This is a genomic window from Bradyrhizobium sp. Ken64 (assembly GCF_055807555.1).
This window is the reverse complement of the sequence record NZ_JBVVPA010000001.1, coordinates 1-110,841: the sequence shown is the minus strand read 5'-3', so window position 1 is coordinate 110,841 and position 110,841 is coordinate 1. Positions and strand designations below refer to the sequence as shown.

Sequence of the window (110,841 nt, the reverse complement as noted above, 5' to 3'; positions counted from 1 at the left end):
TCGCGGATGATTTGCATCGCGCGGCCGCCGAGCACGTAGGACGGGCGCACCACCAGCGGCAGGCCGAGATCGGTTGCGACCAGGCGCGCTTGCTCGACCGAATAGGCGATGCCGTTCTTGGGCTGCTTCAGCCGCAGCTTGTCGAGCACCCGCTTGAAGCGATCGCGGTCTTCCGCAAGGTCGATGGCGTCGGGCGAGGTGCCGAGGATCGGCACTTCGGCGGCTTCCAGCGCCCGCGCGAGCTTGAGGGGGGTCTGGCCGCCGAACTGCACGATCACGCCGTGCAGCGTGCCGTTCGTGCGTTCCTTCGCGATGATCTCCAGCACGTCCTCGGCGGTGAGCGGCTCGAAATAGAGCCGGTCCGCAGTGTCGTAGTCGGTCGACACCGTCTCCGGGTTGCAGTTGACCATGATGGATTCGTAGCCGGCGTCGTGCAGCGCGAAGCAGGCGTGACAGCAGCAATAGTCGAATTCGATGCCCTGGCCGATGCGGTTCGGTCCGCCGCCGAGGATGATGACCTTCTTCTTGTCGGACGGCGAGCTCTCGTCCGCGGGCGTGCCCGCGAACGGCGCCTCATAGGTCGAGTACATGTAGGCGGTGGGCGAAGCGAACTCGGCCGCGCAGGTATCGATGCGTTTGTAGACCGGGCGAACGCCGAGCGCGTGGCGCTTCGCCGTAACCTCCGCCTCCGTCGTCTCCGCGATCACCGCGAGCCGGGCATCGGAGAAGCCCATGGCCTTGAGCGTGCGCATGCCGAAGGCGTTGCCCGGCAGGCCGTTCTTGCGGACCTTCGCTTCCATGTCCACGATGCCGCGCATCTCGCTGAGGAACCACGGATCGATCTTGCAGGAATTGAAGATCTCCTCGTCCGACCAGCCGAGCCGCATCGCCTGCGCGACCTGGAGCAGCCGGTTCGGCGTCGGCGTGCCGAGCGCAGCGCGGATCGCATTCTTGTCGTCGTCGCGGCCGAGACCTTCGATCTCGATCTCGTCGAGGCCGGTGAGGCCGGTCTCGAGCCCGCGCAATGCCTTCTGAAGGCTTTCCTGGAAGGTGCGGCCGATCGCCATGACTTCGCCGACCGACTTCATCGACGTGGTCAGCGTGGTGGAGGCGCCGGGGAATTTCTCGAAGGCGAAACGCGGCACCTTGGTGACGACGTAGTCGATCGTCGGCTCGAACGAAGCCGGCGTGGCGCCGCCGGTGATGTCGTTGGCGATTTCGTCGAGCGTGTAGCCGACCGCAAGTTTGGCAGCGACCTTTGCGATCGGAAAGCCGGTGGCTTTCGAAGCCAGGGCGGAAGAGCGCGACACGCGCGGATTCATCTCGATGACGACCATGCGGCCGTCTTCGGGGTTGACGCCGAACTGCACGTTGGAGCCGCCGGTCTCGACGCCGATCTCGCGCAGCACCGCCAGCGAGGCGTCGCGCATGATCTGGTATTCCTTGTCGGTCAGCGTCAGCGCCGGCGCCACGGTAATGGAGTCGCCGGTGTGTACGCCCATCGGATCGAGGTTCTCGATCGAGCAGACGATGATGCAATTGTCGTTCTTGTCGCGCACCACCTCCATCTCGTACTCTTTCCAGCCGAGCACGGATTCTTCGATCAGCACTTCGTTGGTGGGAGACGCATCCAGGCCGCGCTCGATGATGTCGAGGAACTCTTCCTTGTTGTAGGCAATGCCGCCGCCGGTGCCGCCCATGGTGAAGGAGGGGCGGATGATCGCGGGCAGGCCGATCTCGGACAGCGCCATCAGCGCCTGGCCGAGCGCATATTCTTGATAGCGCTTGCGGCGGTCGCTCTCGCCGAGCGTCCACTGCCGCTCGAGCTCTGCGAGCTCCGCGCCCGACGCCTTTGCGCGTTCGGCCTGGTACTTGTCGCGGAAGGCCTTCTTCAGGGCGGAGGCGTTGGCGAGCCGCGACTTCGGCGTCTCGAGCCCGATCTTGGTCATGGCCTCGCGGAACAACTGGCGGTCTTCGGCCTTGTCGATCGCGTCCGCGGTGGCGCCGATCATTTCGACGTCGAACTTTTCGAGCGTGCCTTGCTGGCGCAGCGACAGCGCGCAGTTCAGCGCGGTCTGTCCGCCCATGGTCGGCAGCAGCGCGAAGCCGCCCGGAATGACGTGACGTTCCTTCTCGATGATCTTTGCGACGATCTCGGGCGTGATCGGCTCGATATAGGTGGCATCGGCCAATTCCGGGTCGGTCATGATGGTGGCCGGATTGGAATTGACGAGGACGATGCGATAGCCCTCTTCCTTCAGCGTCTTCACCGCCTGGGTGCCCGAATAGTCGAACTCGCAGGCCTGGCCGATCACGATGGGACCGGCGCCGATGATCAGGATGGTGGTGATGTCTGTACGTTTGGGCATCAACTCTCGCCGAAGTGGAATTTGGGCACAAAAAAAGGGCGCGCCTGCTGCGCGTCCCTTTGGCCGAGAGCGCGGTGGTCCCCCCTCGCGCGCGGGGTGGGTCTTAGACCAGTTTTCGGGGCGGCGAAACCCCGAAAAACGCCCATCAACCGGCAATTTTGACCGGTTTTGGCCGGGCCTGCCAACCCCGAGCGAGATGCACCAGAACAGCCGCCGAAACGCTCAATCCGCCGACCCAGCCGAGATCGGCCGGGCTCCACGCCGCAAGCACGGCGCCGCCCAAGGCTCCGCCGATCGCAAAGCCGAGATACATGGCCGAGGCGTTGAGCGAGAGCGCGATCATCGAGGCCTGCGGCTCGATCCGGATGATGCTGGCGACCTGGGCCGGGTAGAACGCCCAGCCCGAGATGCCCCAGAGGAAGATCGCGCCCAGCACCGCATAATGCGCCTGTCCCGGCATCAGCTTCAGGACCAGCGAATGCAGGATCAGCGCGCTGGCCATGCCGGCAAGCCCGAGACCTGCCGTGGCGAGCGTGCCGAGCCGGTCGGCCAGGACGCCACCGTGCATGTTGCCGATCGCGGCGGCGCCGCCGAACACCAGCAGCGCGAGGCTGATCTGCGACGCATCGAATCCAAGGCTGCGCAGCGGGATCGCGAAATAGGTGAACACTGTGAAGCCGCCGAGCGCCCATAAGATCGTGATCAGAAGCGCGGTCAGGACATTGCGGTGACGCGCCACTGCCAGCCGATCGCTGAGCGAGGCCGTGTTGCGCGGCAGGCCGCGGGGCAGGCCGAGCAGGAGGCCGGCGAGCGCAACGGCGCCGATCAGGGCGACCATGGCAAAGGTCGCGCGCCAGCCGAGCAGGCTGCCGACGAGATTGCCGAGGGGAACGCCGATGACGGTCGCAACCGTGAGGCCCGAGGTGACCAGCGCCACCGCGCGGCCGCGTCGCTCCGGCGCGGCGACGGCCACCGATACGGCCAGCGCGGTCGGCATGCACAGCCCGGAGCCCAGCGCCATCAGCATGCGCGAGGCCAGCAGCAGGGCGTAGTTGGATGCCACCATCGCCGCGAGGTTTCCGGCGATGAAGGTCGATAGCGCCAGGGCCAGCACGGTGCGGCGGTCGATATTGTTCAGCGTCACCGCCAGGATCGGCGAGCCGACCGCATAGGTGAGCGCGTAGGCCGTGACCAACTGCCCGGCGGCGGGGACGGAAATCGCCAAGTCCGTTGCGATAGACGGCAAAAGCCCAGCAATGACAAAGCCTTCCGTGCCGATCGCAAAGGCTGCCAGGGCCAACCAGAACACGCTCATCCGAGAATTCCATATGTTCAATGTTTATTGAACTTTTGACGGGGCCGGGCCAGGAGTCAATTGGTTCAAGAACTATTGAACATCGAGGCCATTTCGCTATGATCGTCAGACCATGAGCCGAACCCCACCCCACCCCACCCGCGAGCAGATCGAACTGCCGATGGTTCTGGATTGCCTGAGCGATCCGATCAGATTGGCGATCGTGTACCAGCTCGCGCAGCAGGAACGTGTCAGCGGCGAGCTGTGCTGCGGCGATTTCAACGGGCTCAGCGGCAAGTCGAATCTGGCCTATCACTTCGCCAAGCTACGCGAATGCGGCCTGATGCAGACCCGCGTCGCCGGCACCAACCGCTTCATGCGGCTGCGCCGCGAGGATCTGGACGCACGTTTTCCGGGCCTGCTCGATGCCGTCATCACCTCCGCCGCAAAGGATGCCGACCGGCTGCGGCTTGTGTCGGAATGTGAAGTGGTTGAGGCTGATTGAGGATTGGGCGGCCAGTCCGTCTACGCTTGCGCTTCGCTCCAGCTATGCCGGACACGCTTCGCCCCTTCAGGCCTCCCGTGGCCGCGCCTCGCGTAGCCCCGAAGGGGCGAAGCGTGGAGACCCGGCCTGGATTTGAACCAGGATAAAGAGCGATGCATCGCCCTCGCGTAGACAGTTCCGCCACCGGGCCGCGGCGATCATTGCCGATCGGGGTGCGACAAGCCACCTCAGGCAGACGTTATGCTTAACGAACCCAGGGTCCTTAAGAACCCAGGAAGCTTACCGAACCAATGGCGGCCGCGCGACGAAGGTCATGCGCCAGCTATTGTGGCCGATATTGCGGTGAGCGCGCTGGACCGCGAAGCCGGCTGCCTTCAGCTTGGCGGTGATCTCCTCCTCACTGTAGCGTTGCAGCCCGATGCGCGTGCGCAGCTGGCGGTAATCTGACAGTGCGGTGCTGATCAGCCCGATCAGCGCATCTTTGAAAAAGCCGTGCCGCAGGCCGAAGCTGAGCAGCGCCGTGACGTCCCTGAGCATGCCGACATTGGGCTGGAGGACATCGCCCAGCACGAGCTTGCCCGCGGGCTTCAGGATACGGCGGAAGTTGAGGAGCGCGGCGTCGAGCTCGTCCGGCGTCATGTATTGCGCGACCGAGTTCATCACGACGAGATCGATCGACTGCTCCTGCATCTTGCGGACGTCATCGAGCGAGCGGACGCGGATCTTCGTGTTCGGGGCAAACCGGGCGATCAACCGGCCGCGCACGCCGGGCGCGGGCTCGGCAAGGATCAGCTGGCCGCAGGCGGCCGCGACCTGGCTCGCCGACAGCGCCTCGCCGCAGGCATAGTCGAGCACGGTCGCCTCGGGCGAGGAGATGTAGGCGATGATGTCCCGCGCGATGATCTGAAAGTGCAAGTCGCGATGCAGCTTGCTGACATAGATCGTATGCGTCGAGTCGTAATAATCGATCCAATCGTCCATGGTATCCGAGGGCCCCGGCCAAACGGTTCCGCTGAAGGAACCGGCGCTGCCCGCCTGCGTTAGGGGTGCGGCGGCGCGCCGTCAATGTCCGCGTCCTAACAGGAAGGTTTCCCGTGAGCAAAGCCCCACAAAAGGTCTCGCCCGACCTCGATACCCCCACCGATCTGTCGTCCCAGGCGGTCAGCAAGGTTTCGGAGGCACTCAACGTGCTCCTGGCCGACGCGTTCGCGCTGTATCTGAAGACCAAGAATTTCCACTGGCATATCAGCGGCCGGCATTTCCGCGACTATCATCTGCTGCTCGACGAGCAGTCGGACCAGATCTTCGCCACCACCGACCAGCTCGCCGAGCGCGTCCGCAAGATCGGCGGCACCACGCTGAAATCGATCGGCCAGGTCGCGAAACTCCAGACCATCAAGGACAACAACGAAGACTATGTCCCGCCGCGCGAGATGCTGCGCGAGCTGATGCAGGACAACAAGCATGTCGCCGCGGCAATGCGCAAGGCACACGAGGTCTGCGACGACGCCGGTGACGTCGCCAGCGCCAGCATCCTCGAGAACTTCATCGACGAGACCGAGCGCCGCACCTGGTTTTTGTTCGAAGCCACGAGACAGGAAGGCGCGAACGAGGCGTAGGCGCACGCTGGATTGCTTCCACGTCGTCGTCCTGGCGAAGGCCGGGACCCATACCCCCAGGGAGAAGTTGTGGCGCGAGATGCGCAATTGCGAATCTTCGCCAAGCTACCTTTCGCGGCTATGGGTCCCGGCCTTCGCCGGACGACTGCGGAGTTTGTTGGAGGAGCGCCGCTAGTACCGCCACAACCGCATCAGCGCCCCGTCCTTGCCGGCCACCGGATCGGCCGGCGGCAGCGCGACGTTTGGAATCGTCTTTAGCGCTTTCGCGTGGTTCTCCGGCGTTGCGCGGGTGATCTCCATCTTCGCGCCCGGCGGATAGGCGCCGATCACGCAGAAATCCTCGCTGGCCTTGATGCGTTGGTGACCTGTGCCGGCGGGCAGGATCGCGACGTCGCCGGCCTTGATCTCCAGCTCCTGGCCATGGTCGCCGCCGAAGCGAACGCGCGCGCTGCCACGCGCAACGCCGAGCACCTCATGCACCGTCGCGTGATAATGCAGATAATCGAAGACGCCATTGCGCCACGTGCCGCCCCAGCCGTTCGCTTCGAACAAGCGTTCGATCGTCTCTTCCGGCTGTCTGGAATCGAGCTTCACTGCGGCCTGGTAGACCAGGAAGGGGAGGATATTGTTCGGCACGAGCCCGTCATCCTCAAACACGATGGCGAGCGGCTCGGCATTGTCGCGGACGACGGACATAAGGGGCTCCTGCGTGACCGTAGCAGTGATCAACGATAGGAGTTGAGCGGCGTTCCTCGTTCCGCTGTCATTCCGGGTTCGCGCTGCGCTGCGCCCCGGAACGACAAAAGCCCGGGAGAAGGCCCGGGCTCGATGTCGTCAAAGCAGTCGCAGGAGAGCGCGCGCCTTACGCGCTCTTCTTCTGCCGCATCAGGTCCGCAAAACGCTGGAACAGATAGTGCGAGTCGCGCGGACCCGGTGAGGCCTCGGGGTGGTACTGCACCGAGAACACCGGCTTGCCGTCGAGCTGGATGCCGCAATTGGAGCCGTCGAACAGCGAGATGTGGGTCTGGGTCGCGCCCGTCGGCAGCGTGCTCTCGTCCACGGCAAAGCCGTGATTCATCGAGGTGATCTCGACCTTGCCGGTGGTCTCGTCCTTCACGGGATGATTGGCGCCGTGATGGCCCTGGTGCATCTTCTTGGTCTTGGCGCCGACCGCGAGGCCGAGCATCTGGTGGCCGAGACAAATTCCGAATGTCGGCGTGCCCGACTTGATCACGTCCTGAATCACGGGCACGGCATATTTGCCGGTCGCGGCCGGATCGCCGGGACCGTTCGACAGGAACACGCCGTCCGGCTTCATCGCCAGGATGTCCTCGGATGACGTCGTTGCCGGCACCACCGTCACCTTGCAGCCGACGCCGGCGAGCAGGCGCAGAATGTTGCGCTTGATGCCGTAGTCGATGGCGACGACGTTGAACTCAGGCTTGTCCTGACGGCCAAAGCCCTTCTCCCACAGCCACGGCGTCTCGTCCCAGGTGAAGCGCTGGCCGGAGGTGACCATCGGCACGAGGTCCATGCCTTCGAGGCCCGGCCATTCGCGCGCTTCTTCCTTCAGGCCGTGCAGGTCGAACTCGCCGTCCTTGGCGTGCGCGATCACGGCGTTGGGCATGCCCTTGCTGCGGATCAGCGCGGTCAGCGCGCGGGTGTCGATGCCGGAGAGGCCGATGATGCCGCGGGCCTTCAGCCACTGGTCGAGGTGCTTGGTGGCGCGGTAGTTCGAGGGATCGGTGATCGCGGTGCGCAGGATCACGCCGCGCGCGCCGGGCGTCGCGGCCATGTTCACCGTCTCGATGTCGTCGTCATTGGTGCCGACATTGCCGATATGCGGGAAGGTGAAGGTGATGAGCTGGCCGGCATAAGAGGGATCGGTGAGGATCTCCTCATAGCCGGTCATCGCGGTGTTGAAGCAGACCTCGCCGACGGCTTGGCCTTCGGCGCCGAGGCCAAAGCCTTCCAGCACCGTACCGTCGGCAAGCACCAACAGCGCGGTCGGTTTGTGGTCCGGCCAGGCGGGATCGTTGTCATGTTGTGTCATGAGCCCGGTTCATAGTCCCCGCGGGCGCCCGCGTCAAAGCGGAGATGTGGCGATTCACATGCGTTTTTGCATATTTGACAGGTCGCCTTGGGCCCCTAAGCTCCGCGGCATAATTTCCGGCAAATTCGGGGGCTTCGGAGGCAATAATGGACCAGACGACGCCGATTTTGCTGGTTCCGGGACTAGCCTCCTCGGCCCGGATCTATGCGCCGGTGATCCCGGCGCTGTGGCGGTTCGGCCCGGTGATGGTCGCCAACCATGTTCGCGACGACAACATGGCGGCGATCGCCCGGCGGGTGCTGAGCGAGGCGCCGCCGCGCTTCGCGCTCGCCGGCCATTCCATGGGCGGCTACATCGCGCTGGAGATCATGCGCCAGGCGCCCGAGCGGGTGACGAAGCTGGCGCTGATCAACACCCAGGCGCGGCCCGACACGGAGGAGGCGACCGCGCGCCGCCGCGGCCTGATGGAGCGGGCCCGGCGCGGCGAGCTGCGTGCCGCGCGCGAGGAGATGTTTCCCGAACTGGTACATCCGTCGCGCCGCGACGATTCCGGCATTCGCCAACTCGTCCACGAGCAGGGCGAGGACGTGGGCGTCGAAGGCTATCTGCGGCAGCAGACCGCGATCATCGCGCGGGTGGATTCACGGCCGACGCTTGCCACGATCAAATGCCCGACGCTGGTGCTGACGGGCGATGCGGACAACACGATTCCCAACGCCTTCTCGAAGGAGATGGCGGAGGGCATTGCCGGCGCAAGGCTCGTCGTTCTGGAGAATTGCGGACATCTGCCGCAGCCGGAGCAGCCTGCGGCGACGGTGCGGGCGCTGGTCGAATGGCTGGGAACCCCGGTTGTCTCGGGGCCGCGAACGGCCTAGATCAGGCGTCGGATATGCGAAGGGGTCACGATCATGCTGCGCGACGACATCAACAATGCGGTCAAGGAGGCCATGAAGGCCAAGGAAGAGCGCAAGCTGTCCACGCTGCGCATGGTCAACTCGACCATCAAGAACGCCGACATCGAGGCGCGCGGCAGCGGCAAGCCGCCGCTCTCGGACGCGGACCTGCTCGGCGTATTCCAGAAGATGATCAAGCAGCGCCAGGAGTCGGTCGAGCTCTACGAGAAGGGCGGCCGTGCCGAGCTCGCGGCGCAGGAGCGCGAGGAGATCGCGGTGATCTCGGCGTATCTGCCGAAGCAGATGTCGGACGACGACGTCAAGAAGGCGATCTCGGACGCGATCGCCGAGACCGGCGCCGCCGGCATGAAGGACATGGGCAAGGTGATCGCCGTGTTGAAGACGAAGTACGCCGGCCAGATGGATTTCGGCAAGGCCTCTGGTTTGGTGAAGGCTGCGCTGACGGGCTAGTTCTTGCCCTCTCCCCTTGTGGGAGAGGGTGGATCGCCGCGTAAGCGGCGAGACGGGTGAGGGGTCTCTCTCCGCGTGTACCATTCTCACGACATGAATTTGCCGATAGAAACCCCTCATCCGGCGCTTCGCGCCACCTTCTCCCGCAAGGGGAGAAGGTGCACCTTTGATGCGGCGCCCGTTCGGTCTACTCTCTCCCGATAGACAAATCGGGAGCAACCGATGACTGCCATAAAGCCATTCCGCATCGCCATCGGCGACGACGTCCTCACCGACCTCAAGTCGCGCCTCGCCCGGACGCGCTGGCCGGAGGCGGAGCTCGTCTCCGACTGGAGCCAGGGTGCGCCGCTGAAATGGATCCAGGAGATCTGCACCTATTGGGCTGATGGCTACGACTGGCGTGCGCGCGAAGCAAAACTCAATCGCTTCGAACAGTTCACCACCGAGATCGACGGGCTCGACATCCACTTCCTGCATGTGCGCTCGAAGGAGCCGTCGGCACTGCCGCTGATCATCACCCATGGCTGGCCCGGCTCGATTGTCGAATTCCAGAAGGTGATCGCGCCCTTGGTCGATCCTGTCGCGCATGGCGGCCATCCTGCCGATGCCTTCCACGTCGTCTGTCCGTCGCTGCCGGGCTTTGGGTTCTCCGGCAAGCCGAACACCACCGGCTGGGGCGTCGATCGCATTGCCGCGACCTGGGCCAGGCTGATGGACCGGCTCGGCTACACACGTTATGGCGCGCAAGGCGGCGACTGGGGTTCGGCGGTGACGACCTCGCTTGGCATGCAGGACGCCGAGCATTGCGCCGGCATCCACATCACGCTCGCCTTCAACGCGGCACCGAAGGTCGAGGGCGAACCGACGCCGGAAGAGAAACGCGCGCTCGCCGGCCTCAAGCATTACGTTGACCTCGACTCCGGGTATTCGAAGCAGCAATCGACGCGGCCGCAGACACTCGGCTACGGTCTGACGGATTCGCCGAGCGGGCAGGCGGCCTGGATTCTGGAAAAATTCTGGGCCTGGACCGATTGCAACGGCCATCCCGAGAACATCTTCACCAAGGACGAGCTGCTCGACAACATCATGCTCTATTGGGCGACGGAGACCGCGACCTCGTCGGCGCGGCTCTATTGGGAAAGCTTCGGCAAGCGCCGGACCACGCCGGTCGTGAAGGTGCCGACGGGCGTGGCTGTCTTCCCCAAGGAGATCATCACGCCGGTGCGGCGCTGGATGGAGCCGAACTTCCACAACATCACGCATTGGAGCGAGATGGAGAAGGGCGGCCATTTCGCCGCATTCGAGCAGCCGGAGCTCTATGTCGGAGAGGTCCGCAAGTTCTTCGCGACGGTGCGGTAGGGTCGATCCCATGCTCACCGAAGCTAGCACCTACGATGAACTCTACGGCAATTTCCGCTGGGAGATCCCGGCGCGCTTCAACCTGGCGGAGGCTTGCTGCGATCGCCACGCCGACGGCACCGGCCGGCTGGCGCTGGTCTATGTCGACGAGAACGGCGCCATCACGCGCACATCCTTCGACGAGGTCGCGGAGATGTCGCGCCGCTTCGCCAATGTGCTGAAGGCAGATGGTCTTGCCCGCGGCGACCGCGTCGCGGTGTTCCTGTCGCAGTCGCTGGAGCTGCCGATCGCGCACATGGCGGCGTTCCGTTCGGCGATGATCTCCATTCCGCTGTTCGCATTGTTCGGCGAAGACGCACTGGAATTCCGCCTGTCGAACTCGCAAGCCAAGGCGATCGTCACCGACGCGGGGGGCTGGGAGAAGCTTTCGAAGATTCGCGACCGTCTGCCGGAGCTGAAGAATATCTATATCGTTGGCGAACGAACGCCGGCGGGCACGACATCGTTCTGGAATTCGCTCAAGGCTGCATCGCCCGACTTTACGCTGGTGGACACGTCTGCGGACGATCCCGCGCTGATCATCTACACCTCGGGCACGACGGGCAATCCGAAGGGCGCGCTGCATGCGCATCGCGTCGTGCTCGGACATCTCCCCAATGTCGAGATGTGCCACAACTTCCTGCCGCACCCCGGCGATCTGATGTGGACGCCGGCGGACTGGGCCTGGATCGGCGGCCTCATCAACGGCCTGTTCGCGTTCTGGTATCACGGCATTCCCCTGGTCGGCCACCGCGCGCGAAAGTTCGAGCCGCAAGCGGCGATGCAGATGATGGCCGATCTCGGCGTGCGCAATGTGTTCCTGCCGCCGACCGCGCTGAAGCTGATGCGGCAGGCTGGCGTGACGCATCCGGGCGTCAAGCTGCGCAGCATCTTTACCGGCGGCGAGTCCCTCGGCGGCGAGCTGCTCGGCTGGGTGCGCGAGACTTTCCGCATCGACGCGCATGAGGTGTTTGGCCAGACCGAATGTAATCTCGTGATCGGCAGCAACGCGAATCTGTTTCCGATCCGTCCCGGTTCGATGGGCAAGGCGACGCCGGGTTTCGACGTCCGCATCGTCAACGACAGAGGCGAGGAGCAGCCGCGTGGCCAGCGCGGCATCATCGGCGTGCGCCAACCCTGTCCTTGCACGATGCTCGAATACTGGCGCAATCCGGAGGCGACGGCGAAGAAATATGCCGGGGAGTTCCTGCTCACCGGCGATCTCGGTATCCAGGACGAGGACGGTTACTTCTGGTACGTCAGCCGCGAGGACGACGTCATCACCACGGCCGGTTATCGCGTCGGCCCATCCGAGATCGAGCACACGCTGATGAAGCACCCGGCGGTGGCGATGGCGGCGGTGGTCGGCATTCCCGATCCGATCCGCACCGAATCGATCAAGGCCTGGATCGTGCTGCGCCCGGGCTTCGCCGCCGGCGACGCACTCGCGCGCGAGATCCAGGAGTTCGTCAAGGTGCAGCTCGCCGCCCACGAATACCCGCGCTTCGTGGATTTCGCGGAGACACTGCCGATGACCGCCACCGGAAAGGTGCTGCGGCGCGAGCTGCGGGCGAGGGGTTAGCTTCCTGCAATGGCAAAGACGTCTCAAGCCGCGGGGCTTCACCGCGCTTCACTGGCGAAGCTGCACGATCTCGATGCGGCGCTGGAGCTCATGTATTACGGCTGGCGCGGGATGACACTCGAAGCCGACGCGTATCTCGCCAAGCAGGGACTGTCGCGGCCGCACCATCGCATCCTCTACGTGGTGGCGCGCCGGCCCGATATTGCGATCGGCTCGCTGATCGAGATCCTCGGCATTTCCAAGCAGGCCCTGAACCGGCCGCTCAATTTGTTGCTGGAGCGCAAGCTCGTGAACTCGAAACGCTCGCCCGAGCAGCATCGCTCGAAACTGCTGCGCCTGACTGCCGCGGGGCAGCGCATCGAGCAGCGTGCATCGGACCACGAGCGCAAGGTGCTGCGCGAGGCGTTCGATCGCATCGGAGCGACCGGTGCGGCTGCGTGGATGGGCGTCATGGAGGCGATCGCCGACACCAACTGACGATTCCTGACGTCAACATGGTTGACATGAGGACTGGGCTTTGCCACTTTCCTGGCCAACGAGCCGTGGGAGGGCTCCGCCATGCGTCTTTCGGATATCGTGCTGCTCCTCAACGCGCTCTGGTTCGGCGGCGCCTTCATCCAGTTCAGCATTGCGCAAGCCAACACGCTGAAAATTCTCGTACCGCGCGAGGAGCGCGCCAATCCGATCGCGCCGACATTGTCGGCCAGCGTGGCATTCCTCGGCGGCATCAATCTGCCGATCGGCCTTCTGTCGCTCTATCTTCTGGCAGCCCGACCGGTCTTCTTCCAGCCGGTCGAAGCGCAGCTGGTGCTGTTCCTGTTCTTTGCCGCCTGCCATTTCAGCCAGTTCGCCTACAACCTTCCGGTCCTGCTGCGAGGAGGACGCGTCGGAGTGGCTTACTGGCCCGTGTTGAAGGGCCCGATGCTCAGGATCTTCGTCATCGACGCGGCCTTGTTCGTGGCCAATCTGGGTGCGGCGCTTCTCCTCGCGTCGCGCTCCTGACTACCGCGACGGCGTCGACAGCGCGGACCGCAGCATCGCGGCGAGGTCTCGCCGCCGGAACGGCTTGGTCAGGATGCGGGCATCGCCGATTCCATCGGGCGCCTTGACCGGATTTTGGCTGTAGCCGGAGGTGAAGAGCACCTTGAGCCCGGGCCGCAACCGGATTGCTTGCCTGGCAAGCTCCGGCCCGAACATGCCGCCGGGCATCACGACGTCGGTGAACAGCAGGTCGATGTCGCCGGACTGGCGCAACACGTCGAGCGCCGCCGGGCCGCTTGCGGCCGTGATGACGCGGTAGCCGAGCGTCTTCAGCTCGTTTTCGACATAAGTCCGAACCATGTCGTCGTCCTCGACGACGAGAATGGTCTCGCTTCCTTCGCGCGTGACGATCCCTTCGGCGGGTGAGAGATGCTCGTTCGGCGGCTCTGCCAGGCGGGGGAAGAACAGCCTGACAGTGCTGCCTTGTCCCGGCGCGGACTGCATCTGCACCAGTCCGCCGGACTGTCGCACAAACCCGTAGACCATGCTCAGGCCGAGCCCGGTCCCCTTGCCGACCTCCTTCGTGGTGAAGAACGGCTCGAACGCCCGGCTCGCCACCTCGGCGGTCATGCCGCTGCCGGTGTCGGTCACGGCCACCATGACATAGTCGCCCGGTCGCGGCTCGCCGTTGACGTCAAGGTCGGATTCACCGAGCGAGGCGTTGCGCGCCTCGATGGTCAGCCTGCCGCCCAACGGCATGACATCGCGCGCGTTGAGCACGAGATTGAGCAGCGCAGTCGTCAGCTGGCCGGGATCGACGCTGGTCAACCCCACATCCGGTTCGAGCGCGAAGGTGCATTCGATGTGCTCGCCCAGGGGGCGGCGCAACAACTGCTCCATCTCCTGAATCTTCTCGCTGATGTCGATGTCTCGCGGCCTCAGGGGCTGCTTGCGCGCGAAGGCGAGCAGGCTCCGCGTCAGGTCGGAGCCGCGCTCGGCGGCTGTCGCGATGTCGCCGGCGATCCGGTGCAACTCCTTGTTCCCCGCCAGCCTGTCGGCAAGATGCTCCGAATTGCCGAGAATGACGGTGAGGAGGTTGTTGAAATCATGCGCCACGCCGCCGGTGAGCTGGCCCATGGCCTCCATCTTCTGGGATTGGCTGAGCTTCTGGTTGAGGTCCGCGATGGCCGCGCGTTGCTGCTCGAGCGACTCGGCGGTGCCGTTGAGCAGGGTCATCAATCCGCCCAGCTCGCCGCGCGGATGGGGAGGGGGAATTCGCGCGCTGAGATCTCCGAGCCCGAGTCTCTTCGCCATGTTGGCGAGCCGCCCGACCTGGCGGCCGACGCTCACTGTCGCGAGGATCCATACGCCGGCCAGCAGCAGCAGCAAGGCCACCGCGAGGATCGCCATGTCCTCGTAGAGCCGGCGATTCGCCGCCGCGACCAATCCGTCCTTGGAGCGTCCGACCAGGATGTAGAGGCCGGCATCACGGATCGAAGGCGAGTGGGCGACGGCCCAGACCTGCGTGCGGCCGTCGCGATCGGTCACTTCCTGAAATGCTTTTTGATCGGGAGCCGTCGCGAAGCGGAGCAGGTCGGATCCTGCAATCGACGCGCCCACGGGCGCGGACCAGCCGGCTGTCGAGGGGGCGACGAGAACGGTCCCCTTGGCGTCGATGAGCAGGATATCCTTCTCGGCGAGCAGCCGCTTGTGGTGATACTCGGCGAATTTGCGCAGGTTGAACGAGGCGAGCAGCACCAGCTTCAGCGCGCCCGCCTCCGATCGCACCGGATATGCGATCTGGAGCACCGATGTTCCGGTCAGCCGGCCGAATACCGGCTCAACCACGACGCTGCGCGAGACCAGGGCCTGCCTGAAATAGGCGCGATCCCTCAGATCGAGGGTGCGGTTGGTCCGCAGCGAGTCGCAGAACAGGCTGCCGTCCGGATCGATGGTCAGGATTCCCGTAAACTGAGGGTATTCCTCGCGCACATCCGACAGAAACGCCGAGCACGCCGCCTTGTCGCGCGTGTCGAGGTCGCGCGCACGGGCCAGACCGTAATGAAGCTGCGCGGTGCCTTGAATCTTCTCGCCCAGATCACTCGCAATGTCGTCGGCCGAGGCTGCCAGATTGGCTAGGGCGGCGTTGATTTCGCTGCTCCGGTTCTGCACGAAACGCAACCCGACGAGGCTCGCCGGCACCAGCATGGCCGCGATGACGAGTATCAGTAGCCGGGTACGCAAGCTCATCGGTGGGACGGTCCATCCTGGTCATCGCGCGTTCGTTCAAAGACCCAATTTGCGGCACCACCCTCCGCTCAGTCCATAGGCAAGGGGCCGAAAAAGTCCTCGACGGGGAAAGATTTCGGGCCGCGTGCACCACGGATGAGCCTCCTAAAGGGAGCGCCGCCGACGGCGCGGCGGTTTTCCCGGGTCTGCGCGGGCGGCTTCGGGATACCGTCGTCCGGCCATCAACTCGCGCGTGCGCGCCGGCCGCGAGGGCGTTAAGATCGAACTCATCCGTGTGCGACGGAGATCGCGCCGGCCAAGGAGGAGGAAGCTGATGTCCATTTCGGGCAAGGTCGATCCGGTGGTGCGTCCCGTCGCGGCGACCGATATCGCCGAGGCGCTGGTCGAGGGCCTGCGTGATTTCCAGGCGCTGCCGCTTTACGGCCTCTGCTTCGGTGGGCTCTACGCCGCCGGCGGCATCGCCATCATGCTGTGCTTCACCGCGTTCGGCATGGTCTATCTGGTCTATCCGCTCGCCGCCGGCTTCGCGCTGCTCGGGCCATTCGTGGCGATCGGTCTGTATGAAGTCAGCCGTCGCCGCGAGCGCGGCGAGCCGATCTCGCCCGGCGCGATCTGGTCGGCCGTGCGCGCGCGCAGCGAGATCGGTTGGATGGCCTTCGTTACGCTGTTCGTGTTCGTGGTCTGGATGTATCAGGTGCGGCTTCTGATTGCGCTGCTGCTCGGCCTGCATGCCTCGTTCTCGAGCCTGCAGGAATTCATGACGGTGGTGCTGACCACGAACGAGGGCTTGCTGTTCCTCGGCATCGGCAACGCGGTCGGGGCGGTGCTGTCGCTGATCCTGTTTTCGCTGACCGTGGTGTCGTTTCCGCTGCTGCTCGATCGTGAGGTCGATTTCGTCACGGCGATGGTGACGAGCGTGCGCGCGGTCGTGGCCAGCCCGCTGCCGATGATTGGCTGGGCCGCGGTGATCGTGATGGTCCTGATCGTCTCGGCGCTGCCGTATTTTCTGGGGCTGGTGGTGACGCTGCCCGTGCTCGGGCACGCGACCTGGCATCTTTATCGGCGGATCGTGGTGCCGGTGGCTTAACAGGCAGCCGAACGCAACGGCAGCGAACTATTCGCCCGTTGCCAACCGGCGCGCGCCGGATGAGGTCAGTTCGAGGTCGCCGAGGCGCCTGATCGCATAACCGAGGTTGGTCAGGCGCTCGCCGTGCGCTTGCGGGATTTCGCCTTGCGCCTTGCCCTTGCCGATCTCGGCCAACGACGCAAATTCATCGGCGCTGAGCACAACGCTGCTGTCTGTCATCAGGCAACCTCGTCGGTCCATACTTTGAAATTGACCAGCTTATTCGGACCGAAGGTCTGGGTGATCGGGACGTCCGCGGCATCGCGTCCTTGTGCGATCAGAACGCGGCCGATCCGCGGCGTGTTGTTGCGGGGATCGAACATGTGCCAGCTTCCGCCGAGATAAGCCTCGAACCAGCCGGCGAAATCTCCCACGGCCCAGGGCTTCGGCGTGCCGATGTCGCTCAGATAGCCGGTGCAGTAGCGTGCCGGGATGTTCATGCAGCGGCAGAACGCGATGGCAAGATGAGCATAGTCGCGGCACACCCCCTTGCCTTCGTCGTAGGCCTCCCGCGCCGTCTTGGTTGCGCGCGCGTGCTCATAGCCGAAAGCGATGTGATGATGAACGAAATCGCAGATGGCCTGGACCCGCGCCCAGCCCGGCGGCGTGTGCTCGAACAGTTTCCATGCGATATCCGACAGGCGATCGGTCTCGCAATAGCGACTGCCGAGCAGATAGACGAGCGTGTCGGTCGGCAGCGCTTCGACGGCGTGCTGAGCCGCGTTCGGAAACACCGGGTCGGGCAGGCCGCTGTCGCTCACGACGCCGTCGCCGGCAAGGCGAAAGGCGCCGGCTGGCGCCACGATCCGGCTGCACCAATTGCCGAAGAGGTCGCGATAGGGAGTGATCGGCACCGAGGGTCTGGTGGTCAGCAGGTCGGGCACGATGACATCGGAGGCGCGGGTGAAGTGCGTGCCCAACACCATGATCATAGGCGTGGGCTGCGGGAATTCGTAAAGCATCTCAAACCCGACGCGGAGCTTCATACGATTTTCCCTTGGCTAAGCTCGTAACATGGCTACGAAGCGGCCGATCACAAGGCTTTGACGGCTTATTCGGTCGCACGGGGCATTTGGCGCCTCAAAAGCGCGACACGGGCGAGAAAACGATAGCTAATTGCTGCGATTGCGCGCACGGTGCGGGAATGTCGAAAGATCTGTCGTTTCTGCGCCTATGCAGCGCCACGACTATTCGCGCGACGTGAAGCGCCTCATTCCCTCGCACCGGCGGAGCCGACTCGTAGCGACGTCGCAGCAGCGGTCGTCGCGCATATTGCCCGCTCCAGCGGGTGAGTTGGACGCGGCAGCCTCGTGCCGCAGACGCCTGAAGGTTTCACCGCGATCGATCATGAGATCGAACGCCAACCGAAAGCACCCGATGCAAACTCAACCGATGCAAGCTCTCTCGCCACGGCACGTCAAGACAGAAGAAGCGCTCCGGCTCGGCGTCGAGTCGGGCTGGTACGCGATCAAGGTCAGCGGGACCTTTGTCTCTGGCCCGCACGATTCGGAAGCGGATTGCAGTCGCAAGATCGACGAAATCAATCCGCCTCCGGTGAAGAAGAAGCGATGACGGCGCGGAGTTCGCCCGCTACGGCGTCTTGATACCCATCGCCTTCAACGCTTCCAGCATCTGCGCCGGCGGCGCCATCTTGATCTGCGGCGCCTTGCCCGTTTCCAGCAGGCTCTTCAGCCCCGACAGGATTGCGGGCCAGCCGGTGCGGCCGCCGGACAGGATGTCGTCGCTGAGCGAACGATCGTGACGTTCGCTCATGGTGAGGCGGACGGCCTCGCCGGCTTGTTCGATCTCGTAAGTGACAAGCGTGGTGCCGAGCTTCGCGACGAGGTCGGGCCAGTTGACGTTCCACGTCACCGTCAGCTTGTTCGGCGGATCGTATTCGAACACATCGCCCGAGATGTGTTCCGATCCGTCAGGCGCGCGCACGACGAATTTGCCGCCGAGTCTTGGCTCCATCTCAACCGCAAAGCCGGAAAAATATTTGAGGCTGAACTCGGCGGAGGTCAGGGCCTCCCACACCTTGTCCGGCGTCGCGGCGATGTAAATCGTGTAGACGGTGAGCGGCTTGAACTGATCGAGTTTCATCTTGCATCGAATCCCTTGTTGAGGGCTGCGCGCGGAATGGCCAGCACTTTGCCGCTTTCCAGCAGGCTCTTGAGACCGGACAGGATCGCCGGCCAGCCGTTGGAAACGGCGCCGAGATATTTGCCGCCTTCGACGAAGCCGTCATGCAACACGGTCAAACGCACGAGCGAGCCGAACGGTTCGATGGTGAAGACCACCCGGGAGATCGGTTCGCCGCGCAGCTCTTCGTATTTCTGGTGCTTGAAGCTGTAGGACAATCGCCGCGGCGGATCGGCTTCGAGGATTTCGCCGGAATCGGTGGTCTCGCCGTCCAGCAGCAGCGCGAAAGGGGAGCCGATTTTCCAGTCGGATCTGACCTCGGCGCCAAACCAGTATTGCTTGGTGAACTCGCTCGATGTCAGCGCCTCCCACAGCCTCGTTGGTGTGGTCTCGATGTAGGTGACATAGACGAATTGCGGATTACTCATCACGCTTCTCCAACTGGCGTTTCAACTCGCCGAGTGCGGCGAGCTTGCCGCGCTCGAATTTCCTGATCCAGCGTTCGCCGATCTGATGGATCGGAACCGGATTGAGATAGTGCAGCTTCTCCCGGCCGTGCCTGATGGTCGTGACCAGATTGGCCTCTTCCAGAATCGCAAGGTGCTTGGTCACCGCCTGGCGCGTCATCGCGAGACCTTCGCAGAGCTCGTTCAGCGTCTGGCCGTTCCTGGCGTGAAGCCTGTCGAGCAGCGACCGTCGTGACGCATCGGCGAGCGCTTTGAAGACCTCATCCATGGCCGCGATAATATGCAACCGAATGGTTGCCTGTCAAGATGGTGATGCAGTGCGCGGTGCTCGTGTTCCTGGAGACGCGAGACGAAGACGTGGGTGACGGCGGCGCTGGACGGAAAATGAGTGCCATGCATTAATGCCCCAAACCGCTGTCAGCGAGTCCTCCCCATGATGTCTCTGCAAGCCTATCTCGCCTTCCTTGCCGCCTGCGTCGCGCTCGCGCTGCTGCCGGGTCCGATCGTCACCCTCGTCATCGCCAACGGGCTGCGCCACGGCACGCGTGCGGCGCTGACCAATGTGGCCGGTGCGCAGGCCGGCCTCGCCATCGTCATCGGCATCGTCGCGGTCGGCCTGACCTCGCTGATGGCGACCATGGGCTACTGGTTCGACTGGGTGCGCTTTGCCGGCGCCGCCTATCTGGTCTGGCTCGGCGTCAAGCTGATCTGGGCGCCGGTCGAGGGCGTCAATGTGGACCAGCCGCCGGCGCCGCCGCGCGGCGGATTCTTCCTGCAAGGTTTCCTGGTGCTGCTGTCGAACCCGAAAGTGCTGGTGTTCTTCGGCGCCTTCATCCCGCAGTTCATGGACATGAACCGCGACCACTTCCCGCAGGTCGCGCTGCTGGGCGCAACCTTCATGGTCACGGCAGTGATGACGGACGCGCTCTACGCCATCGCCGCGGGGCGGGCTCGAAAGTTCTTTTCGGCTCGCCGCACGCGCATGATGTCGCGCATCTCCGGCGGCTTCATGATCGGCGGCGGCATCTGGCTGGCGCTGACCAGGGCGAAATAGCCGCCATCGGGCTAGTCGACCAGCCTCTGCGCCCGCAGCTCCAGCTCGATCTCCGCAAAAATCCGCGCCAGACGCTCGGCCCATTGTTGCTGGCCGGACTGGTCGGCGATCAGATCCTGGCGGATCTCGATGCCGGTGTTGACGAGACCACGGGCTTCGCCGTGCACGGGGATGGTGTAGTCGGTGAGGTCGTCCACCGCGTAGGGCTCGTTGTCGCCGACGACGAGATCGCCCTGGCCGCGCAGATGCTTGAGCAGCAACTGCGGCAGCACGGTGTCCCGATTGTAGAGCGCGCCGATGTGCCAGGGACGCGCGACGCCGGCGTAAACGGGGGTGAAGCTGTGCAGCGACACCAGCACCGTCGGCCGCTTGTCGTGCACGCGGCGGTCGATCGCGGCATCGATATGGCGGTGATAGGGCTCGAAAATCTCGCGCCTGCGCGCTTTGCGCTCCTGCTCCGAAATTCCCTCGTTGCGCGGGATCGCGGTTGCTTCGGAAATCACGGGGATCGAGCTCATTGCGGCGGGCGGGCGGTTGCAGTCGATCACCAGCCGCGAATAGCGCTGGGCGATCAGATGTGCGCCCAGCATCTCGGCCAGCCGGTCGGCGACACCCGCGATGCCGATGTCCCAGGCGATATGCCGCGTCAGCTCGCCTCCCGCGACGCCGAGATCGCCCAGCGCAGCCGGCAGGACCCGTCCGTAGTGGTCCGAGGTGAGCAAAAAAGGCGACGTCCCTTGCGCATTCACCTCGTGCACCGGGGGGACGTCACCCTCGCCGAGGAGTTGATTGGTCGCCTCGATTGTGTCTAAAGCCATCCTGATTGCCTAATGAAACAGCAGTCACCCCGAAGAATCGGGCGGGATTGCTATAGATTGGTCCGCCCGACATCACCATGATTGCCTGACGATGCCGCTGCTGACGATTCATCACAAGACCGAATATCGCTACACCCGCCCCGTGGCGTTCGGCGAACACAGGATCATGCTGCGTCCGCGCGACGGGCATGATCTGCGCGTGCTCGACTCCAGGCTCGAGATCTCACCCGAGCCGATGTCGCTGCACTGGATCCACGACGTGTTCGGCAATTCCGTCGCGATCGCGAATTTCGACGAGCGCGCGGACGCGCTGGTCTTCGACTGGCACGTCACCGTCGAGCACAATCCGGTGGAGGAGTTCGCGCTGACGCCGGACGACTCGGCCTATTTCTATCCGTTCGCGTATGACGACGAGGAGTTTCCCGACCTCGTCCACTACATCACGCCGCAATATACCGATCCCGACGGCGAGATCGCGGAATGGGCGCGCGGCTTTCTCGACGAGGACGCGCCGACGCCGACCTTCAAGATCCTGAGCGGCATGACCCACGGCATCCGCGAGCGGTTCAAGTATCGCAAGCGCCACGAGCTGGGCACGCAGCATCCGCTCGACACCTTGCAGTCCGGTAGCGGAACCTGCCGCGACTACGCGCTGTTCATGATCGAGGCGCTGCGCCATCTCGGCTTCGCCGCACGCTTCGTCTCCGGCTACATCTTCCTGCCGGAGGATATCGAGCAGCGCCATGTCGGCGGTGGTTCGACCCATGCCTGGGTGCAGGTCTACCTGCCGAGCGCGGGCTGGATCGAGTTCGATCCGACCAATGGCATCGTCGGCACCCGCGATCTCATCCGCGTCGCGGTCGCACGCGATCCGCGCCAGGCGATCCCGCTGCACGGCGTCTATATCGGCCCTGCGGGCGCGTTCGACGCCATGGACGTGACCATCAGGGTGGTGTCGGACGAGCAACGCAGCGGCGAGGAGCTGGAAGCGGAGGTTTCGTAGCCGCTCACCGTCGTCGTCCTGGCGAAAGCCAGGACGACACTGGAATGTGTGGTGCTGTCGCTCCGCATCATTCGCAGCTATAGAGCCCCATGACCTCCAATCGTCTTTTCGTCTACGGCACGCTGATGCGCGGCTTCGACCATCCGATGGCGCGGCTGCTTGCGGGCCACGCGGATTTTTTGGGTGAAGCGACCTGCCGCGGCCGGCTCGTTCTGGTGAAGCATTATCCGGGGCTGCTGCTCTCCGATGTGCCGTCCGACCGCGTCCACGGCGAACTCTTTCACCTGCGCGTGCCCGACGAACTCTTGCGCGAGCTCGACATGTACGAGGCTTGCGGCGAGGGCTTTCCGGAGCCGACCGAATATCTGCGCAGACTGGTCGACGTGACAGACGCAGATGGCGTGACGGCACCGGCCTGGACTTACATCTACAACTGGCCCGTCACCGATCTGCCGCGCATCGAATCCGGCCGCTTCCTCGATCACTAGGCCGACAGCACTTCCTTCACCGCGCGCACGTCGACCTCGCGCTCGACATAGGTCCACTCCTCGGTCTGCCTGAGCATCGCGACCAGCTCCTCGAACAGTGAGGCGTGCGCGGGCGCGAATTCGAACCAGGTCAGGAAATCGAAGGGCCCGCCGAGGTCGCGGCAATGATAGAGCTGGCGTGCAATTGCGGGCAGGTAGCGCAGGCTGCTCGCGATGTGATGCGACTTGTCCTCGAAGATCCTGCGGCGCTCTTCCTGGGTCAGATCCCACCAGGCCTGCGACTTGCGGATCGGGATCAGGGCCGCGCTGGTTGCTTCCAGCCGGCCGAGGTCGGCCTGCACGGCAATCAGCTGCTGCTTCTCGGCGCGCTCGGTGTAGCGCAAGCTGCTCGCGGCGCCGACCAGCCGCCAGGCATTGCGCGAGGGCACGAGCGGCAGCGCGATGGCCTCGCTGTCGGTGACCGACAGCGCCGGCATGAAGGCGAGGGGCTCGCCCGTCACCGGGGAAATCAAGGTGATGCGCCAACCCCCGCTCTGGCCGCCTCGGAAGGTCCTGAACATCGCCCATGGAAGCGTGGAACCGGGGCGGGTTCAAGGCCTCTGTCACGAGCCTCCGAAGATATTGTCCGGGTCAAGCCCGCTTCTTCGGCTTCGATCTCTGCTGCATATAGGAGCGCAGCACCGCATTGATGCGTCGCTGATACCCGTCGCCCTCGCGCTTGAAGAAGTCGAGGACATCCTCGTCGACTCGGATCGAGATGGCCTTTTTCCTCGGCGGCATCACCAGCACGGCGTCCGACCAGTCGACGTCCTTGAACTCCGCCCAGTCGGGGTCATTTGCGATCGAGGCTTCCAGTTCCTCGTCCGTCATTGCATCGACACGGGCCCAATCACTATTGCCCTTGCGGCGATCTCCCCATCGACGCTTCACGATATGCTCTTTTTTCATCTGGCCTCGGACGTCGTGCTGAAATGATACGGATCGCTTTGTCTCTTCGCGTGAAGATCACTGTCAGAAGTCGGTCGTCGAGTTTTCCGATTGCGATCCACCGCTCTTCGTCGTTGCGATTCGACCGTTTGATGACGACACGTTCGTAGAAGACCTGACTGGCGTCATCGAAACTGATGCCATGCTTGATAAGATTGGCCCGGTTCTTCTCCTCGTCCCATTCAAACCCGGCAGACGCGAGAGAGCTGAAATCCGGCATTCAGCTTCTCTGTATATACAATCGTATTTTTGGATTATCAAGCCTGTGGATATGGACTGAACATATCATGAACATTAAATAAGACGTTGAAGCAAGGCCGGCGTTCGCCTTTCTGAGATGGGCGCTTATTGCGGCCGAGCTGACAGAGTTCCATTCCGCCATGCGCTTCACGCCCCAATTCCTCGACGAGCTGCGTGCCCGGCTTTCGGTCTCCGAGGTCGTGGGCAAGCGCGTCAAGCTGAAGAAGGCGGGGCGGGAGTGGAAGGGACTGTCGCCGTTCCAGCAGGAAAAGACGCCGTCCTTCTACGTCAACGACCAGAAGGGCTTTTATCACGACTTCTCCTCGGGCAAGCACGGCGACATCATCAGCTTCATGATGGAGACCGACGGCCTGCCGTTCGCGGAGGCCGTGGAGCGGCTCGCCAACATGGCGGGCCTGCCGCTGCCGGCGGTGACGCCGGATGCGGCGCGTCAGGAGCAGCGGCGCCGCTCGCTGCATGACGTCATGGATCTCGCCGCGAAATTCTTCGCCGAGACGCTGGCCTCGCGCGTCGGCGCCAAGGCGCGCGGCTATCTCGCCGACCGCGCGATCTCGCCGGCGACGCAATTGCAGTTTCGGCTGGGCTATGCGCCGCCCGATCGCTTCGCGCTGAAGGAGCATCTCGGCAAGCTCGGCGTCTCCGTCGACGACATGGTCGAGACCGGCATGCTGGTGGCCGGCAACGACATCCCGGTGCCCTACGATCGCTTCCGCGATCGCGTGATGTTTCCGATCACGGATCTGCGTGGCCGCGTCATTGCCTTCGGCGGGCGGGCGCTGGAGAAGGACGTTCCGGCCAAGTACCTGAATTCGCCGGAGACGCCGCTCTTCCACAAGGGCGACAATCTCTACAACCACCAGACGGCGCGCAAAGCCACCCATGACGGCAGCGCCCTGGTCGTGGTCGAAGGCTATGTCGACGTCATCGCCATGGTCACCGCGGGCTTTACCGGCAGCGTAGCGCCGCTCGGCACCGCGCTCACCGAAAACCAGCTCACGCTGCTCTGGAAGATGGCGGACGAGCCGATCCTCTGCTTCGACGGCGACCGCGCCGGCCAGAAGGCGGCTTATCGTGCCGCGGACCTCGCCTTGCCTTTCCTGGCGCCGGGCAAGAGTCTTCGTTTTGCGCTGCTGCCGGAGGGACAGGACCCCGACGATCTCGTGCGCTCCGGCGGTCGCGGCGCGATCGAGGAGGTGATCGCGGCGGCGCGTCCGCTCGCCGAGATGATCTGGTCGCGCGAGCTCGAAGGCGGCAATTTCGCCACGCCCGAGCGCCGTGCCGCGCTGGAGGCGCGCATCAAGGAGCTCTCCAACGGCATCCGCGACGAGGTGGTGCGGCGCTATTATCGGCAGGATCTTGCCGAGCGACTTCAGCGCGCCTTTGCCCCCGAAGGCGGGCGCGGCGGCTTTGGCGGCGGCCGTGGCAATTTCCGCCCCGGGCCCGGCGGTCGCCAGTTCCAGCCCCGCGGTGGGGGCGGCGCGAATAGATTCGGCGGCCAGGGATTTGGGGGCCGCCGCGGCCCGCCCGGTCCGATCCAGCTGCCCTCCGGACCCTACCAGGCGGCGAGCGCGCAGCTCGCGGCAAGCCCGATCATGCGCGGCCAGCGCAGCGCGATTTCCCGCCGCGAGGCCCTGATCCTGCAAATCCTGATCAACCATCCCTGGCTGCTGCACGACCATCTCGAGGAAGTCGCGGCCCTGGAGCTCGCCCATCCTGAGGTCCACAAGCTCCGGGCCGGCATCATCGCCGCCTTCGCCAACGACCATCACCATTCGCCGGACCCCGGCGAGCTGGCCGAGAAGATGCGCAGCGACCTTGAGAAGGGTGGATTTTCGCAAGCGCTTCAACGGGTTGAGGGCGGCATCACGACCGCGGCGGTGTGGGGCGCCCGCGAGGGCGCCGCACGGGACGACGTTCTCTCCACCTGGCATCAGCTGGTCGCCTTGCATCGGCAGTACCATTCACTACTTAGAGAGCTGAAAGACGCCGAGCTGGCCTTGGGGGAGGATCCCAGCGAGGCCAACATGGCGTGGCTGCGCGACGTCAAGGCTCGGATAGGCGAAGTCGACGGCACCGAGGCCCTGATCGAGGGTTTTGGCGAGCTGTCGGGCCGGTTCCAGAAGAGCGTGTGATGAAAGAATCATGCGGACGGCCGGGACCGGAACCGCTAAAAGACTCGCCAAATCCGAGGTTTGGCGGCAAAAACAGGGTTAATCGAGGCTTAACGGTCTTGTAGCACTTTGGCCACCAGGCGGCCGCAGGCAGAACAGACGCGTCAGGAATGAATCCGCGCAATTGCTGTTGGCACTACACCTGCTTCCGCTGCGACAAAGAGGCTCTACGAAGCGTTAGGCAAATCCGGCGAGTGAAAGGTCGGGGGTGGCGACAAGAGGTCCGCGCCGCCCTTTCCGTGTCGAGATCTGACGAAGCGAGAGCATCGAGCAACAGGTTCAAGTGATTTCACGCGGGCGCGGCGAACGTCTGTGTGAAACGCGTTTAGGAGCAATGGATGGCCACCAAGGCAAAGACGCTGCAGGCGAAGGACAAGGAAAAAGACGACAAGGCAGCGGACGCGCCGGAGAAGGACTCCCAGGACGCGCCCTCGCCGTTGCTCGATCTGTCCGACGCGGCCGTGAAGAAGATGATCAAGCAGGCCAAGAAGCGCGGCTTCGTGACCTTCGATCAGCTCAACGAAGTTTTGCCGTCCGACCAGACCTCGCCCGAGCAGATCGAGGACATCATGTCCATGCTCTCGGACATGGGGATCAACGTCACCGAAGCCGACGATAGCGAAGGCGAGGAAGACAAGGACGAGAGCGGCGAGGACGAGACCGACAACGAGCTCGTCGAAGTCACCCAGAAGGCCGTCACCGAGGTCAAGAAGAGCGAGCCGGGCGAGCGCACCGACGATCCCGTGCGCATGTATCTGCGCGAGATGGGCACCGTCGAGCTGCTGTCGCGCGAAGGCGAAATCGCGATTGCGAAGCGCATCGAGGCCGGCCGCGAGGCGATGATCGCAGGGCTGTGCGAAAGCCCGCTGACCTTCCAGGCCATCATCATCTGGCGCGACGAGCTCAACGAAGGCAAAATCTTCCTTCGCGACATCATCGATCTCGAAGCCACCTATGCCGGGCCCGACGCCAAGGCCGGCATGAACAATGCGATGATCGCGGGTCCCAACGGCGAGACCGGTGAAGCGACGGCCGAAGGCGGCCAGGTCACCGGCGCCGCGCCCGCGCATGTCGCGCCGCCGGCCGCACCGCCGGCGCCGACCCCGTTCCGCGCCGCGCCTGCGCCCGGCAATGCCGGCGAAGCCGCGAAGGATCCCGCGGAGTCCGCCGCCGAAGCCGACATGGACGAGGACGACGAGTTCGAGAACCAGATGTCGCTCGCGGCGATCGAGGCCGAGCTCAAGCCGAAGGTCGTCGAGATCTTCGACAAGATCGCCGATAGCTACAAGAAGCTGCGCAAGCTGCAAGAGCAGGACATCCAGAACCAGCTCGAGAGCACCTCGCACGGCCCCTCGCTCTCGCCGCACCAGGAGCGCAAATATCGCAAGCTCAAGGACGAGATCATCGTCGAGGTGAAGTCGCTGCGCCTCAACCAGGCGCGTATCGACTCACTGGTCGAGCAGCTCTACGACATCAACAAGCGCCTCGTCTCGCATGAGGGCCGCCTGATGCGCCTTGCCGACAGCCACGGCGTCGCGCGCGAAGACTTCCTGCGCAACTACACCGGCTCGGAGCTCGATCCGCGCTGGCTCAACCGTGTCTCGAAGCTCTCGGCCAAGGGCTGGAAGAACTTCGTCCATCACGAGAAGGACCGCATCAAGGACCTTCGCCACGAGGTGCATCAGCTCGCGGCGCTGACCGGCCTGGAGATCATCGAGTTCCGCAAGATCGTGCACTCGGTGCAGAAGGGCGAGCGCGAAGCCCGCCAGGCCAAGAAGGAGATGGTGGAAGCCAACCTCCGTCTCGTGATCTCGATCGCCAAGAAATACACCAACCGCGGCCTGCAGTTCCTCGACTTGATCCAGGAAGGCAACATCGGCCTGATGAAGGCGGTCGACAAGTTCGAGTACCGCCGCGGCTACAAGTTCTCGACCTACGCGACGTGGTGGATCCGGCAGGCGATCACCCGATCGATCGCCGACCAGGCGCGCACCATCCGCATCCCCGTGCACATGATCGAGACGATCAACAAGATCGTGCGCACCTCGCGCCAGATGCTCAACGAGATCGGCCGCGAGCCGACCCCGGAAGAGCTGGCCGAAAAGCTCGGCATGCCGCTGGAGAAAGTGCGAAAAGTCCTCAAAATCGCCAAGGAGCCGTTGTCGCTGGAGACACCCGTCGGTGACGAAGAGGATTCACACCTCGGCGATTTCATCGAGGACAAGAACGCGATCCTGCCGATCGACGCCGCGATCCAGTCCAACCTGCGCGAGACCACCACGCGCGTGCTGGCCTCGCTCACCCCGCGTGAAGAGCGCGTGCTGCGCATGCGCTTCGGCATCGGCATGAACACCGACCACACGCTGGAAGAAGTGGGGCAGCAGTTCTCGGTCACGAGAGAGCGTATTCGTCAGATCGAGGCGAAGGCGCTGCGGAAGTTGAAGCATCCGTCAAGGTCGCGGAAGCTGCGGAGCTTTTTGGACAATTGATCGCGAACATCGATTCAAAGCAAAACGGCGGGCCAAGGCCCGCCGTTTTTGTTTTAGCTTCCACTCTCGCCCCGTCATTGCGAGCGAAGCGAAGCAATCCATCGCGCAGCATGTGGAGACGTGGATTGCTTCGCTCCGCTCGCAAAGACGTGCACGGGACTGAGGCCTATTTCTTCTTCGCGCCGACCCGCTCGAGGTTCTTGATCTCCAGCGCCGGGCGGCCGGATTTTTCGGCGATCTCGCGGTCCTGCTCCATGATGAAGGCGCGGGCCGGCTCGTCGCCGTCGAGGCCGCCGAGCAATTCGGCGGGGACGCGCCGGTTGGAGCGTTGGGAGCCGTCTTCATAGAAGACGTTGAAAAAGGCGAATTCGCCCTTGGGATTGGTTCCGGGTTTTTTGGCCATGGCCGGCTTTTCGTCGATCAGGGGGCCATAGTCAAATGACTTTGGCAGGTTTCCGGTGGCTGGCCGCGGGCCCTGCGGCGGCAGAACCGGCTGCGCGATCGATCGACGAACCGGTTTGCGAGGCGCCTGGATGTCGAGCGGAAGCGACCAACGCTTCGTAAAACCCGATGCGCTCCTTGGAGGGCACCCTTGCCTCACCCTTGCCTCAACAAACGGCGGGCCGCGAAGCCCGCCGTTTATTTTGGTCTTCAGTGTCGCCCGGGGCTGGCGGGGCGACAACCTAGAATAGAAGTTTATAACCGGCGCCATGCCATGGCAAGGCAAATCGTTGGCGCTGCGATGTCGCAGCGAGCGCATCGGATATGCAGTGGTCGCGACATCGCGTTTCGATCAGCATCAAAGCAATTGCTTGGATGACCAAATCACTTTGTTCATATTTCCTGCTCTCGCAATGCAGCGACAGGCGCCCGTCTTGTCAGAACGCGCGTTTGCCTGCACGTATTCCCGCGTGCGTGCAGAAGTTGCGGTGCCTAACATATGCTAGTGAGTTCCGCGCTTCGCGTTGTCCCATCACATTGCTCACGCAGCACCAATCTTACGGCGCCACCAGCTCCACGCGCCGGTTGAGCGCGCGCCCGGCGTCCGAAGCGTTGGAACCGATCGGCGCCAGCAGTCCAACGCCGGCAGTGCGCAATCGCGCCTGCGCGATGCGAAAGCTCTTCACCAGTTCGGCTGCGACGGCTTCGGCGCGGCGCTTCGACAGGTCGAGATTGTATTCATAGGCGCCCTGGCTGTCGGTGTGGCCGACGATGAAGACGTTGAGCTGCGGCTGGCTCGTCAGCAGCTTTGCGATCTGCTCCAGCGTCGGGCGGCTTTCCGGTTTGAGCACGGCCTTGTCGGTGTCGAAATAGATGCCGTATAGCGCGATGTGGCCGGTCTCGCCGAGTCCCTTCGCCATCGCGGCGGCATCCACCATCTTGTTCGCGATGGCCCCGAGCTCGGCGACGGTGACCTGCGCGGTGATGTCCTGGTTGTTCTGGCTGACCAGGACGCTGGCGAAGGTCTCGCGCCCGCCCTCGGTCTTGCGGCCGGCGTAGTAACGGTAGTTGAAACCATCGACCCACATCTGCGGGACTGGCAGCGTGTCGATAGCTTCAGTAAAGGGAATGGCGCCGCACGCATCGGTGTCGCAGGCGAGCAGGGTCTCGAAGCCGGCTTTCGCAAGCTGCGTCTCGAAATTGCGCGACACTTCCAGGATCGAGGGGCCGGGATTGGTGCGATAGGCGATGCGAAAGACGCGGCCCTCGAGCCGCCGCGCATCGACGGGCTGACCGTCCCTGAAGGGAGCCGCCTGCATCCGCGCCGCGTCAAAATCCTTCATCACATAGCCGGTGATGATGCTGCCGGCGAACCGGCCGATGCCGGGATAGTCGCGGCCACCTGCCACATCGCGCGTCTGCGCGGAAGCGGCCGTCACGGTGAGGGAGAGCGATGCGAGGACGCCGAGCATGCGGCGCGACATGGACATAGACATGGTCATCTCGATCGGTTGAGGAGGGGGCGAGCGCATTTGATTTGTCGCAGGCAGGCAGCAATCGGTTCTGGCGAGGATTTGCCGCTTTGACGCGAATCCGGTTCCCGGGCATGATCACGCGCTGCCTTCCCCGCTCATTCCCTGTAGGATTCATCCGAATGTCGAAATACGCCTTGGCCATCGCCGTCATCGCCTGTCTGGCCGGCGGATCGGCGCAAGCCGCGCGCTGCGGCGGCGACTTCAATAGCTTTGTCGCCAGCATGACCTCGGAAGCGCAAGCTGCCGGCGTCTCGGCGGGCGTGACCAGCGCGGCGCTCAGCGGTGTGCAGCAGGACGGCGCGGTGCTCGCCTTCGACCGGCGCCAGCGCTACACCTTCAACAAGAGCTTTGAGCAGTATGTCTCGACCCGCGTCGGCCCCGGCCGCATCAATGGCGGCCGTGCGATGTTGCAGCGCCACGCCGCGTTGCTCTCACGCATCGAGCAGCAGTTCGGCGTGCCCCGCTACATCCTGGTCGCGATCTGGGGGCTGGAGAGCGATTTCGGCAAGGGCGACATCGGCAAGCTGCCGGTGATCCGCACGCTGGCGACGCTTGCGCATGACTGCCGCCGCACGGAGCTGTTCCAGGGCGAGCTGCTCGCCGCTCTGAAGATCGTGCAGCGCGGCGACCTGCCGCTGCGCGACCTGATCGGCGCCTATGCCGGCGAGATCGGCCAGACCCAGTTCCTGCCGTCCTCCTACATCAAGTACGGCGTCGATTTCGACGGCGACGGCCACGTCGATCTCCGCCACAGCGTCCCCGACGTGCTCGCCTCGACCGCGAACCTGCTCCACACCAGCGGCTTCAAGATGGGCCAGCCCTACGGCGAAGGCACCGCCAATTTCGAGGCCATGCGCGAATGGAACAGGGCGGTGATCTATCGCAAGACGATCGGGTATTTTGCCGATCGGCTGGCGGGGCAGTGACGCGGTGATGTCTCTCCGCCGTCGTCCTGGCGAAAGCCAGGACCCATTACCCCAGGCGGGACTTGTTACAACGACTCACAGTCACATGCTGAGTAACTGCCAGTCTTCGCCAAACTGAATTCGGTGGCTATGGGTCCTGGCTTTCGCCAGGACGACGGTGAAATTCGATGGCGCCGCTCATTTCCCCTTCGCCATCCTCTCCAGCTTGCGCTGCAACGGCGCCCAGTACGTTGCCGGGCGGAAGCGCTGCAGGAGGTCCATGAAGCGGGCGTCGTTGCCGATCAGGATGCGCGGCTCGTTTCTCTCGATGCCCTTGATGATGCGCAGCGCGGCGTCTCTCGGCGTGGTCTTTGCCGCGTTCTCGAACCGCTCGATCGATTGCGACCGGCGCGCATTGTCGGTGACGCCGACCCCTGTGCGCGAATTGCGGGCGATGGCGGTGGCGACGCCGCCGGGATGCACCACCGACAGCCTGACAGGGCTGCCCGCCACCACTAGCTCGTGCCGCACGCTCTCGGAAAAGCCGCGCACCGCGAACTTCGCCGCGGCATAGGCTGACTGTCCCGGCGGGGCGATGATGCCGAAGATCGAGGACAGGTTGACGATGTGCGCCTCGCCCAGCGTCTTCAGATGCGGCAGGAAGGCGCGCGTGCCGTGCACCACGCCCCAGAAATTGATGTCGAACAGCCAGTCCATCTGCGCCTGGTCGATCTCCTCGAACGAGCCCATCAGCGCCACGCCGGCATTGTTGACGACGATGCCGAGCGCGGGATGTGTGGTGGTCGCCTCACGCGCGAACTGCGCGATGTCGTCGGGCTCGCCGACGTCGACGCGATGCAGGCTGATCTTGCATGCGGCGCCGATCTCGGCCGCGAGCGTCTTCAGCCCGGCCTCGTCGCGATCGGCGAGCGCGAGATCGCAGCCGCGCCGCGCAAGCTCGATCGCCAGCGCGCGGCCGATGCCGCTTGCCGCTCCGGTGATGGCGGCGGCGCCGCGGATTGCTGTCATGATGATCCCCCGTCGAGCCTCTCGAAGGGAACTATGATTTACATTTTTTCATATTGGAACCGAACCGCATCGCTGTTCCCACCTTAACCTACGTTACTTGATGAAGACAGGCAGCATTGGGAGCCGCCGATGGGACAAGCACAGCCATTTCGGGCCACCGCACTGATCGTGGAAGACGACCTCATGCAGAGGGAGATGCTCAGTCTTCTTCTCGAAGAAAGCGGCTACGACGTCATTCAGTGCGAGAGCGCCGAGGCGGCCGAGCTTGTATTGGAGAAGAGGGCCGGCGCGCTCTGCCTGATGATGACCGACGTCCAGCTTGCGGGCCGCATGAACGGCGTCGAGCTCGCCCACGTCGCCAAGGACCGCAACCCCAGGCTCGACATCATCGTCACCTCCGGCCGCCCCTTGATGCAGGCCCTGCCTGACGGCGCGAAATTCTGGGCCAAACCCTGGGCCCCGCTCGACGTGCTCCGCGAGGCCGAGATCGCGCAACTGTCCTGAAGGCGATCCCGCGGGGCCGCTTTCGTGGTCCGGGGTACGGTGATAAGGTCTGTCCATGACCTTGTCCTTCCTGCTCACCTCGCTGATCGTCGTCGCCTCGCCCGGCACGGGCGTGCTCTACACGCTGGCCGCCGCGCTGACCCGCGGCTCGCGCGCGAGCATCGCGGCCGCCTTCGGCTGCACCCTTGGAATCGTGCCACACATGATGGCCGCGATGCTGGGGCTTGCCGCCGTGCTCCACACCAGCGCGCTCGCCTTCGCCGCACTGAAATGGTGCGGCGTCGCCTATCTGCTCTACATGTCCTGGCAGGCGCTACGCGAGACCGGGGCACTGGCGGTCGACGGCGAGATCCGCGAGCGTTCGGCTGGCCGGGTGATCGTGACCGGCTTCCTGATCAACATCCTCAATCCAAAACTGTCGATCTTCTTCCTGGCCTTCCTGCCGCAGTTCATCGCCGCGGACGAGGGCCATGTGCTGGCGCGAATGCTGGAATTGAGCGGCGCCTTCATGGCGATGACGTTTGCGGTGTTCGTGGTCTACGGGCTCTGCGCTGCCTCGGTGCGCGAGCGCGTCATCTCCAGACCGCGCGTCATGGCCTGGCTGCGCCGGAGTTTTGCCGCCGGCTTCGCCGCGCTCGGCGCCAAGCTGGCGTTCGCGGAGCGGTAGGCTTCTCCAGCCAATAAACGCGCGAGCCAATAAAAAAGCGGGCCTTGCGCCCGCCGTCTTCAAACTCAGAACTCTTGCCCGACGCCCGGGCGGAGCGAGCTCCACCCGGGCAAAGAATAAGAAGCCTCGTTACTTCTTCTTCGCTGCCTTCTTGGCCTTCTTCTTCGTCGCCTTCTTCGCCTTCTTCGCTTTCTTAGCCATAGGATCCTCTTCAGGGTTAATGGTGAAACGCGACACGAGGGATGCTCGGCGGAGGGCCAGCCTCGCAACATCCTCGACGACGAACTCAGCAGATTCGCGCGCTTCTGCCCCGCGCTGTCACATCCGTGTCATCGCGTTATCCACAGCTCAGATGCATTTTCGGGTGATTTTGGTTCGCGAATCCGCTTCGCCGGCATGCCTAACGATCCGACAATGCGCTGGCCGTTCATGAATCCAAAACCAAAGGCATGTTTTCGCGGATCGCAGTGAGACTCCGTTAAGCGCGTCGGTCGCATTGTCCCCGCAAGAAAACGGGGACGGGTCATGGACGGACAGCTGGCAGGGACGGAGGGCGCGACGCTGCGCTTGTGGCGCGCGCCATGCTGAACGTGCCGACACTCTGGACCGTGTTCGTCGTCAACTTCCTGGCGCTCGGCCTGATCTGGGCCTACGTGACGCGCTCCTATCCGAAATTCGCGGCCGCGCGGTTCTGGATGGCATCGTGCTTCGTCGGCGCGACCGGCACGATGGCGGCCTTGATCCGCCTTTTCGTCGTTTCGCCTGTCCCGCTGCTGCTCGGAGCCGTCGGCATCATCGCCGCGAGCTGCCTTGCCGCCATGGGCATTCAGCGTTTCTACGGCCAGCCGGTGTCCTGGCGCTTCATGGCCGCGACGGGAATTCTCAGCCTCGGCGGCGTATTGTTCTTCATGGTCGCATACGATCACATGCAGCTGCGCATGCTCAGCTACTCGCTCGGCCAGGCGCTGCCGCTGGCGCTGTCGCTGCGTTTGCTGCTCTCGCCGCCGGAAGGCCGCGCCAGCCCGGGAGCCCGGCTCTCCGGCATCGTGATCATCACCATCATCGCGATCTTCGCGGCCCGTGCGATCGGCAATCTGCTTGGCGGCGATTTCTCGTCGGTCGCCGGGGGGCAGTCTCATGCCGTCATGGTGCTGGGCCTCCTGTTCCTGTCGATGACGCTCAATTTCGGCTTCCTGCTGATGGCGATGGACCGCCTGCGCAACGAGGTTGCCGACCTCGCACTGCTCGACGATCTCACCGGTGTCGCCAACCGGCGGCACTTGTTGCAGCGGCTGGGTGAAGAATGCGCCCGCTCGGAGCGCAGCAACGAACCGTTCTCGCTGCTGGTGATTGATCTCGACGGCTTCAAGACGATCAACGACACCCATGGCCATGCCGCGGGCGATGCCTGCCTCCAGCACTTCACTTTGATGGCGCAGACGCGCTTGAGGCCCGGCGACATGCTCGCCCGCACCGGCGGCGACGAATTCTGCGTCGTGCTGCCGTCATCGACCTTGCGCGAGGCGGCTGCGATCGCCCGCCGCGTGCTCGAGGTCTGCCGCCAGGATGCCGTCACCTGCACCGGCATCGACATTCCGATCGCGATCTCGATCGGGGTGGCGCAGTGGGACCGCGGCGTCGGCCAGTTTCCGGACCGGCTGATCGCGCATGCCGACCACGCCCTCTATGCGGCCAAGAAGAACGGCAAGAACGACTTTGCCGTCCACGATCCGGCGCCGCCGCTCGTGCCTGACCCGATCGGTCCAGGCGAGGCCTTGCGCAAATTCGCGTAAGGGCGTGCTAACGTCAGGTCCGCACTGGACCCGCATCATGATCTCCCGCCTGCTTGCGGCCGTTCTCGCCGCTCTCATTCTGATCGCACCCGCCGCCGCGACCGACGCCGAGCTCGCCAAGCTCGCGCGCGCCTCCGGCACGCCCGACATTCCCGGCCTGAAGATGGTGTGGCTGGCGCCATGGGGCGATGTCGGCAGCGCAAAACCCTGGCGCAACATCATCGTGCACCAGACCGAGGGACCGGCAGGCTCGGCGCGCGGCGGCGCGCAAGAGCAAGCGAAGAATCCCACGCGTCGCGGCGTCACATTGTGGGTGGAGACCGACGGCACCGTCTATTGGGCGGTCGCGGAAAACCTGGTGCCGACCCATGGCGACGGCGCCAACCGCAACGACAACAAGTACATCGACAACAAGCCGACCTATCGCCAGGTGGTGCGCGACAATTCGATCGGCGTCGAGTTCGCCGGCAACTATCCCGACGTCACCACGGGCCCGACCGCGGCGCAGGTCGCGGCGTGGAAGCTCCTCGTCCAGATCCTGCGCGCGCGCTACGGCATCCCGCTCGACCACGTCTATGCGCACAACTGGATCGACTACAAGGACGCCCGCTATTGCGAAGGCTGCTGGCTCGCGACGCTGGCGCGGGTTTGGGCGGAGTAGAGGGCGCGCCGGCGGTAGTCTTTTCCCTTCTCCCCCTGCGGGAGAAGGTGGCGCGAAGCGCCGGATGAGGGGTTGTCTCCGCGAATGACGATGAGAGAGGCGTGCTCGCGGAGGCAACCCCTCACCCGTCTCGCTTCGCGAGCCACCCTCTCCCGCAAGGGGAGAGGGGAAAGCAGCTACACCGGCTCCGACATCCACCCGAACAGCCGCCGGATCAATCCCGGCCGCCGCGGCATCTCCGGCGGGCCGTCCGCCGCCAGCACGCGTTTGAAGAAGTAGTCCAGGAACACCATGTCGTTCGGCTCGGTGACGGTGAATGTCTCGTCGCCGAAATAGACGCTGTAATTGAAGAAGAACGGGCCCATGAGCGGGATGCTCGCGGTCGAGGCGTAGTCCTTCGAGATCACGAACTCCGACGGCTCGAGTCCGTGCTCGCGCATCGCCTGCTCCACCAGCGGCAGCTTGCGCATGAACTGGGCGGAGAAGCCGCCGACGGTGGATTGCAGGATGATCGACACGCTGCGTGTCCGTTCTCTTGATGCTGCCGGCCCGATGCTTTTGGTCGCTCGACCGGCAGCGCCGGTTCAAGATGCCTGGTCCGCGTCCCCGCGAACATGCTGCACCTCACACGCAAAAAAAAGCCGGCGTTGCCGCCGGCTTTCTGTCTCTCGTCGATCCGCCAATCTCTGGCGCTAGAAACCCGCGCTTAGAGCGCGGCTTCCAGCGCGGCCTGTTCGGCCTTTGCGATCGTGCCCTTGACCGCGGACTGCACCTTCTCGAAAGCGCGGACCTCGATCTGGCGGACGCGCTCGCGCGACACGCCGAACTCGGCAGCAAGGTCTTCCAGCGTCATCGGCTCATCGGCGAGGCGGCGCGCCTCGAAGATGCGGCGTTCGCGCGGGTTGAGCACGCCCATGGCGCCGTTCAGGGCGTCACGGCGGTGATCATACTCCTCGTGCTCGGCCAGCATGGCTTCCTGGTTGGGCGAATTGTCGACCAGCCAGTCCTGCCATTCGCCGGCTTCGCCGTCGTCGCGGATCGGCGCGTTGAGCGACGCGTCGCCACCGAGGCGGCGGTTCATGTCGACCACGTCCTGGGCCGTGACGCCGAGACGCTTGGCAATGATGGCCACCTGGTCGGGGCGGAGATCGCCTTCGTCCAGCGCGGAAATCTTGCTCTTCGCCTTGCGCAGGTTGAAGAACAGCTTCTTCTGGTTCGCGGTGGTGCCCATCTTTACAAGCGACCACGAACGCAGGATGTACTCTTGAATCGACGCCTTGATCCACCACATCGCGTAGGTAGCGAGACGGAAGCCCTTCTCGGGCTCGAACCGCTTCACTGCCTGCATCAGGCCGACATTGCCTTCCGAGACGACCTCGGAGATCGGCAGGCCGTAGCCGCGATAGCCCATGGCGATCTTGGCCACGAGCCGGAGATGGCTGGTGACGAGTTGGTGCGCGGCGTCACGATCATCGTGCTCGCGCCAACGCTTGGCGAGCATGTATTCCTGCTGGGGTTCCAGCATCGGAAACTTGCGGATCTCGCCGAGGTAACGGGAAAGGCCGGATTCGCCATTAAGGACCGGCAGGGTAGCTGTACGGGCCATAGTGCGCCCTCCAAACAGGTTCAGGCCCCCGATAGCGGCGGGCCAGGCAGACGACCGCTTGGTTAAAGCCGATCGGTGCTGCGATGTTCCGCGTTGGTCTTCAACGCAAGCGCAATATACCCCATCGGGAGGCAAAAAGGGAAGGATTGCTGACGTCACGTCCCCGTGTGGCAGCTATAACTTTTTGTAATGTAAAGCATTTCTGAAGCGGCCTGCGTCATTGCGCCGCTTTCAGGGCCCCCTGAAGGAGAAGCAAATCCTCCGGCAGAGGCGTCTCCCAGTGAACTAATTCTCCACTTCTCGGGTGCTCCAATACCAGCAGGTAAGCGTGCAGGGCCTGCCGCCCCAGCGCGGCGAGGGCGGCCTGCGACTCAGGCGCCAGCTGGTTCGCCTTGGTCTTGAAATGCGGGCCGTAGACGGCGTCGCCCATCAGGGGGTGGCCGATATGGGCGAGGTGGACGCGGATCTGGTGGGTGCGCCCGGTCTCGAGCTCGCAGGCGAGCAGCGTCGCGATCGGCTTGCCGTCACGCCCGTTAAAACTCTCCAGCAGCTCCCAATGCGTCACCGCCTCGCGGCCGCCCTGGCGCACCGCCATCTTCTCGCGCGCATGCGGGTGGCGGTCGATCGGCGCGTCCACGGTGCCGCGGTGGCGGCCCGGCAGCCCCCAGGCGAAGGCCATGTAGCCGCGCCGCATCGGCCCGGTGCGGCCGTGGTCGGCGAACTGCGCGGTGAGCGAGGCATGCGCGAGGTCGTTCTTGGCGACCACCATCAGCCCGGTGGTGTCCTTGTCCAGCCGGTGCACGATGCCGGGCCGGCGGACGCCACCGATGCCCGACAGTGATGAGCCGCAATGGGCGATCAGCGCGTTCACCAGCGTGCCGGTCTCGTGTCCCGCCGCGGGATGCACCACCAGCCCCTTCGGCTTGTTGAGGACGACGATGTCGTCGTCCTCGAACACGATGTCGAGGGCGATATCCTCGCCTTTCGGCTCCGGCGCGGCCGCTTCCGGCACGTCGATTGTGATCGTATCGCCGGAGGCGACGTGATAAGCGGGGTCCCGGATCGCGGCGTCCCTGAGGCTCACCGCGCCCGCCAGAATCAGGGCTTTCAGCCTCGATCGCGACAGCTCGGCAAGGTGCACCGCCAGCACGCGGTCGAGCCGGGTCGAGCCCTCGGAGCCCTCGACGACCACCTCCAACCTTTGCGCAGAGCCAGAATTTTCCATGACGACGTCTGATACCGTTGTTCCCGAACCGAGCCCCGAGCAGGCCGCGCTGTTCGCGCGGGTGCGGCGGATGATGCTGATCGCGGGGTTGACCACGGCGCTGGCAATCTGCGCCGTGCTGATCGCGGTGGGCTACCGCCTTTTCAAGTCCGAGGGAAGGGCGCCCGAGCCTGTCGGCGATGTCACCGCAACTCTACCGAAGGGCGCCAAAATCGTCTCGAGCGGCGTCGCCGGCGACCGGCTCGTGATCACGCTCGACATTGGCGGCGTCACCGAGATCCGCACCTTCGATGCCCATACTCTGAGGCCGGCCGGAAAGCTGAAATTCGCCAATGAGCCGTAAGGCGGGGGCTGGGGCGCGGAACTCGCCGCCATCGTCGTCCTGGCGAAAGCCAGGACCCATAACCACCGAATCCGGTTGCACGAACGAGATCGTCGTTCCGATTTGCCTTAACCACGCTCATTCGGGGTAATGGGTCCTGGCATTCGCCAGGACGACGCCGATTGCGCGTCTAAAACCCCTCGATCCCCGCTTGCCGCCGGCAAAATTCGAGGCTATGTCCTCTCCCTCACGCTCCCTTCGTCTAGCGGTTAGGACGCGGCCCTCTCAAGGCTGAAACAGGGGTTCGATTCCCCTAGGGAGCGCCATTTTCTTAATTCGATCTGCCCCCGTTTGGCGATTGACTGTTCCGCCCACAGGGTGAGGCTGTGGCACTTGCCATCAATATCCGGGCCGACCACGTCTCCGCTGGCGAGATCGAACAGCTGTGGGATCAGGTTGGAGCGTTCGAGGTCGAGCCATCGATGCGTGCGCTAGGCTACCGGCCACATTTCACGTTTGCGATCTACGATTCCCCTGGCATCAGCGAGAAGATCGCATGGGACGCCATGGTGGCGGCCGTTGCCGGCGAAACGCAATTGCGCATCGAGTTCAAACGTATTCGCTGGTTCGAAGGCTCGCCACTCGTGCTCTGGGCGGAGCCGATTTCCAATAAGGCGCTAACCTGCATCCACCGCTCTATCAGCGCCGCAATCGACCCGGCACATTGTCGTCCTCATTACCGGCCGGGAACGTGGACGCCGCATTGCACGCTCGGCACGCGTATCGCCGATGAATGTCGCGGTGACGCTTTCGCATTCGCACGTTCATTCGATCGACGAATTGAAGTGTTGTTCGATGTGGTGGATTGCGTCGCCTTTCCGCCGGTGCGGATCATCTCCGAGGAGAGACTGCCGTCGTAGTTGGCCGTCACGCGACTCATGCCGCCTTGTAAGCCGCGATCTTCTTGATTTGTGGTGCGAGCACGTCTTCGGCCGTTTCGAGGTCGAAGCGCGCCTGCATGTTCATCCAGAACGCCGCGCCGGTCTTGAAGAACTTGCCGAGCCGCAGCGCTGTATCGGCGGTGACGGGCTTTTCCTCGCGCGCAATACGCTCGATCCTCGTGCGGGGCACGTTCAGAGCGGCCGCGACCGAGTAGGTGTCAGCTTGAGCGGAACGAGAAATTCTTCCCGCAGGATTTCGCCGGAATGAATCGGCGGAAGCTTCCGTGCCATCTGCGAACTCCTCTGCGTTGGTCGCGACCCGGTGAGCGCCTGTTTCCCCTGAGCTCGAATTTTATACCTCATTTTATAACTTATGACGCATGTTAGAAAACGAGAAATCTACACGTCAACGAGGGCGCGACATGGACCCGGAAGCAAAACACGTTGGGCAAATTCTAGCGGAATATGCATCGAGGGGCTCGAAAACGACATATCCGATTCTTGCAGATCGCATTGGTTGGTACAACAAAACTGGCCAAGGTCTCGGAACGCCGCTTACGAAGGTTCTCGAGTTCTGCAGAGCGCGTAAACTTCCGATACTGACCTCTATAGTGTGCGCAACCGGCACCGATTCTCCATCCGAGAGAGGTCTGAACGCGATCAGAGAAGTGGTCGGTGAATTTGATCTTCGCGCCGAGCAAAAGAAAGCGCAACGTTTTGATTGGTCAACAGTCGAAGAATTCGATCTCCCGCGGAGACGGCGAGCCGAAATTGACTTCAAGCGAATGTTTGCCACGAGAGGCTATGGCTTTGATCCTGATCGATGGGGGATGCTGGGCTTCGGGAGAGAAGGAAGCCGGGATCGCGTTCTGAAGCTAATGGACGGTGAACCAATATTCGTCGTCCAATTTTGCAGTCCTAATCAGCAGGAAAACGATGCTGGCGCTCTGGCCATGCTTCCAGAGAATTTAGGACGCGTCCTTGGTTTGATGCGCGTGCTCCCAAATCCGGTTCTATCCGAAACTCACGTTGAGCCAGAATTCCGCAAGCTATCGATATCAAAATGGGGCAAGGACAAATGGCCTTTCGGTCTTGAGGTTGATCGCGCCTGGACTTTTCCCTCCAAGCCGTTCACGAGAGATATGCTTCCTACAACTTCCAAGGTTGGATGGGACGCCACCAACTCCGTCGTCAAGCTGCAGCTGACTGAGGTCGCAGCTTTAACGCAATATCCGTTGGAAGAGGCCTCGGTCTATGGTCGTTCCCAAAAAATCGTCAAACAATTTGAGCAAGACCCCGCTACATTCACGTATCTCGCTATTTGCGATAATAGGGGTCCTCTTGTCCATACGTCAGCGCCGCCCGACACGTGTTTGGTGAAAATTGGGATAACCAACGATCGCGAGCGACGCGTGTTGGAGCTTTCCGGGAACCATATTGCGGCAATTTTTGCGATGCAGTTTAAGCTGGTTGCCTCTCAGGGATGGCCCGATCAAACGGAAGCGCTGCGTATTGAATCTGTGGCCCACAGTTGGGCGCATCAAAATACCACGCACGCGTCCGGCGAATATTTTTTTATGACGCGTCAGCAGATCGCTAAGGCCGCAAACCTGGTCCTACTGGGCAGGCCTTGATCGCCTGAAGGCGCCTCTAAATCGGCCGGCGATGAAGACCTCTTGTCATCGAAGCCGCGAAGCAGTCGAAATCTGCTGTCAATCCCCTCCCACAAAAATATTCCACTTTACCGAAATTCGGAAATATCGTATGTGTTGCCCATCCCAGCCCACAAAAGGGGCGGTCGTACGTCGTCACGAACGCGGGTTGGGAGTTGCGGTGGACGCGGGCGGCGTTAAAGGCGGGTGAGTAACGTGCAGGGCGAGATGAACCTCGTGAGCATGGCACGAACCGCATCGACGGACGGCGCTCAAACCTCGCGAAGCCTCTGGCGAAGCAGGCATGTCCTGCGAAGCCTTGGGCGAAGCAGGAAGCTCGCGTACGGCGAAACCGTGTGGTCCTGGCCGTCGTTGCTACGGTCAAGCCTTTGCGAAGGCGTCAGCGCGTCAACCGGCGCGGTGCCGTGCATTTCGCGGAGGTGACGGAGGCAAGCAGGAACTCGTCTCCGGGGAGAGCGCGGCATAGGCCGTCAAACCATCGCGCAGGGAAGGCCTGGTCTCGGCTGCCCTGTGGCTCCCCTGTGCATTGCGTGTGCAATCAGTTCGCATGGGGGTTTTTATGGGTGCCAGCCGGCGCCCGGTCTTCCCTGCGCCCTTTCCTTTCGGAGGGGTGAAGCGAGAAGCATAACTCGGGCAAACCTGCCGCGAGACTGCGAGCGCGTGTCCGCGACCCGCATGTGAATTGACCTCTCTTTCGAGCCTTCCTTGCGAGCCTTGCTTGCGAGCATGATGCGTCGGCATCGGTGGAGGTGGTCGTCCCTCGCGGAATCTGCCTTGATGCGAATTCAGCGTGAGGGAGCGACGACATGAGCGGCTTGGTGATCTCTGGCGGCCGGGTGGTGGATCCCGCCAGCGGAATGGACGCCATCGGGGATGTGGCGGTAGTGGACGGCAAGGTCGCCGCGGTCGGAACGGGGCTCGGCAGCTCCGAGCGGGTGATCGACGCGACCGGGCTCGTGGTCGCGCCCGGCTTCATCGACCTGCACGCGCATGGCCAGTCGCTCCCCGCCGATCGCATGCAGGCGTTCGACGGCGTCACGACGACGCTCGATCTCGAAGCCGGCGTGCTGCCGGTCGGGTCCTGGTATGAGCGCCAGGCGCGGAAGGGACGCGTGCTGAACTACGGCGCCGCGACCAACTGGGCTTTCGCGCGCATCGGCGCGATGACGGGCTCCAATGCGGAGAGCTCGCTGGAGGCGTTCGGCAATGCCATGCGCGATCGCCGCTGGATGGACAACGTGGCGAGCGATGCCGAGGTCGCCGGCATTCTGGAGCGCCTTTCGCGCGGCCTGAACGAGGGCGGCATCGGCATCGGCATCTTGAATGCCTATGCCCCGGGCGCCGGGGTGCAGGAGCTGACCGCGGTGTGCCAGCTCGCTGCCGCGCAGGACGTGCCGACCTTCACGCATGTCGCCTACATGTCGCGGGTCGACCCCGAGAGCGCGGCGGAGGCCTATATCCGCCTGATCGGCTATGCCGGCGCCACCGGCGCGCACATGCACATCTGCCATTTCAACTCGTCGAGCAAGACCGACGTCGAGCGCTGCCGCGTGCTGATCGCGAAAGCGCAGGCCCAGGGCCTGCCGATTACGGTCGAGGCCTATCCCTACGGCACCGGCTCGACCGTGCTGGCGGCGGCGTTCTTCAGCGACCCCGAATTCGTCGAGCGCAACGGCACCGGTTACGATTCCGTGCAGCGGGTCACCGACGGCCATCGCTTCAGCGATCGCGAGGAGCTCCTGAAGGCGCAGGCGGAAGAGCCGTCCTCGCTGGTGCTGTGGCACATTCTCGACACCGAGAACAATGCGCATCACCGCGACCTCCTCGACATGTCGGTGCTCTATCCCGGCGGCGCCATCGCCTCCGACGCGATGCCGTGGACGACGTCGGACGGCAAGACCTACACCGGCGATGCCTGGCCGCTGCCGGACGACGCCACCTCGCATCCGCGCTCGGCGGGCTGCTTCACCAAATTCATCCGCGAATGGGTGCGCGAGCGCAAGACCGTGTCGCTGCTCGAAGGCGTGCGCAAATGCGCGCTGATCCCGGCGGAGATCCTGTCGCAGAGCACGCCCGCGATGCGCGTCAAGGGCAGGCTCGCGAAGGATGCCGATGCCGACATCGTCGTGTTCGACTACGAGAAGCTCTCGGACCGCGCGACCTTCACGGCGATGAACCGCCCCTCCGAAGGCGTGCGGCATCTCGTGGTCAGCGGCCAACCGCTGATCACAGATGGTGTGCTGGACGTGGCGGCGCGGCCTGGCCGTCCCGTGCGCCGCCCCGTCGTTGGGGGCTGAGACATGCCGGTCCCCATTCTCCTGGTGACGGGCTTTCTGGGGGCCGGCAAGACCACTGTCGTCAACCATCTGCTGGCGCATGCGGAGGGGCGGCGGATCGCCGCTGTGGTCAATGATTTCGGCGCGATCAACATCGATGCCGAGCTGATCGCGGGCGTGAGCGACGGCGTGGTCAGCCTCGCCAACGGCTGCATCTGCTGCTCGCTCGAAGGCGACCTCTTGCGCACGCTTGCGACGCTGCTGCGGCGAAATCCCAAGCCGGAGTACATCGTCATCGAGACCAGCGGCGTCGCCGATCCCGCCGAGATCGTCCGTAACCTGATGGATCCCGTGATCCTGCGCGAGGCGCCGCTGGAAACCGTGCTCTGCGTGATGGACGCGGCGACACCGCCGGCTGCCCTGGACAATGCGCTGCACCGTTCGCAATTGCGCGTCGCCGACATCGTGGCTCTGAGCAAGCTGGATCTGGCGGACGAGGGCGCGGGCTCCCGGATGCGCGAGGCCATCCGCGCGCAGCGCGTTCCTGCCGTGGTGGTCGATGCGCAGCACGGCGAGATTCCGTCCGCGCTGCTGTTTCCCGCAACCGTCGATCGCGCCCCCGCGCTACGCGAGCCCGGACCGAAACGTCCGACAGAGCAACGCTTCGAGACGCTCAGCTGGACGTCGGACCAGCCGATCTCGCTGCCGCGCCTGCAGCAGGCGATCGGTCGGCTCGCGCCAAAACTCGCGCGGGCAAAAGGCCTGTTCGAGACCGTCGAGCAGCCCGGGCGCCGGATGGTGTTTCAGTTCGCCGCCGGCCGCGCCACGCTGGTCCCCGCAGATGGCGATGCGCCGACGTCGGGCGCGCCGCGTGCGCGGATCGTCTTCATCGCCGAGCTCGGGGTGCTCTCGAAGGCCGAGCTCGATGGGATCATGGAGACGTGCGTTGTGGATCGGTGAAGCTGCCGCCTCAAGCGAATTGCGCGACGCCGTGGCCGACGGACCAGTTCTCCGCGGGCGCGTCGAGCACGTTCACGAACACGTCCTCGGGGCGGATGCCCGGGTTTTCGCCGAGCAGGTCCGCGATCCGCCGGTACAGGGCCTTCTTCTGCTCAGGGGTGCGCGAGGCGAACACGGTGATTTGGATCAGCACGGCGTCGTCGCTGCGCTCGACGCCATAGGCGTTGCCGCAGCGGAAGTTCGCAGGCGAGAGCTCGCTGATGGTCATGAACTCGTCGCCGTCAGGGACGTTCAGCGCTTCGCGCATGGCACGGTAGAGGCCGTCGAGGATGGCCTTCCGATAGGCTTCCGGCTTTCCGGCGCGCATCGAGATGTGGAGGAGAGGCATCGCGAATTCCTCATTGACGAGAGGGCGCATCGGCACCAGTTTGTTCTTGACGCAACGTCAAGAAACAACATTTTTGACGGCGTGTCAAATATTCCCGGCAGGAGCAAACCTTGAGGCCGCGCGAGTTCGACCACGACGACGTCCTGCGGATCGCGTTCGACCAGTTCTGGCGCAAGGGCGTGCGCGGCACCTCGCTGTCCGACATCGCGCGGGATGCCGGTGTCCAGCGCGGCAGCCTCTACAATGCTTTCGGCAGCAAGGAGGCGCTGTTCCTCCAGGCCTATGAGCGCTACGCGGGCGACTATCTTCTTGCGCTGCAAAAAGCGCTCGCTGCGGGCAGCTTGCGAAAACGCCTCACCGCGTTCTTCGATCTGACCATCACAAACTTCCGCTCCGGCACACCGCCGCGCGGATGTCCGACGACGCGCGGCTTGATGGAGCTCGGCGCGGCCGAAGGCGAGGGGCTGGACGAGGAGGCGCGGCAAGCCTTCGCGAACCTCATCTCGCGCATTACCGTTCTGGTTCAGGAGGCGTTGTCGGCGGGTGCGGCGCGCGGTGAATTCAACGGCAGCCCCGCGTCCGCAGCGCTGCACATCATCACGGTGACGCGCGGGCTCGCGGTGCTCGAACGTGCCTTCGGCGACGAGCCTCAGCTGCGCAAGATCGCCGCCCACACCATCGATCTCGTGCTCGGCAAGAAGGGCGACTAGGTGTCAGCAGACCGCGAGCGCGTTGACCGCCCGCGTCGTCACGGTCTCGTTCTCGTTGCCGACGAACTGGCAGACGGCGGATTCGAGCTCACCCGCCTGGCTGCCGCGCGCCACCGCCAGCAGCCGCATCAATTCCGCCTCGTCCTTCGAAAGGCGCCGGCACGACGGCGGCATGAAGCACAATTGGCAGGGCCGGCCGCTGCGCAGGATTCTGACCAGCGCGGCAACGCGTGCGACCAGCAGCGGGCTGTCGGCGATGCCAGGCGCCTCGTCGGCAAAGCGATAGGCCGCCTCCCAGCAATCGGACGCGCCGGTCGCATAGGCGGCAGCGATGAACCGGAACAGCGAGAGCGTGACGCGGCCAAAATCATCGTAGCTCTCGACGTCAGGCAGCGTCACAAGCGCGGCCTGAAGCGGACAGAGCCGCGCCTGGCCGGCTTCCGTGACAGACACAGAGCCGCAATTATCCTGCATCATGCGCGATCCCGGTCAGTGCAACGTCGGGCTTCCGACCAGCCAGCTCTTCATCGCCATCGTTCGGTCATGGTCGAAAGACGGAACGTGTCGGTCGGGCAGGATGAGACCGGCCATGCGGAAGATCGTTGCAAGCCCCCGCACAGGTGCGAGGGCCCAATCGGCGCCGACCGGTGGCAGCCAGCATTCGAACTGTTCGCGCGCGATATCGTCGCGCTCTTTCTGCGCCGCGGCGATCGCCCGCAACATGCCGTGCTCGCTGTCGGACATGCGTGGACAGGTCGGGCAGTGCACCGCGATGGCCGTGTGCGCCGTGCACGCAAAGATCTCGACGATGGATTCCAGCGAGGGTACGGCGTCGCCCACGCGAAAATGGTCGTACACTTGCTGAATGTCGGCCGCGGTCGGAACGGCGCTTCCGCTGCGTGCCTTGGCCCGAAATCCCCAAATGAAGAGCCGCTCCGCCGCGCTCAGCGACGGAAGGTCGAGGGATCCTGTCGATGTCGATTGATGCATTGAGCCTCCGGCCTCTGGCTGCGTCCACGCTCCGGCTGGCGCCGATGATCTGTCCCGATCGTTCCGTCAGCGCCCCCTGCAAGTCAACGCTCGGAGGGGCGATGTCGAGGGCTTCTAGTTTTGAAGAGTTCGCATTTCGGATGCAGCCGGCGTCGTGAACCTGCGAGGCCGTGCGCGGCACGCCGGTAGGATCCTACGGAGATCTGCGGAGTTTTTGGGGGAACCCGAATGCTTAAAGCTTTGCTAAGGGGCGCGGGATAAACTGGCATATCAGCCCTTCCAATTCTTGCGAGCTCCAATGTTTTTCTCCCGCATCAGTTTCAAGCTGGTCCTGATTGTCGGCATCAGCCTCCTCGGCATGATCGCGCTGGCGCCGATCGCGCTGTCGACCCTGCGCACGCAGATGATCGCGGACCGTGAGGCCAAGACGCAGCACATGGTCGACGTCGGCTACGGCATCCTGGCGCACTACCAGAAGCTCGAGAGCGAGGGAAAACTCCCGCGCGAGCAGGCCCAGGCCGGCGCGATCGCGGAGATCAAGAGCCTGCGTTACGACAAGGTCGAGTATTTCTGGCTGAACGACATGACCCCCAAGATGGTCATGCACCCGATCAAGCCCGAGCTCGATGGCAAGGATCTCGCCGGGATGAAGGATCCGTCCGGCAACGCGCTGTTCGTCGGCTTCGTCGACGTCGTCAAGAAGCAGGGCGCGGGCTTCTACAGCTACCTCTGGCCGAAGCCCGGCTTCGACCAGCCGGTCGGGAAAATCTCCTATGTGAAGGGCTTTGCGCCCTGGGGCTGGATCATCGGCACCGGTATCTATCTCGACGACGTCGATGCCGTCTTCCGACAGAATGCGATGACCTTCGCCCTGGTGTGCCTGGTCGTGTTCGTGCTCGTGCTCGGCGCTTCCTTCGTGATCGGCCGCAGCGTGACCCGGCCGCTGGCGAAGATCACCGCGCTCACCGAGCGCCTCGCCGCCGGCGACAGCGCGTTCGACGTGCCCCATACCGACCGTCGCGACGAGATCGGCGGGCTCGCCAAGGCGCTCGCCGTGTTCAAGGACAATGCGTCGGCGGTCGGCCGGATGCACGCCGAACAGCAGGAGACGAAGCAGAAGGCCGACGAGGAGAAGCGCAAGACGATGACCGACCTCGCCGGCAAGTTCGAGGCCAACGTTCAAGCCGTCGTCCGCGACGTCTTCAACGAGGCGCGCGCGATGCAGCAGGCCGCGCAGGGTATGTCCGCGACCGCCGACAAGGCGACCGACCGTGCGAGCTTCGTCGCCACCGCCTGCCAGCAGGCCTCGAGCAACGTGCAGACGGTGGCCTCCGCCGCCGCGCAGCTGTCGTCCTCGATCACCGAGATCAGCCAGCGCGTGGCGCAGGCTGCAAGCGTGGCCGACAAGGCCGCCGCCGACGGTCAACGCACCAACGACACCGTGCAGGGGCTGGCGGCGGCCGCGCACAAGATCGGCGAGGTCATCGACCTCATCAACCAGATCGCCTCGCAGACCAATCTGCTCGCGCTCAACGCCACCATCGAGGCGGCGCGCGCCGGCGAGGCCGGCAAGGGCTTTGCCGTGGTGGCAAGCGAAGTGAAGTCGCTGGCAAGCCAGACCGCGAAGGCGACCGACGAGATCGGCGCGCAGATCACCGCGATCCAGGCCGAGACCAACCAGGTCGTCGGCAACATCGACAGCATTCGCAAGACCATCATGGAGGTCAACGAGATCTCCTCGTCGATCGCCGCAGCGGTGGAGGAACAGGGCGCCGCGACCGCGGCGATCGCCCACAGCGTGCGGGAGGCCGCCTCCGGCACCGACCAGGTCTCGCAGAACATCTCGGGCGTCACCGATGCCACGGCGGAGACCGGCCAGGCCGCCGGCCTCGTGCTGCAATCGAGCGGCCGGCTGTCGCAGAAGCTGCAATCGCTGGAAAACGAGGTCAGCGCTTTCGTTGCGGGGGTGCGGGCGGCCTAGTATAGCAGGGGGATGGGCCAAACTTCCGATCGGCGCGCGCGCATTCTCCTGATCAATCCGAACAGTTCCGTGGCGACCACTGCGATGATGGTCGCCATCGCGAGGTCGGCTGCCGGGAACGGCTTCGACATCGACGGCGCGACCGCAACCCGCGCGCCGCAAATGATCGTGAAGCCGGATGCGCTGGATGCGGCCTCCACCGAAGTTCTGGAGATCGCGCAGTCGAACCGGCATGCCTGCGACGGTATCATCGTCGCGGCGTTCGGCGATCCCGGATTGACCGGGATAAAGGCCGCGCTAAAACTGCCCGCGGTCGGCATCGGCGAGTCCGCGATGCTGGCAGCCGCCGAGAACGGCCGCCGCTTCGGCGTGGCGACCACCACGCCGCTGTTGGAGGCGAAGATCGACGCCTTGCCGGACGCGCTGGGGTTGCGATCGCGTTACACCGGCGCGCGCTTCGCGCAGGGCGATCCGCAAGACCTGATGGGCGATCCGGCGCGATTGCGCGCAGCGCTCGCCGGCGCGGTCGAGGCCTGCATCGCGCAGGATGGCGCGGAGGCGGTCATCGTCGGTGGCGGGCCGCTGGGCGACGTCGCGCGCGAGCTTCAGCCGATGTTCACCGTGCCGGTGATCGCGCCGATCCCGTCTGCCGTGGCGCGGATTATTCGCCTCATCACGGCGTGCGCGCCCGACTGAAATTCCGGCCCGCGGGAACGGTCGTCGCCACTAGCGTTCTTGCCCTTGACGACCTCGGTTAAAGTGACGAAGCAGAACCATCGGACCTGCCGACCCGCGTTTGGGCACGCGGGCATGGAGACGCTGCATGTCGTTCAAGAAGCTCCTGATCGCCAATCGCGGCGAGATCGCCATCCGCATCGCGCGTGCGGCGGCGGACGCGGGGATCGCGACGGTCGCGATCCATCCCGCGGACGATGCGCTGTCGCTGCATGTGCGGGTTGCCGACGAGGCGGTCGAAATTCCCGGGCGCGGCGCGCGGGCCTATCTCGACATCGAGGCCGTGGTGAAGGCGGCGAAGAGCGCAGGCTGCGACGCCATGCATCCCGGCTACGGCTTCCTCAGCGAGAACGCTGCGTTTGCGAAGGCCTGCGCCGATGCAGGCATCGCCTTTGTCGGGCCGAAGCCGGCGGCGCTCGAACTGTTCGGCGACAAGGTGGCGGCACGTCAGCTGGCAAAGCGCTGCGGCGTGCCGATCATCGCCGGCACCAGCGGGCCGTCCTCGCTGGAGGACATCACGGCGTTCTTCACCTCGCTCGGCAGCAACGCGGCGATCGTGATCAAGGCGATGGCCGGCGGCGGCGGCCGCGGCATGCGCGTGGTCGAGTGCGCTGCCGATCTCGCGGAGGCCTACGCGCGCTGCCAGTCCGAGGCAAAGGCCGCGTTCGGCTTCGACGGCGTCTATGCCGAGCGGTTGATCCGGCAGGCGCGCCATATCGAGGTGCAGATCATCGGCGACGGCCATGGCGCGATTTCTCATCTTTGGGAACGCGAATGCTCGATTCAGCGCCGGCACCAGAAGCTGATCGAGGTAGCGCCGAGCCCGTCGCTCAGCGACGGCTTGCGTGGCCGGATCATCGAAGCGGCCAAGCAACTCGCCGCGGCCGCGTCCTACGACAATCTCGGCACGTTCGAGTTCCTGGTTGACGGCACTGCCGAAGACAGTTTTGCCTTCATCGAGGCCAACCCGCGGCTTCAGGTCGAGCACACCGTGACGGAAGAGGTGCTCGGCCTCGATCTCGTCCGCGCCCAACTCGCGGTCGCTGGCGGTGCCTCGCTTGCCTCGCTCGGCCTGGCGCAAGCTTCGATCCCGAAACCGCGCGGCTACGCCATGCAGTTGCGCGTCAACATGGAGACGCTGGACGAGCTGGGGGCGACGCACCCGACCGGCGGCGTACTTGCCGTGTTCGAGCCGCCGTCAGGTCCCGGCGTCCGCGTCGACAGTTTTGGGTATGCCGGCTACAAGACCAGCGCCGCCTTCGACTCGCTGCTGGCAAAGGTCATCGTGCATACGCCCGGTGAAGCCTGGCACGAGGTCGTTGCCAAGGCTTCGCGTGCCTTGCGCGAGTTTCGGATCGACGGCGTCATCACCAACATCGCCTTCCTCCAGGCCGTGCTGGCGCATCCCGACTTCAGGGCCAACCGCATCGCGACAGACTTCATCGATCGCAATATCGCGAAGCTCGTGGAGGCCGCTGATGGCGCTGCAAAGCCGCTGTATTTTGCCGCGAGCGAGCGAAGCGTCGGCCAAGACACCGACGCACACGTCGCGCAGGTAGTTCCTGAAGGCGCCGTGATGGTCGCAGCGCCCTTGCAGGGAACCATCGTCACCATCCAGGTAAAGGAAGGCGAGGTCGTGCGCCCGGGCCAGCAGCTCGCCGTGATCGAGTCCATGAAAATGGAGCATCTCGTCATGGCCGAGCAGGGCGGACGCGTCATGAAGCTCGTCGCCGGCGACAGTGTCACGCTGATGCATGGCGAGCCGATCATGTATCTGGAGCCGCTCGACGTTGCGGCGGACGCGTCGGCAACGGAAACCGATGTCGATCTCGACCACATCCGTCCCGATCTCGCCGAACTGATCGCGCGCCAGGCCAACACGCTCGACGAAAATCGCCCGGCCTCGGTCGAGCGCCGCCGCAACACCAATCAGCGCACCGCACGGGAGAATGTCGCGCAGCTCATCGACGATGGCTCGTTCATGGAGTACGGCAGCCTTGCGATCGCGGCGCAGCGGCGCCGGCGCAAGCTCGACGATCTCGTCAAGAACACGCCGGCCGACGGCCTCGTCATGGGCGTCGCGACCGTTAACGCCGGGAAGTTCGGCCCCGAAGGCGGGCGCTGCATCGTCGTGGCCTATGACTACACCGTGCTCGCGGGCACGCAGGGCCACATGAATCACAAGAAGATCGACCGCATGCTGACGCTCGCGGAAGACTGGCGCGTGCCGCTGCTGTTCTATGCCGAAGGCGGCGGCGGGCGGCCCGGCGATACCGACCGGCTCGGCATGACCGGGCTCGATGGTCCGTCCTTCGTGCAGTTCGCGAGACTCTCGGGTCTCGTGCCGGTCATCGGCGTGGTCTCCGGCTATTGCTTCGCCGGCAATGCCGCGATGCTCGGCTGCTGCGATGTCATCATCGCGACCAAAAACGCCTCGATCGGGATGGGTGGCCCCGCGATGATCGAGGGCGGCGGGCTCGGCGTCTATCATCCGGCCGAGGTCGGTCCTGTTACGTTCCAGTCGCCGAACGGTGTCATCGACATCCTCGTCGAGGACGAGGAGGAGGCGACGCGTGTTGCGCAAAAATATCTGTCCTATTTCCAGGGCGCGGTGACGGAGTGGCAGGCCGCCGACCAGCGACTGTTGCGCCGCGCGATCCCTGAGAACCGCCTGCGCGTCTACGACATCCGCAGCGTGATCGACCTCGTCGCGGACAAGGAGTCCGTGCTGGAGCTGCGCCGCGACTACGGTGTCGGCATGATCACCGCGCTGATCCGCATCGAGGGCAAACCGTTCGGCCTGATCGCCAACAATCCGCGCCACCTCGGCGGTGCGATCGACGCCGATGCCGGCGACAAGGCAGCGCGCTTCCTCCAGCTCTGCGACGCCTTCGATCTGCCGATCGTCTCGCTGTGCGACACGCCCGGCTTCATGGTCGGCCCGGAAGCCGAGAAGACCGCGATCGTGCGTCACGTCTCGCGCATGTTCGTGACAGGCGCGAGCCTGACTGTGCCGCTGTTCGGCATCGTCCTGCGCAAGGGCTATGGGCTCGGGGCGCAGTCGATGATCGGCGGCGGCTTCCACGCCTCGTTCTTCACCGCGGCCTGGCCGACCGGCGAGTTCGGCGGCATGGGTCTGGAGGGTTACGTCCGGCTCGGCTTCCGCAAGGAAATGGAGGCGATCGCCGACCCCGTCGAGCGCGAGACTTATTATCGCAACAAGGTCGCCGAGCTCTATGCCAACGGCAAGGCGGTCTCGATCGCCTCCGTGTTCGAGATCGACAACGTCATCGATCCCGCCGAGACGCGGCGGTGGATCATGGCAGGCCTGCGCTCGGTGCCGAAGCCGCCGGCGCGGACTGGGAAGAAGCGGCCGTGCATCGATACGTGGTGAGGGCGCTGCAGCAATTCTGATTGCGCTTCGCCGCGTTTCCGGTTCCCGATTGACATCCCCGCCTGCGGTGCCAGACTTTGCACAATAATACAGGGTGGAGACGTCCGCGATGGCCAGCCTTTCGGCCTCGAACCATGTCGCCCGTGTCTTGTCCGTCGCCAATCACGTGGCCGACGTCGATGCCTCTTCGCGCATTGCCAATTCCTGGCGGCGCTGCCTGGTCAGCCACAAGCTCGATCCCGCCCGTCAGGGGCCGCCGCAGACGCTCACCGAAGCCGAGATCCGTCACGTCGCCGAACCCATGGAGGAGACGATCCGGCTCGCAACACCGGAACTCGACGACCTCGCCCGTGTGCTGCGCGATGCCGGCTATTGCGTCAATCTGGCAGACGTGAACGCAACCATGCTGTTCAGCCGCCTGCCCGGCGAGGCCGACGCACGACTATTCATGGACTGGAAGATCTACACCGGCTCGAATTTTTCCGAGGCTTGTGAGGGCACCAACGGGCTCGGCACCGCACTCGCCGAGCAGAAGCCGATCCTGGTGCATCGCGACGAGCATTTTCGCGCGCAGTGGCACATGTTCTCCTGCGCCGTGACGCCGCTGTTCGACCAGGCCGGACGGCTCGCAGGCGCCGTCAACATCACCTCCTGCCGCGAGGACCTCGAACGCACCGCGCATCAGCTTGCGCTGGCGGTGACGATGGAGGCGACGCGGCGCATGGAGGGGGCGATCTTCCGCGGTCATTTCCGCAACGCCTGGATCGCGACCGTCCCGGGCGACGGCGGCAGCGGCCTGCTCGCCTATGACGACGATCGCCGCATTGTCGGCGCCTGCCGTTCGGCGCGCGCACTGCTGGGTCTCACCGACGGCTTGATCGCAGCCGGCATCGATCTGTCGCGCTACGTCAAGTTCGACCATCCCGCCGCGCGCGACGCAGACGGCACCGTCGAGCTGCGCAGGGGCGATGGCAGTCCCTTGGGGCATGGCCATGTCGCGCCGCCGCTGCGACCACGGCCGTCCACGCAGCGTCGTGACGTTCCTGTGGACCGGTTCGACGCGCTGCACCGGCTCGCCGGTCGCGATCCCGGACTGATCAAGAGTGTAAAGCGGCTCAGAAGCATCGGCGATCACAATCTACCGGTGCTGCTGCATGGTGAGACCGGCGTCGGCAAGGATGTGTTCGCTCGTGCCATTCACGCAGCCGGCAATCGCGCACGCCACAACTATGTCGCGCTGAACTGCGCGGCGATGCCGGAAAGCCTGATCGATGCCGAGCTGTTCGGCTACGAGGCCGGCGCCTTCACCGGCGCACGCCGCGACGGCTCGAAGGGCCTGATCGTCCAGGCCGACGGCGGCACGCTGTTCCTCGATGAGATCGGCGACATGCCGATCGCGCTGCAGACGCGACTGCTGCGTGTGCTGGAGAACCGCGAAGTGTGGCCGCTCGGCGCGCTGAAGCCCGTACCGGTCGACATTCGCCTGATCAGCGCCACCCATCGCGATCTCGGCCGCATGGCCGAGGAGGGCGCCTTCCGCACCGACCTCTATTTCCGTCTGCGCGGCATGGAGGTGCGGCTGCCGGCCTTGCGCGAGCGCGCCGACCGCGACGACGTCATCCGCCAGATCGCGCGCGAGGAAGCGCCGAACTGCTCCCTCTCGGACGAGGCCTGGGCGCAGCTCGCGGCCTATCCCTATCCCGGCAACATGCGCCAGCTCCGCCACGTGCTGCGGCTCGCCGGCTGCACGGCGGAGGACGGCGTCATCACCGACGCCGACCTCGATCTGCCGCCGTTTGGTGGAAGGGCGGCGGAGCCGGGTCTCGGAGCGGCCGAACGCGCGACGATCGTCGAGGCTCTGCGCAAGCATGGCGGCCATGTGACCGAAGCGGCGCGCGCGCTGAAGCTGAGCCGTGCCACGCTGTATCGGAAGATCAAGCAGTTGAAGATCGAGACGGCGCAGTAGCCCTCAGCTGCGTGCGGCGCCACCTTCTCCCGCAAGGGGAGAAGGGAACGGTAGCGAACTCGCCGCCGCTGCCTTACGAAAAATCACTCCAGCTCAGATGCCGGGAATCGAGATCTCCGACTGTGACTGTCCCACGGATTTCGCGCGGTGCGTGGAAGCTGCTGCGCAGATATACCAGCGGCGCAGTCCCGTCGGAATACGACACGCCGCGCACCTCGCCGACGAAGATCGAATGCGTCGACGTCTCGAATTCCTGGGCCAGCACGCAGTCGAACGCGGCGACCGCATCGCTCAGCACCGGCGCGCCGGTCACCCCGCGCGTCCACTCCCCGAACGCAAAACGGTCGTCGCCATTGATGCCCTTCTGGCCACTGAAGGTCAGCGCCAGCGCCGCATGGTCCTCGTGCAGGAAGTTGATCGCGAACGCGCCTTCCTCGCGGATACGCGCGTGCGCACTGGCGTTGCGGTTGACGCAGACGATCAGGGATGGCGGATTGTCCGACAGCGAGCAGGCCGAGGTCACCGTCAGCCCCGTGCGCTTGCCGTGCTCGGCCCCCACCGTCACCAGCGCGACCGCGCCGGCGCACTGGCGCATCGCCTGCTTGAAATTCTTAGCGTCCACGCTCACGCGATGGTCTCCAGTAAGAACGGATGCGGCACGATCGCGCCGCATCCGCATCGGGTCAAGCCGCCTTCTTCGCGGAGCCGAGATGCTTCAGGCGCGGCATCACCTCGTTCCTCAGCAGCGACAGCGAGTGATGCCAGGCTTCAGCCTTGTGCTTGTAGTCGAAGCCGAACACCAGCAGCACGCCGAAGCCGCCGACTTCCTCGTAGATCTTCTCGATTTTCTCGGCGACGGTCGCGGGCGAGCCGACGATCCAGTTCCGCTTGGCGCAATATTCGACGGTGACGTCGCTATCGGGCACGTCGGGCGCGTGCTTCAGATAGTCCTTGAAGCCGAAATGCCCGAGCAGCGGCAGGAAGTACTCGCCCATCATCCGCCCCATCATGTCGCCGGTCGAGAGCTTCCACGCCTCCTCGTCGGTATCGGCGACGAACACCTCGCGCACCAGCCGCCAATCCGCGCGATCCGGCTTGCGCCCGGTCTTGGCGGCACCTGCTACGACCGAATCCCAATGACTGCCGACATAGGCCGGGTTCAGGTTGAGGCTCATCGGGATGAAGCCGCGCTCACCGGCGAGCTTCAGCGTGTCCGAGTTCTTCGACAGACCGGCGACGCCGATCGGCGGATGCGGCGTCTGCAACGGCTTGATGTGCGGCTTGAGGAAGTCGAACATCGTGTCCGGCTTGGTCACCGTCCAGAATTTACCCTTGTAGGTCCAGGGCGCGGGATCGCTCCACATCTTCAGAATGATCTCGAGCGCCTCGCGCGTCATGTCGCGGTTCTGTCCGCTCATGCCGTCGACGTTGAACATCGCCCAGTCGCTCGGCAGGCCGCTGGCTGCGACGCCGAAATTGAGTCGCCCCCCGGAGAGATGATCGAGCATGGCGACGCGGTTGGCGAGCTCGGCCGGGTGGTGATAGGGCAGCAGGAAGCCGCCCGGTCCGATGCGAATATTCTTGGTCTGCATCAGGGCCTGTGCAATCAGCAGATCCGGCGTGGGATTGGGTTCCCACGGAGCGGTATGGTGCTCGCCGACCCAGGCCTCCTGATAGCCGAGCTCGTCGAGCCAGCGCATGACCTGCAGGTCCCAGTCGTTCCCTTCCTTCAGGCCGCACTCCGGCGGGTGCGAAGGCATCGTGAAATAGCCGATCTCCATGGGTTTCCTCTCCACAATTGACGCGTCTTGTTGCGCGGTTCACGGATGTGAGCAGGGTTGCTTGAGCAAGCGGTGTGCCACCGCTCCGCAAGCGGTGTGCCAGCACTACAGCGTCTCAGACCCGCGAGAAAACGCTGGTTTGCGGCGGCAATAGCCGATATCCCGGGGCGAATTTGCCTGATGTCGTCTCATTGTCGCGAGACGGCGTCTTGCCGGTGAGACGAGGACGAGAACCGAGATGACCGAACCCGCTTACGTCGCGGTGGACTGGGGCACCAGCAGCTTCCGGCTCTGGTTGATCGATCGTACCGGCGTGGTGCTGGCCGAACGCCGCAGCGATGAGGGCATGCTGGCGGCGGCAAAGACCGGTTTCGCGGTCGTGCTGCAATCGCATCTTGCCGCCGTCGAAGCACCAGCTCAACTGCCGGTTCTGGTCTGCGGCATGGCCGGCGCCAAGACGGGCTGGGTCGAGGCCGGCTATGTCGACACGCCGGCACCACTCTCCGCCGTTCTGAAGCAGGCCGCGCGCGTGCCGGGCGAAGCACGCGACATCCGCATCCTGCCGGGTATCGCGCAGCGCGATCCAAGAGCGCCGGACGTGATGCGCGGCGAGGAGACGCAATTGCTCGGCGCGCTCGGGCTCGATGCCGCCGGCGAAGCGCTGGTCTGCATGCCCGGCACGCATTCGAAATGGGTGCGCCTGAAGGACGGCACCGTCGCGCGTTTCTCCACCTTCATGACCGGCGAGCTCTTCAGCGTCGTCTCGCGCGAGACGATTTTGTCGCTTGCGGTTGCCGGGGCCGATGACGCCGAGGATGTCGCGAGCTTCCAGGCAGCGGTGAAGTCTGCGTATGAAGCGCCGGCCTTTGCAGCCAACCTTCTGTTCACCGCGCGGTCGCGGCAGTTGCTGTTCGGCGGCACGCCAGCTGCCGCGCGCGAAACGCTGTCGGGCACCTTGATCGGCATCGAGCTGGCCGCGGGGCTGTCTGGCGCCGTGCCGAAAGCAGGCATTGCCTTGATTGCCTCGGGGCGGCTCGCGACGCTGTACCGGCTGGCTTTCGGCGCGCTGTCGGTCACTGTGAACCCGGTCGATGCCGATGAAGCGGTCCGCCGCGGTCTGTCGATGGCGGCTGCCGCGATCTGGATGAAATGAGAGGACTGTCGAGATGAGCGTTCCCTTTCCGGCGATGAAGCGGCCACTGGTCGCGATCCTGCGCGGCGTGAAGCCCGAGGAGACGCAGGCCATCGTCGGCGTGCTGATCGAAGCCGGCATGACTGCGATCGAGATCCCGCTGAACTCGCCGGACCCGTTCCGCTCCATCGCAACGGCCGTGAAACAGGCGCCGGCGGGCGTGCTGATCGGCGCCGGCACGGTGCTGACCACCGCAGATGTCGATCGTCTCAACGATGTCGGCGGCAAGTTGATGGTCTCGCCGAATGTGGATACACAGGTGCTTACGCGTGCACATCAGTACGCCATGGTGACGTTGCCGGGCGTGTTCTCGCCGACCGAGGCGCTGCATGCCGCGCGCTCCGGCGCCTCGGGCCTGAAATTCTTTCCGGCCAGCGTGCTCGGTGCATCCGGCATCGCCGCGATTCGCGCCGTGCTGCCGGCCGGCGTGATGATCGCCGCCGTCGGCGGCGTCTCCGACCAGAATTTTGCGGAATATATCAACGGTGGCGTGACGGCGTTCGGGCTCGGCTCCAGCCTCTACAAGCCCGGCATGTCGGCGGCTGATGTCGCCGCGCGCGCAAAGTTGACGATTGCGGCCTACGATCGGGCGATTGCGAAAGACTGAGCCCGCAATAAACCAGCCGTGATGCGGTCACGGTCGCGCGTTATCCTATCTTGCCGAAGAAGCGAGATCAGGAGACCGACATGGCGATCAACAACGTGGCCGATCTGTTCGTGGCAACGCTCGAACAGGCCGGCGTCAAGCGCATCTACGGCATCGTCGGCGACAGCCTGAATGCGCTGACCGAAGCGCTGCGGCGGCGCGGCACGATCGAGTGGATCCATGTCCGGCACGAGGAGGTTGCGGCCTTCGCCGCAGCCGGGGAAGCGGAGATGACGGGGAGCCTTGCGGTGTGCGCGGGTTCGTGTGGCCCCGGCAATCTGCATCTCATCAACGGCCTGTTCGACGCACATCGCAGCCGCGTTCCCGTGCTGGCGATCGCCGCGCAGATTCCGACAGCCGAGATCGGCAGCGGCTATTTCCAGGAGACCCATCCGCAAAACCTGTTCCGCGAGTGCAGCCATTATTGCGAGCTGGTCTCCGATCCGAGCCAGCTGCCCTACATGCTGGAAAACGCCATCCGCGCGGCGGTGGGCATGCGCGGCGTTTCCGTCGTCGCCATGCCCGGCGACGTCGCCTTCCGTAGCCCACCCAAGCGCGCGCTGTCGACGGCGCGTGGCCTTGCGCTGTCGGCGCCGAAGGTCGTACCGCAGGCCGATGAGCTGAAGGCGCTCGCGGACCTCTTGAATGGCGCCGAACGCATCACCTTGTTCTGCGGTCGCGGCTGCGCCGGCGCGCATGTCCCGTTGATGCAGCTTGCGGAAGCTTTGAAGAGCCCGATCGTGCATGCGCTGGGCGGCAAGGAGCATGTCGAATACGACAATCCCTACGATGTCGGCATGACCGGCTTCATCGGCTTCTCCTCGGGCTATGCGGCCATGCACGCCTGCGACGCGCTCGTGATGCTCGGGACCGATTTTCCCTACAAGCAGTTCTTCCCGACCGACGCGAAGATCGCGCAGATCGACATCCGTCCGGAAAATCTCGGGCGCCGCTGCAGGCTCGATCTCGGCCTGGTCGGCGACGTCAAGCTCACCCTCGAGGCGCTGCTGCCGCTGCTGAAATCCAAGACGCAGCGCAAGCACCTCGACGATGCGATCGCGCATTACAAGAAGGCGCGCGAGGGCCTCGACTCGCTCGCGAAGGGCACGCCGGGCAGCAAACCAATCCATCCGCAATACCTGGCAAAGGTCATCAGCGACCATGCGAGCGATGATGCGGTGTTCACCGCCGATGTCGGCACGCCGACGGTGTGGGCCGCGCGCTATCTCGAGATGAACGGCCGCCGCCGGCTGATCGGCTCGTTCGTGCACGGCTCGATGGCCAACGCCATGCCGCAGGCGATCGGCGCGCAGGCCGCGCAGCCCGGCCGCCAGGTGATCTCGCTCTCGGGCGACGGCGGCTTCACGATGCTGATGGGCGATCTGATCACGCTGACGCAGATGAAGCTACCGGTGAAGGTGGTCATCTTCAACAACGGTGTGCTCGGCTTCGTCGCACTGGAGATGAAGGCGGCCGGCTTCGTCGACACCAATGTCGATCTGGAGAATCCGGACTTCGCGGCGATGGCGCGCGCCATGGGCATCTTTGCGCGGCGCGTCGAGGATCCCGGCGAACTCTCGGGGGCGGTGAAGGAGATGCTGGCCCACAACGGGCCGGCGCTGCTCGACGTCGTCACCGCGAAGCAGGAGCTGTCGATGCCGCCGACCATCACGCCCGAGCAGATCAAAGGCTTCAGCCTCTGGGTCTTGCGCGCGGTGATGAATGGCCGCGGCGACGAGGTCGTCGATCTCGCCAAGACCAATTTGCTGCCGCGCTAGCCGCGCTTGACCGACGGCACGGGCAGCCGCTCATGCCGGCGCTGGAAGCGTTGCCAGTGCAGCACGATGCCGATTAGCAGTGCCGGCACGAAGCCGAGCGCGATCAGGAAATGCGGCAGCTGCGCCGGTGAGATGAACGCAATGCCGATGTCGGAGATCAGCCAGAGCGCTGCGAACATCACCGCGAAATCCAGGCGCGGGCAGCGCAGATAGTAGAACACGGCGGTGATGACGATGGCGGGTCCGATGGCAATGCCAATCATCACCGCGGTCAGCTCCTTCGGCGTCAGCGCGTCGAGCACCATCGCCGCCAGCAGCCAGAGCGCGGCGAACATGGCGATGATGTCGAGCGGATGCCGCAACCCAATACCTCTCGCGGGAACGCGCTATCGTTGTGGCCCAGACCTTGGCCGTCAAGGGAAAATGCGCCTATTCCTCGTCGTTTCCGGGCGTCGGCCGCAGCATGAAATGGCCGAAGGCGGTGGCGATCGGCTTGTTCGCATCGTCCTGCCAGGCCCGCGCCTCGAAGGCGACAATGCGCCGGCCCTGCTTCACGATCGAAACGTTGGCGAAGGTGTCGAGCGCGCGGCCCGAGCGCAGATAGTTGACGGTGAGTCCGATCGGCTTGGGCAGTGCGGCGACGCCGAGCTCGCGCGCCACTCCGAAGATCGCGGCGGTCTCGAGGAAGGCGCCGGTCATGCCGCCATGAATCGCGGGCAGGATCGGGTTGCCGATGATCTTGGGCGAGAACGGCATCGTCAGTGTGTCGTTGTCGTTGACGCGAATGCCGAGGCAACGCGCGAACGGACTGTTGGCGAACGGGCCTTCCGGATCGTCCGGCGCCTCCAGCGTCGGGATGTCGAGCGAGTCCATCCTGCGATCCGCGAGCATGTTGGTGCGGTTGGCGCCGATCATGAAGCAGGCGGTCGCGGTCGCGACCGGATCGTCCTCGGACTCCTGATAGGCAGTGGAGCGCACGAAGGCGATCGAACGCGTGGTGCGATAGCAGACCGAATGCGCCTTGATGTCGAGGCCGGGCGTTGCCGGCTTCTGATAGTCGATGCGCAGATCGAGCGTCGCGATGGCGCTCGTGCCGTCGAGCGCGAGCTGCACTGCCATGCCGCAGCTCTCGTCCAGCATCGCGGTGACGACCCCGCCATGCAGGACGCCGGTCTCGGTGTCGCCGACGAAGACAGGCCGGTAGGGCAGGCTGGACCAAGCCTCGCGAGGTGCGAAGCGATCGAGCTGGAGCCCGCTGATACGGCCGTAATCGGAGCGGCGGCCCTGGATCGCCTCGGCGAGGTCCTCGAACGAAAGTGTGGTCGGTGAGCTGGACATGAGGACGTTCTAGACCAGTGGCGGGCGCGGCGCAAAACCCCGGATGCGCGTCCGGCGGCAGGCGCCGGGGGCGGTTTGGCCTCGACAGGGCGGGCCGAAGCAACGATGGTGGGCGCTTCGTTCGTCCGACTAGCCGCAAGGAGTGCCCATGGCCGATTCCGAAACGCCCGCCACCAGCCAGGGGCCCGTCATCATTTCGACATCGAGCTCGGAGCGGGCGCCGATCATCTATTTCGACGGCGCATCCTGCTTCGGCCACCACAACGGCGCGATTCAGATCGAACTTGCGGCGAACCTGTTGATGCCGGTCGGCGCCGCCGTCAGGGTCGACGTGGTCCAGACCGCGCATCTGCGCTGCAGCGTGGCCGCGGCGCTGGCGCTGCGCGAAGCGCTCGAAAAGGCGCTGGCGATGTACCAGCAGGGCCAGCAGCAGCCCCGGCCGGAGGAAATTCCGACGGTGAAGAACTGAGATCCGCTTTGGAGGTTGGCTCGCGCGCTTGGCCTTATGGTTCGAGACGACCGCTTCGCGGTCTCCTCACCATGAGGGTCTGACATTTCGCCTCGCCGCTAAACCAGACCTCATCCTGAGGAGCCCGCAACGCGGGCGTCTCGAAGGATGGCCGCGGGGACGTGAACTCTCGTCAAGGCGAATAGCTCCGCTTCAGCTCACATGCACCTTCGGCTTCCTGCCGTCGTTCCACTTGCCGTCGAGCGCGCGCTCGATCTGGGCGGCGAGTTGCAGCAGGAGGCCGTCATTGGCCTGTTTCGCAATCGCCTGGATGCCGAGCGGCAGGCCGTGGTTCTGCGTGGCCATCGGCATCGAGATCGCGGGCATGCCGCAGAGATTGGCGAGCGGCGTGAAGGCGAAGAAGCGCCAGAGATTGCCGAACCAGTCGAGCACGTCGGGGTTGTCGGAGATGGTGAGATATTCCCTGGTGCCGACCTTCGGCGTCGGCAGCGCGGTGATCGGGGTCAGGATCACGTCCCACTGCTCGAAGAAGGCGCCGAAGGCGCGCGAGGTCGTGTTGAACACGCCTTGCATCTTCGCCCGCTCGGCGAAGCTCGTGTGCCGGCCGGCTTCCCAGATCCGGATATTCATCGGCTCGATGAGATCTTCCGGCGGCCGTTCCAGCCCGCGCGCGGCGAGCATGTTGGAGATCACCACGGCAAAATTCGAAATGTAGCAGGTGGTCTGCGCCTCGAACGCGGCGCGGAAGTCGACTTCGGGCAAGGCGTGGTCGACGTGATGGCCGAGGCCTTCGAGGAAGCGGCCGGCCTTCGCCAGTTCGGCCGCGATCTCGGGCGTCGCGGTGTAGTCGCCCCAGCTGTGCGACAGCGCGATGCGAAGTTTTGACGGATCGCGCTTGATCATCTCGGAATATGGCTGCGCGGTGGTCCAGAACGGCATGAACTCGCCCGGCGCCGCTCCCCTTGCGTGATCGACGAAGGCGGCGGTGTCGCGCACCGAGCGCGACTGGCAGCCCTGGATTGAGACGAGGCCGGTGAGATCCGACATGTGCGGTGCCAGCGAGAACACGCCGCGCGAGACCTTCAGGCCGATATTGCCGTTGACGCCGGCGGGAATGCGGATCGAGCCGCCGCCGTCGGTCGCATGCGCGATCGGCACCACGCCGGCGGCGACCATTGCGGCGCTGCCGGCCGACGAGCCGCAGGTGGTGTAGTCGGTATCCCAGGGATTGCGCGTGACATAGACGGCCGGATTGTCGGCCGAGCTGCAGACGCCGAATTCCGGCGTCGTGGTGCGTCCGATCAGGTTCAGGCCGGCCTGGCGGAATTTGCCGGTCAGGAACGTGTCGGCGCTGGCGCGATTGCCGCGCATCAGCAGCGAGCCCATCTCCTGGAGCCGGCCCTTCATGGTCGGACCGAGGTCCTTCATCAGGAAGGGCAGCCCTGCGAACGGGCCGGCGAGATTGGCGCCGTCCTTGGCCGGATCGGCGATCACGTCATCGAACAGCTCGACCACGCCCGACAGTGCCGGATTGACCTTGGCAACCCCTGCAGCGGCCTGGCGCGCCAACTCCTTTGCTGTGAGTTCGCCCTTGCGGACGCGCGCGGCCAGCCCCACGCCATCGTGCTGCGCCCATTCGTTCCAGCTCATCGGAAAAGTCATGCGATCCAAACCTCTTCGTGCGGCGCCATCTTAGTTTCGCACGGGAACACTTTAATCAACTGAGCGGCGCGAAGGGCAGGGTTGCGCCGGATGGAGAGGTAATCCCGCATTGCATGCGCGCGCATCAATTCGAGAGCTTTGCGATCACCGCGACCGGCCCGCCGCCGGCGGGGCCCTGATGCTCGGCGCCGCCGGAGACGTAGACCGCCCCGGTGCCGGCGAGGCCGGCAATCAGGCCGCCGACGGCAGCCCGTGCGTGGCGCGTCGAGCTGATATCGGTATCTTCCAGCATGGTGTGGCGGAAGCCGCGCACGTTGCCATCAGGCGAGGCCTCGGCCTTGGCGAAGATGTTGACGAGCTCGCGGCCGGTCGTCGTCTGCGGCGCGGCACGGAGCCCAACGCTCTCCAGTGCCGCAAGCACTGCGGTGGCGTCGATCGCATCGCCCATCACGGCATGCCCGATCTCGAATTCGCTCGTTGAGGACATCGAATTGCCGAGCACGATGACGACGTTGTGCATCAGCTCGATCCCGGACGAGGTCGAGGCGACGTTCGAGAACAGATCGTAGCGGCGCAGCACGTCCGCGTCGCGTATGTCGGTTGCGATCTCGCCGAGCGCGACCGCAACGCCAAGCGCGGAAGCGCCGCGGGAATAGGCCATCGAACTGTAGGCGCTGATCGTCGCCGTCTTGTGGCCGCGCGCATTCGCCGCTTCGACGCGCTCGCTGGTGAGCAGCGGGCACTTGATCTGCACGAAATGGACGTCGGCGGGATCGGCGATGCCGCCATCTGCCATCGCGGCCTTCACGGCCTTGGCTGTCTCCGTGATCTGAGCGGAGCGGCCGAGCTCTTCCGGGAGAAAATCCCGCGTGTGCGCCATGCCAATGCTCAGGCGCTTGCCGGAGATGCCTGGCGGGCGCTGCTGGACGTCCCGGCGCGTGAACATGGTGATGTGCGGGCTCAGCACACCCTCGGTGCCACCGGACATCACGAAGGCGATGCGCTGCTCGACCTCCTGCGGCGACAGGCCGAGCTGCGGCGCCAGCGCCGTGCACAGCGCGGCAACGGCATATTCCCGGGTGAAGTCGTTGACGCCGCCATTGCCTTCGGTCTTGCCGAGGATCGCCAGGATGGATGTCGGATCGATCGCGCCGGAGGCGATCATGCTGATCAATCCGGAGACGTCGCCGGGGCCCTTGGTGGCGATCCTGAAGACGCCGACCGATGTCGTTCGCATGATAGTCCTCACATGGGTTCAGGAGCCCGGCCGACAAAACAGCCGCTGAACCGCGGCGCCTGTCAAGGTGTCGAGGCAATCCCCATCTTCGTCCTGGCGAAAGCCAGGACCCATTACCCCATGGGGAAGTTTGGCGAAGGCTCGTCGTTAGGTATTGATACCGACCATGATCGATGGATTCCGCGGTATGGGTCCTGGCTTTCGCCAGGACGACGGCGGAAGATGTGCGTCGTCTTCCCCGCTCCCATGATTGTGGCGAGATCGCATCGGTTCGACAAAAAATCCCTTGTCGACGGTCGTCCGCCGCACCTTGATGAATCAACCCCGATTGGTCCATAAGCGGCGTCCCGCAGCCGGTGGTTCGCCTCCGCGATGCGTGCTTGGATAGAGGGGTTCTCGCGTGGCAAATATCAACCAGAAAATTGCGCAGGAGCTTGGGGTTCGGGCGGAGCAGGTCGAGGCGACAGTGGCGCTGCTCGACGGCGGCGCCACGGTTCCCTTCATCGCCCGCTACCGCAAGGAAGCGACCGGTGCGCTCGACGACGCGCAATTGCGCACGCTGGAGGAGCGCCTGGGTTACCTGCGCGAGCTCGAGGACCGCCGCAAGGCCATCCTCGAATCGGTCCGCGAGCAGGGCAAACTCGATGCCGCGCTGGAAGCCTCCATTCTCGCCGCCGACAGCAAGGCGCGCCTCGAAGACATCTATCTGCCGTTCAAGCCGAAGCGCCGCACCAAGGCGGAGATCGCCAAGGAAGCCGGCCTCGAGCCGCTCGCCAACCAGCTCATGGCCGAGCCCACCAACGATCCGAAGGTCGTCGCCGAAGCCTTCGTCAATGCCGAGAAGGGCGTTGCCGATGCCGCTGCGGCACTCGACGGCGCCCGCGCCATCCTGGTCGAGCGTTTCGACGAAGACGCCGACCTGATCGGTGCGCTTCGCGAGGAGGTGTGGACCAATGCGCGCATGGCCTCCAAGGTGCGCGACGGCAAGAAAACCGAGGGCGAAAAGTTTGCCGACTATTTCGAGTTCTCCGAGCCGCTGACGAAGCTGCCCTCGCACCGCATCCTCGCGATGTTCCGCGGCGAGAAGGAAGAAATCCTCGATCTCCAGATCCAGGCCGAGGCCGAAGCATCGCCCCCGGGCGTGCCGAGTGTGTATGAATTGAAGATCATGAAGCGGTTCGGCATCGCCGACCTCAAGCGCGCCGGCGACCGCTGGATGATCGACACCGTGCGCTGGGCCTGGCGCACCAAGATCCAGGTGCATCTCAACATCGACCTGCGCATGCGGTTGTGGAATGCCGCCGAGACCGAGGCCGTGCGCGTGTTCGCCTCGAACCTGCGCGACCTCCTGCTGGCCGCGCCGGCCGGCACCCGCGTCACCATGGGCCTCGATCCCGGCTTCCGTACCGGCGTCAAGGTCGCCGTCACCGACGCAACCGGCAAGGTGGTGGATACCGCCGTGATCTACCCGCACGAGCCGCAGCGGCAGTGGAACGAGGCGCTTGCGATCCTCGGCAAGCTCGCGCTGAAACATCGCGTCGAGCTGATCGCGATCGGCAACGGCACCGCCTCCCGCGAGACCGACAAGCTCGCGGCCGACCTCGTCAAGGGTCTGCCTGACTTGAAGATGACCAAGATCGTGGTCTCGGAAGCTGGCGCGTCGGTCTATTCGGCCTCGGCTTTCGCCTCGGAGGAGTTGCCTGATCTCGACGTCACCCTGCGCGGGGCGGTGTCCATCGCGCGGCGGCTTCAGGATCCGCTCGCCGAGCTCGTCAAGATCGAGCCCAAGGCGATCGGCGTCGGCCAGTACCAGCACGACCTCGGCCAGGCCAAGCTCGCCAAATCGCTCGACGCGGTGGTCGAAGACTGCGTGAACGCCGTCGGCGTCGACGTCAACACCGCGTCCGCTCCGCTGCTCGCGCGCGTGTCGGGCGTCGGCTCCGGCCTTGCCTCCAGCATCGTGGCACACCGCGACGCCAACGGTCCGTTCAAGTCGCGCAAGGCGCTGAAAGACGTGCCGCGGCTCGGTCCCAAGGCGTTCGAGCAGTGCGCGGGCTTCCTGCGCATCCTCGGCGGCGAGGACCCGCTCGACGCCTCCGGCGTGCATCCGGAAGCCTATCCGGTGGTGCGCCGGATTCTCAGTGCCACCAAGAGCGACATCAAGGCGCTGATCGGCAGCAGCGACATCGTTCGCACGCTGAAGCCGAAAGACTTCGTGGACGAGACGTTCGGTCTGCCGACCGTCACCGACATCCTGCGCGAGCTCGAGAAGCCCGGCCGCGACCCGCGTCCGGCGTTCAAGGCAGCAGTGTTCATGGACGGCGTCGAGGAGATCAAGCACCTCAAGAAGGGCATGATCCTCGAGGGCACCGTGACCAACGTCGCCGCGTTCGGCGCCTTCGTCGATATCGGCGTGCACCAGGACGGGCTCGTGCACATCTCGGCGATGTCCAGGACCTACATCAAGGATCCGCGCGAGGTGGTGAAGCCCGGTGACATCGTCAAGGTCAAGGTGCTAGACTTCGAGGTCGCGCGCAAGCGCATCTCGCTGACGCTGCGGCTCGACGACGAGGTCGGCGCCAAGAAGGACGCCCCCGGCATGCAGCGGGACAACAGCTCACGCAACCCCTCCCGCATGACGTCGTCGACCCCGGGCCAGCAGGAATCTTCCGGCGGCGGCGGTGCGCTCGCCGAAGCGCTGCGCCGCGCGGCCGAGAAGAACGGCGGCAAGCGGGCGTAGCTTCTAACCTGTCCCCGCTCTTCTGCGGGGAGAGGTCGGAATTCGCGCGAAGCGCGGATTCCGGGTGAGGGCCGAGCCTCCGCTGATCGCACTGGTCGATGTATGGAGAGCTCTATCCAATCGTCATTGCGAGCGCAGCGAAGCAATCCAGAATCGTTTCGCGGCGGGACTCTGGATTGCTTCGTCGCTTCGCTCCTCGCAATGACGAGGAGAGATTCGGGACGCCTCCTAACTTCCGCGTCAGAATCTGGCGCCTTTGTAAGTTGAAGGTGCCGGTCCCTTGCTTTCATCTGAGCCCCCTCGCGCGGCAGGTATCGCTGCGCAGCACGGAGGACGCTTCGATGGACAACAGGATTCTCAAAGGCCTTACGGCGGTGTCGGTCGCCGCGGTGATGGCGCTCGCTTCGCCTGTGCTCGCCCGTGGCGGCGGTGGCGGAGGCGGAGGTCACGGCGGAGGCGGCTTTGGCGGCGGAGGTCATGGCGGCTTTGGTGGCGGCGGGCATTTCGGTGGTGGTGGCATGCACGCGGGAGGCTTCGGCGGTGGCATGCACGCCGGCGGCTTCGGCGGCATGCACGTTGGTGGCATGGGTGGCGCCCGTTTCGCCCATGTTGGCGGACCCGGCTTCGGCGGCGCCGGCTTCGCACATGCGGCGATCGGGCCGCGCTTCGCTGGCTCCGGCTGGCACGGCAGGCCCTTCATTGGTCGCCATGCCTTCTTCCGGCACCACCATCGCTTCTTCTTCGGAGCACCTTTCATCTATGCCGGCTACAATGACGGCTGCTGGCGCAGGAGCTTGACGCCCTATGGGTGGCAATGGGTCAATGTGTGCGGAGACTCTTGGTACTAGCATCGCCGTACCGCACCATTGTCGCGATCGTCATCGGACGGTTCCGCTCAGCCCCGGAACGGGATAGTCTGGTGGCGATCGTCGCGCGGAGTTTGTCATGACCGGAGCTCACCGCCGCATTCTGGTCGTCGAGGACGATGCGGAAACCGCAGGCCAGCTCGTCGAGGAGCTGACGACCTCCGGCTACGATGTCGATCTCGCCGCCACGGGGCGCGAAGCCCTCAGCCGCGGCGCCGCGCGCGACTATGCCGTCATCACCATCGACCGCATGCTGCCCGACATCGACGGCATCAGCGTGATGCGCCAGTTGCGTGACGACGGCATCGCCGCACCGTTCCTGATCATCTCCGCACTTGGCGAAGTCGACGACCGCGTGCGCGGCTTGCGCGCCGGCGGCGACGATTACCTCGTCAAGCCGTTCTCTTTCACCGAGTTGCTGGCGCGGCTGGAGGCACTCGGCCGGCGCAGTGACACCGTCGCCAAGGAGACGATCCTGCGGATCGGAGATCTCGCCATCGACCTGATCGCACGCAGCGCGAGCCGCCGCGGCCGGAAGATTCCGCTGTTGCCGCGGGAATTCCAGCTGCTCGAATATCTGGTCCGCAACGAGGGCCGCGTCGTCTCGCGTGCGATGCTGCTCCAGCATGTCTGGGATTTGCACTTCGATCCCTCCACCAACATCATCGACGTCTATGTCGGGCGCGTCCGTCGCAAGGTCGATGGTGCCCAGGCCTATCCGCTGATCCACACCATCCGCGGCATCGGATATTGTCTCCGTGCTCCTGGCTAAAACGCTCCGCTCCTCGACCTTCCGCCTTGCGCTGATCGCGATCGCAGCGTTTGGGCTGATCGTCGCGGCAATCATGGCGTATGTCTATTTCGGTACGATCGCCTATGTGCGGAGCCGGGTCGGCGATGCCGGCGATCACGGCGGCTTCACCGCGATGATCGAGCTCGCAATGGCTGCGGTAGCCGTGCTGATGCTGGTGCTCGCCGGGCTCGCCGCGGTGCTGGTGACGCGCCGCACGGTCGGACGAATCGAGGAGATCAACGCCACCAGCCGCGCCATCATGATGTCGGGCCTCGACCAGCGCATTCCCTTGCGCGGCAGCCACGACGAGTGGGATCGCGTCGCCGAAAACCTCAACCAGATGCTCGACCGCATCGAGACGCTGATGGGCGAGGTCAAGCAGGTCAGCGACAACGTCGCCCATGATCTGCGCACGCCGCTGACGCGCATGCGGGGCCGGCTGGAAAAGGCCTATCACGCCCATCGCAACGGGGAGGCCGATGCGGCGCTGATCGGCGACACCATCGCCGATCTCGACGCCGTGCTCGGCATGTTTGCCTCCATTACCCGCATCTCGGAGATCGAGACCCGCGCCCGCCGCAGCGCGTTTCGCAAGCTCAATCTCGCCGAAATCGCCGGCGAGGTCGTCGAGCTCTACGATGCCGCCGCCGAACAGGTCGCGACGCGGCTCAGCCTGGGCGGCGACCGCGAGGTGGCGATCACGGGCGATCGCGACCTGCTGTTCGACGCCATCGCCAATCTCGTCGACAACGCGATCAAGCACGGCTGCAAAGGCGGGCAGGTGACCGTCACCTGCCGCAGCTCCGACCGTGGCGCGACGATCGCGGTCGCCGACGATGGACCGGGCATTCCGGCGGATCAGCGCGATCACGTGTTCAAGCGTTTCTACCGGCTCGAACAGAGCCGCTACACGCCGGGTAACGGCCTTGGCTTAAGCCTGGTCGCCGCGGTCGCCGGCCTCCATGGCGCCGAGATTGCCCTGCACGACAACGCGCCGGGCCTGACGGTTCAGCTCAGCTTCCCGCTGCTCCCGCTCTAGAGTTCGATCACGCCGCGGCGGGCCGCATGTGCCACCGCGTCGGTGCGGCCGGTGGCGTCGAGCTTGTCGAGCAGCGAGCCGACATGGAATTTCACGGTGTGGACGGAAATGCCGAGCTGACGCGCGATCATCTTGTTGGAGCCACCCTCCGCCATCAACGCCAGTACATCGAGCTCGCGCTGTGTCAGCGCGATGTCCTCAGGCATGATGCGCGGATCGCGAGTGACGATCGTCGCGGCGGCCTTCTCGCCGGGTTCGGCGAGGCGAAGCCCGGCGATATTGCCGAGCAGAGCCGCCAGGCGATCGGCGAGGGCGGGATCGTCGATCTCCAGGGCCAGAACGATCTCGGGCGCGATATCCTCGCTCACGCCGCCGGCCTCTCGCCGATCGTGACCTTGAAGCTGACGGGCTCTCCGCCGCGGCGCGCCGCGACATCGACCACCGTGCCGACACTCGCCGGACCCAGCGTCCGCGACAGCGCGCGCACGCCGGACAGTTTCTGGTCGTTGACCGCGACGATGACGTCGCCCTGGCGGATGCCGGCCGCGGCCGAAGGGCCGGCCTTGTCGACATTCATCACCATCGCGCCGACGCCGTCGTCGAGCCGGACCGGCTGCAGCCCGAGGCCAAGATATCCGCGTGCGATGTGTCCGCGGGCCTCTAACTGGGCCGCGACCCGCTCGATCGTCGCCGTCGGGATCACCAGCACACGCCTCGGGCCGAGCACGGCCATGCCGAAGGCTTCGCCCGATGCATCGAGCGCGAGGCCGCCCTGCTGGCTGGAGCGCAAGCGGACGTCGAGCTCGATTCGCGCGTCGATGTCGCCGCCGCGCAAGGAGCGCCAGCTCTTGCCGGACAGCGACACCATGCCGAGCGCGGCGCTCGACGCATCGCGGTTGGTGGCGACGACGACCGACAACGCGCCGAGGGGCGGCACCGTTGTGGCCAGCTTGACCGGAGCAATCGCCGTATCGGCGCGCAGCAGCGCGATATCGGTGGTGTGGTCACGGCCCGCGATCGTGGCAGCCACCTGGCTGCCGTCGGGGAGGCCGATCGCGACGTCCCCCTCGTCAGCCAGCGCCTCGTCGGCGGTGACGATCAGGCCGGGTTTCCAGACGAAGCCGGTGGCGCGGGAGCGATGCGAATGCACGGCGAGGACGGACGGCGCAGTGCGCGCCACGACGTCTGCGAGCGCGCGACAGTGAGGACAGGGGAGTGGGTTCGGTCATGGGAGGCTCCTGTAAGCTGTCCTCAATCTGGGATGTCGCGGGCGATCGCGTAACTGGCCGCATGGCCAGGAAATAGGCAGGGAAACTGGTCCGTAAGACCACGGCCGACGAACATGTGATTGGAGCCGCTCACGGGAACGTGTAGCAATCGGCTCGACTTTGTGCCGTACGGCCTCGAGCCTTTTTGCGAGCCCTGATTGATGACCATCGGCCTTACCCGCCGCACCCTGCTTCAACTCGCCGGCGCCAGCTCGCTCGCAATGGCGGCTGCGGGCGCTGCGCGCGCCGAGGGCGCACCACAGGGCGGTGGGCCGACCTATGCCAACCGTACGCCGATGCGGGTCGGCATGGTGACGCTCCGGGTGAAAAATCTCGACAAGGTTGCGAACTACTACCGCGACGTCATCGGGCTCACCGTGATGGAACGCTCGGCGAGCGCCGCCAAGCTTGGCACGGCCGGCATCGCGCTGCTGGTGCTGGAGGCCCGTCCTGATGCCGAGATCGAACCACGCAACGCCGCGGGCCTTTACCACACCGCCTTCCTGATGCCGACCCGCAAGGACCTTGCGCGCTGGCTGGTAGCAGCGGCCTCGCATCGTGTGCCGCTGTCGGGCTTTGCCGATCACCTCGTCAGCGAATCCGTCTATCTCGGCGATCCCGAAGGCAACGGCATCGAGGTCTATGCCGACCGCGATCCCTCGCAATGGCAGTGGAGCGAGGGCAGCGTGAAGATGGCGTCCGACGAGCTCAACATCCCCGATCTGCTGTCGCTGACCAATGCGCGTGTGCCTGATTATGCCAAGGCGCCGGACGGAATGCGCATCGGCCACATGCATCTGCGCGTCGGCGACCTCGCGCAGGCCGAGCGCTTCTATCACGGTGCCATCGGCCTGGACCCGACCCGCAGCCGCAACGGTGCCGCGTTCCTGTCGTCGGGGCGCTATCATCATCACCTCGGCATGAACGTCTGGCAGAGCCAGGGCGCCGGCCAGCGCGACGATCAGGCAACAGGGCTCGCCTGGTTCTCGCTGGTGACGGAGAAGCCGGACCTGCTTGCCGCGCAGGACGAGCGCCTGCGCAAGGGCGGCGCGAAAGTCACGGCGCTGGCCAATGGCGTCGAGGCGATCGATCCCTGGGGCACGCGGGTGCGGCTGATCAGGGTTTGATCGCCGGCGCCAGCGTTGGTATGACCGGTCAGGCGCTGGCCAGTTTCCGGGATTCACACCTGACATGTCCGATTTTCGCGGCGTCTTCCCTTATCTCGTCTCGCCCGTCGCTGCCGATGGCGCGGTGCGCACGAACGTGCTCGCAAAGCTCTGCGACGATCTGGTCGGTGCCGGCGTCCACGGTCTGACCCCGCTCGGCTCGACCGGCGAGTTCGCCTATCTCAATGCCGCCCAACGCACCGCGGTCGTGCAGACCACGATCGAGGCGGCAATGGGCCGCGTGCCCGTTGTCGCGGGCGTCGCCTCCACCTCGACGGCGGACGCGGTGGCGCAGGCGAAAGCGTATCAGAAGCTCGGCGCCAACGGCATTCTGGCGATCCTGGAAGCGTATTTCCCGCTCGCCGACGCCCAAGTCGAATCCTATTTCCGCGCCATCGCGGATGCCGTGGACATCCCCGTCGTCATCTACACCAATCCGCAATTCCAGCGCTCCGATCTCACCCTCGACATCATCGCGCGTCTCGCCGAACATCCGCGCATCGGCTACATCAAGGACGCCTCGACCAACACCGGCCGGCTGCTCTCGATCATGAACCGCTGCGGCGATGCCTTGCGGGTGTTCTCGGCCTCCGCCCATATCCCGGCCGCGGTGATGCTGATCGGCGGCCTCGGCTGGATGGCGGGCCCGGCCTGCATCATTCCGCGCCAGAGCGTCGCGCTCTACGACCTCTGCAAGGCCGGCCGCTGGGATGAGGCGATGGCGCTCCAGCGCAGGCTGTGGCGCATCAACGAGGCTTTTGCCCGCTTCAACCTGGCGGCCTGCATCAAGGCCGGGCTGGCTATCCAGGGCTACGACGTCGGCGATCCCGTCCTGCCGCAGGCCGCTCTCACGGCCGATGCGCGCAAGATCGTGGAAGCGGCCCTGCGGGAGCTTGGCTAGGCGTCCATAGGACGGCTTCGCTTCCACTCGCCTATGCCCGGCATGACGAAATCGTGGATAGACCGCCCAAAACCGCGGCTGGCCTCGCATGCCTCGATCCGCTAAAAGGCAGCCGCTTTTGAGACATTAAGGGACCCCACGGAATGAACATTCTTCCCGGCAATTTGCGTTTCGGAGCGGGGCAGCCCGTCAAGCGTTTGGAAGACCAGCGACTGCTCACCGGGAAGGGGCAGTTCATTGACGACAAGCCGGAAGATGGCGCGCTGTGGTTGTACCTGCTGCGCTCGCCCCATGCCCACGCGAAGATCGTCTCGATCGACACTGGCGCCGCCACTGCAATGCCCGGCGTGACCGCGGTCTACACCGGCGCCGACCTCGTCAAGGACGACATCGGAATCATCCCGACCTTGAGCATCTTCAAGCGCCCCGACGGCAAGCCGATGACGGTGCCGCCACGTCGCCTGCTGGCGCACGAGATCGTGCGCTATGCCGGCGAGGCTGTGGCCGCAGTGGTGGCCTCCTCGCGTGCCGACGCGCAGAGCGCAGCCGAAGCGATCGTGGTCGAATATGACGTGCAGCCGGCGGTGGTCGATCCGGTCGAGGCGGTCAAGCCCGGCGCGCCATTGGTGTGGCCGGAGGCGCCCGACAACATCGTCGGCGCGATGGCTTACGGCGATGCCGCCAAGGTGGACGAGGCTTTTGCCAAGGCGGCGCATACCGTCGAGCTCGATCTCGTCAGCCAACGCCTGGTGCCCTCGGCCATGGAGCCGCGCTCGACCATTGCCGAGATCGACAAGACCGGCCGTCTTCTCCTCCATGTGCAGTCGCAGACGCCCGCCTCGACCCGCGACGTGCTGGCCGAGGCCGTGCTGAAGCGTCCGAAGGACAGCATTCGCGTGCTGGTCGGCGATATCGGCGGCGGCTTTGGCCAGAAGACCAACCTCTATCCCGAGGACGGCATCGTCGCCTATGCCGCAACCAAGCTGAACAGGAAAATCCGCTGGCGCGGGGACCGCACCGACGAATTCGTCGGCGGCACGCACGGCCGCGATCTCACCTCGACCGCCTCTTTCGCGCTCGACGACAAGGGCAAGGTGCTGGCCTATCGCGTCAGCTCGATCGGCTGTACCGGCGCGTATTCCTCGGGCGCGGCCAACATCATTCCGCTGGTGCTGGGGCCGTTCGTGCAGACCGGCGTCTACGATTTGCCGCTGGTGCATTTCGAGGTGAAGTCGGTGATGACCCACACCGCACCCGTCGGTGCCTATCGCGGCGCGGGCCGCCCGGAGGCGGTGTTCATCGTCGAGCGTCTGTTCGACGCGGCCGCGCGAAAAATCGGCATGGACCCCCGCGCGATCCGGAAAGCCAACTACATCAAGCCGGCACAGCTCCCCTACACCAATGCTGCCGGGCAGGTTTACGATTCCGGCGCCTTCGCGCACATGCTCGACCGCGCCGTGAAGCTCGCCGACTGGGACGGCTTTGCCGCGCGCAAGAAGGCGGCGAAGAAGAAGGGCCTGCTCTACGGCCGCGGTCTTACCTCCTATATCGAATGGACCGGTGGCCGCGCCCACACCGAAAAGGTCAGCCTGCACGCGACGTCGGAAGGCCGCGTCATCCTGCATTCCGGCACCATGGCGATGGGGCAGGGGTTGCAGACCACCTACACCCAGATGATCTCCGACACGCTCGGCATTGCCATGGACAAGATCGACGTGGTCCAGGGCGACACCGATCTCGCCACGGGCTTCGGCAGCGTCGGCTCGCGTTCGCTGTTCGTCGGCGGCACGGCGGTCGCGGTCTCCTCCAACGATCTGATCCAGAAGGCGCGTGAGAAGGCGGCGAACGTGCTGGAGACCTCGATCGAGGACATCGAATACCAGGGCGGCATGCTCACCGTGGTCGGCACCGACCGCCGCATCAGCCTGTTCGATATTGCAGAGAAGGAGAGCGGCGCAAAACTCAGCGTCGATTCCGAAGGCGAGGTGGATGGCCCGAGCTGGCCGAACGGCACGCATATCTGCGAGGTCGAGATCGACCCCGAGACCGGCGTCTCCAAGGTCGTGCGCTACACCACCGTCGACGACGTCGGTGTCGCCGTGAATCCGATGCTGGTGACGGGGCAGATCCATGGCGGCGTGGCGCAGGGTATCGGCCAGGCGCTGTATGAGGGCGTGTCCTATGATGCCGACGGTCAGTTGCTCACCGCGAGCTACCAGGACTATTGCATCCCGCGCGCCGACGACGTTCCGCCCATTGTGGTGACGCTGGATGATTCCGCGCCCTGCCGCACCAATCCGCTCGGCGCCAAGGGCTGCGGCGAATCCGGCGCCATCGGCGGCCCGCCTTGCGTCACCAACGGCGTGATGGATGCGCTCGCCGAACTCGGCATCACCCAGCTCAACACGCCCCTGACGCCGCAGAAGATCTGGCAGGCGATCCGGGACGCGAAGGTGGGGTAGTTGCTCGGCGTGTAGCCCGGATGGAGCGAAGCGAAATCCGGGGCCGCTCGCGATTGTTGTCCCGGATTGCGCTGCGCTCCATCCGGGCTACAAGTGCTAAATCCCCAGCATCATCTTCGCAATAATGTCGCGCTGGATCTCCGAGGTGCCGCCGAAGATCGTATAGGCGCGGCCGTTGAGATATTCCGGCACCACGGTTAGCATCTCCTCCGGCATCGCCGGCTCGTGGTTGAGCCTGTAGAGCGGGCGCATCGGCTCGACCGTGAGGGCGTCATGGCCGATCACGTCGACGCCTAACCGCGTCACGGCCTGCCGGATCTCGCTGTTGCGCAGCTTCAGGATCGACGACACCGCGCCGGGATTCTGTCCGGTCTGCAGCGCCGCCAGCACGCGCAGCTCGGTCATCTCCAGCGCGTCGATGTCGATTTCGACCTCGGAGATGCGCGTCGCGATGTCGGGACTGTCGATCGCGCGGCCCGTCAGGTCCGATTCAGCAAGCTCCGCGATCGCCTTCAGCCCTTCGCGCAATTTTGCCGAGGCGATGCCGGAGCCGCGCTCGAACTCGAGCAGATACTTGCCGTAGGTCCAGCCCTTGCCTTCCTCGCCGACGCGGTTCGCCACGGGAACGCGCACGTCGTCGAAGAACACCTGGTTGACCTCGTGGTCGCCGCCGATGGTGAGGATCGGGCGCGTTGTGATGCCCGGCGTCTTCATGTCGATCAGGATGAAGCTGATGCCGTCCTGCTGCCGCGGGCCGTCGCTGGTGCGCACCAGCGCGAACATGCGGTTGGCGTGGTGGGCATGCGTGGTCCAGATCTTGGTGCCGTTGATGACGTAGTCGTCGCCGTCGCGCACCGCGCGCGTCTTCAGCGAGGAGAGATCGGAGCCGGAGCCCGGCTCGGAATAGCCCTGGCACCAATAGTCCTCGCCGGACAGAATGCGCGGCAGGTAGAAGTTCTTCTGCTCTGCCGAGCCGAAGCCGATGATGACGGGGCCGACCATCTTCACGCCCATCACATTGACATTGGGCACCCCGGCACGCGCGCTCTCGGTCTCGAAAATCCAGCGCTGCGCCGGCGTCCAATCCGGTCCGCCATGCTCGACCGGCCAGCCCGGCGCGCCCCAGCCTTGCTTGTGCAGCGTGCGCTGCCAGGCCATGCCGATATCGGGGTCGGAGAACACCGACGGCGTCAGCGCCGTCGCGCGCTTCATCTCCTCCGTGAGATTCTTGGCAATGAAGCCGCGCACCTCGTCCTGGAAGGCGCGCTCCTCGGCATTGAACGACAGATCCATGAGGCTCTCCCAGTATCAGGCAGGCACGGTGCTGCGGCCAAGCCGGGCGTGGCGGCCATAATGGTGCGCGCTGCCGCCGAACAGCGTGTCGAAGGCGACCAGCCGCTTGAAATAGGCGCCGACCTCGAGCTCCTCGGTGACGCCCATGCCGCCGTGAAGCTGGATCGACTGCTCGCCGACGAAGCGCGCAGACTTGCCGATCTTCGCCTTCGCGCCCGATGCGGCCCGCGCGCGCTCGACCGGATCGGCTTCGACCTTCAGCGCGGCGCGCAGCGCCATCGAGCGCGCTTCGTCGACCTGCACCGCCATGTCGGCGAGGCGGTGGCGGATCACCTGGTTGGCCGAGAGCGGCCGGCCGAATTGCTTTCGAATTTTTGTGTACTCCAGCGTGGTGTCCAGCAGTACCTGCATGATGCCGACGGCTTCGGCGCCGAGCGCAGCCATGGCGCGGTCAACAGCCCATTCGATGGTCGGCAGCGCGTCATGCCCGTTGCCGAGCAAGGCATCCTCCGGCAGCTGCGCATCCGATAGCACCATATTGCAGGCCCGCCCGCCGCCGAGGCGCTCGTAGTCGGAGATCGCAACATTCGGCGTCGTCGCCGCGACCAGAAACAGGCCGATCCGCGCCGAGGGCCCCTGATGATCATGGATATGCGCGGAGACGATGATCTCGTCGGCGGCATGGCCGTCGAGCACGGCAATCTTGCTGCCGGCAAGGCGCCAGCCTTGCGCAGTCCTATGGGCGATGGTTGCGACCTTGGCAAGATCGAACCGCGCCGCGCGCTCGGAATGCGCGAACGCGAGCTTCAACGTTCCCTCCGCGATCTTCGGCAGGATTGCCTGCTTCTGCGCCGTGCTGCCGCATCGCTCGATCAACGCAGCGCCAAGCACGATTGTTGCGATATACGGCTCCGACACCAGCCCGCGGCCGAAGGCTTCCATCAAAATGCCGATCTCGACCGCGCTGCCGCCGAGCCCGCCAAACTCCTCCGCGATCGGCAATGCCAGCCAGCCGAGCTCGGCGAATTGCGTCCACACCGCGGGGCTGAAGCCGAGCGGATCGTTCGCCATCTTGCGGCGGTGATCGGCATCGTAGCTTTCGGCCACGAAGCGCTCCGCGCTCTCGCGCAGCAGGCGTTGCTCGTCGGTGAGATTGAGATCCATCCTGTCTACTCCGCGGCCGCCGGCGGCTTGCGCACGGAGGGATGCAGGCCGGATGGATCGACGACCATGCCGAATTCCTGAAGATTATGCGCGTGACAGAGCTGATGCAGCGCGAAGGCCTGGTCGATTGCGGCCGGCTGGCCCATCACGTCAACCGAACGATTCACCGCCTCCTTGGTCAGCTTCAGCGCAAAGGACGGCTTTGACGCGATCCGGCGCGCCAGCGCCAGCACGGCGGCTGACAGCTCTGCGCGCGGCACGACCCGGTTGACCATGCCGAGCTGGTGCGCCTCTTGCGCGCTCCATGCGTCGGCGGTGAACAGAAACTCCTTGGCCTTGCGAGGGCCAAGCTCCCATGGGTGCACGAACCATTCGACGCCGCAGACGCCCATGGTGACCACGGGATCGCAGAACTGCGTATCGTCGCTGGCGACGATGAGATCGCAGGCCCAGGCCAGCATCAAGCCGCCGGCGATGCACTTGCCGTGCACCTCGGCAATGGTCGGCTTGGCGAGGTTGCGCCAGCGCCGTGTGATCTGGAGATAGATCTCCTGCTCGCGCGCGAAGCGGCCATGAGCATTCGATTCAGCGAAGCCGCCCCAATTTCCGATCGGCGGAAAATCCACGCCCGCTTCATTCTTGCTGCCGGGCCGCAGGTCATGGCCCGAGGAGAAGTGCGGGCCGTTGCCGGCGAGAATGATCACCTTGACCGCATCGTCCTGCACCGCCTCATCGAAGGCGGCGTTGAGATCGTAGGTCATTTGCAGGTTCTGCGCGTTGCGCGCGTCGGGCCGGTTCATCACGATCCGGGCAATCGCCGGCTCCGGCCTCTCCACGAGGATGGTCTCGAACGAACTCATCGCATTCCCCTGGCGTTCCCGACCCGGTATTATTGTTCCCTCAAGTTGACTATTACAGCCGGGATTAAGCAAGAGGCTTGCGTACATCGGCTGCTTTTCGCGGCCTCGGCCGGGACGCAAGATGTCTGGCATCTCGCGTATGCAATCTGGTAGCTTGCGCCCGATTCCACCGGGAGAAATTTGATGCGCAAGATCCTGACCGTGCTGGCGGCGCTGGCCTCGTTGAGCCTCACCAATTGCGGCTATAACGCGATCCAGAGCGAGGACGAGCAGATCAAGGCCAACTGGTCCGAGGTCGTCAACCAGTATCAGCGCCGCGCCGATCTCGTGCCCAATCTCGTCAACTCGGTGAAGGGTTTTGCGCAGCAGGAGAAGGACGTGCTGCTCGGCGTCACCAATGCCCGCGCCAAGGTCGGCAGCATCCAGGCGACGCCCGAGGTGCTGAACGATCCCGCCGCATTCCAGAAATTCCAGGCCGCCCAGGGCGAGCTCTCCGGCGCGCTGTCGCGGCTGCTCGTGGTCACCGAAAACTACCCGCAGCTCAAATCGGATGCGCTGTTCAAGGATCTGATGTCGCAGCTCGAGGGCACCGAGAACCGCATCACGGTGGCGCGCAACCGCTACATCAAGGCGGTGCAGGACTATAACGTTACCATCCGCTCGTTCCCGAGCAACGTCACCGCGATGATGTTCGGCTACAAGGAGAAGCCAAACTTCACGGTCGGGAACGAGAAGGAAATCTCGACCGCACCGAAGGTCGATTTCAATCCGGCACCTGCGCCGTCGAAGTAAGTGCGCGCTATTTTGCGCATGCGCCCAGCCCCACCCACCACTGTCATTCTCCGCGAAAGCGGGGAATCCAGTACGCCGCGGCTTCACCGTATCCCGCTGGCGTCTCTGGAATACTGGATCGCCCGGTCCCGGCTTCGCCAAGGGCTTCGCCGGACTCCTCGATATTGGGCCGGCGAAGCGTCAGCGAAGACGGCGAGCCGGGCGATGACAGCGCATGTGTGGCGAGCGATAGTCGCCGTCGCATTCTCATTCTTTCTCACCTTTGCGCTTCCCGCCTCAGCTGATGTCGCCATACCCCAGCTCACCGGCCGCGTCGTCGATCAGACCGGCACGCTTTCCAGCGGCGACATCGCCGCGCTGTCGCAAAAGCTGCAGGACTTCGAGACCCGCAAGGGCAGCCAGATCGCCGTCCTGATCGTGCCGACGACGGATCCGGAGACGATCGAGCAATTCGCGATCCGCGTTGCGGAGGCCTGGAAGATCGGGCGCAAGAAGGTCGACGACGGCGCCATCCTGGTGGTCGCCAAGAACGACCGGCATTTGCGCATCGAGGTCGGTTACGGCCTCGAGGGCGCGCTCACCGACGTCACCTCGCGGCGCATCATTGACGAAGACATCACGCCGAAATTCCGGAGCGGCGATTTCGCCGGCGGCATCACGGCGGGCGTCGATCGCATGATCCGCGTCATCGATGGCGAGCCGCTGCCGACGCCCTCGCGCAGCGTGAATTTCGGCGATTGGAACGACATCGAGCCGCTTTTTTTCTTCCTGCTGTTCGGGCCGCTGGTGATCGGCGGCATCCTGCGTTCCATGTTCGGGCGGCTGTTCGGTTCGGGCATAACCGGAGCAATCGTTGGTGTCCTCGCCTGGTTCGTGATCGGCTCTGCGGTCATCGGGTTGGGTGTCGGTGTGCTCGGCGCTGTCCTGACGTTTATCGCCGATCTGTTTGGGGCGGGATCGGGCACCGGGTCCTCGCGCGGCCGCTCGTGGTCGAGCGGCTCGTCATCCGGCGGCTGGAGCAGCGGGTCGTCGTCGAGCGGCGGCTTCAGTGGCGGTGGCGGCAGCTTTGGCGGCGGCGGTGCTTCGGGGAGCTGGTAGGTCATGAGCATCAAGCGCATCACCCGGCATCTGCTTCAGCATCATTGGCGTGCCAAGCAGGTGTTCCCAAAAGACATGCTCGACCGCATCGAGCAGGCGATCAGGCGCGGCGAAGCCATGCATTCCGGCCAGGTACGGTTCGTGGTCGAAGGCGCGCTCGACGGCGGCCCGCTGTTTCGCAACCAGCCGGCGCGCGAGCGCGCGCTCGACGTGTTCTCGCAACTGCGCATCTGGGACACCGCGCACAACAACGGCGTCCTGATCTATCTCCTGCTCGCCGACCGCGATGTCGAGATCATCGCCGACCGCGGTATCGATGCGAAGGTCGGTGGCGAGCGTTGGGAACGCATCTGCCGCGCCATGGAAGTCGAGTTCAGGTCGGGGCAGTTCGAGCGCGGCGTGATCGGCGGGATCGAGGCGGTGTCCCGGCAGCTGGCAAAGCACTTTCCGCCAAGCGGCCCGCATCCCAACGAGCTGCCGGATGCACCGGTAGTGATGTGATGGGAGCGGTCATAGCTCGCGATAATCTATCACCGTCACCCTGAGGTGCTCGCCTCTTCGGCGAGCCTCGAAGGGCGACGGCCCGGCTGCATCTCGGCCGTTCATCCTTCGAGGCTCCCGGCGCGATGCTTTGCATCGCGCCGCTCGCACCTCAGGATGACGGGCCAGGAGAGGCGGGTGCCGCCAGCCCACCTAATCGTCCAGCTTGTTCAGATCCCGCACCGACTGCATGATCGGCTCGAAGTTCGAGCGCGCATCGAGCGCGTCGAACAGTTGCGCGGTGTCGTCCAGCAACCCATGCGACCTCGCGATCGCGATGCGGACGTCTTGCTGCGGTGTGTCCGACAGCCGGCCATGGCCCGATAGCAAGATCTTCGCGTTCAATCCCTTGAGCCGCTCCAGCGATTCGATGTAGTCGGCGATGCTGCCCGAGCCGAACACGCCGCCCATCACGCCGCCGGGCATGAGCGTATCGGCGGCAAACAGCAGGCCCTTGTCCTGATCGAACAGCGTGATGCAGGCCGAGGTGTGTCCCGGCGTGTGCATGACGTTGAGACGGAAATTGCCGAGGTCGATCAGATTGCCCTCCTCGAGCCAGATGTCGATATTCACAGGCACGTTCGGCTCGTTGAACATCTTTCGCAGCATCGAGAAGTCGTCGCGCAGCATGATCTTGTTGGCGGCGAGGCGATGGGCGGCGACGAAGGTGCGGCGCTCGTTGAAGTGCCAGGCCGCGCCGATGTGGTCGAGATGCTCGTGGCTGAGCACCACCATGTCGATCTTCTCCGGCGGGCAGCCGACGAAGTTCAGGCAATCGACCATCGCCGCATAATTCGAGGACAGCCCGGTATCGATCAGGATGGTCCGCGCCGAGCCGCGCACGAGATAGACGTTGGCGGCGCGATTGGAGAAACGGATCTGGTAGACGTCGTCCGCAGCCTGGATCAGCGAGCAGGTGTCGTTCTTCATCAGGACCGGAAAGGCCGTCGGCTTGCCGTCGCTCATGATTGGGCCGCCCTGTAGCTGACCGCGTTGGCGGCGCGCAGGCGCTTCGACAGCGCATCCATCACCATCAGCGCAAACGCCGGCTGCTGGCTGACGAGATAGACGAAGCGGGCGTGGTTGACCCTCATCACCTTGGTGTTCGGCGCCGCCGCGATCGCGGTCGCCGAACGTGCCGAGCCGTCGATTACGGCCATCTCGCCGAAGAATTCGCCCTTGCCGAGTTTGATGATGCTGGTCTTGCTGGCGCCGCTGATCTTGGCGATCTCGACCTCGCCGTCGAGGACGACGTACAGCTCGCGGCCGGTCGAGCCCTCCTCGAAGATGATGTCGTCGACGCCAAACTCGTTGATGCACTTCTCGATCGTCATGACACCCCCCAAGGGCCTTCTGCAGCCGTTCTGGCTGACAGTCATGTTAGCGGGGTAACAGGGGCGGGCAACAGCCTGTTCGGGGAGAGCGTGGCCTGCCGCAGGGCAGCATCGGCTGACAATTTGTTGCACAGCGCCACACCGGTTCCACGATCCCGGCCCAATTCGGCCCCGGATGAGTTCCTAAAATTTCGGTAAGCGGGTCCGCAGGTAAGGAATTCGCAAGCAATGAAAGTTACCAAAAGGTCAACCGAGACTGGAGTATTTGAGCCGTGAGCGAACCAATGCCCGAGCAGGCCGCCCAGGATACTGGCGTCGTCGAAGCCGCAGCGACCGTGCCGCAGGCCATCGAGGCTGCTGCCGGGATCGAGGCCCCCTCGATTGCCCCCGACCACGAGACGCCGCCCAAACCCGACCCGGTCAAGATCGAGCCGCCAAAAATCGAGGCGTCGAGGATCGAGGTGCCCAAGTTCGAGGCCAAGGTTGAGCCCAAAGCCGAGACCAAGCCCGAGCCGAAGCCCGGCAAGCTCATCGTCATGGCACCCGCGGAGCGGCCCTGGGACCGTGAGGAGTTTGCGCCGCATGTGAAGGCGGACGAGCCGCGCGAGACCGGCGGCAAGCGCCGTCTGTCGGCGATGGCCGCGGTGGTGGCGATAGCGGCCAGTGTCGGCGCCATCAGCGGCGCGCTCGCGACCGCAGGGATGATGCACTTCGCAAGCCCCGCGCCGGCACAGGTTGCCGACACCAGCGCGCTGGAATCCTCGGTCGCCCGGATCGATGCCGATGTCGTCGCGCTCAAGGCCAACGTAGAACATACCTCCAAGACCGGCCTCGGCCAGTTCAACCGGACCAACGACCGCCTCGACAAGCTCGAGAAGGCTCAGGCCGAGCCGATGGCCAAAATCGCGAAGCTGTCCGAGACCGTCGACAAGCTCCGTGCCACCCCGCCCGCGGCGCCCCAGGCGGCAGCCGCCGTGTCCGCCAGGGAGACCACCGGCTCGATCGCGCCGGCCCAGGTTGCGACCGCGGCAGCTGCGCCGGCTCCCGCCGCACCCAAGACCGAGGTCGGCCGGCTGCCGACGGTTGAAGGCTGGGTGCTGCGCGACGTCTCCAACGGCGGCGCACTGGTCGAGGGCCGCAATGGCCTCTACGAGGTCTATGCCGGCGACCCCATCCCCGGCGTTGGCCGCGTCGATGCGATCCGCCGTCAGGACGGCCGCTGGGTGGTCGTCACCAGCAAGGGGCTGATCGTCGCGCGCTGAGCGGCTGCTATCCGATTTTCGAAAAGGCGCTTCACCACCATGTGAAGCGCCTTTTTGCTTGAATAGCCGTCCCGGCGCGGTGTTACCTGAGGCATGAGCCGCGCCTTACGAATTCTCGTTGCCGCCGCCGTGTTTTCCGGCGGCGTCGTCTCGTCGTTGGCCGCGGAGAATCCGCAACTGGCGCGCGGCACGGCGATCACCGATCCCGATCTCCTGCGCGAGCTCGACCAGCACGATGCGTTCACGATCTCGCGCCTGTTGTGGCCGGAGCGGAACGCGAACTTTCCGCTGACGACCGATCTGATGTTTTCGTGGTTGTCGCAGCTCAAGGAAATTCGCCCCGCAATCGAAGGCGAGATCGACCGCTACGTCGCGCGGCAGAAGGCGGCATATCCGACCGAGACCATCGGCGTCGGCGATGGCTTCGACGTACAATTGTTCGATCAGTCCAATCTGAAATCCCGCGACACCCGTTTCGTGCTGGCCGGCATCGTCAACCGCATGGACCGGGCCTATGTCTCGGAAGACTCTTGCGGCGAGATCAGGCTGATCTATCGTCTCGCGCGTTTCGAGACCAAGCCGGACGGCGGCACAACCGCAACGCGGCTGCCTATGACGCTCAACCTGGTGATGAAAGCGCGCGATCCGCGGCAGACGGATGCGAGCGGCAAACCGATCACCTGCGCCGAGGTCGCGCGACGCTGGCTCGGTCATGGCGACTGGCAGGGGCTGATCGGCAGCAGCTTCCATCCTTACGATGCGATGCTCGATCGCATCGAGACCAACTTACAGATCTCGGTTGCAGCGAAATCGGCGCTGCACGATTTCCGCTCCGACTATCTGCTCAAGGTGTTCAAGTACGACGCCGTCTCGAAGACGTTTGAGGAATCGACGCTGGAAAACCAGATCGACCGTGACCGCATCCTCGCGGACGATGCACTCCGGCGCGATTTCAGGGATTGGCTGCTCGCGCCCGAAAATCTGCGTGCGTTCGATCGCGGCACGGTGCTGATCCCCGAGAAATTCCTGGCCAAGGCTGCAATCGTGCCGACGCCAGCCGGCCTCGATGCTTCTCCGTTGCAGCCGGAGTTCGGGATGATGCAAGGGGAGGGCAATGGAGAGGGACAAGGCGAGCCGGTCTTCTCCGACAACGACGTGGTTGGTGCGCTGAAGCAAGCTGCTGCGCGCGGGGACATGCTGAACGTCCGCTCGGTCGCGGGCTTCCAGCGCCGCCTCAATGACGTCACCTGCGCCGGCTGCCACCAGACCCGCGGCATCGGCGGCTTTCATTTCCCGGGCGTCGATTGGCTTGCGGACAAGCCGTCCAACTCGACCATCGTGCCGGCCTCGCCGCATTTTCTTGGCGACCAGGTCCGCCGCCGCGACATCCTGACCGCGATGGCCGCAGGCAAACGTCCTGATTTCTCACGCGGATTTGCCGGCCGGCCGCAGACCCGCGGCAGCACTGAGCTGGCCGGGACCGAATATCAGGATGGCTGGGGTGCGCATTGTTCCCTGGAAAATGCGGGATCGGGATCGGCCGACAGGAGTTTTACGTCATGGAGCTGTGCTAAAGGGCTGACCTGTCAGGCTGCCGCCGCCTCGCGCCGCATAGGCATGTGCTTCATCAAGACGCGTTAGCGCGTGATCCGGACCCGGAGGGCCGCGCCAGCGCAAAGTGTGCAGCGGTTTTCCGATAAGATCACGCGCAAGATAAAGCCCACAATCGGTTTGGATGACCCCATGACGGACTCCAGCGAAGCCAACAAGGAGCGCAATCGCGAGATCGCGCAGAATGAAGAGGCCAAGCAGGTCAGCGGCAGCTTCCGCGTCAGCACCTCGGCGGTCGCCGTCGTCGTCATCATCGGCGGAATCCTGTTCACGCTCGGCTGGCTGGCGCTGAAGTAGTCGGCGCCCTCACGTCGCGTAATTCGTCATCCGTTTGCCGGGCAGCAGCTCGTAGGCCGGCTTCCACCCGGGCAGTGCAGCCATGCGGCCAAGCCAGGCGTGAATGGCGGGATAGCTTTCCGCGAAATCGAAGCCGTGCTCGTCGCTCGGATAGTGCAGATAGGCCATCATCGAGATGTCGGCGACGGTCGGCCTGGTGCCGATCGCGAATTGATTGTGCTGGAGATGGCCGTCGAGAATGCCGAGAAAATCCTCGAGCCGCCGGCGAAAATGTTTCAGCACCTGCGGATCGTTGCTTTGCGTGAAGGCGCGCATGAAACGGTAGGTCGCCATGTAGCCGGTGAGCTTGTGGTTGTCCCAGAACAGCCAGCGCAGCAGCTCGAACTTTTCCTCCTCGGTCTCGGCACCGAAACGCCCGTACTGCTCGGCAAGCTTGAGCAGGAGAGGCGCGGTCTGCGTCATCTTCACACCGTCGATTTCGAGCACGGGAATCTCGCCCATCTCGTTCACGCTCTTGCGCCATTCCGCCGTCCGCGTGACGCCGCCGCCGAAATCGGTCCAGACCGGCTCGAACCTCTCGCCGCAAAGCGTCAGCATCAGCGCCAGCTTGTAGCTGTTGCCGGATTCGGGGAAGTAGTGCAGGCGGTAGCTGGGCATGGGACCTCGCGATGACGAATGTAGTTGAAGCAGGCTATCCCTCACCGTCGTCCCGGCCCCCGTGCGCAATTGCGCACTAGGCCGGGACGACATAGTAGATGCAGCGAGCCGCCTCTCCTACCCCACCGCCCCCTGCGACCGCAGCCGCTTGATCGCGGCCTCGTCGTATCCCGCGCCACGCAAAATCTCGTCACTGTGCTCGCCGACGCCGGGGGGCTTGCGCGGCTGCACTTTCTTGGCGCCGTCGATCCAGATCGGGCTGGAGATGGTGAGCATGGTGTCGTTCTCGAACGGCACCAGCACTTCGTTATCGAGCATCTGCTTGTCGTTCGGGATGTCGTCGAGGATGCCGACGATGCCGAACACCAACCCGTTGCCGTCGAGGATCTTGCGCCATTCGGCGAGATCCCTGGTCGCAAAGGTCTCGTCGAAGATCTTGATCAGCTCGACAGAGCGGGCGTGGCGGTCGGGTTTGGTGGCGAAGCGCGGATCGGTGATGAGGTCTTCGCGGCCGAGACACCTGGCCAGCGTCGGAAACTGTTTCTCCTCGCTCAGCAGCGACAGGATCAGCCAGCGGCCGTCCTTGCACTGGTAGTGGTTGGCGACCGCGTTCAACGCGCGTTCGCGCGGCCGCCGCTCGGCGAACTTGGCGCCGCAGAGCTTTGCCTGCGCCAGCACGCTCGCAGCCCACACGCCGTTCGCCATCAGATTGGACGCGACATGCGAGCCCTTGCCGGTCTTCTCGCGCTGGTACAGCGCGGTGACGATCGCGCCGTAGAACGCCATGGCGCAGGGATGGTCGCCCATGCCGGCGACCGAGCGGGCCGGCGTCGTGTCGATGTCGGCGCGGACGAGGTCCATCAGGCCGGAGCGCGCCCAATAGGCGTTGCTGTCGAAGCCGGGCTTGTTGGCCTCTTCGCCCTTTTCGCCGTAGCCGGTGAACGAGGCGTAGATCAGCCGGTCGTTGAGATGGGCGAGGTGGTCATAGGTGATGCCGAGCTTGGCGCGCACCGGCGGCGGCATGTTGGTGATGAAGACGTCGGCCTCTTCCACGAGCTTGTAGAGCACGGCCTGCGCCTCGGGCTTTGCGAGGTCGAGCGCGATGCTCTTCTTGTTGCGGGCTTCCAGCAGCCAGGCGAAATTGTGCTCGCTGGTCGGATATCCCGGAATGTTGGGCAGGTTGCGGTAGGGATCGCCGGCGCCGGGCGGCTCGATCTTGACGACATCGGCGCCGAAATCCGACAGCACGGTCGCGGCCGCTGGTGCTGCGATGAAGCTCGCGCAATCCAGCACCTTGAGCCCTGCAAAAATGCCCTTTTCCATCGCGGAATTGCTCCCTCGCTCGTGTTGTTTCCCGCGCGCTGGAATTGGCGAGGGCTACGTCACGGGCAGCATTAGACCGATGTTGCGGCGGGATGCAACGGCGGCGGGCGCAGAGCTTCGCTGCGGTACCACTCCCGTCATCCTGAGGTGCGAGGCATGGGGCGCATTGCGGCCCATGCGGAGCCTCGAAGGATGAACGGCCCGGCTGCATCTCGGCCGTTCACCCTTCGAGGCCTCCGCTACGCTCCGGCACCTCAGGATGACGGAACTGACATCATGCGTCGTAGCGTGCTCCTCGCCGCGCCTCACTCATTCCCTGCCAGCAGGGCAGCGTTGCCGCCGGCTGCTGCGGTGTTGATCGTCACGGTCTGCTCGGTCGCAAAGCGCGCGAGGTAGTGCGGGCCGCCGGCTTTCGGGCCGGTTCCGGACAGGCCGTTGCCGCCGAACGGCTGCACGCCGACCACGGCGCCGATCATGTTGCGGTTGACGTAGATGTTGCCGATCTGGACGCGGTCGACGATCGCCTCGATGGTGTCGTCGATGCGGGAATGGATGCCGAGCGTCAGCCCGTAGCCGGTGCGCTCGATGGCATGCAGGACGCGTTCGAGATGTTCCGCACGATAGCGCACGACGTGGAGGATCGGGCCGAACACCTCCGCGGTGAGCTGGCCGGCATCCCCAAGCTCGAAAATATGCGGCGCGACGAAGCAGCCCTCCGGCCCGGTGCCGGCAAAGTGCAGTCGCGCCTCGGTCTTCATTCGTGCGATGTGCGCGTCGAGGCGCTGCTTGGCCTCGATATCGATCACCGGACCGATATGGGTCGCGACGTCGCTGGGGTCGCCGATCTTCAACTCGCGCGCCGCGCCCGCGATCATCTCGATCATGCGGTCGGCGACGTCCTCCTGCACGAACAGCAGCCGCAGTGCCGAGCAGCGCTGGCCGGCGGAACGAAACGCCGAGGTGACGACATCATCTGCGACCTGCTCGGGCAACGCGGTCGCATCCGCGATCATGGTGTTGATGCCGCCGGTCTCCGCGATCAGCGGCACGATCGGTCCGTCCTTGGCTGCCAGCGCCCGGTTGATGCTGCGCGCGACTTCGGTCGAGCCGGTGAAGACGATTCCGGCGATATCGGGATGCGCGGCCAGCGCGGCGCCGATGCGGCCGTCGCCGGTGACGAGGTGCAGCGCGCTCGCGGGGATGCCGGCCTCGTGCAGCAGCCGCACCGCCTCAACCGCGATCCGCGGGGTCTGCTCCGCGGGCTTGGCCACCACGCTGTTGCCGGCCATCAGCGCTGCCGTGACCTGGCCGAGGAAGATCGCCAGCGGAAAATTCCAGGGCGAGATCGCCACGAAGACGCCGCGGCCGCGCATGGCCAGCACATTGCTCTCGCCGGTCGGGCCTCGCATTGCCACATCGTTGCCGAACAGCTTGCGGCCCTGCGCGGCGTAATAGCGGCAGAAGTCGGCGGCCTCGCGCAGCTCCGACAGCGCATCGTCGAGCGTCTTGCCGCCGTCGCGTTGCAGCAGCGCGATGAAATGGGGCGCGCGGCTCTCCAGAAGATGCGCGGCCTGCTCCAGCGCCGCCGCGCGCGTGGCTGTCGGAGTCCGGTCCCAGGCGGCAAAGCCCGCGCGCGCAGCCGTCACGGCCGCATTGGCCTGATCCGGCGTTGCGTCAGTGACCGGCTTGAGGTCGATCGTCTCGGCCTCGACCTCCGTCAGCAACCGGTCGAGCGCGGCGCGCGCGCCGAATTCGACGCCGCGCGAATTGCGCCGCTCCGGCGCGAACAGATCGCCCGGCAGCGGAATTTTGGGATGGGCCGCCTGCTGCGGCCCGACGACGGCATCCGCCGGACGTTGCAACAGCGCCGTAACCGGCACGCGGTAATCGGCCGCCTGCGCCACGAAGGAGGAGTTGGCGCCGTTCTCCAACAGTCGCCGCACCAGATAAGCGAGCAGGTCGCGATGGCTGCCGACCGGGGCGTAGGTGCGGTAGGCGATGTCCGGGCGATCCTTGGCGAGCTGCTCGTAGAGCGCTTCGCCCATGCCATGCAGGCGCTGGAATTCGAAGCCGCCGTTCGCACCGGCAAGCTCCAGCACGGTCGCGACGCTCAGCGCATTGTGGGTGGCGAATTGCGGGAAGATCCGCGGCCGCAGGCTCAGCAGCTTGTGAGCGCAGGCGACGAAGTTCAGATCGGTCATCGCCTTGCGGGTGAATACGGGATAGCCGTCGAGCCCGCGCTCCTGCGCGCGCTTGATCTCGGTGTCCCAATAGGCGCCCTTGACCAGCCGCACCATCAGCTTGCGATCATGCGCGCGGGCCAGCGCATCGACATAGTCGATCACGGCGCCGGCGCGCTTCTGATAGGCCTGGATCGCGAGGCCAAATCCGTCCCAACCGGCAAGCGAGGGATCGGCGAGCGTTGCCGCGATCACGTCGAGGGACAATTCCAACCGGTCGGCTTCCTCGGCATCGACGGTGAAGTTGAGGTCATGGGCCTTGGCGCGTTGCGCGAGGTCCAGCAGTTGCGGCACCAGTTCGGCCATCACGCGGTCGCGGCTGATCGCCTCGAAGCGCGGATGCAGCGCCGACAGTTTGACGGAGATGCCGGGCCGGTCGGGCAGGGGATGGTGACCCGCCGCCTTGCCGATGGTCAGAATCGCGCTGGCATAGGCGTCGAAATAGCGCTTGGCGTCGGTGGCCGTGCGCGCGCCTTCGCCCAGCATGTCGAACGAATAGCGCTGCCTCTCACCCGAGCGCGGTCGGGCCCGCTCCAGGGCCTGCGCGATGGTCTCGCCCAGCACGAAATGATTACCCATCAGCCGCATCGCTTGGCGCGTGGCGGTGCGCACGGCGGGTGCGCCCAGCCGCTTCACCAGACGGCCGATAGTGCCGTCGGGCGTCTCGCCGGGCTGGATCACCCGCGCCGACAGGCCGAGCGCCCAGGCCGAGGCGTTGACCAGGAAGGCGGTGGACTTGGTCTCGTGGTGGATGAAGTCTCCCTCGCCGAGCTTGTCCTCGATGAACTGGTCGGCGGTGCGCGCGTCAGGCACGCGCAGCAACGCCTCGGCCAGCACCATCAAGGCGAGGCCTTCCTTGGTCGAGAGCGCGAACTCCCGCAGCATGTCCTCGACACCGCCAAGACTGCCGCTAAGCCGGTCGTCCCGCTTGCGGATGGCTTCGATCAGCCGCGTCGCGGTGCGATCGATCTGCGCCTCCTGCGGCGCGCCGAGATGCGCAGACGGCAAGAGGCGCGCGGCGATGTCGGCATCATCGGGCGCGTAGGCGGCGGAGAAGGGAGGCGGAATGTTCGGCATGGCGTGTCCCGTGGCTCAAATCCAGGATAATGCCCACGCTACCTTAGCTCGATAGACAATTTAGCTCATTCGGCTTATAAAATGAAGCAATCGAGCCATTTGGCCTTATGAAATATGGAATTAGATCGAACCGACCGGAAAATCCTCTCGATTTTGCAGCAAGACGGGCGAATCGCCAATGTCGAGCTCGCGGAGCGCATCGGGCTGTCGCCGACCTCGATCGGCGAGCGGCTGAAGCGTTTGCAGCGAGAGGGCTTCATCGAAGGCTATGGCGCGCGGCTCAACCCGCACCGGCTCGGCCTCGGGCTCCTGGTGTTCGTGGAGGTGCTGCTCGACAAGACCACGCCCGACAATTTCGAGCGTTTTGCCCGCGCGGTGAAACTCGCGCCCGAAGTGCTGGAGTGTCACATGGTTGCCGGCGGCTTCGACTATCTTGTGAAGGCGCGGCTGGCAGACATGACCGCGTATCGACGTTTCCTCGGCGAGACCTTGCTGTCGATGCCGGGCGTGCGCGAAACGCGAACCTATGCGGTGATGGAAGAGATCAAGCGCGACGCACCATTGCCGGTGGACTAACGAAATGCCGTCGCGATTGTCGTTGCTGTGGCGTCGAACGGGCGGTCTTCACGGGCAAATAGTTCTCCGTGTGCAATCGCAACGCCTGTCGTCGAATGCACTGACCGTCTTCTGAAATTTTCTTGGCCCGGCTCCCGGATTGATCCGGGAGTTAGCAAAAGCCGGCGGGCTTATACTTTGAGGTTCTCTGCGGAGCTTTTGCCTCGGTTTGCGATCTCTTCATACTCCACCGTCTGTCCTTCGTTCAGGGACGACAGACCGGCTTTCTGCACTGCCGAGATATGCACGAACACATCCTTGCCGCCCGACGCAGGCTGGATAAATCCATAACCCTTCGTCGGGTTGAACCACTTGACCGTACCTTTAGCCATCACGACTTCTCCGCGGGTCTTCCTCCGAGATCTCGAACCGCCAGTCCCCGCCAACCGGCCGGTTCGGTCCTAATACGATACGCGGAATGTGGCTGGCTTGGTAGCTCAAACCACATCTGCATTTCGCCGAATTCCGCTCAACTTCGCGGCGTTTTTGCCGGATTTGCCCGTTTCGCGGTCACTTGGTCCGCGCACCGCGCGCCATCCTCAATAAGTCGCGGCCAGATAATCGACGATCTTGCCGACATCGGCATCGTCGATGGGGGCGCCATAGACCTTGATCATCTTGGTCACCTCGGCCTGCCAGAAACCTTTCTTGTCCTTCATCGGCGGCTGCGTGTTGATGTAGTCGGACGAGTGGCAGGCCGTGCAATTGCCCTGAACCACTTCGAGATTGGGCCCGGGCTTGAACGCCGCGACCTCATCGGGGGTCTTGTAATTGACCGGTGCTGCAAGTGCCGAACCCACCAATGCGGCGAGGGCGAGCGTGATGGCGAGGAAAACGGTGCGCTGCATGATCATTCCCCTCAAGCCACGGTGACGCGGACGGTTTCGACGACGTTGCGCAAGTAACCCGCCGGATTCCAGCGCGGCGTATCCGGCTGGGTTTCGCCGCCATTGCCGGTGGCGCGCACCTTGAGCTCGTGGGAGCCCGCCGCGAGCTTCACCGGCAGCGTCCATTCGCGGAATGAGTATTTGCCGAGATCCTTGCCGAGCTTGGCGCCGGTCCAGGTCTTGCCGCCGTCAGTGGAGACCGCGACCTCCTTGATGCCCTTGCCGCCGTCGAAGGCGATGCCGCGCAGCGTGGTGCCGCCTGCTTTCAGCTTGGCTCCGTCGGGAACGCTGGTGATGAAGGAACGGATGGTGAAGCGGTTGATCGGGATCGTCGCCTTCGGCGCGGTGCCCGGCTCGATCGCATTGTTCGGGGTGTCCGGAATACGATAGGCCGACTTCATCCAGAAGCCGTCATAGACATTGTCGACGACGGTGATCTCGTTGAGGTGCTTGACCCAGTAGGTGCCGTAATAGCCGGGCACGATCAGGCGGAGCGGAAAGCCGTTGAGGAACGGCAGGTCCTCGCCGTTCATGCCATAGGCCAGCATCACCTCGCCGTCGCTGGCGTGATCGATATCGAGCGCCTTGACGAAATCGGGCGTCTTGTCGCTGACCGGACCGTCCATGCCGTTGAAGGTGACTTGCTTGGCGCCGCTCTGCACGCCCGCCATCGCCAGCACGGCCTTCAACGGTACGCCGCGCCAGCGCGCATTGCCCATCGCGCCGTTGGCGAGCTGGCCGCCGGCGACGCGCGGATCCAGGAAGCCGCGGCTGTTGCCGGAGCACTGGTTGACGGCGACGATCTCGGTCGCCTTCATCTTCCTTATGTCCTTCAGCGACAGCTTCAGCGGCTTGTCGACCTTGCCCTTGACCTCGAGCGTGAACTTGTCGGGGTCGATGTTGTAGGGCAGGTCGGAAAGGTGATAGCGCACGAAGAACGCGTTATTCGGCGTGATCGGGCCGTCGTTGAACACCGCGAACGGCGTCTCGAGCTGCGGCGGGCGGCTGGTCAGGCCGATCATCGGCCGCTTCTGCGGATATTTCACCAAGGGACGTTCGCCATTGGCGAAGGGCAGGGTGACGGTGTCGAGTGCCAGCGCTTTGGTCGGGTTCATTGCAGCCGCAGCAGCAGCAAAGCCCGCTCCTTTGAGCAGGTCGCGTCGATCGAACATGGGGTCTCCTCCCGGAGCTTTTCGTTGATGGCGGTCATCACCGCCATCTCGCGTCCATGTGTCGCAACGACTCAGTTGAAGTCAATTCGTGCTTTCGCAGCAGGCCCATGCCGCTGCGTTGCAGCAAGCCGGTGTTTCGCTTGCAAGGAGATTGAGCCGAGCCGTAGCCGCGACGACGGTGCACCTCTCCCGCTTGCGGGAGAGGTCGCGCCGAAGGTGCGGGTGAGGGTTTTCTCCTCTGGGGGATTGCCCCGTTGCGGAGACACCCTCTCCCCGACCCTCTCCCGCAAGCGGGAGAGGGAGCGCTCCGCCTCAGTGGCCGCCTTACGCCGCGACGCGTTCGCCGTGATCGACGAGCGCCGACAACTGCCTGGCGTCCGCGACGACGCGCACGGCCATGGGTTCGTCGCGGCCGCGGATCGGGACCTCCTGCTGTGGCAGCGCATCCTCGGCAAGGCCGGCGGTGCGGCGGACTTCCTCCGACACGACCGCTTCGCAGGCCAGTGTCTTGGTCATGTCCTGGAGCCGGGCCGCGACGTTGACGGCATCGCCCAGCGCCGTGAAGACGATGTGATCGCGATAGCCGATGTCGCCGATGATGACCTCGCCGCCGTGGATGCCGATGCCGAAGCGGATCGGCTGGCGCAGATCGTGGCTCAGGAGCTCGTTGAGCTCGTCGATTTGCCTGGCGATGCCGGCTGCGGCCTTCAGCGCCTGCCGGCAGGCTTCTTGCGGATCGGCGCTCAGTCCGAACAGCGCCAGCATGCCGTCGCCGACGAATTGGTTTGGCTGGCCGCCATTCTCGATGACCGCCTGCGAGACGGCGCCGAGGAAGCGGTTGACGATGAAGACGGTGTCGAACGGCAGCCGCTTCTCGGCCAGCTGCGTCGAGCCGCGCATGTCCACGAACAGGCTGACGAGATAGCGCTCCTGGCCGATTCTGGCGGGCGTCGAGGCCTGCGAGCTCGCCGTCAGGGTATGCGCGGTGAAGAGCTGGAAGAAGGAGAGATCCGACGTCGGCCGCAGCTGGCAGGCGAGCCTGATCGAGGGGTCGCTGGTGCCGACACGGGTCAGCACGAACGCCTCGCGCTGCGACGGCTCGGGCAGGGCGCCGTGATCGCCGATGATGCGGATGCGGCAGGTCGAGCAGCGGGCGCGGCCACCGCAGACGCTGGCATGCGGCACATTGTGGCGCAGGCTCGCCTCCAGCACGGAGAGGCCCTTGGGGACGCGCACCGTCTTGCCGTTGCCGTAGGACAGCGCGATCATGCCACCGCGTCGTTCGCGCAAGGCCCGTACGCCGCGTGCGGCCAGCGCCAAGGCGAGCAATCCGAGATAACCGGCGGTAAGGCCGCCGGTGATGCGGTCGAGCGTCGTGGCCTCGGCCGCCGTGCCGACCTGGCGGCGCGTGAGATTGTGCGTCCGCCATTCCCCGTCGTCGGCCTCGACCTCGACGCTGCGGCCACCCTGGTAGACACCCAGCAGCGACAGCGTCGGGATCAGCACGGCCGCCGCGAGCAGATAGGGCGCCGCGCGCGTGAAGAACGGTTTGAGGCGAAGCCAGAAATAGATGCCGATGCAGCCGTGCACCCAGGCGATGAGAAGCAGGACCGTCATGGTCCAGATACGGTTCGACGCGACGAAGAACAGATAGAGTTCCTGCGGATAGAGTTTCTGGTGTCCGTAAAGCGTCTGGCCGAGCCGCACCCCGATTACATGCGCCATGACCAGCGCGGGGATGCTCAAGCCCAGCACGAGCTGCAGCGGCTCGACCGTCCGCCAGCGGAACTGCCGGCGCTGATACAGTGCATAGATGCCGAGCCCCATATGCGTCAGCGCCGCCGTGTAGAACACGATCGCAACCGGCAGGAACTGCCAGAACAGCGTGTGGTAGGTGACCCCGATCTCCATGGCATCGACCGAGATGTTGCCGAGTGCATGGTTGAGGAAATGGCTGACCACATAGGCGAACAGGATGACGCCGCAGACCAGCCGCACCTGGCGCAAGCTGATGGCGCGGGAAAGCTCGGAAAATCGGGAGGATGCGGTTGCGGCCATGATTCTGTTGTATCAGTTCATGAAGGAGAACAGCCAGCGCCGCGTTTAATTCCGGGCTCGATCGGTTCGCGGGATCACATCCGCGGCAGGAATTACTCCATTGTCGTCCCGGACAAGCGCCGCATGGCGGCGCGCAGATCCGGGACCCATAGCCACAGGGAGTCGTTGTGGCACGGGCTGGTAGCTACGGGTCTTCGCCAAACCCCTCCCTGTGGTTATGGGTCCCGGATCAGCGCTTCGCTTGTCCGGGACGACAGCGCAACAGGCCGATCCACCCCCCAACATTGACTCCCCCTCCCAGGTTGGCGAAAAGCGCCGCCGTGACGACAGCTCCCGACATCACGATGCCCCCCGCCGGCGCGGCGCGCCGGCCGCTCGTCATGGCCGCGGTAATCATCGCCGCGATGACGCTGCTGCGCATCGTCTACGCCTCGGCCATCGAGCTGCGCACGGACGAGGCCTATTACTGGACCTGGTCGCGGGAGACGGCGCTCAGCTTCCTGGATCATCCTCCCGGCATCGCCTGGCTGATCCGGTTCGGCACCGCGATCTTCGGCGACACCACGCTCGGTGTGCGCTTTGGCGGCATCGTCGCGATGCTGGTGACGCAGCTCCTGCTCGCCGATATCGTTCGCCGCCTCACCCACGACATGCGCGCCGTCGTGCTCGCGGTGCTGATGCCGGAGGCCGCGCTCTATTACGGGCTGCTGATGGCGAAGGTCGCGCCCGATGTCGCCATGATCCCGCTTGCGGTGGCGATGATGTGGTGCCTGGTGCGGCTTGCGCAGGGCGGCGACGGCTGCTGGTGGCTCGCGGCCGGCCTGTTCGCCGGGCTGGCGATGCTGTCGAAATTCACCGTGATCATGTTCGCGCCGGCGGTTGCCGCCTTTCTGCTGGTGCCGGATTGGCGCTGGCGCTGGCTGCGCAGCCCCTATCCGTATCTCGCGGTCCTGATCGCAATTGCCGTATTCTCGCCCGTCCTGATCTGGAACGTGCAGCACGACTGGGCCGCGATCCGCTTCCAGGGCGTGCGCGCCACTACCAGCTACGGCATTTCGCTCCGCACCTTCGGCGATTACATCGGCTTGCAATTCGGTCTGGTCGGCTTCGTCATGCTGCCGGTGGTGCTCACAGGGGTGGTGCTGACGGCGTGGCGCGGCTACCGCACGCGCGAGCCGGTCGCAATTTTGCTGTCGACCGCGGTGCTGGTGCCGTTTCTCTATTTCCTCTTGAAATCCCTGACCCTCCGCGTCGGCGACACCTGGCCGATGTTCATGTGGCCGGTCGGCTTCGCCGCCGCCGCTGTCAACCTCACCATGCTGTCGCGTGAAGGAAGATCGGCGCGGATGCTCAAGTCGGCGCTGTTCTGGGCCAACACGGCGGTGGTCTCGGGCATCGCCTTTGTCGCCATCGTGTTCCTCTACTACGTCGCCGCGCCCTGGAATTTGCTCGGCAAGATCGATCCGATCGGTGCCGAGTCCGGTTACGAGCAGGTCGCCGCGCGCGCACAGGCCGCATTGGACGAGACCGGCGCGACCTGGATCGCAACCACGGACTACCGCACCTATGCCATGATGCGCTGGCTGTTCAGGGGCCGCGTGCCCGTGATCGAGATCAACGAGCGCGGCCGCTTCCAGGATTTTCGTGATCCCGGCATGGATCGGATCAAGGGCCACGCCGGCATTTATGTTGGGCGCGAGCCAGACAACCGCTCGCCGCTTTGGGAGAACATCCCCGCCAGGCGCGAGCCGCTCGGTCAGGTCGAGCGCCGCTGGCGCGGACTCGTGATGGACACGTACACGCTGGAAAAGCTCACCGGCTGGACTCCGGAGCTTTCACCACCGAAGGACTCGCCGCTGTTCCAGTGGCGCGTGCTGGCGGGAGAATTCGAGCGACGTACGCTCGCCTAGCAAGGCGGCCTTCTTCCTTCTCCCCTTGTGGGAGAAGGTGGCGCGAAGCGCCGGATGAGGGGTATCTCTCCGCAAATTCGAATGAGAGTTGGACTCGAGGAGAGAACCCCTCACCCGTCTCGCCGCTTTGCGGCGAGCCACCCTCTCCCACAAGGGGAGAGGGAACAGCGGTTGCGTCGCGCGAACAGAGCGCTACTCCTCCTCGTCCTTCTTTCGCAACAGATCGGTCGCGAGGTCCGACAGCTTCGGCGGTGGCAGCGCCGCGAACGGCAGCGGCCGTGTGACGTCGATCGCAGCGAGGCCTAGCCGCGCCGTCAGCAATCCGTTCAGCATGCCTTCGCCCAGTCGCTGCGACAGCTTCGCCGCAATCCCATGGCCGAGCATCTGCTGCACCAGACTGTCGCTCGCCGCCATGCCGCCGGTGATGGCGAGATGGGCGATGACGTGGCGGAGCAGGCGGATCATGCCGAGTGCGCCGGGACGGCCACCGTAGAGAAAAGCGAGCTGGCGGATCAATCTGAGCGACGCCACGAACACGAACAACACGTCGATCAGCGCGCGGGGCGAAACCGCTGTCACGATCGAGACCTTTTGCGCGGCTGACGACACCAGCCGCCGCGCCTCGATGTCCAGCGGCGACATCAATTCGCGCTCGGCGAGCCGGATCATGTCGGCGCCGTCGATGATCTCGCCGGCGTGGCTCTCCAGTGCGGCACGGGCGCGCGCGAGCTGCGGGTTCTGGTGCGCGATCTTAAGCAGATCCTGCACGATGATTCGGCTCTCCTTGCGGTCGTCGCTGGCAAGGACGGCGGCTGCGCGCTGATGCAGCTTCTCGATCGTTGCCAGCCGCGCCAGCCCGAAAGCCTCGCGTCCGGTCACCACCGCGAGCGCAAGCGCGGTGACGGAGGCAAGCGCCAGTCCGACGAAGCCGAGGCTTTCGCTGCGCGCAAACAGATCCTCGATCAGACGGACGACGCCGAGCCCGACCCCGAGCAGCGTCAGCCCGGCAACGCCGGACCAGAACAATGTGCCCCAGGGAAAGCCGCGCCGCGCCGGAAGCGTCGCTGCGATCGGCACCGGAAAATTCGCCGGATCGGGCTCCGGCGTGATCTGGATGGTGGTGCGGCCGAGCCGGGTCGTCTCGTCGGCCTCGGTGACGACGACGCCGGGATCGTCGAGCCGGAACGTTGCCGGCCGCCGTGGCTTCGATCGGTCGTTCATGACAATTTGTCTCCGATCAGGAACTGCAAGGCACGGTCGAGGCGGATGTGAGGCAGCGCCGGCTGGTCGTCCCCCTCGCGTTCGAGCTTTGGCGGACGAAAACGCAGGAAACGAAAATCGCTCTTCTCGGCGGCCTCGGTCGAGAGCCCGCGGAACGCGTCGGTGCCGTTGAACAGGGGCTCGGGATCCAGCGGCAGGTCGCCCGGAAAGGTTGCCACCTCGGTGTTGCCGTCGAAGAACTCGCCGCTGGCGCTTTCGCCTGCGGCCGGCGTTCCCAGGATCGACGGCAATTTGTCACGGCCATGCGCAACCTGCGCCTCGCGGGTAGCGCGGACGGCGGCAAGCGCGACGACGTCGATCACCGCGCCGGTAGTTTCCGCGCGCGCAACGGCTCCCGAGACGGCGCGGCGCAGCACGGCCTCGAGCCGGTCGTGGCTGGAATGATGCAGATGATCGGCCTTGGTCGCCGCGAACAGCACGCGGTCGATCCGCGGCCGAAACAGGCCGGAGAGGATCGTGCTGCGGCCGATGTTGAAGCAGTCGAGAATGCCCGCGAGTGCGGCTTCGAGATCGTGCAGCGCTTCGGGGCCGGCGTTGAACGCGGCGAGCGCGTCGGCCAGCACGATCTGGCGATCGAGCCGGGCAAAGTGATCCCGGAAGAACGGCCGCACCACGACGTCCTTGTAGGCCTCATAGCGGCGCACCATCATCGCCCACAGCGATCCCTCCGGCGCCTGGCCGCCCGCGGGCACGTCGAGCGGAGCAAAGGTCAGCGCCGGCGTGTCGGCGAGATTGCCCGGCATCAGGAAGCGGCCGGGCGGCAGCAGGCTCATCGCAAACCGCTCGTCGCGGCAGCCTTGCAAATAGCCCCTGAAGAGCTTTGCGGCCGTGAGCGTCGCCTGCTCGTCCTCGCGCGCTTCGGGTTTGAGCGTTGCGAGATGCGCGTGCCAGTCCGCGGCCAGATGGACGCGCGGCGCCTCGCGCGACAGGGCGAGACTTTCGGCCGACCATTGCTCAAAACTCTTCTGGAGCAGCGGCAGGTCGAGCAGCCACTCGCCGGGATAGTCGACGATGTCGAGCGTCAGCGTGCGGTCGGCGCCGTTCTGGCGCTGGTAGTCGATGACGAGCCTGAGCTCGCTGATGTCGACAGTCGAGTTCGGCCAGCGCCGCTCCTCGATCAGCGCGCGAAGATGGCTCTCATAGGCAAAGCGCGGCACGGCGTCGTCCGGCTGCGGCGCCAGATGCGCCCGCGCGATCCGCCCGGATGAATAGGCCTCGAAGACCGGAAACCGCCCACCGCGCGTGAGGCCGTGGATCAGCGCGGTGATGAACACCGTCTTGCCGGCCCGGGACAGGCCGGTGACCCCCAATCGTACCGTCGGATTGAAGAAATGCTCGCCGTAGTCGATCAGCGCCCTCGCCGACAGCCGCGCTTCTTCGACGATATCCTGGAAACTGAATGCCATGTGAACGAGAGGGTCTCGGGCGGGGGGCAAATACGCAAAACGGACTAATCACAAAAATGGCAACTGCCTGAGGAAAATCAAGCTTCACACTTCCACCGCCTTTATCGGCAAATCAGCTATTTGAACGACGCGCCGATGCCGAAAGACCCATAGAAAAGTGGCCCCTTCCTTGCCTCCGGATTGCCATGACTGTCTTCCAACTGAAACAGCTCGCATCCTTCTCCGTCCACGCAGCCGCTGACGCGGTCGGCTGGCATTACGACCGCGCCGAGTTGATCGCCGACGGCGTGATCCACGCGATCGGCGTGCTCTGCGGCATCATTGCCGCGACCGTGCTGGTGGTGCTGACGGTGCTCTTTGCCGACGGGACCGACATCCTCGGCGTCTCGATCTACGTCGCCGGCCTGCTCTCGATGCTGGTGTTGTCGGCGACCTATAATCTCTGGCCCGTCTCGCCGGCCAAATGGCTGCTGCGGCGCTTCGACCATTCGGCGATCTATCTCCTGATTGCGGCGACCTACACGCCGTTCATCCTGGAGGTGAAGGACAGCGCCTTCGCGCTGGTGCTGCTCGCCGGCGTCTGGTGCGTGGCGATCCTCGGCATCGTGCTGAAGCTTCTCTATCCCGGCCGGTTCGACCGCGTCGCGGTCGGCATCTATCTCGCGATGGGCTGGAGCGGCGTGATGCTCTACGATTCCGTGGTCAAGGCGTTGCCTGCGCTGGTGCTGGGCTTCATCCTTGCGGGCGGACTGCTCTACAGCTTTGGCGTGATCTTTCATGCCTGGCGGCGGCTGCGCTTCCAGAATGCGATCTGGCACGGCTTTGTCTTGGCCGGCGCGGCATGCCATTATACCGCGGTGCTCGACCTCGTGTTGAGCTGAGCAAGCTCCGCGAAGCGGAATAAGCGAGTATAAAAAAAGAGGAGACGTCGCATGCAGGTGACCGGCAAGGTCGTGGTCGTCACGGGCGGCGCCAACGGCATCGGCAAGGCGCTGTGCGAAGCGTTTCACAAGGCCGGTGCGGCCAAGGTCGTCGTGGCCGATATGGACGCGGACAATGCGAGGGCGGTCGCAGCCACGGTGGATGGCGCGGCCTTCAAATGCGATGTCGCGCAGGAAAAGGATATTTCCCACGTCATCGAGGAGACCGAGCGGCTGTTCGGCCCGATCGAATTGTTCTGCTCCAATGCGGGCATCGGCGGCGGCTTCGATCCGATGTCGGTCAATGCCGGTGGCGCCTCGGATGAGCCGTGGCAGCGCAGCTGGGCGATCCACGTCATGGCGCATGTCTATGCGGCGCGGCATCTGATCCCGCGCATGAAGGCGCGCGGCGGCGGTTATTTCCTCAACACCATCTCGGCCGCGGGCCTGCTGTCGCAGGTCGGCAGTCCGGCTTACTCCACCACCAAGCATGCCGCGGTCGGCTTTGCCGAAAATCTCGCGATCTCGCACAAGGCTCACAACATCCGGGTCTCGATCCTCTGCCCGCAGGGCGTCGATACCAACATGCTGCGTTCGATTCCCAAGGGCCCGCAATCCGGCGACGGTGACCTCTCGCCCGAGCAGGTCGCCAGGGACGTGCTCGCCGGCCTCGAGCAGGAGACCTTCTTGATCCTGCCGCACCCGCAGGTGCTCGGCTACATGCGCAAGAAGACCGAGAACTATGACCGCTGGATCGGCGGCATGGCCAAGATCCAGGCCAGGATGCGGGAAGATTTCGGGACGTAGGCTGGGCTACAATTTCGGTGTCGTCCTGGCGAAGGCCAGGACCCATACCGCGAGGTCTACCGATCTTGCCGTGGTAGCAGTACCGAACGACAAGTCTTCGCCAAACTACTTCCTGGGGTAATGGGTCCTGGCTTTCGCCAGGACGATGCTGGTAGCTACGCCGCCGACTCCACCTCGCCCTCCACCCGGCTCTGCCGCAAAGCCCGCGCATAGAGCATCATCCCTTCCCGGACCGTGCGCTGCTCGGCCTCTGTCAGTGCGGCCAGTGCACCACTCACCTGCTGCCGTCCGAACGCGTGCAGCGCCTCCAGCGTGCGGCGGCCCTTCGCGGTCAGTGACAGCAGCTTGCTGCGCGCGTCGGCCGCATCGGGCGTTTCCCGCAGCTCGCCGCAGTCGATCAGCTTGCGCACCAGGCGGCTGACGCTCGATTTCTCCAGCCGCAGGAAATCGCCGAGCTCGCCGGAATTCATCGGCCCCCGGATACCGATCTCCAGGATCGTGTGCACGGCCGACGGCGGATAGTCCGATGCCGCCACGGTCGCATCCATGAAGCCGAGCTCGCGCACCATCAGGCGCGAGGCCGCGCGAATGTCGTCGATCAGCGACAGCCTGGTCATGCTTGACTCCGCGGATATAGTTGTACCATACAACTATATGCGCGCAACGGCGCGTGCAAGCGTTTTGGAGTGAGCCATGAGCGGAGCTTTGCCTGCGGGGGTGCGGATGAGCGGCAAGGTCTGCCTGGTGACGGGCGGCGGCAGCGGCATCGGCCGTGCCACGGCGTTGCGAATGGCGTCCGAAGGCGCGGAGGCGATTGTCTTGGCGGGCCGGCGCGAAGCCGAGATCGACGCCACCGCCGCGGCGTGCCGCGAACTCGGTGCGAACGCCATCGCGTTCAAGACCGACATCACGCGCGAGGACGACGTCGCGCGCCTCGTTGCCACGGCGGTCGAGCGATGCGGCCGGCTCGACGTCGCCTTCAACAATGCCGGCTTCCAGGAGCGGCGCGCGCCGCTGGAGGAGCAGGGCACGGATGTCTACGACAGCGTGTTCGACACCAATGTCCGAGCGCTGTTCCTGTGCCTGCGCCATCAATTGCCGGTCATGCTCGCGCAAGGCCGCGGCAGCATCGTCGTCAACGCCTCCGTCAGCGGCGTGCGCAATCCCAATCCCGGCTTCTCGCTCTACTCGGCATCCAAGGCCGCGGCGATCTCCCTGACACGTTCTGCTGCGATGGAGAACGCTCCACGTGGCATCCGTATCAACGCCGTCGCTCCCGGCCGCGTCGTCACCGACATGATGCTGCGCGCCGGTGTCGGCGATGTCGCAACCGTCAGCGCGGGCCTGCCGCTGCGACGGATGGGGAGCCCGGAGGAGGTGGCCGAGGCGGTGGTGTGGCTATCGTCCGACGCGGCGTCCTATGTCGTCGGGCATGTGCTGGCGGCGGATGGGGGGTTCCTCGCTTCGTAGCCCGGATGGAGCGTAGCGTAATCCGGGGCGGATTCGCGTGTGGCACGATTCCCGGATTACGCTGCGCTCCATCCGGGCTACGGCACGGTCAATGCTTCTGCCCGTACAGCACCGGCACCGCCGAATCGACGATCACCTCGACGAGGCTGGTCCCTTCGAATGCCATCCCGCGCTTGAGCGCGTCGCCCAGCTCCGCTGCCTTCGTCACCCGCACCGCATCGCAACCCATGCCCTCGGCAAGCCGGACGAAATCGATCCCCGGCAGCTCGAGTCCCGGCACGTTCCTCACCTGCATCACCTGGCTGAACGAGCGCATCGCGCCGTAGCCGGAATTGTTGATGACGATGATGGTGAGCGGCAGCTTGCGCTGCGCGGCGGTCCACAGCGCCTGGATCGAATACATCGCCGAGCCGTCGCCGATCAGGCACACGGTGCGGCTCGTCGGCTTGCCAAGCGCCATGCCGACCGCGGCCGGAAGCGAGTAGCCGAGGCCGCCGCTCGCCATGGTGTAAAAACTGTCCTGGCCGCGCATCGGCATGAACTTTTGCATCGCCGGCCGGTGCGAAGGGATTTCCTCGACCAGCGACGCGCCATCCGGCATCGCCTGCGACAGCGAATGCAGCAGGAATTCGACCGGCAGCGGATCGCCGGCTTGCGGGGCCGGCGGCAGCGTACGCCCCTTTGGTGCGGCGCGCTTGCTCTCGGGCAGGAGCTCGAGCAGCGCCGTGAGCGCCGGCTTCATCGTCGCGATGATGCTGGTGCCGACCGGCGTCACCGCTGCGGCATCCGGGTCATCCGTGATCTGGAAGATCGTCGCGCCGCCGTCGAAGATCGCGGCGTGGCCTTCGACGTGGAAGGTGAACACCGGCGCGCCGATCACGAGGACGAGGTCGTGCTCGCGCAGCGCGTCGGACAATTGCGCCGGCGAGGCATGCAGGAAGCCCGCGAATTGCGGATGGCGTTCCGGGAACGAGCAGCGCGCCGAAAACGGGCTGACCCAGACGCTGGCCCTGGCCTTCTCGGCGACGCGCACCATCAGGTCGACCGCACCGGCGCGATCGACGCCGGGGCCGACGACGAGGGCAGGGTGCCTGGCCGAGCCGAGCGCGGTGACCAGCGCCGTCATCGCGTCAGCCTCGGGCCCGATCTCGCGGCTGACCTTGCGTGCTTCGATGGGCGCGGTCGCATGCGCCCAGTCGTCGACCGGGATCGAGACGAAGGTGGGCCCGCATGGCGGCTGCATCGCGGTGTAATAGGCGCGCGCGATCGCGGCCGGAACGTCCTCGGGCCGCGCCGGCTCCACGCTGTACTTCACATAAGGCCGCGGAAATTCGGATGCACGCTCCGCATAGAGGAACGCCTGCAACGGGAGGATCGAGCGCGCCTGCTGGCCCGCCGTGATCACCAGCGGCGTCTGGTTGCGATGCGCGGTGTAGATGTTGCCGAGCGCGTTGCCGACGCCGGCGGCCGAATGCAGATTGACGAAGCCGGCATTGCGCGTCGCCTGCGCATAACCATCGGCCATGCCCACCGCGGAGGCTTCCTGAAGCGCCAGCACGTAGTCGATGTCGTCGGGCCAGTCGCTCAGGAACGGCAGCTCGGTCGATCCAGGGTTGCCGAACACGCGTCTGATGCCGAAGGAGCGCAGCAGGTCGAGCGTCGCCTGCTTGACGGTGACGGATTTGGCGTTTGCTTTGCCGTTTTTTGACATGGTTTCCGTCCCTCTAACTCCTCATCCTGAGGAGCGCGTCTTCGCGCGTCTCGAAGGATGAAGGCCCGGCTGGTGGCCTCGCCCTTCGAGACGCGCGCGAAGGGCGCGCTCCTCAGGGTGAGGGTCTAGCAGCAGTGTATCACCACACCGCCGTCCCCTTCATGGTCGGCTGCCCCTCCGCGTTCGCGGTCCACAGCTCCATCCCATCGGCGGTCTCGTTGGCGTTGATGGAGAACTCGCTGCCCTCGAACAGCGGCTGCAAGCCGCGATAGGTGAACTTCTTAGGCGCCTTGCCGCCGTGCAGTTTCGCCGCCATCTCCACGATGAGCGCCGCCTGCAACGGCCCGTGGAAGATCAGGCCGGGATAGCCCTCGACCTTGGTGACATAGTCGCGGTCGTAATGGATGCGGTGGCCGTTGAAGGTCAGCGCGGAATAACGAAACAGCAGCACGGGATCGGAGACATGCGTCTCGCGATGCTGGGCCTTGGGCGGCGGAGGCGGCGCCTTCGCCGGCGCGGGCGCCGTCGTCATCTCGCGATAGACGATGTCCTGCCGCTCGCGGATGGCGACGCCGCGCGGCGAGGAGATGCTGTGCTCGACCGAGACGAAGCACAGCGTGCCGGTCGAGCCGGTCTTCACCTGCACGTCGGCAATGCGCGAGGTCCGCGTCGATTCGTCGCCGACGCGCAGCGGCTCGAGAAACTCGATCTCGCCGCCGGCCCACATCCGGCGCGGCAGCGGCACTGGCGGCAGGAAGCCGCCGCGGGTGGGGTGGCCGTCGGGGCCGAGCATCGACATCGGAAACACCGGCTGCGCCAGGCACCAATGCACCGTGAACGGCGCCGCATCGCCGGCCTTGGGCGAGCCGACCTCCTGGAACAGCGTCGCGCGCAGACCCTTCACGAGCTGCGCGGTGACGGTGTCGGTGGCCTCTTCGCTGCGGCCGATCCATTGCCTGAGGTGATCGATGTCGAGCTTTTCGGTCATGACGCCTCGCTCTCGTTATTTCTTGGATTGGGGATTTTCGCCGATCCCCGGCACCGCACCATAGCTGCGCGTCTCGCCGACAATGATCGGCGCCGGCGCGGGATAGCTGACACGTCCCTGCGGGGTGTCCACCTCGATGCGGCGCAGATGCGGATGCTTGGTGAGGTCGGCCATGGTGTTGACCTCGGCAAAGGCGATGTCGGCCTCGGACAGCCGCTTCAATAGCTCGTCGCGCGTCATCTTGCTGAAGGCATCCGCGACCGTCTTGTCGGTGAAGTCGCGGTTGCGCACGCGCTCGACCATGTTGGCAACGCGCGGATCGGCGGGCAGATCCGGCTGCTCCAGCACTTTTGCGCAAAGCGTCTTCCACTCGCGCTCGCTCTGGATCGAGATCAGAATGTCCTTGTCATCGCTGGACGTGAACACGCCATAGGGCGCGATCGAGGGATGGCGCAGGCCCATGCGCTTGGGCGGATTACCGGCTTCCGAGTTGAGCAGCGGCACGGTGCACCAATCCGCCATCACGTCGAACATGGAGATCCGGATGTCGGCGCCCTTGCCGGTGCGCCCGCGCCCAATCAGCGCCTCCAGGATCGCCGCATGCGCGGTGGCGCCGGTCGCGACGTCGACGATGGACATGCCGACCCGCGAGGCACCGTCGGGATTGCCGGTGATCGAGGCAAGGCCGCTCTCGGCCTGGATCAGGAGATCATAGGCCTTGCGGTGCGCATAGGGACCCTCGTCGCCATAGCCGGTGATCGTGCACGAGATCAGTTTGGGATAATCCTTCAGCAGCCGCTCGCGCGAAAAGCCGAGCTTGTCCATCGAGCCCGGCTTGAGGTTCTGGATCAGCACGTCCGCGCTCGCGATCAGTCTCTCCAGCTCGGCGCAACCTTCCTTGGTTGCGAGATCGACCACCGCCGATTGCTTGCCGCGGTTGAGCCACACGAAGTAGCTGCTCTGGCCCTTGGCTGCCGCGTCATAGCCGCGGGCGAAATCGCCTTCGGGCCGCTCGATCTTGATGACTTCCGCGCCGGCATCCGCCAGCCGCGACGAACAGAACGGTGCTGCCACCGCCTGCTCGACCGCAATCACCCTCATCCCGTCAAGTGCGCCCATGATGGCTGCCTCAGTACGAGCGGGGCATGCCGAGGACGTGCTCGGCGATGAAGGACAGCACGAGATTGGTCGAGATCGGCGCGACCTGATAGAGCCGCGTCTCGCGAAATTTGCGCTCGACGTCGTATTCCTCGGCGAAGCCGAAGCCGCCATGGGTCTGGACGCAGGCATTGGCCGCTTCCCAGGACGCATCGGCCGCGAGCATCTTGGCCATGTTGGCCTCCGCGCCGCAGTCGAGGCCTGCCTCGTATTTGCGCGTGGCTTCCTTCACCATCAATTCGGCCGCGCGCATCGCGGCGTAGGCCTTGGCGATCGGGAACTGGATGCCTTGATTCTGGCCGATCGGCCGGCCGAAAACGCTGCGCTCCTTGGCGTAGTTGGTGGCCTTTGCGATGAACCATTTGGCATCGCCGACGCATTCGGCCGCGATCAGGATCCGTTCGGCATTCATGCCGGAGAGGATGTAGCGAAAGCCCTTGCCCTCTTCGCCGATCAGATTCTCCGCCGGCACCTTCATGTCGGTAAAGAACACTTCGGTGGTGGCGTGGTTCATCATGGTGCGGATCGGGCGGATCTCGAGGCCCTTGTTCTTGGCCTCACGCATGTCGACGATGAACACTGAAAGGCCGTCGGTGCGCTTCTTGACCTGGTCCTTCGGCGTGGTCCGCGCCAGCAGGAGCATCAGGTCGGAATGTTCGGCGCGGCTGGTCCAGATCTTCTGGCCGTTGACGACGTAACCGGCATTGCCGTCCTTGCGCGCGAAGGTCTTCAGCGAGGTGGTGTCGGTGCCGCTGGTCGGCTCGGTGACGCCGAAAGCCTGCAGCCGCAATTCGCCGCTCGCCACCTTCGGCAGATATTTTGCCTTCTGCTCGTCATTGCCGTGCCGCAGCACGGTGCCCATCGTGTACATCTGGGCGTGGCAGCCGCCGCCGTTGCAGCCCGCGCGCTGGATCTCTTCGAGGATCGCCGCGGCCGCTGAAAGCTTCAGGCCCGCGCCGCCATATTCCTCGGGGATCAGCACCGAGAGATAGCCGGCCTCGGTCAGCGCGTCGACGAAGGCCTTGGGGTAGGCCATCTCACGGTCGAGCTTGCGCCAGTATTCGCCGGGAAACTGCGCGCACAGCTTTGCGACGGCTTCGCGGATGTCGGCGTGATCTTCGGTGTGGTGTTCTTCACTCATGGGGTTTCCCGTATATGCGGCAGTCAAGATAACGCCGGCCGATCCTCTGGCGTTGTGAAAACAATGCCAGCCCCCTATGCTCATTTGCTATAGCGTATGGAGTAGCCTTCCAGGATTGGCAAGCATGGATTTCCGTCAGCTCAGGACCTTCAGTTGCGTGGCTGAGCTCGGCAGCCTCTCCAAGGCGTCCGACACGTTGCGCGTGGCGCAGCCGGCGCTGTCCAGGCAAATCAAGCTGCTGGAACACGAGCTGCGCACGGAATTGTTCACCCGCAACGGCCGCGGCATGGTGCTCACGGATGCCGGCCGCCTGTTGCTGGCGCGCACCTCGGGCATCGTGCGGCAGATCGACCAGATCCGCGACGACATCCAGTCCTCCAAGGGGCCGCCGTCGGGCCAGGTCGTGCTCGGCCTGGTCCCGACTGTGAGCTGCGTGCTGTCGGCGCGCTTCGCGCGGCGCTGCGTCGAAAAGTTTCCCGGCATTTCGCTGCGCATCGTCGAGAGCTACAGCGGTCATCTGGTCGAATGGCTGCATCGCGGCGAGATGGATCTCGCCATCCTCTACGGCCGCTCCGCCGATCTGCATCTCAACGTGGAAAGCCTCGGCCGCGACAACATCGTCGCGGTGGGTCCGCGCGGTTGTGGCTTGGCGCGCAAGAAGAGCGTCGATATCGGCTGGCTGCTGCGGCAACGGCTGGTGCTGCCTAGTCATTCCCACGGCCTCCGTGCGCTGATCGAGCACGCGGCGGCGCAACGCAAGATCAAGCTCAACGTCCAGCTCGAGGCGGATTCGTTCCGCGTGCTCACGAGTCTCGTCGAGGAAGGCCTCGGTTTCGCGCTGCTGCCGCCCTCGTCGGTCCACGGCGAGGTCGCGGACGGGCGGCTGGAAACCGCCGTCGTCTCGAAGCCGATGACCCGCGAGCTCATATTCGCCTCTCCGATCGACCGTCCGGTCTCGACGGCCTCGGTCGCCGTCACCGCCCTCCTGCGCGAGGAAGTCGCCGCCTGCCGCAAGGACGGGGTCTGGGACATCAAGTTGAGTTAGATGTGTCCGTGCGGTTTAGGACAGTACGCCGTGTGCGACCCATCGCATGTTGTGCGAGCTGTCATGCCGGAATTTTATATCCGCGCGAAAGGCGTTTATCCTCATCCTGAGGAGCGCGTCTTCGCGCGTCTCGAAGGATGCAGGCCCTGCTCTCGGCCTCGCCCTTCGAGACGCCTGCTTCGCAGGCTCCTCAGAGCTTGAGAATGTTTTGCTCCCGCCGGGAGAGTTTTGCATTGCCTGGAGAGCGGTGACCCCAAGGTTTT

At 65.0% G+C, this 110,841-nt stretch carries 104 protein-coding genes, 1 tRNA gene and 2 pseudogenes (1 of these 107 only partly in view); 54 read left to right on the top strand and 53 right to left on the bottom strand.

Translation table 11 applies throughout. The features are described from left to right. Both carB and AC0L2F_RS00530 read right to left on the bottom strand, forming a co-directional pair. Window positions 1–2,369, bottom strand: partial view of a carbamoyl-phosphate synthase large subunit gene (gene carB, locus AC0L2F_RS00535; protein ID WP_473247145.1) — the 5' portion only. 1,096 nt of this gene lie to the left of the window's left edge; 2,369 of the gene's 3,465 nt are visible here — the first part of the coding sequence; its start codon is at window positions 2,367–2,369; its stop codon lies off the left edge, out of view. Between the two features lie 145 nt (window positions 2,370–2,514). Further along, the gene (locus AC0L2F_RS00530; RefSeq protein ID WP_473247144.1) at window positions 2,515–3,684 is read right to left on the bottom strand and encodes an MFS transporter; all 1,170 of its coding nucleotides are present in this window, start codon (window positions 3,682–3,684) and stop codon (window positions 2,515–2,517) included. 112 nt (window positions 3,685–3,796) lie between these two features. Between AC0L2F_RS00530 and AC0L2F_RS00525 the strand changes: the two genes are divergently transcribed. Then, complete coding sequence (locus tag AC0L2F_RS00525; RefSeq protein ID WP_007614693.1) at window positions 3,797–4,168, top strand: ArsR/SmtB family transcription factor; 372 nt, start codon at window positions 3,797–3,799, stop codon at window positions 4,166–4,168. A gap of 114 nt (window positions 4,169–4,282) precedes the next feature. Here AC0L2F_RS00525 and AC0L2F_RS00520 read toward each other — a convergent pair. Both AC0L2F_RS00520 and AC0L2F_RS00515 read right to left on the bottom strand, forming a co-directional pair. After that, window positions 4,283–4,358: pseudogene (locus AC0L2F_RS00520) on the bottom strand. Between the two features lie 89 nt (window positions 4,359–4,447). Further along, window positions 4,448–5,149 (bottom strand): class I SAM-dependent methyltransferase, encoded by a 702-nt coding sequence (locus AC0L2F_RS00515; RefSeq protein WP_473247143.1) that lies wholly within the window; start codon window positions 5,147–5,149, stop codon window positions 4,448–4,450. 113 nt (window positions 5,150–5,262) lie between these two features. Between AC0L2F_RS00515 and AC0L2F_RS00510 the strand changes: the two genes are divergently transcribed. Further along, the gene (locus AC0L2F_RS00510) at window positions 5,263–5,787 is read left to right on the top strand and encodes a Dps family protein (protein ID WP_473247142.1); all 525 of its coding nucleotides are present in this window, start codon (window positions 5,263–5,265) and stop codon (window positions 5,785–5,787) included. Between the two features lie 171 nt (window positions 5,788–5,958). Here AC0L2F_RS00510 and AC0L2F_RS00505 read toward each other — a convergent pair whose 3' ends face one another. After that, window positions 5,959–6,483 carry a hypothetical protein gene (locus AC0L2F_RS00505; RefSeq protein WP_007614683.1) on the bottom strand — a complete coding sequence of 175 codons (525 nt, stop codon included), beginning with the start codon at window positions 6,481–6,483 and terminating at the stop codon, window positions 5,959–5,961. Between the two features lie 166 nt (window positions 6,484–6,649). Then, complete coding sequence (gene carA / locus AC0L2F_RS00500; RefSeq protein ID WP_007614681.1) at window positions 6,650–7,840, bottom strand: glutamine-hydrolyzing carbamoyl-phosphate synthase small subunit; 1,191 nt, start codon at window positions 7,838–7,840, stop codon at window positions 6,650–6,652. A 146-nt stretch (window positions 7,841–7,986) separates the two neighbouring features. Between carA and AC0L2F_RS00495 the strand changes: the two genes are divergently transcribed. The 6 genes from AC0L2F_RS00495 to AC0L2F_RS00470 all read left to right on the top strand — a co-directional run bounded on the left by AC0L2F_RS00495 (window position 7,987) and on the right by AC0L2F_RS00470 (window position 13,186). Then, window positions 7,987–8,715, top strand: a complete 729-nt coding sequence (locus AC0L2F_RS00495) for an alpha/beta fold hydrolase (protein WP_063993883.1) — start codon at window positions 7,987–7,989, stop codon at window positions 8,713–8,715. Between the two features lie 33 nt (window positions 8,716–8,748). After that, window positions 8,749–9,204 (top strand): GatB/YqeY domain-containing protein, encoded by a 456-nt coding sequence (locus AC0L2F_RS00490; protein ID WP_007614677.1) that lies wholly within the window; start codon window positions 8,749–8,751, stop codon window positions 9,202–9,204. Window positions 9,205–9,426: 222 nt separating this feature from the next. Further along, window positions 9,427–10,563, top strand: a complete 1,137-nt coding sequence (locus AC0L2F_RS00485) for an epoxide hydrolase family protein (protein ID WP_473247141.1) — start codon at window positions 9,427–9,429, stop codon at window positions 10,561–10,563. Window positions 10,564–10,573: 10 nt separating this feature from the next. Beyond that, the gene (locus AC0L2F_RS00480) at window positions 10,574–12,184 is read left to right on the top strand and encodes an acyl-CoA synthetase (protein ID WP_473247140.1); all 1,611 of its coding nucleotides are present in this window, start codon (window positions 10,574–10,576) and stop codon (window positions 12,182–12,184) included. A 9-nt stretch (window positions 12,185–12,193) separates the two neighbouring features. Further along, window positions 12,194–12,661 (top strand): MarR family winged helix-turn-helix transcriptional regulator, encoded by a 468-nt coding sequence (locus AC0L2F_RS00475; protein WP_007614671.1) that lies wholly within the window; start codon window positions 12,194–12,196, stop codon window positions 12,659–12,661. A gap of 81 nt (window positions 12,662–12,742) precedes the next feature. Beyond that, window positions 12,743–13,186, top strand: a complete 444-nt coding sequence (locus AC0L2F_RS00470) for a hypothetical protein (RefSeq protein WP_007614669.1) — start codon at window positions 12,743–12,745, stop codon at window positions 13,184–13,186. Here AC0L2F_RS00470 and AC0L2F_RS00465 read toward each other — a convergent pair whose 3' ends face one another. Continuing rightward, the gene (locus AC0L2F_RS00465; RefSeq protein ID WP_473247139.1) at window positions 13,187–15,415 is read right to left on the bottom strand and encodes an ATP-binding protein; all 2,229 of its coding nucleotides are present in this window, start codon (window positions 15,413–15,415) and stop codon (window positions 13,187–13,189) included. A 313-nt stretch (window positions 15,416–15,728) separates the two neighbouring features. Here AC0L2F_RS00465 and AC0L2F_RS00460 point away from each other — a divergent pair, with 313 nt between their 5' ends. Beyond that, window positions 15,729–16,502 carry a DUF2189 domain-containing protein gene (locus AC0L2F_RS00460; protein WP_473247138.1) on the top strand — a complete coding sequence of 258 codons (774 nt, stop codon included), beginning with the start codon at window positions 15,729–15,731 and terminating at the stop codon, window positions 16,500–16,502. 27 nt (window positions 16,503–16,529) lie between these two features. Here AC0L2F_RS00460 and AC0L2F_RS00455 read toward each other — a convergent pair whose 3' ends face one another. Both AC0L2F_RS00455 and AC0L2F_RS00450 read right to left on the bottom strand, forming a co-directional pair. Next, window positions 16,530–16,721 carry a hypothetical protein gene (locus AC0L2F_RS00455; RefSeq protein WP_473247137.1) on the bottom strand — a complete coding sequence of 64 codons (192 nt, stop codon included), beginning with the start codon at window positions 16,719–16,721 and terminating at the stop codon, window positions 16,530–16,532. Further along, entirely contained in the window at window positions 16,721–17,527 is an 807-nt protein-coding gene (locus tag AC0L2F_RS00450; protein WP_473247136.1) for a transglutaminase-like domain-containing protein, read from the bottom strand. Before AC0L2F_RS00450 ends, AC0L2F_RS00455 begins: the two co-directional genes overlap by 1 nt. A gap of 361 nt (window positions 17,528–17,888) precedes the next feature. On the opposite strand from AC0L2F_RS00450, the gene AC0L2F_RS00445 reads away from it, so the two are divergent. Continuing rightward, on the top strand, window positions 17,889–18,113 hold the full coding sequence (locus AC0L2F_RS00445) for a hypothetical protein (RefSeq protein ID WP_007614662.1): 225 nt from the start codon (window positions 17,889–17,891) through the stop codon (window positions 18,111–18,113). An 18-nt stretch (window positions 18,114–18,131) separates the two neighbouring features. Here AC0L2F_RS00445 and AC0L2F_RS00440 read toward each other — a convergent pair whose 3' ends face one another. From AC0L2F_RS00440 to AC0L2F_RS00430, 3 genes are read right to left on the bottom strand one after another with little or no spacing between them, the layout of a single operon-like run. Continuing rightward, a complete protein-coding gene (locus AC0L2F_RS00440; protein WP_473247135.1) occupies window positions 18,132–18,644 on the bottom strand; it encodes an SRPBCC family protein in 513 nt (170 codons plus the stop codon). Next, a complete protein-coding gene (locus tag AC0L2F_RS00435) occupies window positions 18,641–19,111 on the bottom strand; it encodes an SRPBCC family protein (protein WP_473247134.1) in 471 nt (156 codons plus the stop codon). The genes AC0L2F_RS00440 and AC0L2F_RS00435 overlap by 4 nt, the downstream gene beginning before the upstream one ends. Continuing rightward, on the bottom strand, window positions 19,104–19,418 hold the full coding sequence (locus AC0L2F_RS00430; protein WP_063993872.1) for an ArsR/SmtB family transcription factor: 315 nt from the start codon (window positions 19,416–19,418) through the stop codon (window positions 19,104–19,106). The genes AC0L2F_RS00435 and AC0L2F_RS00430 overlap by 8 nt, the downstream gene beginning before the upstream one ends. A gap of 165 nt (window positions 19,419–19,583) precedes the next feature. Between AC0L2F_RS00430 and AC0L2F_RS00425 the strand changes: the two genes are divergently transcribed. Then, on the top strand, window positions 19,584–20,204 hold the full coding sequence (locus tag AC0L2F_RS00425) for a LysE family translocator (RefSeq protein WP_007614658.1): 621 nt from the start codon (window positions 19,584–19,586) through the stop codon (window positions 20,202–20,204). Between the two features lie 11 nt (window positions 20,205–20,215). On the opposite strand, the gene AC0L2F_RS00420 is transcribed toward AC0L2F_RS00425, so the two are convergent. Further along, window positions 20,216–21,022: an N-formylglutamate amidohydrolase gene (locus AC0L2F_RS00420; RefSeq protein ID WP_063993871.1), complete on the bottom strand. Its 807-nt coding sequence runs from the start codon at window positions 21,020–21,022 to the stop codon at window positions 20,216–20,218. A gap of 91 nt (window positions 21,023–21,113) precedes the next feature. Between AC0L2F_RS00420 and AC0L2F_RS00415 the strand changes: the two genes are divergently transcribed. Both AC0L2F_RS00415 and AC0L2F_RS00410 read left to right on the top strand, forming a co-directional pair. Next, window positions 21,114–22,025, top strand: coding sequence for a transglutaminase family protein (locus AC0L2F_RS00415; RefSeq protein ID WP_063993870.1), 912 nt, complete (start codon window positions 21,114–21,116; stop codon window positions 22,023–22,025). A gap of 89 nt (window positions 22,026–22,114) precedes the next feature. After that, the gene (locus AC0L2F_RS00410) at window positions 22,115–22,513 is read left to right on the top strand and encodes a gamma-glutamylcyclotransferase family protein (protein ID WP_473247133.1); all 399 of its coding nucleotides are present in this window, start codon (window positions 22,115–22,117) and stop codon (window positions 22,511–22,513) included. On the opposite strand, the gene AC0L2F_RS00405 is transcribed toward AC0L2F_RS00410, so the two are convergent. From AC0L2F_RS00405 to AC0L2F_RS00395, 3 genes are all read right to left on the bottom strand, one after another. Further along, window positions 22,510–23,073, bottom strand: a complete 564-nt coding sequence (locus AC0L2F_RS00405; protein WP_473247132.1) for a chlorite dismutase family protein — start codon at window positions 23,071–23,073, stop codon at window positions 22,510–22,512. The genes AC0L2F_RS00410 and AC0L2F_RS00405 overlap by 4 nt on opposite strands. 70 nt (window positions 23,074–23,143) lie before the next feature. Then, on the bottom strand, window positions 23,144–23,383 hold the full coding sequence (locus AC0L2F_RS00400; RefSeq protein ID WP_245313474.1) for a BrnA antitoxin family protein: 240 nt from the start codon (window positions 23,381–23,383) through the stop codon (window positions 23,144–23,146). Window positions 23,384–23,405: 22 nt separating this feature from the next. Continuing rightward, on the bottom strand, window positions 23,406–23,720 hold the full coding sequence (locus tag AC0L2F_RS00395; RefSeq protein WP_473247131.1) for a BrnT family toxin: 315 nt from the start codon (window positions 23,718–23,720) through the stop codon (window positions 23,406–23,408). Between the two features lie 160 nt (window positions 23,721–23,880). Between AC0L2F_RS00395 and dnaG the strand changes: the two genes are divergently transcribed. Together dnaG and rpoD are read left to right on the top strand one after the other, a co-directional pair. Next, window positions 23,881–25,893 (top strand): DNA primase, encoded by a 2,013-nt coding sequence (gene dnaG / locus AC0L2F_RS00390; RefSeq protein ID WP_473247130.1) that lies wholly within the window; start codon window positions 23,881–23,883, stop codon window positions 25,891–25,893. Between the two features lie 377 nt (window positions 25,894–26,270). Then, the gene (rpoD, locus tag AC0L2F_RS00385) at window positions 26,271–28,421 is read left to right on the top strand and encodes an RNA polymerase sigma factor RpoD (protein ID WP_007614644.1); all 2,151 of its coding nucleotides are present in this window, start codon (window positions 26,271–26,273) and stop codon (window positions 28,419–28,421) included. A 166-nt stretch (window positions 28,422–28,587) separates the two neighbouring features. Here the strand turns inward: rpoD and AC0L2F_RS00380 are convergent, their stop codons facing one another. After that, a complete protein-coding gene (locus AC0L2F_RS00380) occupies window positions 28,588–28,824 on the bottom strand; it encodes a hypothetical protein (RefSeq protein ID WP_007596614.1) in 237 nt (78 codons plus the stop codon). Between the two features lie 595 nt (window positions 28,825–29,419). After that, complete coding sequence (locus tag AC0L2F_RS00375) at window positions 29,420–30,358, bottom strand: OmpA family protein (protein ID WP_473247129.1); 939 nt, start codon at window positions 30,356–30,358, stop codon at window positions 29,420–29,422. 158 nt (window positions 30,359–30,516) lie between these two features. Here AC0L2F_RS00375 and AC0L2F_RS00370 point away from each other — a divergent pair, with 158 nt between their 5' ends. Further along, window positions 30,517–31,323 carry a lytic murein transglycosylase gene (locus tag AC0L2F_RS00370; RefSeq protein WP_007614641.1) on the top strand — a complete coding sequence of 269 codons (807 nt, stop codon included), beginning with the start codon at window positions 30,517–30,519 and terminating at the stop codon, window positions 31,321–31,323. A 177-nt stretch (window positions 31,324–31,500) separates the two neighbouring features. Here the strand turns inward: AC0L2F_RS00370 and AC0L2F_RS00365 are convergent, their stop codons facing one another. Then, window positions 31,501–32,331 carry an SDR family NAD(P)-dependent oxidoreductase gene (locus tag AC0L2F_RS00365; protein WP_473247128.1) on the bottom strand — a complete coding sequence of 277 codons (831 nt, stop codon included), beginning with the start codon at window positions 32,329–32,331 and terminating at the stop codon, window positions 31,501–31,503. 129 nt (window positions 32,332–32,460) lie between these two features. Here AC0L2F_RS00365 and AC0L2F_RS00360 point away from each other — a divergent pair, with 129 nt between their 5' ends. From AC0L2F_RS00360 to AC0L2F_RS00345, 4 genes are all read left to right on the top strand, one after another. After that, on the top strand, window positions 32,461–32,835 hold the full coding sequence (locus AC0L2F_RS00360) for a response regulator (protein WP_007614637.1): 375 nt from the start codon (window positions 32,461–32,463) through the stop codon (window positions 32,833–32,835). Window positions 32,836–32,890: 55 nt separating this feature from the next. After that, window positions 32,891–33,502 carry a LysE family translocator gene (locus AC0L2F_RS00355; RefSeq protein WP_007614635.1) on the top strand — a complete coding sequence of 204 codons (612 nt, stop codon included), beginning with the start codon at window positions 32,891–32,893 and terminating at the stop codon, window positions 33,500–33,502. Between the two features lie 581 nt (window positions 33,503–34,083). Continuing rightward, window positions 34,084–35,295 carry a GGDEF domain-containing protein gene (locus tag AC0L2F_RS00350; RefSeq protein WP_473247127.1) on the top strand — a complete coding sequence of 404 codons (1,212 nt, stop codon included), beginning with the start codon at window positions 34,084–34,086 and terminating at the stop codon, window positions 35,293–35,295. A gap of 34 nt (window positions 35,296–35,329) precedes the next feature. Further along, entirely contained in the window at window positions 35,330–35,956 is a 627-nt protein-coding gene (locus AC0L2F_RS00345) for a peptidoglycan recognition protein family protein (protein ID WP_473247451.1), read from the top strand. A 176-nt stretch (window positions 35,957–36,132) separates the two neighbouring features. Here the strand turns inward: AC0L2F_RS00345 and AC0L2F_RS00340 are convergent, their stop codons facing one another. From AC0L2F_RS00340 to AC0L2F_RS00330, 3 genes are all read right to left on the bottom strand, one after another. Continuing rightward, window positions 36,133–36,474 carry a hypothetical protein gene (locus tag AC0L2F_RS00340; protein ID WP_007614624.1) on the bottom strand — a complete coding sequence of 114 codons (342 nt, stop codon included), beginning with the start codon at window positions 36,472–36,474 and terminating at the stop codon, window positions 36,133–36,135. Between the two features lie 188 nt (window positions 36,475–36,662). Next, window positions 36,663–37,562 (bottom strand): RNA polymerase sigma factor RpoH, encoded by a 900-nt coding sequence (rpoH, locus tag AC0L2F_RS00335; RefSeq protein ID WP_007596598.1) that lies wholly within the window; start codon window positions 37,560–37,562, stop codon window positions 36,663–36,665. 217 nt (window positions 37,563–37,779) lie between these two features. After that, window positions 37,780–38,787: an RluA family pseudouridine synthase gene (locus AC0L2F_RS00330; protein ID WP_473247126.1), complete on the bottom strand. Its 1,008-nt coding sequence runs from the start codon at window positions 38,785–38,787 to the stop codon at window positions 37,780–37,782. On the opposite strand from AC0L2F_RS00330, the gene AC0L2F_RS00325 reads away from it, so the two are divergent. The 3 genes from AC0L2F_RS00325 to AC0L2F_RS00315 all read left to right on the top strand — a co-directional run bounded on the left by AC0L2F_RS00325 (window position 38,786) and on the right by AC0L2F_RS00315 (window position 40,029). Beyond that, a complete protein-coding gene (locus AC0L2F_RS00325; protein ID WP_473247125.1) occupies window positions 38,786–39,130 on the top strand; it encodes a hypothetical protein in 345 nt (114 codons plus the stop codon). The genes AC0L2F_RS00330 and AC0L2F_RS00325 overlap by 2 nt on opposite strands. 230 nt (window positions 39,131–39,360) lie before the next feature. Beyond that, a tRNA-Glu gene (locus AC0L2F_RS00320) sits at window positions 39,361–39,435 on the top strand. A gap of 60 nt (window positions 39,436–39,495) precedes the next feature. Further along, window positions 39,496–40,029 (top strand): 2'-5' RNA ligase family protein, encoded by a 534-nt coding sequence (locus tag AC0L2F_RS00315; protein ID WP_473247124.1) that lies wholly within the window; start codon window positions 39,496–39,498, stop codon window positions 40,027–40,029. Window positions 40,030–40,045: 16 nt separating this feature from the next. Here AC0L2F_RS00315 and AC0L2F_RS00310 read toward each other — a convergent pair whose 3' ends face one another. Further along, window positions 40,046–40,240, bottom strand: coding sequence for a HigA family addiction module antitoxin (locus AC0L2F_RS00310; protein WP_473247123.1), 195 nt, complete (start codon window positions 40,238–40,240; stop codon window positions 40,046–40,048). A gap of 232 nt (window positions 40,241–40,472) precedes the next feature. Here AC0L2F_RS00310 and AC0L2F_RS00305 point away from each other — a divergent pair, with 232 nt between their 5' ends. The 3 genes from AC0L2F_RS00305 (at window position 40,473) to AC0L2F_RS00295 (ending at window position 44,959) form a co-directional block, all read left to right on the top strand. Continuing rightward, window positions 40,473–41,684, top strand: coding sequence for a hypothetical protein (locus AC0L2F_RS00305; protein WP_473247122.1), 1,212 nt, complete (start codon window positions 40,473–40,475; stop codon window positions 41,682–41,684). 845 nt (window positions 41,685–42,529) lie between these two features. Next, a complete protein-coding gene (locus AC0L2F_RS00300) occupies window positions 42,530–44,020 on the top strand; it encodes an amidohydrolase family protein (RefSeq protein ID WP_473247121.1) in 1,491 nt (496 codons plus the stop codon). Window positions 44,021–44,023: 3 nt separating this feature from the next. Continuing rightward, on the top strand, window positions 44,024–44,959 hold the full coding sequence (locus AC0L2F_RS00295) for a CobW family GTP-binding protein (protein WP_473247120.1): 936 nt from the start codon (window positions 44,024–44,026) through the stop codon (window positions 44,957–44,959). Window positions 44,960–44,969: 10 nt separating this feature from the next. Here AC0L2F_RS00295 and AC0L2F_RS00290 read toward each other — a convergent pair whose 3' ends face one another. Then, window positions 44,970–45,347, bottom strand: coding sequence for a tautomerase family protein (locus AC0L2F_RS00290; RefSeq protein ID WP_473247119.1), 378 nt, complete (start codon window positions 45,345–45,347; stop codon window positions 44,970–44,972). A 110-nt stretch (window positions 45,348–45,457) separates the two neighbouring features. Between AC0L2F_RS00290 and AC0L2F_RS00285 the strand changes: the two genes are divergently transcribed. Next, window positions 45,458–46,057 (top strand): TetR/AcrR family transcriptional regulator, encoded by a 600-nt coding sequence (locus tag AC0L2F_RS00285; RefSeq protein WP_473247118.1) that lies wholly within the window; start codon window positions 45,458–45,460, stop codon window positions 46,055–46,057. Window positions 46,058–46,060: 3 nt separating this feature from the next. Here AC0L2F_RS00285 and AC0L2F_RS00280 read toward each other — a convergent pair whose 3' ends face one another. Together AC0L2F_RS00280 and AC0L2F_RS00275 are read right to left on the bottom strand one after the other, a co-directional pair. After that, window positions 46,061–46,534, bottom strand: a complete 474-nt coding sequence (locus tag AC0L2F_RS00280; RefSeq protein WP_473247117.1) for a hypothetical protein — start codon at window positions 46,532–46,534, stop codon at window positions 46,061–46,063. Window positions 46,535–46,546: 12 nt separating this feature from the next. Beyond that, complete coding sequence (locus tag AC0L2F_RS00275; protein WP_007614603.1) at window positions 46,547–47,047, bottom strand: hypothetical protein; 501 nt, start codon at window positions 47,045–47,047, stop codon at window positions 46,547–46,549. Window positions 47,048–47,345: 298 nt separating this feature from the next. Here AC0L2F_RS00275 and AC0L2F_RS00270 point away from each other — a divergent pair, with 298 nt between their 5' ends. The 4 genes from AC0L2F_RS00270 (at window position 47,346) to AC0L2F_RS00255 (ending at window position 55,123) form a co-directional block, all read left to right on the top strand. After that, window positions 47,346–49,028 (top strand): methyl-accepting chemotaxis protein, encoded by a 1,683-nt coding sequence (locus AC0L2F_RS00270; protein ID WP_473247116.1) that lies wholly within the window; start codon window positions 47,346–47,348, stop codon window positions 49,026–49,028. Window positions 49,029–49,040: 12 nt separating this feature from the next. Then, entirely contained in the window at window positions 49,041–49,724 is a 684-nt protein-coding gene (locus tag AC0L2F_RS00265) for an aspartate/glutamate racemase family protein (protein ID WP_473247115.1), read from the top strand. Window positions 49,725–49,851: 127 nt separating this feature from the next. Continuing rightward, window positions 49,852–53,157, top strand: coding sequence for an acetyl-CoA carboxylase family protein (locus AC0L2F_RS00260; protein WP_473247114.1), 3,306 nt, complete (start codon window positions 49,852–49,854; stop codon window positions 53,155–53,157). Window positions 53,158–53,266: 109 nt separating this feature from the next. Beyond that, on the top strand, window positions 53,267–55,123 hold the full coding sequence (locus AC0L2F_RS00255) for a sigma-54-dependent Fis family transcriptional regulator (RefSeq protein WP_473247113.1): 1,857 nt from the start codon (window positions 53,267–53,269) through the stop codon (window positions 55,121–55,123). A 73-nt stretch (window positions 55,124–55,196) separates the two neighbouring features. Here AC0L2F_RS00255 and AC0L2F_RS00250 read toward each other — a convergent pair whose 3' ends face one another. Together AC0L2F_RS00250 and AC0L2F_RS00245 are read right to left on the bottom strand one after the other, a co-directional pair. Then, entirely contained in the window at window positions 55,197–55,751 is a 555-nt protein-coding gene (locus AC0L2F_RS00250) for a flavin reductase family protein (protein ID WP_473247112.1), read from the bottom strand. Between the two features lie 55 nt (window positions 55,752–55,806). After that, a complete protein-coding gene (locus AC0L2F_RS00245) occupies window positions 55,807–56,904 on the bottom strand; it encodes an LLM class flavin-dependent oxidoreductase (protein WP_473247111.1) in 1,098 nt (365 codons plus the stop codon). A 238-nt stretch (window positions 56,905–57,142) separates the two neighbouring features. On the opposite strand from AC0L2F_RS00245, the gene AC0L2F_RS00240 reads away from it, so the two are divergent. The 3 genes from AC0L2F_RS00240 to poxB all read left to right on the top strand — a co-directional run bounded on the left by AC0L2F_RS00240 (window position 57,143) and on the right by poxB (window position 60,520). Next, window positions 57,143–58,057, top strand: a complete 915-nt coding sequence (locus tag AC0L2F_RS00240; RefSeq protein ID WP_473247110.1) for a 2-dehydro-3-deoxygalactonokinase — start codon at window positions 57,143–57,145, stop codon at window positions 58,055–58,057. 13 nt (window positions 58,058–58,070) lie between these two features. Beyond that, a complete protein-coding gene (locus AC0L2F_RS00235) occupies window positions 58,071–58,703 on the top strand; it encodes a 2-dehydro-3-deoxy-6-phosphogalactonate aldolase (protein ID WP_007614589.1) in 633 nt (210 codons plus the stop codon). A gap of 80 nt (window positions 58,704–58,783) precedes the next feature. Continuing rightward, window positions 58,784–60,520 carry a ubiquinone-dependent pyruvate dehydrogenase gene (gene poxB, locus AC0L2F_RS00230; protein WP_473247109.1) on the top strand — a complete coding sequence of 579 codons (1,737 nt, stop codon included), beginning with the start codon at window positions 58,784–58,786 and terminating at the stop codon, window positions 60,518–60,520. Here poxB and AC0L2F_RS00225 read toward each other — a convergent pair. Together AC0L2F_RS00225 and AC0L2F_RS00220 are read right to left on the bottom strand one after the other, a co-directional pair. After that, window positions 60,517–60,882, bottom strand: coding sequence for a hypothetical protein (locus AC0L2F_RS00225; protein ID WP_007614586.1), 366 nt, complete (start codon window positions 60,880–60,882; stop codon window positions 60,517–60,519). The genes poxB and AC0L2F_RS00225 overlap by 4 nt on opposite strands. 67 nt (window positions 60,883–60,949) lie before the next feature. Continuing rightward, window positions 60,950–61,858 carry a PaaI family thioesterase gene (locus AC0L2F_RS00220; RefSeq protein ID WP_473247108.1) on the bottom strand — a complete coding sequence of 303 codons (909 nt, stop codon included), beginning with the start codon at window positions 61,856–61,858 and terminating at the stop codon, window positions 60,950–60,952. Between the two features lie 148 nt (window positions 61,859–62,006). Here AC0L2F_RS00220 and AC0L2F_RS00215 point away from each other — a divergent pair, with 148 nt between their 5' ends. Beyond that, the gene (locus AC0L2F_RS00215; RefSeq protein WP_007614584.1) at window positions 62,007–62,327 is read left to right on the top strand and encodes a hypothetical protein; all 321 of its coding nucleotides are present in this window, start codon (window positions 62,007–62,009) and stop codon (window positions 62,325–62,327) included. Between the two features lie 192 nt (window positions 62,328–62,519). Here the strand turns inward: AC0L2F_RS00215 and AC0L2F_RS00210 are convergent, their stop codons facing one another. After that, the gene (locus AC0L2F_RS00210) at window positions 62,520–63,989 is read right to left on the bottom strand and encodes an amidase (protein WP_473247107.1); all 1,470 of its coding nucleotides are present in this window, start codon (window positions 63,987–63,989) and stop codon (window positions 62,520–62,522) included. A gap of 124 nt (window positions 63,990–64,113) precedes the next feature. After that, window positions 64,114–65,226, bottom strand: coding sequence for a cyanuric acid amidohydrolase (gene atzD, locus AC0L2F_RS00205; protein WP_473247106.1), 1,113 nt, complete (start codon window positions 65,224–65,226; stop codon window positions 64,114–64,116). Between the two features lie 400 nt (window positions 65,227–65,626). Here atzD and AC0L2F_RS00200 point away from each other — a divergent pair, with 400 nt between their 5' ends. The 4 genes from AC0L2F_RS00200 to AC0L2F_RS00185 all read left to right on the top strand — a co-directional run bounded on the left by AC0L2F_RS00200 (window position 65,627) and on the right by AC0L2F_RS00185 (window position 70,664). Next, entirely contained in the window at window positions 65,627–67,966 is a 2,340-nt protein-coding gene (locus tag AC0L2F_RS00200) for a Tex family protein (protein ID WP_473247105.1), read from the top strand. Window positions 67,967–68,307: 341 nt separating this feature from the next. Beyond that, window positions 68,308–68,814, top strand: a complete 507-nt coding sequence (locus AC0L2F_RS00195; RefSeq protein WP_473247104.1) for a hypothetical protein — start codon at window positions 68,308–68,310, stop codon at window positions 68,812–68,814. 97 nt (window positions 68,815–68,911) lie between these two features. Continuing rightward, window positions 68,912–69,604 (top strand): response regulator transcription factor, encoded by a 693-nt coding sequence (locus tag AC0L2F_RS00190; protein ID WP_007614572.1) that lies wholly within the window; start codon window positions 68,912–68,914, stop codon window positions 69,602–69,604. Further along, entirely contained in the window at window positions 69,591–70,664 is a 1,074-nt protein-coding gene (locus AC0L2F_RS00185; protein ID WP_473247103.1) for a sensor histidine kinase, read from the top strand. Before AC0L2F_RS00190 ends, AC0L2F_RS00185 begins: the two co-directional genes overlap by 14 nt. Here the strand turns inward: AC0L2F_RS00185 and AC0L2F_RS00180 are convergent. Then, a complete protein-coding gene (locus AC0L2F_RS00180) occupies window positions 70,661–71,032 on the bottom strand; it encodes a response regulator transcription factor (RefSeq protein WP_007614569.1) in 372 nt (123 codons plus the stop codon). The genes AC0L2F_RS00185 and AC0L2F_RS00180 overlap by 4 nt on opposite strands. Further along, window positions 71,029–71,893 (bottom strand): annotated as a pseudogene (locus AC0L2F_RS00175) (S1C family serine protease). The gene AC0L2F_RS00180 and the pseudogene AC0L2F_RS00175 overlap by 4 nt, the downstream one beginning before the upstream one ends. A gap of 200 nt (window positions 71,894–72,093) precedes the next feature. On the opposite strand from AC0L2F_RS00175, the gene AC0L2F_RS00170 reads away from it, so the two are divergent. The 3 genes from AC0L2F_RS00170 (at window position 72,094) to AC0L2F_RS00160 (ending at window position 76,461) form a co-directional block, all read left to right on the top strand. Beyond that, on the top strand, window positions 72,094–73,059 hold the full coding sequence (locus tag AC0L2F_RS00170) for a VOC family protein (RefSeq protein WP_473247102.1): 966 nt from the start codon (window positions 72,094–72,096) through the stop codon (window positions 73,057–73,059). A 64-nt stretch (window positions 73,060–73,123) separates the two neighbouring features. After that, the gene (locus AC0L2F_RS00165) at window positions 73,124–73,999 is read left to right on the top strand and encodes a dihydrodipicolinate synthase family protein (RefSeq protein ID WP_007614563.1); all 876 of its coding nucleotides are present in this window, start codon (window positions 73,124–73,126) and stop codon (window positions 73,997–73,999) included. Window positions 74,000–74,142: 143 nt separating this feature from the next. Beyond that, the gene (locus AC0L2F_RS00160) at window positions 74,143–76,461 is read left to right on the top strand and encodes a xanthine dehydrogenase family protein molybdopterin-binding subunit (protein WP_473247101.1); all 2,319 of its coding nucleotides are present in this window, start codon (window positions 74,143–74,145) and stop codon (window positions 76,459–76,461) included. Between the two features lie 96 nt (window positions 76,462–76,557). On the opposite strand, the gene AC0L2F_RS00155 is transcribed toward AC0L2F_RS00160, so the two are convergent. The 3 genes from AC0L2F_RS00155 to AC0L2F_RS00145 are packed head-to-tail and all read right to left on the bottom strand — an operon-like array spanning window position 76,558 to window position 79,778. Then, window positions 76,558–77,754 carry an acyl-CoA dehydrogenase family protein gene (locus AC0L2F_RS00155; RefSeq protein WP_473247100.1) on the bottom strand — a complete coding sequence of 399 codons (1,197 nt, stop codon included), beginning with the start codon at window positions 77,752–77,754 and terminating at the stop codon, window positions 76,558–76,560. A 15-nt stretch (window positions 77,755–77,769) separates the two neighbouring features. Continuing rightward, entirely contained in the window at window positions 77,770–78,918 is a 1,149-nt protein-coding gene (locus AC0L2F_RS00150; protein ID WP_473247099.1) for an acyl-CoA dehydrogenase family protein, read from the bottom strand. 5 nt (window positions 78,919–78,923) lie between these two features. After that, entirely contained in the window at window positions 78,924–79,778 is an 855-nt protein-coding gene (locus AC0L2F_RS00145) for an enoyl-CoA hydratase (protein WP_007614556.1), read from the bottom strand. A gap of 183 nt (window positions 79,779–79,961) precedes the next feature. Here AC0L2F_RS00145 and AC0L2F_RS00140 point away from each other — a divergent pair, with 183 nt between their 5' ends. From AC0L2F_RS00140 to AC0L2F_RS00130, 3 genes are all read left to right on the top strand, one after another. After that, window positions 79,962–80,570, top strand: coding sequence for a LemA family protein (locus AC0L2F_RS00140; protein ID WP_007596535.1), 609 nt, complete (start codon window positions 79,962–79,964; stop codon window positions 80,568–80,570). Window positions 80,571–80,774: 204 nt separating this feature from the next. Beyond that, the gene (locus tag AC0L2F_RS00135; protein ID WP_007614553.1) at window positions 80,775–81,668 is read left to right on the top strand and encodes a TPM domain-containing protein; all 894 of its coding nucleotides are present in this window, start codon (window positions 80,775–80,777) and stop codon (window positions 81,666–81,668) included. A 3-nt stretch (window positions 81,669–81,671) separates the two neighbouring features. Continuing rightward, complete coding sequence (locus tag AC0L2F_RS00130; protein ID WP_007614550.1) at window positions 81,672–82,169, top strand: TPM domain-containing protein; 498 nt, start codon at window positions 81,672–81,674, stop codon at window positions 82,167–82,169. A 192-nt stretch (window positions 82,170–82,361) separates the two neighbouring features. Here the strand turns inward: AC0L2F_RS00130 and AC0L2F_RS00125 are convergent, their stop codons facing one another. Both AC0L2F_RS00125 and AC0L2F_RS00120 read right to left on the bottom strand, forming a co-directional pair. After that, window positions 82,362–83,174: an MBL fold metallo-hydrolase gene (locus AC0L2F_RS00125; RefSeq protein WP_007614548.1), complete on the bottom strand. Its 813-nt coding sequence runs from the start codon at window positions 83,172–83,174 to the stop codon at window positions 82,362–82,364. Next, window positions 83,171–83,542, bottom strand: a complete 372-nt coding sequence (locus AC0L2F_RS00120) for a Crp/Fnr family transcriptional regulator (RefSeq protein ID WP_035974430.1) — start codon at window positions 83,540–83,542, stop codon at window positions 83,171–83,173. Before AC0L2F_RS00120 ends, AC0L2F_RS00125 begins: the two co-directional genes overlap by 4 nt. Window positions 83,543–83,826: 284 nt before the next feature. On the opposite strand from AC0L2F_RS00120, the gene AC0L2F_RS00115 reads away from it, so the two are divergent. From AC0L2F_RS00115 to AC0L2F_RS00105, 3 genes are all read left to right on the top strand, one after another. Beyond that, complete coding sequence (locus tag AC0L2F_RS00115; RefSeq protein ID WP_473247450.1) at window positions 83,827–84,804, top strand: hypothetical protein; 978 nt, start codon at window positions 83,827–83,829, stop codon at window positions 84,802–84,804. A gap of 93 nt (window positions 84,805–84,897) precedes the next feature. Further along, window positions 84,898–86,445 (top strand): hypothetical protein, encoded by a 1,548-nt coding sequence (locus AC0L2F_RS00110; RefSeq protein ID WP_473247098.1) that lies wholly within the window; start codon window positions 84,898–84,900, stop codon window positions 86,443–86,445. Between the two features lie 102 nt (window positions 86,446–86,547). After that, window positions 86,548–86,712, top strand: coding sequence for a hypothetical protein (locus AC0L2F_RS00105; protein WP_167552260.1), 165 nt, complete (start codon window positions 86,548–86,550; stop codon window positions 86,710–86,712). Window positions 86,713–86,721: 9 nt separating this feature from the next. On the opposite strand, the gene AC0L2F_RS00100 is transcribed toward AC0L2F_RS00105, so the two are convergent. From AC0L2F_RS00100 to putA, 3 genes are all read right to left on the bottom strand, one after another. Further along, window positions 86,722–87,369, bottom strand: coding sequence for a glutathione S-transferase family protein (locus tag AC0L2F_RS00100; protein ID WP_473247097.1), 648 nt, complete (start codon window positions 87,367–87,369; stop codon window positions 86,722–86,724). A 117-nt stretch (window positions 87,370–87,486) separates the two neighbouring features. Continuing rightward, window positions 87,487–88,692 carry a CaiB/BaiF CoA transferase family protein gene (locus tag AC0L2F_RS00095; RefSeq protein WP_473247096.1) on the bottom strand — a complete coding sequence of 402 codons (1,206 nt, stop codon included), beginning with the start codon at window positions 88,690–88,692 and terminating at the stop codon, window positions 87,487–87,489. A gap of 305 nt (window positions 88,693–88,997) precedes the next feature. Next, a complete protein-coding gene (putA, locus tag AC0L2F_RS00090) occupies window positions 88,998–92,009 on the bottom strand; it encodes a bifunctional proline dehydrogenase/L-glutamate gamma-semialdehyde dehydrogenase PutA (RefSeq protein WP_473247094.1) in 3,012 nt (1,003 codons plus the stop codon). Between the two features lie 114 nt (window positions 92,010–92,123). Between putA and AC0L2F_RS00085 the strand changes: the two genes are divergently transcribed. After that, a complete protein-coding gene (locus tag AC0L2F_RS00085; RefSeq protein WP_007596520.1) occupies window positions 92,124–92,585 on the top strand; it encodes an Lrp/AsnC ligand binding domain-containing protein in 462 nt (153 codons plus the stop codon). Between the two features lie 170 nt (window positions 92,586–92,755). Here the strand turns inward: AC0L2F_RS00085 and AC0L2F_RS00080 are convergent, their stop codons facing one another. The 4 genes from AC0L2F_RS00080 to AC0L2F_RS00065 all read right to left on the bottom strand — a co-directional run bounded on the left by AC0L2F_RS00080 (window position 92,756) and on the right by AC0L2F_RS00065 (window position 96,741). Further along, window positions 92,756–92,956 carry a cold-shock protein gene (locus AC0L2F_RS00080; protein ID WP_007596519.1) on the bottom strand — a complete coding sequence of 67 codons (201 nt, stop codon included), beginning with the start codon at window positions 92,954–92,956 and terminating at the stop codon, window positions 92,756–92,758. Window positions 92,957–93,163: 207 nt separating this feature from the next. Beyond that, entirely contained in the window at window positions 93,164–93,472 is a 309-nt protein-coding gene (gene sorB, locus AC0L2F_RS00075; protein WP_007614532.1) for a SorB family sulfite dehydrogenase c-type cytochrome subunit, read from the bottom strand. Between the two features lie 11 nt (window positions 93,473–93,483). Beyond that, window positions 93,484–94,683, bottom strand: a complete 1,200-nt coding sequence (sorA, locus tag AC0L2F_RS00070) for a SorA family sulfite dehydrogenase catalytic subunit (RefSeq protein WP_063993820.1) — start codon at window positions 94,681–94,683, stop codon at window positions 93,484–93,486. A gap of 324 nt (window positions 94,684–95,007) precedes the next feature. Then, on the bottom strand, window positions 95,008–96,741 hold the full coding sequence (locus tag AC0L2F_RS00065) for an adenylate/guanylate cyclase domain-containing protein (protein ID WP_473247093.1): 1,734 nt from the start codon (window positions 96,739–96,741) through the stop codon (window positions 95,008–95,010). A 344-nt stretch (window positions 96,742–97,085) separates the two neighbouring features. Between AC0L2F_RS00065 and AC0L2F_RS00060 the strand changes: the two genes are divergently transcribed. Further along, window positions 97,086–98,651 carry a glycosyltransferase family 39 protein gene (locus tag AC0L2F_RS00060; protein WP_473247449.1) on the top strand — a complete coding sequence of 522 codons (1,566 nt, stop codon included), beginning with the start codon at window positions 97,086–97,088 and terminating at the stop codon, window positions 98,649–98,651. 192 nt (window positions 98,652–98,843) lie between these two features. On the opposite strand, the gene AC0L2F_RS00055 is transcribed toward AC0L2F_RS00060, so the two are convergent. Then, entirely contained in the window at window positions 98,844–99,872 is a 1,029-nt protein-coding gene (locus tag AC0L2F_RS00055; RefSeq protein ID WP_473247092.1) for a YcjF family protein, read from the bottom strand. After that, window positions 99,869–101,338 carry a YcjX family GTP-binding protein gene (locus AC0L2F_RS00050; RefSeq protein ID WP_473247091.1) on the bottom strand — a complete coding sequence of 490 codons (1,470 nt, stop codon included), beginning with the start codon at window positions 101,336–101,338 and terminating at the stop codon, window positions 99,869–99,871. Before AC0L2F_RS00050 ends, AC0L2F_RS00055 begins: the two co-directional genes overlap by 4 nt. Window positions 101,339–101,523: 185 nt before the next feature. On the opposite strand from AC0L2F_RS00050, the gene trhA reads away from it, so the two are divergent. Continuing rightward, window positions 101,524–102,219 carry a PAQR family membrane homeostasis protein TrhA gene (trhA, locus tag AC0L2F_RS00045; protein WP_007614518.1) on the top strand — a complete coding sequence of 232 codons (696 nt, stop codon included), beginning with the start codon at window positions 101,524–101,526 and terminating at the stop codon, window positions 102,217–102,219. Window positions 102,220–102,270: 51 nt separating this feature from the next. Beyond that, window positions 102,271–103,065, top strand: a complete 795-nt coding sequence (locus AC0L2F_RS00040; protein WP_007614517.1) for an SDR family oxidoreductase — start codon at window positions 102,271–102,273, stop codon at window positions 103,063–103,065. A gap of 155 nt (window positions 103,066–103,220) precedes the next feature. Here AC0L2F_RS00040 and AC0L2F_RS00035 read toward each other — a convergent pair whose 3' ends face one another. Continuing rightward, complete coding sequence (locus AC0L2F_RS00035) at window positions 103,221–103,682, bottom strand: MarR family winged helix-turn-helix transcriptional regulator (RefSeq protein ID WP_007614516.1); 462 nt, start codon at window positions 103,680–103,682, stop codon at window positions 103,221–103,223. A gap of 76 nt (window positions 103,683–103,758) precedes the next feature. Between AC0L2F_RS00035 and AC0L2F_RS00030 the strand changes: the two genes are divergently transcribed. Continuing rightward, the gene (locus AC0L2F_RS00030) at window positions 103,759–104,535 is read left to right on the top strand and encodes an SDR family NAD(P)-dependent oxidoreductase (protein WP_473247090.1); all 777 of its coding nucleotides are present in this window, start codon (window positions 103,759–103,761) and stop codon (window positions 104,533–104,535) included. A gap of 88 nt (window positions 104,536–104,623) precedes the next feature. On the opposite strand, the gene mdlC is transcribed toward AC0L2F_RS00030, so the two are convergent. The 4 genes from mdlC to AC0L2F_RS00010 all read right to left on the bottom strand — a co-directional run bounded on the left by mdlC (window position 104,624) and on the right by AC0L2F_RS00010 (window position 109,533). Further along, window positions 104,624–106,246, bottom strand: a complete 1,623-nt coding sequence (gene mdlC / locus AC0L2F_RS00025) for a benzoylformate decarboxylase (protein WP_473247088.1) — start codon at window positions 106,244–106,246, stop codon at window positions 104,624–104,626. Between the two features lie 139 nt (window positions 106,247–106,385). Further along, the gene (locus AC0L2F_RS00020) at window positions 106,386–107,234 is read right to left on the bottom strand and encodes an HTD2 family dehydratase (protein ID WP_473247087.1); all 849 of its coding nucleotides are present in this window, start codon (window positions 107,232–107,234) and stop codon (window positions 106,386–106,388) included. Between the two features lie 15 nt (window positions 107,235–107,249). After that, a complete protein-coding gene (locus AC0L2F_RS00015) occupies window positions 107,250–108,353 on the bottom strand; it encodes a CaiB/BaiF CoA transferase family protein (RefSeq protein ID WP_473247086.1) in 1,104 nt (367 codons plus the stop codon). Between the two features lie 10 nt (window positions 108,354–108,363). Beyond that, on the bottom strand, window positions 108,364–109,533 hold the full coding sequence (locus tag AC0L2F_RS00010) for an acyl-CoA dehydrogenase family protein (protein ID WP_007614510.1): 1,170 nt from the start codon (window positions 109,531–109,533) through the stop codon (window positions 108,364–108,366). A gap of 124 nt (window positions 109,534–109,657) precedes the next feature. Between AC0L2F_RS00010 and AC0L2F_RS00005 the strand changes: the two genes are divergently transcribed. Beyond that, a complete protein-coding gene (locus AC0L2F_RS00005) occupies window positions 109,658–110,578 on the top strand; it encodes a LysR substrate-binding domain-containing protein (protein WP_007614509.1) in 921 nt (306 codons plus the stop codon). The last annotated feature ends 263 nt before the right edge of the window (window positions 110,579–110,841 follow it).

Excerpts from the sequence above, each read along its gene's own strand:
- AC0L2F_RS00405 (WP_473247132.1), bottom strand. The coding sequence starts at position 23,073 with ATGTTCAGGACCTTCCGAGGCGGCCAGAGCGGGGGTTGGCGCATCACC.
- AC0L2F_RS00085 (WP_007596520.1), top strand. The coding sequence starts at position 92,124 with ATGGAATTAGATCGAACCGACCGGAAAATCCTCTCGATTTTGCAGCAA.
- AC0L2F_RS00515 (WP_473247143.1), bottom strand. The coding sequence starts at position 5,149 with ATGGACGATTGGATCGATTATTACGACTCGACGCATACGATCTATGTC.
- AC0L2F_RS00130 (WP_007614550.1), top strand. The coding sequence starts at position 81,672 with ATGAGCATCAAGCGCATCACCCGGCATCTGCTTCAGCATCATTGGCGT.
- AC0L2F_RS00530 (WP_473247144.1), bottom strand. The coding sequence starts at position 3,684 with ATGAGCGTGTTCTGGTTGGCCCTGGCAGCCTTTGCGATCGGCACGGAA.
- AC0L2F_RS00005 (WP_007614509.1), top strand. The coding sequence starts at position 109,658 with ATGGATTTCCGTCAGCTCAGGACCTTCAGTTGCGTGGCTGAGCTCGGC.
- AC0L2F_RS00080 (WP_007596519.1), bottom strand. The coding sequence starts at position 92,956 with ATGGCTAAAGGTACGGTCAAGTGGTTCAACCCGACGAAGGGTTATGGA.
- AC0L2F_RS00395 (WP_473247131.1), bottom strand. The coding sequence starts at position 23,720 with ATGCCGGATTTCAGCTCTCTCGCGTCTGCCGGGTTTGAATGGGACGAG.
- AC0L2F_RS00440 (WP_473247135.1), bottom strand. The coding sequence starts at position 18,644 with ATGAAACTCGATCAGTTCAAGCCGCTCACCGTCTACACGATTTACATC.
- AC0L2F_RS00155 (WP_473247100.1), bottom strand. The coding sequence starts at position 77,754 with ATGGATCTGTCGTTCAATGCCGAGGAGCGCGCCTTCCAGGACGAGGTG.
- AC0L2F_RS00035 (WP_007614516.1), bottom strand. The coding sequence starts at position 103,682 with ATGACCAGGCTGTCGCTGATCGACGACATTCGCGCGGCCTCGCGCCTG.
- AC0L2F_RS00235 (WP_007614589.1), top strand. The coding sequence starts at position 58,071 with ATGAGCGTTCCCTTTCCGGCGATGAAGCGGCCACTGGTCGCGATCCTG.
- AC0L2F_RS00465 (WP_473247139.1), bottom strand. The coding sequence starts at position 15,415 with ATGAGCTTGCGTACCCGGCTACTGATACTCGTCATCGCGGCCATGCTG.
- rpoH (WP_007596598.1), bottom strand. The coding sequence starts at position 37,562 with ATGGCCCGTACAGCTACCCTGCCGGTCCTTAATGGCGAATCCGGCCTT.
- AC0L2F_RS00480 (WP_473247140.1), top strand. The coding sequence starts at position 10,574 with ATGCTCACCGAAGCTAGCACCTACGATGAACTCTACGGCAATTTCCGC.
- AC0L2F_RS00140 (WP_007596535.1), top strand. The coding sequence starts at position 79,962 with ATGCGCAAGATCCTGACCGTGCTGGCGGCGCTGGCCTCGTTGAGCCTC.
- AC0L2F_RS00280 (WP_473247117.1), bottom strand. The coding sequence starts at position 46,534 with ATGATGCAGGATAATTGCGGCTCTGTGTCTGTCACGGAAGCCGGCCAG.
- atzD (WP_473247106.1), bottom strand. The coding sequence starts at position 65,226 with ATGCGAACGACATCGGTCGGCGTCTTCAGGATCGCCACCAAGGGCCCC.
- AC0L2F_RS00020 (WP_473247087.1), bottom strand. The coding sequence starts at position 107,234 with ATGACCGAAAAGCTCGACATCGATCACCTCAGGCAATGGATCGGCCGC.
- AC0L2F_RS00270 (WP_473247116.1), top strand. The coding sequence starts at position 47,346 with ATGTTTTTCTCCCGCATCAGTTTCAAGCTGGTCCTGATTGTCGGCATC.
- AC0L2F_RS00420 (WP_063993871.1), bottom strand. The coding sequence starts at position 21,022 with ATGGCTTTAGACACAATCGAGGCGACCAATCAACTCCTCGGCGAGGGT.
- trhA (WP_007614518.1), top strand. The coding sequence starts at position 101,524 with ATGACTGTCTTCCAACTGAAACAGCTCGCATCCTTCTCCGTCCACGCA.
- AC0L2F_RS00525 (WP_007614693.1), top strand. The coding sequence starts at position 3,797 with ATGAGCCGAACCCCACCCCACCCCACCCGCGAGCAGATCGAACTGCCG.
- AC0L2F_RS00115 (WP_473247450.1), top strand. The coding sequence starts at position 83,827 with ATGCCCGAGCAGGCCGCCCAGGATACTGGCGTCGTCGAAGCCGCAGCG.
- AC0L2F_RS00330 (WP_473247126.1), bottom strand. The coding sequence starts at position 38,787 with ATGGAAAATTCTGGCTCTGCGCAAAGGTTGGAGGTGGTCGTCGAGGGC.
- AC0L2F_RS00470 (WP_007614669.1), top strand. The coding sequence starts at position 12,743 with ATGCGTCTTTCGGATATCGTGCTGCTCCTCAACGCGCTCTGGTTCGGC.
- AC0L2F_RS00190 (WP_007614572.1), top strand. The coding sequence starts at position 68,912 with ATGACCGGAGCTCACCGCCGCATTCTGGTCGTCGAGGACGATGCGGAA.
- AC0L2F_RS00145 (WP_007614556.1), bottom strand. The coding sequence starts at position 79,778 with ATGAGTTCGTTCGAGACCATCCTCGTGGAGAGGCCGGAGCCGGCGATT.
- AC0L2F_RS00095 (WP_473247096.1), bottom strand. The coding sequence starts at position 88,692 with ATGGAAAAGGGCATTTTTGCAGGGCTCAAGGTGCTGGATTGCGCGAGC.
- AC0L2F_RS00015 (WP_473247086.1), bottom strand. The coding sequence starts at position 108,353 with ATGGGCGCACTTGACGGGATGAGGGTGATTGCGGTCGAGCAGGCGGTG.
- AC0L2F_RS00300 (WP_473247121.1), top strand. The coding sequence starts at position 42,530 with ATGAGCGGCTTGGTGATCTCTGGCGGCCGGGTGGTGGATCCCGCCAGC.
- AC0L2F_RS00050 (WP_473247091.1), bottom strand. The coding sequence starts at position 101,338 with ATGGCATTCAGTTTCCAGGATATCGTCGAAGAAGCGCGGCTGTCGGCG.
- AC0L2F_RS00215 (WP_007614584.1), top strand. The coding sequence starts at position 62,007 with ATGGCCGATTCCGAAACGCCCGCCACCAGCCAGGGGCCCGTCATCATT.
- AC0L2F_RS00460 (WP_473247138.1), top strand. The coding sequence starts at position 15,729 with ATGTCCATTTCGGGCAAGGTCGATCCGGTGGTGCGTCCCGTCGCGGCG.
- AC0L2F_RS00255 (WP_473247113.1), top strand. The coding sequence starts at position 53,267 with ATGGCCAGCCTTTCGGCCTCGAACCATGTCGCCCGTGTCTTGTCCGTC.
- AC0L2F_RS00120 (WP_035974430.1), bottom strand. The coding sequence starts at position 83,542 with ATGACGATCGAGAAGTGCATCAACGAGTTTGGCGTCGACGACATCATC.
- AC0L2F_RS00455 (WP_473247137.1), bottom strand. The coding sequence starts at position 16,721 with ATGACAGACAGCAGCGTTGTGCTCAGCGCCGATGAATTTGCGTCGTTG.
- AC0L2F_RS00475 (WP_007614671.1), top strand. The coding sequence starts at position 12,194 with ATGGCAAAGACGTCTCAAGCCGCGGGGCTTCACCGCGCTTCACTGGCG.
- rpoD (WP_007614644.1), top strand. The coding sequence starts at position 26,271 with ATGGCCACCAAGGCAAAGACGCTGCAGGCGAAGGACAAGGAAAAAGAC.
- AC0L2F_RS00135 (WP_007614553.1), top strand. The coding sequence starts at position 80,775 with ATGACAGCGCATGTGTGGCGAGCGATAGTCGCCGTCGCATTCTCATTC.
- AC0L2F_RS00415 (WP_063993870.1), top strand. The coding sequence starts at position 21,114 with ATGCCGCTGCTGACGATTCATCACAAGACCGAATATCGCTACACCCGC.
- AC0L2F_RS00360 (WP_007614637.1), top strand. The coding sequence starts at position 32,461 with ATGGGACAAGCACAGCCATTTCGGGCCACCGCACTGATCGTGGAAGAC.
- AC0L2F_RS00425 (WP_007614658.1), top strand. The coding sequence starts at position 19,584 with ATGATGTCTCTGCAAGCCTATCTCGCCTTCCTTGCCGCCTGCGTCGCG.
- AC0L2F_RS00380 (WP_007596614.1), bottom strand. The coding sequence starts at position 28,824 with ATGGCCAAAAAACCCGGAACCAATCCCAAGGGCGAATTCGCCTTTTTC.
- AC0L2F_RS00365 (WP_473247128.1), bottom strand. The coding sequence starts at position 32,331 with ATGACAGCAATCCGCGGCGCCGCCGCCATCACCGGAGCGGCAAGCGGC.
- AC0L2F_RS00350 (WP_473247127.1), top strand. The coding sequence starts at position 34,084 with ATGCTGAACGTGCCGACACTCTGGACCGTGTTCGTCGTCAACTTCCTG.
- AC0L2F_RS00105 (WP_167552260.1), top strand. The coding sequence starts at position 86,548 with ATGACGGACTCCAGCGAAGCCAACAAGGAGCGCAATCGCGAGATCGCG.
- AC0L2F_RS00305 (WP_473247122.1), top strand. The coding sequence starts at position 40,473 with ATGGACCCGGAAGCAAAACACGTTGGGCAAATTCTAGCGGAATATGCA.
- AC0L2F_RS00110 (WP_473247098.1), top strand. The coding sequence starts at position 84,898 with ATGAGCCGCGCCTTACGAATTCTCGTTGCCGCCGCCGTGTTTTCCGGC.
- AC0L2F_RS00325 (WP_473247125.1), top strand. The coding sequence starts at position 38,786 with ATGACGACGTCTGATACCGTTGTTCCCGAACCGAGCCCCGAGCAGGCC.
- AC0L2F_RS00275 (WP_007614603.1), bottom strand. The coding sequence starts at position 47,047 with ATGCATCAATCGACATCGACAGGATCCCTCGACCTTCCGTCGCTGAGC.
- mdlC (WP_473247088.1), bottom strand. The coding sequence starts at position 106,246 with ATGTCAAAAAACGGCAAAGCAAACGCCAAATCCGTCACCGTCAAGCAG.
- carA (WP_007614681.1), bottom strand. The coding sequence starts at position 7,840 with ATGACACAACATGACAACGATCCCGCCTGGCCGGACCACAAACCGACC.
- AC0L2F_RS00410 (WP_473247133.1), top strand. The coding sequence starts at position 22,115 with ATGACCTCCAATCGTCTTTTCGTCTACGGCACGCTGATGCGCGGCTTC.
- AC0L2F_RS00150 (WP_473247099.1), bottom strand. The coding sequence starts at position 78,918 with ATGGATCTCAATCTCACCGACGAGCAACGCCTGCTGCGCGAGAGCGCG.
- AC0L2F_RS00055 (WP_473247092.1), bottom strand. The coding sequence starts at position 99,872 with ATGAACGACCGATCGAAGCCACGGCGGCCGGCAACGTTCCGGCTCGAC.
- AC0L2F_RS00100 (WP_473247097.1), bottom strand. The coding sequence starts at position 87,369 with ATGCCCAGCTACCGCCTGCACTACTTCCCCGAATCCGGCAACAGCTAC.
- AC0L2F_RS00490 (WP_007614677.1), top strand. The coding sequence starts at position 8,749 with ATGCTGCGCGACGACATCAACAATGCGGTCAAGGAGGCCATGAAGGCC.
- AC0L2F_RS00295 (WP_473247120.1), top strand. The coding sequence starts at position 44,024 with ATGCCGGTCCCCATTCTCCTGGTGACGGGCTTTCTGGGGGCCGGCAAG.
- putA (WP_473247094.1), bottom strand. The coding sequence starts at position 92,009 with ATGCCGAACATTCCGCCTCCCTTCTCCGCCGCCTACGCGCCCGATGAT.
- AC0L2F_RS00290 (WP_473247119.1), bottom strand. The coding sequence starts at position 45,347 with ATGCCTCTCCTCCACATCTCGATGCGCGCCGGAAAGCCGGAAGCCTAT.
- AC0L2F_RS00355 (WP_007614635.1), top strand. The coding sequence starts at position 32,891 with ATGACCTTGTCCTTCCTGCTCACCTCGCTGATCGTCGTCGCCTCGCCC.
- sorB (WP_007614532.1), bottom strand. The coding sequence starts at position 93,472 with ATGCAGCGCACCGTTTTCCTCGCCATCACGCTCGCCCTCGCCGCATTG.
- dnaG (WP_473247130.1), top strand. The coding sequence starts at position 23,881 with ATGCGCTTCACGCCCCAATTCCTCGACGAGCTGCGTGCCCGGCTTTCG.
- poxB (WP_473247109.1), top strand. The coding sequence starts at position 58,784 with ATGGCGATCAACAACGTGGCCGATCTGTTCGTGGCAACGCTCGAACAG.
- AC0L2F_RS00435 (WP_473247134.1), bottom strand. The coding sequence starts at position 19,111 with ATGAGTAATCCGCAATTCGTCTATGTCACCTACATCGAGACCACACCA.
- AC0L2F_RS00265 (WP_473247115.1), top strand. The coding sequence starts at position 49,041 with ATGGGCCAAACTTCCGATCGGCGCGCGCGCATTCTCCTGATCAATCCG.
- AC0L2F_RS00170 (WP_473247102.1), top strand. The coding sequence starts at position 72,094 with ATGACCATCGGCCTTACCCGCCGCACCCTGCTTCAACTCGCCGGCGCC.
- AC0L2F_RS00210 (WP_473247107.1), bottom strand. The coding sequence starts at position 63,989 with ATGACTTTTCCGATGAGCTGGAACGAATGGGCGCAGCACGATGGCGTG.
- AC0L2F_RS00430 (WP_063993872.1), bottom strand. The coding sequence starts at position 19,418 with ATGGATGAGGTCTTCAAAGCGCTCGCCGATGCGTCACGACGGTCGCTG.
- AC0L2F_RS00040 (WP_007614517.1), top strand. The coding sequence starts at position 102,271 with ATGCAGGTGACCGGCAAGGTCGTGGTCGTCACGGGCGGCGCCAACGGC.
- AC0L2F_RS00125 (WP_007614548.1), bottom strand. The coding sequence starts at position 83,174 with ATGAGCGACGGCAAGCCGACGGCCTTTCCGGTCCTGATGAAGAACGAC.
- AC0L2F_RS00450 (WP_473247136.1), bottom strand. The coding sequence starts at position 17,527 with ATGAAGCTCCGCGTCGGGTTTGAGATGCTTTACGAATTCCCGCAGCCC.
- AC0L2F_RS00065 (WP_473247093.1), bottom strand. The coding sequence starts at position 96,741 with ATGGCCGCAACCGCATCCTCCCGATTTTCCGAGCTTTCCCGCGCCATC.
- AC0L2F_RS00010 (WP_007614510.1), bottom strand. The coding sequence starts at position 109,533 with ATGAGTGAAGAACACCACACCGAAGATCACGCCGACATCCGCGAAGCC.
- AC0L2F_RS00220 (WP_473247108.1), bottom strand. The coding sequence starts at position 61,858 with ATGTCCAGCTCACCGACCACACTTTCGTTCGAGGACCTCGCCGAGGCG.
- AC0L2F_RS00505 (WP_007614683.1), bottom strand. The coding sequence starts at position 6,483 with ATGTCCGTCGTCCGCGACAATGCCGAGCCGCTCGCCATCGTGTTTGAG.
- AC0L2F_RS00400 (WP_245313474.1), bottom strand. The coding sequence starts at position 23,383 with ATGACGGACGAGGAACTGGAAGCCTCGATCGCAAATGACCCCGACTGG.
- sorA (WP_063993820.1), bottom strand. The coding sequence starts at position 94,683 with ATGTTCGATCGACGCGACCTGCTCAAAGGAGCGGGCTTTGCTGCTGCT.
- AC0L2F_RS00165 (WP_007614563.1), top strand. The coding sequence starts at position 73,124 with ATGTCCGATTTTCGCGGCGTCTTCCCTTATCTCGTCTCGCCCGTCGCT.
- AC0L2F_RS00260 (WP_473247114.1), top strand. The coding sequence starts at position 49,852 with ATGTCGTTCAAGAAGCTCCTGATCGCCAATCGCGGCGAGATCGCCATC.
- AC0L2F_RS00060 (WP_473247449.1), top strand. The coding sequence starts at position 97,086 with ATGCCCCCCGCCGGCGCGGCGCGCCGGCCGCTCGTCATGGCCGCGGTA.
- AC0L2F_RS00445 (WP_007614662.1), top strand. The coding sequence starts at position 17,889 with ATGAGATCGAACGCCAACCGAAAGCACCCGATGCAAACTCAACCGATG.
- AC0L2F_RS00245 (WP_473247111.1), bottom strand. The coding sequence starts at position 56,904 with ATGGAGATCGGCTATTTCACGATGCCTTCGCACCCGCCGGAGTGCGGC.
- AC0L2F_RS00485 (WP_473247141.1), top strand. The coding sequence starts at position 9,427 with ATGACTGCCATAAAGCCATTCCGCATCGCCATCGGCGACGACGTCCTC.
- AC0L2F_RS00240 (WP_473247110.1), top strand. The coding sequence starts at position 57,143 with ATGACCGAACCCGCTTACGTCGCGGTGGACTGGGGCACCAGCAGCTTC.
- AC0L2F_RS00495 (WP_063993883.1), top strand. The coding sequence starts at position 7,987 with ATGGACCAGACGACGCCGATTTTGCTGGTTCCGGGACTAGCCTCCTCG.
- AC0L2F_RS00160 (WP_473247101.1), top strand. The coding sequence starts at position 74,143 with ATGAACATTCTTCCCGGCAATTTGCGTTTCGGAGCGGGGCAGCCCGTC.
- AC0L2F_RS00195 (WP_473247104.1), top strand. The coding sequence starts at position 68,308 with ATGGACAACAGGATTCTCAAAGGCCTTACGGCGGTGTCGGTCGCCGCG.
- AC0L2F_RS00370 (WP_007614641.1), top strand. The coding sequence starts at position 30,517 with ATGTCGAAATACGCCTTGGCCATCGCCGTCATCGCCTGTCTGGCCGGC.
- AC0L2F_RS00375 (WP_473247129.1), bottom strand. The coding sequence starts at position 30,358 with ATGTCTATGTCCATGTCGCGCCGCATGCTCGGCGTCCTCGCATCGCTC.
- AC0L2F_RS00030 (WP_473247090.1), top strand. The coding sequence starts at position 103,759 with ATGAGCGGAGCTTTGCCTGCGGGGGTGCGGATGAGCGGCAAGGTCTGC.